Below are 91,407 nucleotides of genomic sequence, written 5' to 3' on the forward strand. Positions count from 1 at the left end.
CGGCTTGTCGGGAATGCCCGGCGGATCGGCGGGCTTTTCGATGAAGGAGATGATGGTGTCCTTGGTGTCGACATGCATGACGCCGAAGCCGGTGGCTTCCATGCGCGGCACTTCGAGGCAGCCGACGGTGACATCGGCGCCGGCCTCTACATGCTGGCGCAGCATCAATTCGTAATCCATCTTGTAGACGTGGTCGCCGGCCAGGATGACCATGTATTCCGGCCCATAGGCCTCGATGATGTCGATGTTCTGGTACACGGCGTCGGCGGTGCCCTCATACCACTGTGTTTCCGACACACGCTGGCTGGCCGGCAAGATGTCGAAACTCTCGTTGCGCTCGGGCCGCAGGAAGTTCCAGCCGCGCTGCAGGTGGCGGATCAGCGAATGCGCCTTGTACTGGGTGGCGACGCCGAGGCGGCGGATACCGGAATTGAGCGCATTGGACAGCGCGAAATCGATGATGCGGGTCTTGCCGCCGAAATAGACCGCCGGCTTGGCGCGGCGGTCGGTCAGTTCCTTGAGCCGGCTGCCACGGCCGCCGGCCAGCACATAAGCCATGGCGTCGCGTGCCAGCGGCTGTGTTCGTTTTGTTTCAGCCATTCCTATCCTCCCAGGTTAGATGCTCCAGACATAGCTCAGTCCGGGACGAATTCGAGCATGATCGTCGACAGCGGCGGCAAAAGCATCGTCGCCGAAATGCCTCCTCCTTCCGCCCGAGCCTCGACGAGGCCGCTGTTGCCCTTGCCGGAACCGCCATAGTCCGTGGCGTCGGTGTTGATGATCTCGCGCCATTTTCCGGTCTGCGGCAACGGCACGCGGTAATTGTCGCGCGGCACCGGCGTGAAGTTGGAAATGACGGCGACCGGGTTGCCGCCCGGCGCGCTGCGCAGCCAAGCGAACACCGAATTCGCGCTGTCATCGACGATCAGCCAGGAAAAGCCCTCCGGCTCGCAGTCGCGGGCATGCAGCGCCGGGCGCGAGCGGTAGAGATAGTTGAGATCGCGCACCGTCTGCCAGACACCACGGTGGAGCCGGAAATCGAGCAGGTTCCAGTCGAGCGCGCGCGCCTCGCTCCACTCGCGGCGTTGCGCGAACTCCTGGCCCATGAACAACAGCTTCTTGCCGGGATAGCCCCACATGAAGGCGTAATAGGCGCGCAGCGTCGCGAATTTCTGCCAGTCGTCGCCGGCCATCTTGTTAAGCAGCGTTCCCTTGCCGTGCACCACCTCGTCATGGGACAGCGGCAGCACGAAGTTCTCGCTGAAGGCGTAGACCAGGCCGAAGGTGATGTCGTTGTGGTGATGCTTGCGGAAGATCGGCTCCTTGGAGAAATACTCCAGAGTGTCGTGCATGAAGCCCATGTTCCACTTGAAACCGAAGCCCAGTCCGCCCTCGTGCACCGGCTGCGAGACTTTCGGCCACGAGGTCGATTCCTCGGCGATGGTCATCACACCCGGATGGTGGCCGTAGACCTCCTTGTTCATCCGTTGCAGGAAGCTGACCGCTTCCAGGTTCTCGCGCCCGCCCCTCTCGTTGGGAATCCATTCACCAGCCTTGCGCGAATAATCGAGATAAAGCGTCGAGGCGACCGCATCGACGCGCAGACCGTCGACGTGATATTTCTCTGCCCAGAACAGCGCATTGTTGACAAGAAACGAGACCACCTCGCGACGACCAAAATTGTAGATCGCGGTGTTCCAGTCGGGATGGAAGCCCTTGCGCGGATCGGCATGTTCGTAGAGTGCGGTGCCGTCGAACTTTGCCAGACCGTGTTCGTCAACCGGGAAATGCGCCGGCACCCAGTCAAGGATGACGCCGATGCCGGCGCGGTGGGCACCGTCGACGAAGCGGGCAAAACCGTCCGGATCGCCAAAGCGGGCGCTCGGCGCATAGAGACCGGTCGTCTGGTAGCCCCAGGACGGGTCATAGGGGTGTTCGGAGATCGGCATGAATTCGATGTGGGTGAAACCCGTCTCGACCACATAGGAGATCAGCCGGTCGGCGAGTTCGTCCCATGACAGGAAGCTGCCGTCGTCGTGAAGCCGCCATGAGCCGGCATGGACCTCGTAGATCGATACGGCCTCGCGCCTGTGGTCGGCATTGCGCCAGTAGTTCCGGTGCGCCTCGTCGCCCCATTCATGCACCGGCGGCAGCGCCGTCACCGAGGCGGTAGCCGGGCGCAGTTCGGATTTGAAGGCGAACGGATCTGCCTTGAGCGGCAATCTCACGCCATCCGGCCCGATGATCTCGTATTTGTAAGGGCGGCCGGCGCCGATGTCGGGAATGAACAGCTCCCAGATACCGGTATCGCGGCGGTCGCGCATGGTGTGCCTGCGGCCGTCCCACTCGTTGAAGTCGCCGACCACCGAGACACGCCTTGCATTGGGCGCCCACACCGCAAAATGTACGCCCGATGCACCCTCATGGTCGATGAGATGAGCGCCGAGCTTGTCGAACAGCCTGAGATGCGATCCTTCGGCGATGTAATAATCGTCCAGCGGGCCGAGCACGGGGCCGAAGGAATATGGATCGGTCAGCCACCAGTCACCGCCGGCGTTCCTGGCGTGATAGCGCAGCGGCTGGCGTTTGCGCAGCGACAGTTTGCCCTCGAAGAAGCCGCGATCGTCGCGTCTCGACAGCTCGCCGGCCTTCTTGCCGGTCAGCGTATAGGCGGTGACGGACTCGGCATGAGGGACGAAGCAGCGGCCGACAAAGCCCTTCCCCGCCTCATGCACGCCAAGCACGGAGAACGGGTCGCCATGCGTGCCGGCGACAATCGCCGCGACATCGCCGGCTGGCGCCAGTCCGTCCGGCCCGCTTGTCGCAACGGTCGCGCGCGGCTTGCTCATCAGGCAGTGTCCCTCCTCGGGCACCAAGTGCGTGTTTCTAGTGAAGTTTTGAATTCGACAGTCGCAGGCCGCCTGACCTTCCAAGGGATGCGAAGGTCAAATCACTCCACTAGGGCCACATTGTTCCTGGTCTCATGCAATCACATCAGGCGGGCACGTGCCAGATGTCTTTCGCATATTGGCGGATCGTGCGGTCGGACGAGAACCAGCCGACGCGGGCGACATTGCGGATGGCTCTGGCGTACCAGTCCGGGCTGTTGCGCCAGACGGCATCGACGTCGCGCTGGGTGGCGGCGTAGGCATCGAAATCCGCAGCGACCATGAACCAGTCGCTCTGGTAAAGGCCGTTGATCAGGTCGCGATAACGGTCCGGATCGTCAGGCGAAAAGACCCCGGACGAAACCGCGGCAAGCGCCTGCGCCAATTCAGGCGATCCCTCGATTACGGCGCGCGGATCGTAACCATTGTTGCGCCGCTCGGCGACCTCATCGGTGGTCAGGCCGAAGATGAAGATGTTGTCGTCGCCGACGCATTCCTTGATCTCGACATTGGCGCCGTCGAGCGTGCCGATGGTCAGCGCGCCGTTCAGCGCGAACTTCATGTTGCCGGTGCCGGACGCTTCCATGCCGGCGGTCGATATCTGCTCCGAAAGATCGGCGGCCGGCATCATGATCTCGGCTAGGCTGACATTGTAGTTCGGCACGAACACCACTTTCAGCAAGCCGCGCACCGCCGGGTCGCGGTTGATGACCCGGGCGACGTCGTTGGCAAGTTTGATGATCAGCTTGGCGTTGTGATAGCTGGGCGCCGCCTTGCCGCCGAAGAACTTGACGCGGGGCATCCAGTCGCGCTCCGGATGCGAGCGGATCTGGTCGTAAAGCGCGACCGCTTCGAGAATGTTCAAGAGCTGGCGCTTGTATTCGTGGATGCGCTTGACCTGGATGTCGAACAGCGCCGAGGGGTCCACCTTGATGCCGAGCCGGTCGGCAACGAGATTGGCAAGCCTCGTCTTGTTCGCCCGTTTGACAGCGGCGAACTTGTCGCGGAAGGCAGCGTCCTCGGCGAAAGGATCGAGCAGCTTTATCTCGTCGATGTCGTCGAGGAAGCCGTCGCCGATCGCCTCTCGGGTGAGTGCCGTGAGGCCGGGATTGCACTGTATCAGCCAGCGCCGCGGTGTGATCCCGTTGGTCTTGTTGTTGATGCGATCCGGGTAGAGCCTGTGGAGGTCGGCAAACACCGTCTCCTTCATCAATTCCGTATGCAGTGCCGAGACACCGTTGATCGAGTGCGAGCCGACAAAGGCCAGATTGCCCATACGCACGCGGCGATCGCCATTTTCCTGGATCAGCGAGATGCGGCTGATCTGCTCGTCCGAGAACTGGTCGGAGACGCGCGCCTCGAGCAGCACCTCGGCGTTGATGGCGTAGACGATCTGCATGTGGCGCGGCAACAGCCGCTCGAATAGCGGCACGGGCCAGCTTTCCAGCGCTTCGGGCAGCAGCGTGTGGTTGGTGTAGCCGAAGGTGCGCTTGGTGATGCTCCACGCCTGGTCGAAATCCATGCCGTGGACATCCATCAACAGGCGCATCAGCTCGGGGACGGCGATGGCCGGATGGGTGTCGTTGAGATGGATCGCCGCCTTGTCGGGCAGCGATTGCAGGTCGCCATACTGGCTGAGATGACGCTGAAGGATGTCCTGCAGCGAGGCGGTGGAGAAGAAATACTCCTGCCTGAGCCGCAACTCCTGGCCTGCCTTGTGGGAATCGGCCGGGTAAAGGACGCGCGACAGCGCATCGGCCTTGTTGCTCTCGGCGAGCGCGCCGATGTGATCGCCGGCGTTGAACTTGTCGAGCAGGATCGGATCGACCGGCATGCCGGACCACAGACGCAGCGTGTTGACGCGGTTGGCCCGCCAGCCAACCACCGGGGTATCGTAAGCAACGGCCAGAACATGTTCGGTCGGCTTCCAGACATGGCGCTCGAGCCTGCCATCCTTCGAGGTGATCGATTCCACCGAGCCGCCGAAGCCGACCTCGAAGGAGCGTTCGCGGCGTTCGAACTCCCAAGGATTGCCGTGATCGAGCCATGTCTCGGGCAGTTCGACTTGCCAGCCGTCATGGATCTCCTGCCGAAACATGCCGTTGGCGTAGCGAATGCCATAGCCATGCGCGGGGATATCGACGGTAGCCATGCTTTCCATGAAGCAGGCGGCGAGCCGGCCAAGGCCGCCATTGCCAAGGGCAGCGTCCGGTTCGAGCGCAGCAATGATGTCGAGGTCGACGCCAAGTGACGACAGCGCCTCGCGCATATTGTCCATCAGGCCGAGATTGGAGAAGGCATCGCGCATCAAGCGGCCGATGAGGAATTCCAGTGACAGGTAATAGACGCGCTTTTCCTGCTGGGCGTAGGCCTCTTGGGTCGCCTGCATCCAATGATCGACGATGCGGTCGCGCACAACCTTGATCGAGGCGGTGAGCCAATCGTACTGGGTTGCAACGTTGGTGCCCTTGCCGACCCTGTATTTGAGGGCCTGCAAGACTTCGTCGGCGAGCGTCTTGGGATCCGGGTTTTCGAGGGTGGGCAGAGGAGCTTCGGTTGTCATCGCGCGCGTCATGCTGCCTCTCGTGACGTTGCCAGGATCATGCGGCTTTCACCATCTCCGCCAATGCTAATGCATCCCACCGGATGTTCAATGGATTCAGGCGACCGCAAGCCGGGTTGCCCTGCGGCAATTTGGCATTGAAACACCGCGCCCTCAGCGGCGGGCCTCAAGTTCTTGTTCAGGCCGCCAGCGCCGCCTCCGGCGGCACCTTGGCGCCGGTCATGAAGGCGACCGCGTCGGACATCGTATACTGCTTCGGATCGATGACGCACAGGCGACGGCCGAGCCGATGAATGTGAATGCGGTCCGCCACCTCGAAGACATGCGGCATATTGTGTGAAATCAGCACGATCGGCAGGCCTCGGCGTTTGACGTCGAGTATCAGTTCGAGCACGCGGCGGCTCTCCTTGACGCCGAGCGCGGCCGTCGGCTCATCCATGATGACCATCTTCGAGCCGAAGGCCGCGGCGCGCGCCACCGCCACGCCCTGGCGTTGACCGCCGGAGAGAGTTTCCACCGCCTGGCTGATGTTCTGGATGGTCATCAGGCCAAGTTCGGTCAGCTTGTCGCGGGCGCGCTTTTCCATCGCCGGACGGTCGAGCATGCGCAGCCAGCTGCCAAGAAAGCCCGGCTTGCGGATCTCGCGGCCGAGAAACATGTTGTCGGCGATGGACAGCGCCGGCGACAGCGCCAGGTTCTGGTAGACGGTCTCGATGCCGGCTTCGCGGGCCTCCATCGGCGATTTGAATGCAATAGGCTTGCCTTCAAGCCGGATCTCGCCTTCGTCGGGCACGACCGCGCCGGAAATCGCCTTGATAAGCGACGACTTGCCGGCGCCGTTGTCGCCGATGACAGCAAGGATTTCGCCCGGATAGAGATCGAAATCGGCATTGTCGAGGGCGGTGACGCGACCGTAGCGTTTGACCAGGCTGCGGGCGGTAAGGATCGGTTCCTGAGTCTGGTTCATGCCGAGATCTTCCTGATCCACTGGTCGATACCAACAGCGATGATGATAAGGGCGCCGACAGACAATTGCGTCCATTGGGGATCTGTCCCCCAAAGCCTGAGGCCGAGCGCGAACACCCCGACGATCAGCGCACCGAAGATGGTCCCGAGGATGGAACCTCGGCCGCCGAACAGTGATGTGCCGCCAATCACCACGGCGGTAATCGAATTGATGTTCTCGAACTGCCCGGCCTGCGGCGAGACCGATCCGATGCGTCCGATCAAGGCCCAGCCGGCGATGGCACAAATGATGCCGGTCAGGGTATAGACCGTGACCAGCATCCGGCTGACGCGCACCCCCGACAGTTCCGCGGCTTCCGGGTCGTCGCCGACTGCGTAGACATGCCGGCCCCATGCGGTGTGATTGAGCACGTACCAGGCAATTGCCCCCATGATCAGCACCAACAGCACGCCATAGGTGAAGACTGCGCCGCCGATCCTGAACGAGCCGCCGAAAAACTGCAGCAGCGGTGCCGTCGCCTCGAGATCCTGGCTGCGGATGGTCTCGTTGCCGGAATAGATGAAGTTGATGGCAGCGTAGATCGACCAGGTGCCGAGCGTCACGATGAAGGGCGGCAGTTTCACCCAGGCGATGAGAATGCCGTTGATCAAGCCGCAAATCGCGCCGACAAGCAGCCCGATGGCAACGGCGACCGGCGCTGGAACACCGTAATGCATGGCAAACTGGCCCATAACAACCGAGCTCAGCACCATGATGGCGCCGACTGACAGGTCGATGCCGGCGGTGAGCACCACCAGTGTCTGCGCGATGCCGACCATGCCGGTTATCGCCACCTGCTGGAGGATCAGGGTGAGGGTGAAGGGAGAAAAGAAGCGTCCGCCGACGACGACTGCGAACAGAACCACCGAGATGAGCAGGATGATCAGCGGCACCATGGCCGGGCTTTTATGCAAGCGGTGCTGGATGCTCTCCAACGTCGAGCGGGAATGCGTCTCGAATGATGCGACGCTGGCGTCGCTAGCGGCCAGGACCGTCTCGAATTCCTGCGGTCCCTTGCTCCTGGTTGTTTCGACGCTCAAGTCGGCCTCCCCGCCTGTGATGTGGAGCGGCCGAAACCGCTCCACATTCCCTATTGTTCTTTTGAAGTTGAGCCGATCAGGGGATCAAATCAACCCCAGCACTTGCTGAGGCCTTGCTTCGTGTCGATGGATTCGATGCCGGCGGCAGGCTTGTCGGTGATCAGCGTGACGCCGGTGTTGTAGAAGTTCAGACCGGGCGACGGCTCAGGCTTCTTGCCGGTGTCGGCAAAGGTCTTGATCGCCTCGATGCCGAGCGAGGCCATGAGCAATGGGTATTGCTGTGAAGTGGCGCCGATCACGCCCTCGGCAACGTTCTTGACACCGGGGCAGCCGCCATCGACCGAGACAATCAGGACGTCCTTCTCCTTGCCGACGGCTTTCAGCGCCTGGTAGGCGCCCGCGGCCGCAGGTTCGTTGATGGTGTAGACGACGTTGATATCCGGATCCTTCTGCAGGCAATTCTCCATGGCAGTATGCCCGCCATCCTCATTGCCGCTCGACAGATCGTGACAGACGTTGCGTGCGTCGGTTTCGTCGCCGATCTTCTTGGGATCGCCGAGGTCGATGCCGAAGCCCTTCATGAAGCCTTGATCACGCTGGACGTCGACGGAGGGCTGGCTGGCGATCAGATCCATGTAGGCAATGTGCGCATCCTTGGCCTTGTCGCCCAAGGTAGCCTTTGCCCAGGAGCCGATAAGCTCGCCGGCCTTGAAATTGTCGGTCGCAAACGTCGCATCCGCGGCATCGGCAGGCTCGAGCTGCGTGTCGAGAGCGATCACCAGCACCCCTGCATCGCGCGCCTTCTTCACCGCCGGCACGATGGCCGCAGTGTCGGTGGCGGTGATCAAAATGCCCTTGGCGCCGTCGGCGATGCAGGATTCGATCGCCGCAACCTGGCCCTCATTGTCACCTTCCGCCTTGCCGGCATAGGCTTTCAGATCGACACCGATTTCCTTGGCTTTCGCGGCGGCACCTTCCTTCATCTTCACGAAGAAGGGATTGGTGTCGGTCTTGGTGATCAAGCAGGCGCCGACCCCGGCGGCCGATGCCGTCGACGCAAACGCCATCAGGCTCAGTCCGGCCGCGGCAAACACGGTGGATTTCAACAGTTTTGACGTGGTCACGATTTTCCTCCCATTGAACCATTTAGGATGCCGGCCAACCGGCATCTGCAGCGCGTCCGACGAAATCTCCCAGTGTCGACGCCGATCTCAAGAGACACCAGTCCGCCAGCACTGTCAATAATTAAATCACTCTTATTTATTATTGACAACGCAGGATTGTTCACTCACTCTAGACCAAAAGCATTGAGGGGAAACGACGGGAGGAACAGGGGTGGAGACCGGCATTACAAGGCACGGCTCGCCCGATGCGGCCGAAAGCCGCCTGCACCGCGGCACCAATCAAAGCGGCATGCGGGACCACAATGAGCGGCTGGTGCTGTCGCTGGTGCGCCAGCACGGCAGCCTGGCCAAATCCGACATCGCACGCATGACTGGCCTCTCGGCGCAGACAGTATCAGTCATCATGCGCGAGCTGGAGGAGGACGATCTGCTCGTTCGCCAGGCGCCGTTGCGCGGCAAGATTGGCCAGCCCTCGATACCCATGGCGCTCAATCCCGACGGCGCCTATTTCATCGGCCTGAAGATCGGCCGGCGCAGCGCCGAGCTCGTGCTGATCGATTTCCTCGGCAATGTGCGCTCGATGCTGCAGCATTCGTACCGCTATCCGGCGCCGCGCGAGACGGTGGAATTCGTTACGAGCGGCATGAAGAAGATGCGCGGCGAGCTCACTCCTGCGCAGGACAAGCGCATCGCCGGACTTGGCATCGCCATGCCGTTCGAATTGTGGAACTGGGCCGATACCGCCGGCGCGCCGCGTGAAATCATGGACGAATGGCGCCATCGCGACATCCGCGCCGACATCCAGGCACAATGCGAATTTCCGGTCTACCTGCAAAACGATGCCACCTCGGCCTGCGGCGCCGAGCTCGTGTTCGGCCAGGCGGCGGGTGCGGCACGCGATTTCGTCTATTTCTATATCGGCGCCTTTGCCGGCGGCGGCATCGTGCTGAACGGCCGGCTGTTTGGCGGCCCAACCGGCAATGCCGGCGCGCTGGGCTCGATGCCGGTGCCTGGGCCGGACGGCAAGCCGACGCAGTTGATCGACGTGGCGTCGATCGCCATGCTGGAAAAGGCGCTCAACGCGCGCGGCGTCGAAGCCTCGCATCTGTGGACATCACCGGGGGACTGGGGCGAGATCGGCGCCGAGCTTGACGACTGGATCGCCAGCGCCTCGCACGCGCTCGCCTATGCCATCGTTGCGGCGTCGTCCGTCATCGATTTCGAAGCCGCGGTGATCGACGGATGGATGCCGCTCGCCGTGCGCAGGCGGCTTGTCGATGCCGTCATCCAGGCCATCGGCAGGATCGACGGCGAAGGCCTGAGGCTGCCGGCCGTCCGCGAGGGAACAGTCGGCATCCATGCGCGGGCGCTGGGTGGCGCCAGCCTGCCGCTGTCTGAGCGCTTCCTCATCGGCTCGACCACGATTTCCCGGAGCTTCTGAGCATGCTGATCGGTATCCCGGCGCTGCTCGGCCCGGAGCTTCTAGCGATGTTGCGCGCCATGGGCCATGGCGACGAGATCGCGCTGGTCGACGGCAACTACCCGGCCGAACAGCAGGCACAGCGGCTGATCCGCGCCGACGGTCATCATCTCGTCCCGGTGCTGGATGCCGTATTGAGCGTGTTGCCTGTCGACGACGCCGTGCCGCAGGCGCTGTTTCGCGCCTCGGCTAAAGGCGATCCCCTGCTCGCCGATCCGGTTCATCATGAGATTGAAGCGATCTGCGCCAGGCATGCGCCGGGCCGCAAGGTGGTTGCGCTTGCCGGCGCCGACTTCTATGCACGGGTCAAGGCCGCGCACGCGATCGTCGCGACGAGCGAGCCGCGGCTTTACGCCAACATCATCATTCGCAAGGGCGTGATCTATCCGCCGGAAAGCAAGACTTCATGATCCTCTGCTGCGGCGAAGCCCTGATCGACATGCTGCCGCGCACCACGACGGAGGGCGAAGCGGCCTTTGCCCCCTATGTCGGCGGTGCCGTCTTCAACTCGGCCATTGCGCTCGGCCGACTCGGCGCGCCGGCCGGCTTCTTCTCCGGCCTGTCGTCGGATCTGTTCGGCGGGCAGTTCAGGGAGGCGCTGGGGGCCAGCAAGGTCAGTTCCACCTATGCGCACACCTCACCGCGGCCGACCACGCTCGCCTTCGTGCGGCTCACCAACGGCCAGGCGACCTATACATTCTATGACGAGAACACCGCCGGGCGCATGCTGACCATCGAGGACCTGCCGGAGCTCGGCAGCGAGATCGAGGCCATGCTGTTCGGCGCCATCAGCCTGATCTCGGAACCGGCCGGATCGGCCTATGAGGAGTTCATGCGACGTGAGCATGAGCGCCGCGTGATGATGCTCGACCCCAACATCCGGCCAAACTTCATTCCCGACAAGGCCAGGCATCTCAGGCGCATCCGCAACATGATGGCGATGGCCGACATCGTGAAACTGTCGGACGAGGATTTGAACTGGTTCGACGAAGCCGGCTCGCATGAGGACGTCGTCCGCAACTGGCTGGACCGCGGCCCGAAGCTGATCGTCGTCACCCACGGCAGCGCGGGCGCGGTTGGTTACAGCAGCCAGCACCGGGTCACGGTCGTGCCGGACAAGGTCGAGGTGGTCGATACGGTCGGCGCCGGCGACACGTTCAATGCCGGCATCCTTGCCTCCTTGCACGAGCAGGGCCTGCTGTCGAAGACGGCAATCGCCGGCCTGCCGAAAGAAGCCATCCATAAGGCGCTGACGCTCGGCGCCAAGGCTGCGGCGGTGACGGTCTCGCGGGCCGGCGCCAATCCGCCATGGCGGCATGAACTCGCCTGACCGGCTGGCAACCGCCTCACGGACTGCCTGCCGGCGATCACTTTATGTTTCGCCTAACCTGGCGGGCGGGATGCGCAGCCCATATCAAGCATGCCGAAGTCCGGATTTTCCCGCGTTTAAGAGGGCAGATCGGAAACCAGAGGTAACAGGCTGCGACACTTGAGCAATTCAGGGCTTTGCCCTGCGGCTTTCTCGGCCGTGCCAAGTCTGCTACCAGCGGCCGGTTATCTGGCTAAAACCGTTTGAGGCCGACATGCAGTTCATCGATCTTGGCGCACAGCGCGAACGCATCCGCGACAGGCTGAAGGCGGCAATCGACCGCGTCGTCGACGAAGGTCGTTATATTCTTGGACCGCAGGTCACCGAATTCGAAAACAAGCTCGCCGCCTATATCGGCACCAAGCACGTGGTCGCTTGCGCCAACGGCACCGACGCGCTGCTGTTGCCGCTGTTTGCCGCCGGCATCGGCCCGGGCGACGCGGTATTCGTGCCGAGCTTCACCTTCGCCGCCACGGCCGAAGTGGTGGCGCTGACCAAGGCCGAGCCGGTGTTCGTCGATGTCGATGCTGACAGCTACAATATCGACATCGCCAGCCTCGAGGCGGCAATCGCCATGATCAAGGCGGAGGGGCGGCTGAGGCCGAAGGCAATCATTCCCGTCGACCTGTTCGGCCTCGCCGCCGATTACGAAGCAATCATGGCCATCGCCAATCGCGAAGGCCTGATGGTCATCGAGGATGCGGCGCAGGCGACCGGCGGCTCGGCTGACGGCAAGATGTGCGGCTCGTTCGGCACCGTCGGCTCGACCAGCTTCTATCCGGCAAAACCGCTCGGCTGCTACGGCGACGGCGGTGCGATGTTCACCAATGACGATGCGCTGGCCGAACAGCTGCGCTCGTTCGCCTTTCACGGCAAGGGCGAAACGCAATACGACAATGTCCGCGTCGGCATCAATTCACGGCTCGATACACTGCAGGCGGCGATCCTAATCGAGAAGCTGGCCATCCTCGAGGACGAGATGGTGGCGCGGCAAGCGGTCGCTAATCGCTATGCCGAAGGTCTCGGCGATATAGTCAAGACGGCGCGCAATCTGGGCGGCGGCCGCTCGGCCTGGGCGCAATACGCCATCGAAACGCCGAAGCGCGACGGGCTCAAGGCACATCTCGGTGAAAAGGGCATTCCGTCGGTCATCTACTATGTGAAACCGCTGCACAGCCAGATTGCCTATCGCGATTATCCGCGCACGCCGACCGGCCTTGCCGTTTCGGAAGAGCTGCCGAAGCGCATCCTGTGCCTGCCGATGCATCCCTATCTGAGCGAGGCCGACCAGGACCGGATCATCGAAACGATCCGTAACTATATCGGCTCGAATTCGGCGCACGTGGCGGCGGCATAATTCGAAAGTTGCGGAACATGGTCGCGGATTACATCGACGAGTTCATCATGTTCTGCGCCGGGTTGTGGATGGCTGGCATCGGCTTCGGATTTCTCGCGGACCCGTTCCAAGCTCGCCCCGGCCAGCAAGCATGGTGGACCAACTTTGGAACCCATTTTAAATGGATGGGGCCGCTGTTGATCCTCATCGCGATAGTGCTCGCGTTCGCGGCACCTTCCTAGATGCGCTCGCGCCAGCAACAGGCTCGCCATTGACGGCATCGCTGATCAACAACGGACCGTTCACCTCAAACTGGGCCGTCGGTACCGATTTCGGGATGCTTTGCTCTGCGCCGAAGCATAGTCTGCACCTGTCTTCCCTCTAGGCTGGCTATTTCATGAAGAAGATTGGTTTCCTCTCGTTCGGGCACTGGACGCCCTCGCCGCAATCGCAGACGCGGACGGCATCCGATGCGCTTTTGCATTCCGTCGAGCTGGCCGTCGCCGCCGAGGAGCTGGGTGCGGACGGCGCGTATTTCCGCGTGCATCACTTCGCCCGCCAGCTCGCCTCGCCCTTCCCGCTGCTGGCAGCGGTTGGGGCGAAGACCAGCCGAATCGAGATCGGCACGGCGGTGATCGACATGCGTTACGAGAACCCGCTCTACATGGCCGAGGACGCCGGCGCCGCCGATCTGATCGCCGGAGGGCGTCTGCAGCTAGGCATCAGCCGCGGCTCGCCGGAGCAGGTGATCGACGGATGGCGCTACTTCGGCTACGCCCCGCAAGAGGGCGAGAGCGATGCCGACATGGCCCGCAGACACACCGGAGTGCTGCTCGAAGTGTTGCTGGGCAAAGGCTTTGCCCAGCCCAACCCGCGGCCGATGTTTCCCAACCCGCCTGGCCTGCTTCGCGTCGAGCCACACTCGGAGGGCCTGCGCGAGCGCATCTGGTGGGGCGCCGCCACAAACGCCACCGCAGAATGGGCGGCGAAACTTGGGATGAACCTGCAGAGCTCCACGCTCAAATTCGATGAAGGCGGAAAGCCGTTTCACATCCAGCAAGCCGAACAGATCAAGGCTTTTCGCGAAGCCTGGAAGGCGGCCGGCCACACGCGCGAGCCGCGGGTGTCGGTGAGCCGCAGCATTTTTGCGCTGGTCGACGATCGCGACCGCGCGTATTTCGGCGGCAACCAGGGCGGAGATCAGTTCGGCTACATCGAGGCAGACAGGCTTGCCGTGTTCGGCCGCTCCTATGCCGCCGAGCCAGACGTCCTGATCGAGCAGCTAAAGGGCGACGAAGCCATCGCTGAGGCCGATACGCTGCTGCTTACAGTCCCCAACCAGCTCGGTGTCGACTATAATGTCCATGCCATCGAGGCGATCCTGACCCACGTCGCCCCAGGCTTGGGCTGGCGCTGACGCGACTTTGTTGGAAAAGCCACGGCGGTCAATACGATGCTCGCGTTCTAGCGGTCTCACGGCTGCTTCCCGTCGGCTCGTTTCAGCATCGCAAATGCGCGACTGATCCGTTGCAGGGCCGTCGCGTTGGCCAGCACTGCGTACAACGCGAACCCGCCTGCCAGAATCCAGGGCGAAGCCGCGCCCATGGCAGTCGCGACTCCGTCGGCGGCGAGCAGCACGCAAATGAACACCAGACGTTCCATCCGCTCGAAGAAATCCGGCCAACCATGGTTTTCCACAGGGATTTCCAGCGCCGTCCGCGCCTTGGCATAACTGGTGAGAATCCCGCCGGCGAACGCGAACATTGCGATCGCCCACAGATCGGCGACCCAGCCTATTGCCGCAAAGACGGCCAATTCCTGATAACGGTCGACGATAGCGTCGAAATAGCCACCGGCCTTGGTGCTCATATTTGTCCGGCGGGCGACCGCACCGTCCAGCGCGTCGAAGCTGAAGGCAAACGCCAGGCACAAGCCAAAGGCAAGACTTGAATGGTGATACGCGTAGGCGGCCGAAGACAAAGCCACGAGCACGAGCCCGCTGGCCGTAACCTGGTTCGGCGTCATGCCGATCCCGATCAGCGGAGAGGCGGCCTGCTCCCATAGCGGGTCGATGCGACTTTTCATGAGACCGGCGATCATGGCGGCTCCTCTGATGATGTCGTTTGACGGAGCTTTACCAGCAATTTGCGGGTTTGTTCCACCATCGCCACCGTTTCAGTTGGCCAATGCGGGCCGAGACCGGGCTCAGGAACGTTCTCAACTCGCCGCAAAAGCGATCTCGTTTGGCGAATGTGGCCGGCGGATTAAGATGCTCGCCAAGCTGACGGCGAAACAGAACTTCCGGTCGCAGCGACAGCTGCCCGACAGCATTTCACGGTTTGGGCGATGCCTTTTGACGGGTGTGCAAATCGAGCGGCGGTCTGGCGGCAACACCCGAACGATGTGACTATGATTGCTTGCGACCCGTCGGAAGCCGGCCGAAACTCGATGCATAAATTTCTACCCAAGTTCGCCTACCTGCTCGCGACCTCTGTCGGCGTGGGATTATCTCCAACATGGCCGGGCACGGCCGGCGCAATGGTTGGAGTGGCTGTTGCCGCGGCTCTGATACCCGCATCACCTTGGCTGACGGTGCTTGCCTATGCGGCCCTGTTCGCCGTCGGCGTATGGGCGTCATCGCATGTTATCTCCCATACCGGGACGGAGGACCCGCAGATCGTCGTCATCGATGAGACCTTCGGCGCCGCCGTGACACTTTCCATGCTGCCACTCGACCCACTCTGGTGGGCAACAGGCTTCCTTGCTTTCCGGTTTTTCGACGTCGTCAAGCCTTGGCCCATCCGTATCATGCATGACAAGGTAAGGGGTGGGGCCGGCATCATGCTGGACGATGCTGCCGCGGCTGTCGTCGCTGGGGCGTTGCTGCTCCTGCTGAACGAGTTGATTGATCATTTGCCGTAACGGCGACATTCGGCCTCCAATGCCAAAGGCCAGCACGATGGTCCATGCGAGTTTAGCGACACAAGGGGAGGACCGAAGCGGTTGGCGCGGCCCTACTCGGTGACAACGAGTAGGAAGAGGCATGACGAGACGGGCAAACGGCTGAACATCGCCGGCATTCCCGGCGACGACATCGGCAAGGAAGTCGTGCCGGAAGACCGGAGGCATCCGCCGCTCACTGATGATGTTCGCACGCCTGCGTGCGGAAACCCAAGCCGTCAAGTATTTCGATCAGCATCTGTACAGGATCAGGCACACTGTGCGTTGACCGCCACGCGACAAACCCGTCCGGCCTGACCAAGGCGGCACCGCCGCTTTCAACCCCGAGCGCGGAAGGCCACCGATGGTCCAAATCAATCAGACCCCCATTGGCAAAGGCGTGGCAGGTCAGCGGCATGCGGAGGCGCTGGCTTACGGCGTCAGCGGCCTGACACCATGCGTCGTCGGCGCAGAGGAGAAGAAGGTCGCGATCGCACAAATCGAGACTCGAAATCCGCTGGCCGGCACGCCCGACCGCGAAATGCGGTAAACGCGTGCCAGGGCGGCCCGACAACTCCGTGGATTTTTGGAATGGGTGATCGTCCCGCGTGGCTTCCTGAGCCACGACACCTGCAGCGTAGCGTTGGCCAAATACCACGTCGTAATCCTCGACCATCGCGACTGGGGGAGGCAATCGCTTCGACGGATCGTCGAACCATTTCTGAAGGCGGGCGAGCGCTTGCGCCAACGTAGCCTCGATGACCGGCCGGCGCTCCATGTCATAGCTATCCAGCAAAGAGGGACCGGCATGCCCGCGTGTTACCATCGCAAGCTTCCAGGCAAGGTTATGGGCGTCGTGGATACCTGAATTGCCACCGAAAGCGCCTGTTGGGGGCATCAAATGTGCCGCATCCCCCACAAGAAACGCGCGGCCTCGGCGGAATTGGCGCGCTGTCATCGCGGCCACTTCCCAGGAGCGCGCATCGACAAGCCTAGTCGTGATATCCGACCGGCCCGCACCTCGTATGATCAGTTCCCTGCACCTGGCTTCATCAAAATCCTGGGGTTTCTCGCCCTTTTCGGGAAAGTACTGGAGCGCCAGAAGCCATCGTCCACCCTCCCTGGGCGTGAAGGTCCCGTTGAGGTCCGTCACGAAGCACGACGTGAAACGCTTGCCGCCGATCGTCGGAGGCATGTCCGTGTCAAAGACGACATTTATCCAGTGCTGAAGGCCGCCTGCCCCGCTGCGGCTGATCTCCAGCCTCTCTCGCATCGAGCCGTTCGCACCGTCCGCGACGATCAGATAGTCGGCCGAGATGGCGTCCTTTGCGCCGGTCGCGATATCGCGAATTTCCGCGCGGACGACATTCTCATCCTGTTCGAAAGCCACCAGTTCCGTGCTGAAACGTATGTCTGCACCGTTCCGCTCGGCGTAGCGGCGCAGAATCGGTTCCAGGACGTGCTGATCACACGTCGCCGGTTGCGTGGGGCTGAGGGCACTTGCATCCGGCCACGCCGGTCCGCCCCATTGAATCTCGGGATCGGTGAGATTCCTGGCGCGCGCAATAGCGCCTGCCTGCTGGTCCCCCGTACGATTTGCACGAATCTCCTCCTCGAGGCCGAGGCTTCGAAAGATCTCCATGCTGCGCGGGGAAATGCCGGCAAATTTGTACTGGATTGACGTGTCGGGATGGCGCTCGACGAGGACGCACGGAATGTCGTTGTGAGCCAAAGGGCGGCCGCCGTCAGACCGTTCAGGCCGCCCCCGACGACGAGAACCGTGGTGTTGGTCATCTCGGATCTCCTCTCATTGCTTTGATCACCAAACATTTTGATTGATCAAATCATATGATTGGTCCAAATATGTGTCAAGACACGAAAGAGCGTGGAATGGGACCGGGCCAAGATCGCTTGCAGCACGCCACCGAGGCCTGGCGCCTGATGTTTGATTTCCTGATGCGGTCCGCGCCGGACCGGTTGGCGATCCAGCAGAAATTGGGTCTGACGCCCAACGACTCGCGCGCCCTCTTCACCCTCGACAAAGATGCGGGCAAGCCGATCGGCGCATTGGCCGCTCAATGGCACTGCGACCCTTCGACGGCGACCTGGCTGGTCGACCGGTTGGAGCAGGCGGGGCTCGCCGAACGGGTTCCGTCGCCAAGCGATCGCCGTGTCAAACGTGTCAAGCTTACGGCCAAGGGTGTTGCAACCATTGAGGAATTGACAAGGGAATATCACAAACCCCCTGCGGAGATGCTTGCGCTTACACGCGCGGACCTGGATCAGCTGATCGGCCTGGTCAGAAAGTTACAGGCTGGCAAGTCCGTGGGTTGATTACATCCCGCGCGGCGTTGCTGCTGCTAAAAGAAGATCATTTGGACGTCCCAATGGCTATCAGTCTGGTTGTGCCTCGATCTTAAGCATCACACCTCTTCCAGTCTGCGCACGCGAGCTTTGACCCCATTGCCAATGGCATCTGCGACTTGCGAAGGGAAACCCTTTGGGAGCGATGCACAAACCAGTTCGATTGCCGCTAGCGCCCGTTGGCGCAGCTCGTCAAAGATCGCTGTGACGGGTTTTGGACCAATTCCTGCCTTGGCGGCGGTCTGGATGAAATGGCGCGGCATGACGCTATCGATAAGGTAGTGGCGTGCGTCGCCTATAGCCATCGCCAACTTCATTTTGTTGCGCCTGATCTGTCCCGCATCAAGGCTGGTCTGCGCTGAGATCACATCATATAACGGCGTCATGCGGAACCGGCCGCCGGGAGAAAGAAAGACGCTAAAATTCTTGGCATGTCCATCTGTGGCGCCGAGCAGCCAAAAGGCGACCACGGCCTTCAGAACCGCAGCTTGATCTAGCTCCGGTTGGTCGCTTCCCTTCATCAGACCAAGGATAGCCGGAACCCCAGGCCCGCCATCGGATTCGTATTTCAGCGACGGAGGCACAGACAGAGCCTGGCAGCAGTCTTCCTGGGGCAAGCGCAGGAGACGGTTGTCACTCGTCCATCGGCGATCGAAACGTTCGACTACGAGCACGCGATTGCCTTCGAATTCCTCGATTGCGGCGACGGCGCACGGGAGTCCCAGGGCGGCTGTCATCTTGAGGCAGAAAAATTCGTTTTCAACACTGAAGGAAAGGTCGATGCCATTTGGCAAGCGTCCAATCTGTGGCTTGAGGATGTGCGTTGTAGCAGTCGTCGCCAGCGGCTTGTACCAACGTCCTTTCCAGAACAAGAGCGCAGTCTTTTCCTGAGCGCCAGCGATCGAGATCCGGAAATCTTCATCCTCGCCCAGCCCGAGGGGGGCCGATGCCAGATCGCGGACGAGACGAGCAATTTCGATATCGTCAACGGGTTTGCCGTCGACAATACCGGCGGGGCCCGGCTCGACATCATCCGGCAGGAATTGCAGTGCGCCGACACAATCCCGTCCGACAGCGGCAAGCAAGTCGTAGGCGTCTATCCCTCGGGCATGAACACGCTCAGCCATACGGCGGCGAATCGGGATGCTGTCGGGCAGGAGATTGTCGAACACGGCAATGACGGGTGCACCGATATAGCGATCTTCACGTAGGGGCAGAGATAGCGAGACTGGTAGCGCATGCTCCCAGGCAAGCCAGGACGGATCATACTGAAAATCGATCGCGCCGCTGGATTGTCTATTCAGCCGCCCGACGAGACGGCTGTTCAAGAAGACGTTGAGCGGGAGGTGCCGCCGCGGACGAGCCATCAAAAGACGTCCTCGATCTCGGTCGACTTTGCTCTGGTCCGAGAGCGGACAACCAATTCAAGGTCGAGCGCTGCGAGAATGTCGCAAAGCGTTCCGAGCTGTGTCCCGGGCGCTCCATTCTCGACGGCCGAGATGGTCGCTTGGCGTAGCATCGTGTGCTCCCCGACAGTGGCCTGGTTCAGGCCGAGCTTGCGGCGCCGCCGGCGGATGGCATCTCCGAGTTGCTTAGGCGTTCGGGCGATTTGGTCCACAGCGTACCTCTCCAGCTATGAGATATACGCTCAGAAGATAGATTTCAATATGCGCTAGAGCGAATAAATTGGAAGATGCGCTCCACCGTATAACCCGCCTCCCTCCCGCGTGGCCCTCACAGCCATGCCTCGATTTTCAGCTAGGCTGCTGGCCGCCGGCCAAAGCAATGCGAGAATCCATGCGGGAAGTCCTCCGAACGCCTCTCCATTACGCGCAATGCTCGAGGCAAAATTAGGCCTATTGGGTCGGCAGTGGATCGATTGTTCACACAGATCGTGCGGCACTCACCCAATCGAGGCGTGCGGCAGGTACAAGGCCGTAATTGTAGAAATTGATGCCATCGACGCCCGCCGCCAGCGCCGGTTTCACTTTGGCGGCGAGAATGTCCGGGCCTGCCATTTCCGGATGGAACAGCCGGTAACCGGTCCCAAGGAATTTCTCTGCTCCGAGCGTGGCACGGCCAGTGGCCATCAGATCTGCGACATCGCTGGCCTGCATATCGTAGGCGCACAGGATCGCGCCGTCGCAAGCCTGGCCGAGAGCCGCCAGATCGCAGCCGCCCAACCAGCCGTCCTTCAGGTCAATGATGAGGACACGTGTGCCCGGATCGGCAACGTCGCGCAGCTCGGCAACCAAGCTGGTCACCGGCTCGAACCGCCACAGCAGAAAGTCGTATAATTCTGGCCAGGGCTGGAAGGTATCGAAGCTACCGTTCGGAAAGTCCGGAAAACGCGGTGCCGGAACGGCACGATCACAGGTCTCGACGATCCACCCTCTGACCAGTTTGCGCGCCGCCTCGCCGTCAATGCCGGCACAAGCGGCGCGGGCGAGGCAGGACGGGCAAAAGCACAGCGACAGAAGGAAGTCATCTTCCGCGGTCAGCCCGACACCGTCTTTCTCGTGATGATATTCGTGGGCGAAGCTCATGAATGACGGGCTTTCGAGCTCGATTCTGTCCGGCTTGTAGGTGTGCGTAACGTCGGCGACCAGCGCGCGAACATAGGCGCGCGCATCCGGATGCGAGGGACAAAGGTTGTAATAATTGGGATCGCCGAAGGCATTTCGGGTAACCACCTGCGGATAAAGCATGCCGGCGCGGGTGTTGTGCAGGCACACCGTCCAGCACGAAACACCGAGCCCATTGGCGTCTCGTCTGCGGACGAGCTCGCCAAGCACGTCGCCTCCCTGCGAGATCACGTCCGCCACCTTGGGCTGAATTGCGAGGTCGGCCCATCGCGCGGCGGTTGGCTTGAAGTAGATCGTGCCGTCCTCCGGGAAATAGGCTTTGCGGCGCGGGCTGCGCGGCTGAAGGAAGCGTCCCGCATGATACGAGGCAGCAAGGCTGATCATGTTGAGTCCCGCGCGTTCGACCAGATCGCGTTCGACCATCTCGAAACCGAGATCCTGGACATCCCAGGGGTAGGTCCACATGGAAAGCTGCATAAGATATCCTCAGTTCTCCAGAGTGGCGCAGCAGCTAGACGCCGTGCGTTTTCCCTTTAGGTTTCTACGGGTTCGGCGACTTGCATGAGGCAGTCTCCTGCCTCGCACATTGTATGCAGCCGCCGCGAAAGCACGATGCCGTTTTCGGCAAAATGCAAGGCTTCCTCGGCAAGATCGAGCCTTTCGAGATCGTGATACCAGCCAGCCAATTGTCCGGCGTTCACGCTGTCGCCAACCCTCACGGCGGGTTCAAACCAGCCGCGGCGGGCGGCGTAGAGGCCTTGGCTATGCCGCGAAAGCGAAAGCAGTCGCGTCGGCATCGAATGCATTGACTCCGCGCCAACAACTGGCCCGTCGACCAGGCCTAGTGCAATCAGCAGATTGTCGATCGCGCGAGCGGTGATCGCCATCGTGTCGACCGTGGCGGTGCCGCCGCCCCCGAACTCACCGCTGACGCCGATGGCGCCGGCACGGCGCGCTGCACCCATGGAGGTCGGCGAGGCCTGGCCATTGTCGGCCACGAACCCATAGGGCATGCAGAGCGCCCGCATCAGCTCCACCCCGCGCCTGTGGCGCTCGGGATCGGCATTGCGCTCGACGAGTGCAGTCGGCAGATGTTCCATCGAAGTGCCCCCCGAATGGATGTCGAAGACGATGTCGTGTCGGGGGAACAGGTCTGTCTCGAGAAAGTTGGCGAGCCGGCTTGTCGGCGTGCCCGACGGATCTCCGGGAAAGGCGCGATTGAGATTGCCGCCATCGAGCGGCGAGCAGCGTTTGGCGGCCATCACCGCCGGCACATTGGCCATCGGCAGGATGGTGACGCGGCCCCTGACTCGCGCTGGATCGAGCCGGCGGACCAGCTTTGCCAAGCACAGCTCGCCTTCATATTCATCGCCGTGATTACCGGCCATAAGAAGCAGCGACGGACCCTCACCATTGCGCATGAGGCAGATCGGGACCTTGATTTGGAAATATGGCGAACGGTCTATCGAGAACGGGATGCTCAGATGGCTGAGCGTCTTGCCGTCCCGATCGAAATCGAGCGAATGGCTGATGCCGGTGTGCATGGCGGCGGTTCACACAGCCGCGACGGCGGTGACCTCAATGCGGAGGTCAGGATCAGCGAGACGCGCCTCGACGCAGGCACGCGCCGGCAGACGGGCGGAATCCACCCAGGCATCGTAGATACTGTTCATTGCGTCGAAATCGCCAATCTGCGGCAGGAAGATGTTGACCGCCACGAGCTTCGACTTGCTGCTGCCGGCCTCGACCAGGAGCGCCTCGATCTTGGAGAGTACCTCGCTCGTCTGACCCTCGATGCCGGCCTTGCGATCGTCTGCGACCTGGCCCGCTATGTGCACGAGGCCGCCATAGACGACCGCCTGCGACATGCGGGAGCCGGATTGGAAGTACTTGATCATATCGGATCCTTTCGTTCTTTTTTTGGAAAGCGCGACGATGGTCAGCCGAAATAGGTGGGAAAGGCGTGGCTGACATACCCGGCCGCGTCGACGCCAAAGATCACGCGATAGCGATCAAGGCAGGTGCAGGGATGGGAGATGCCGAATTCAACGGTGTCGCCGACGGCAATGTCGTCGCCCGACGCAATTGTCAGGAAGGCGTGCTGGTCGTTGAGCTTGAAGACCTCGGCACGCGCTATCGGCAGCTGCTTGCCGGCACGAAAGATGGTCAGGACCATTGGAAAGCCCTGGTCGAACGACACGTCGCGCATGCCCATGCCGCAGATCGCAAGGCCGGGCTCCGGCCGCGACAGTACCTCGGCCCATAGGCGCAAAGCCGGACGGAACGAATTTCGTGCGGACGCATTGAAGCCGCCGACTGCAAAACCCTCGCGGGCGTCGAGTGTGCCGAGCGAGCGGTCGTAGACGCCATGGTCGTGGAAGAAGATGGCGCCGCTGCGCAGCACCAGCGTCGCGCTGCTGTCCCTAGAAACGAGAGGCGAAAGCGCTGCGACCACTTTGTCGAAGTAGACCGAGCCGTCTGCCGTGACAATCAGCGGGGTGTCGCCGCCGACGCGGGCGCGGAGCCGCAGGAACATGTCGGCTGTCATTGTCAGCAGGGCGGATATCGCCTCATCGGTGCGGTCAGGATCGGGCTGCGCCGCGGCACCTTCATAGGTTGCGACGCCGGCGATCAGCAGCCGGCCGCCGGCTGCTACAATCGCGTCGGCAATCGCCTCGGCTTCGCCGGTGGTCCGGGCGCCTGCCCTGCCCGCACCAAGTTCGACGAGCACGCGCAATGGCGGCAGCCTCGCATTGGCCCGCCAGGCTTCGGCAAGCGCATTCACGGCGGCGATCGAGTCGGCGAAAACGTAGAACTCAGCGCTTGGCCAGGCGCTGACAAGAACCGCAAGCCGGTTCGCACCACCTGGTCCGCCGACCTCATTGGCGATGATCAGCCGACAGAGTCCGGCTCTGAGCATCACCGTGGCCTGCCTTATGTCGGCGACGGTCGTGCCCCATGCTCCGGCCTCGATCAGGGACCGGGCAAGATCAGGCGCCATCGGGGTCTTGGCATGCGGGGCGATCACGGCGCCCTGCTCTCGCGCATAGCGCAGGAACAGGTCACGATTGGCGATGAAGGCCCCCTCGTCGACGGTCAACACCGGCAACGACATACGCCCATCCGCTGGATGCCAGCGCTCAGATGCGACAAGGCTGCTGTCCAAGCCGAGGGTGCCAGGCGGCACGCCGCGGATACGGTCATCGAGCAGGAAATTTTCTCGGGTCGCCAGCAACAGTACGGGTGAGCTTTCGGTCATCCGATGCTAGTCCTTCCTTTACAGGATGAAGTCCGGATCGATTTCCGATTCCGGCCACACCATGAGAGAGATGCGTGCCAACACCTTACCGCGGACCGATCATCGATGCCCACCATCACCTTTGGGATCTCGGCCTCAGCCGGCACCCCTGGCTCGCCACAACGGCTGGCGAACGCGGCGGTCTGGGGGAGCTTGGCCGCTTGCGGCGAAACTACCTTCCTGAAGATTATTTGCGCGACGCCGGCCGGCACAATGTCGTCGCAACCGTCCATGTCGAAGCCGGCTGGACCGGGGATGAATGCGTCGGCGAAACGCGGTGGCTTGAAACGCTCGACAAGTCGCGCGGCGTGGCCGCCCGTTATGTTGTTCACATACCGCTGGCGAGCCGCCAAGCGCCGGCGCTGGTCGAGGCGCAGGCGGCATTCGACCGTGTCGTCGGTGTGCGCGACATACTGAGCTGGGATCCGGATCCTGCCCGCCGTTTTGCTGCCCGTGACGGCATCATGGACGATCAGGCCTGGCGTGCCGGCCTGTCCCTGCTTGGGCGCCACCGGCTGGTTTTCGACCTGATGGTGTTTCCGCGCCAGCTCCCCGGTGCGGCGCGCCTCGCAGCGGCCTTTCCGGACCAACTCTTTGTTCTCAACCACTGCGGCAGCCCGATCGATCGCGATGCAGACGGCATGCGGGTGTGGCGCGAAGGGCTGCGGCTTTTGTCGGAGTGCGACAACGCTGCCATCAAGATATCGGATCTGGTCGCCTACGATCATGATTGGACACTCGACAGCCTGAAGCCGGTTGTCATGCATTGCATCGACTGTTTCGGTACGCAGCGAGCGATGTTCGGCAGTGACTTCCCAGTCGCCGGCCTGCATGCGTCATTCGATGCAGTATATGACAGCTTCAAAGCCATTGCAGGAGAGCTTTCCGCGGACGAGCAAACGGCGCTGTTCTTCGGCAACGCAAGGCGTATCTACCGGCTGCACGATATTTCATCGGCGGGCCTGCTCCCTGCCTGAGAGAAGCAGCAGCCCCAGAATCAGCGACCCGAACAGGATACTGCGCCAGCCGGGCGATGCGTTGACGACGGTGATCAGCGCCGTGATCGTGACCAGCAGGATCGCGCCGGGGATAGTACCGGCATAGGTGCCGAGCCCGCCCAGTATCGAGGTGCCGCCGAGCACCACGGCGGCAATCGACGCGAGGAGATAGGGATCTCCGATCCCGACATAGCCTTGGCCGTTCATGCCGAGGACCAACACACCGGCAAGTCCCGAACAGAAGCCGCTGATGCCGTAGACGGCGAGCGTGGTCGAGGCGACGGAAACTCCGGACAGCGCCGCGGCAAGCGGATTGGCGCCCATCGCGAAAATCCGGGCGCCGAGGGATGTCGCATGCATCGTGGTCAGAACGATCACGGAAATGACCACCCACAAAAGCACGCCTGCCGGAATACCGGCTGGCCGCGCATTGCCGAGCCAGCTGACCAGCGGGTTCTCGGCGGTCACGGCGCTGCCGCCGGCGATGATGATCAGGAGGCCCTGCAGGAATGTCGCCATCGCCAGTGTCATGATCATTGGATGAACGCGCAACAGCGCCACGCCCAGCCCGTTTACGAGACCTATCGCGGTCGTCAACGCAAGTACTGCAAGAACGGCTGTGAGCCCGGTCGGATCCGCCTGCAATGAGAGCAGCGGGAGGCTGACGGCACTGACCGTGACGATCGCCGCGACGGAAAGGTCAATGCCGCCGGCAATCACCACGAAGGTCTGGCCCGCCGCGACCAGGCCGATCACCGCGCCCAACTCGACCAAATAGCGCAAATGACCATAAGCGCCGAAGCCACGTGAAGCGAAGCTCGCCGCGATCCACACCGCGGCAACGATAGCGACCGTGAGGAAGGGCCGGCTGCGCAGGATCGTCAACGCCCGCCCGCCGCGCGCGCTCTCTTTCCGTGCTGTCATTGCTGCACCTTGCGGAATTGCGGGATGGCGACCGCCCCGATGATGATGAGGCCTTGGGCGACATACTGAGCAACTGGCGTGAAGCCGAGGAAGAACATGACACTGATCATCAGGCTGAGCAGCAGGCTGCCGGCAAGCGCGCCGCGCATCGTGCCCTGGCCGCCGAGGAAGCCGATTCCGCCGAGCACCGCGGCGGCAATGGAATTCAGCGTGAAGGCTGTGCCTATGACCGGGTCGCCCGAACCCGTTTGCGCGGCGACGAACAGGCCGGCGCCTGTGCAAAGCAGACCGCTGATCGCATAGGCCGCGATCCGCGCGCCGTCGACCGGCACGCCGGAGCGATAGGCGCCGACCGGATTCTCACCGGCGGCATAGAGGCTCAACCCAAGCGGGGTGGCGAGATAGAGTTTCCACAAAAGCACGACGAGCACCAGCAACACGAATGCCGCCGGCGTGTTGCCGGCAAGCAGGTCCGACAGCCACTCCGGAATGGCGCCGCCCGGCCTCGGCAGGATGAGCAACGCAGCACCGCCGATGATGAAGGAGCCGGCGAGCGTCACCACGATGGCCGGCAACCGAAGTTTCACGACGATGAACCCCGTCGCGGCACCGATGCCGATACCGGTCAGCGCCACCACGGCGGTGCCGCCGGCTACGCCCAGCGGCCCGATCATCGTCGTCGCGGCGATTACCGCGCCGAGACTGACCATTGCGCCGATTGCCAAGCTGATGCCGCCGGTGAGCATGAGGATCGCCTGGGCCATCGCGACCAGCGCCAGCGGAAACCAGCTCTGGGTGAATTTGGCGAAGCCGGACGCCGTCAAGAGGCCGGGGAACAACACGCCGTAGGCAACGAGGAACGCCAGAACCACGGCAAACAGGCTGCGCACGCCAACATTTCGGCGCAGCTGAACTCGCCAGTAGAGGGCGCCGGCTTGGCTTGAGGATACAACCGTGCTCATGCCGCAACTTTCTGCTGTTCGGCGCCCATTGCGGCGGAGACGATGACTTCCTCGCTCAGTGCCTCGCGCTCGAGCATGGCCTTGATGCGACCTTCTCGGACCACGGCGACGCGGTCGCAAAGGTGCACCAGTTCGGGTGTGTCGGAACTGAGCAGGACGATCGCCTTGCCGGCGGCAGCGAGATTGCGAAGCATCATGTAGATCTCACGCTTGGTCTCGACATCGACGCCGCGCGTCGGATCGTTGAGGAGAAGCACAAGCGGATCGTGTGGCATCCATTTCGCCAGCGCGACTTTCTGCTGGTTGCCACCTGAGAGTGCCTGCGCCGGGCGATCGAGGTCGCCCTTGATGGCAAGCTGGGCGGCGAGTCCCCTCGCCAAATCGCGCTCGGCACGCCGGCTGCGCAGCTTCAACGCCGGCAGCCTTGCGAAGGCTGGTAGCATCATGTTGGTGATGATGGGATGGATCAAGTGCAGGCCTTCGCGCTTGCGGTCGGCCGGGACATAGGCGAGGCCGAGCGCATTGGCTTTCGGCACGCCGCCCGGCAGACCCGAAGCAGCGTTTACGGTCGCGGATGCCGACCTAGCCGGGATCGCGCCGTAGAGGCCAAGCAGCAGATCTTCCTGCCCCTGCCCGACCAGGCCGCCGATCCCAAGCACCTCGCCTGTCCTGATGTCGAGATCGACGTCGCGCATCAGGCCGGCCGAAAAATTACGAACCGAGATGGCGTTGGCTGGCGATGGCGAAGGCTGCCATCGTGGAAAGAGATCGCCGGGGTCGCGGCCGACCATCAGCCGCACCAGCCCGGCGGCATCAGTTTCTTCCAGCGAGCGGTCCGCCGTGCAGGCGCCGTCCTTCAGTACGGTGACATGCTGGCACAGTGTCATCACTTCGTTCAGCCGGTGCGAGATGTAGAGAATGGCGATGCCCTCGGCCCGAAGCCTTTCCAGCAAGTCCGTGAGGGTTTTTGTCTCGGTTGCCGATAGCGATGAGGTGGGTTCGTCGAGAATGAGCACGCGCGGCCGCCGGTAGAGCGCCTTGGCGATCTCCACCATCTGACGCCGGCCGAGTGACAGATGCCCCACCGGCGTAGACAGCGGTTCGCGAAGGCCGACAAGATCACATGCGGCCCTGGCCCGTGCGGCAAGTTCCGTGTAATCGACCAAGCCGAATCTCTTGGGATAGGCGCCGAGCCCGATATTTTCGGCGATCGAGAGGCTGGCCGTCAGGCTGAGTTCCTGTTGGACAACGGCGATCCCGGCATGCCGCGCATGAGCGGGGCTCATGCGCGATACCGGGCGTCCATCAACCTCGATCGCCCCGCCGTCCGGGCGCAGGGCGCCGGACAAAAGGTTGATCAGCGTCGACTTCCCCGCGCCGTTCTCGCCGAGCAGCGCATGCACGCGGCCCGGCTGCAGAGCGATGGAAACGTTGCGCAGGACGGGGTTGCCGAAGAAGGACTTCGACACCCCCCGCGCGGCGAGAAGCGTAGCCGTGGTTGTCAATGTTGCAACCCTTCAGGCTTATTTCTGGGCCAGCAGCTTCTTGAACAGATCCTCATCGAACGGCGAATAGATGTAACCGTCAGCCGGGAAATCCTTAGCCCGGGCGAGATATTCGTCGACGTTGGAATTGTCGATCACCGGCAGCGGGATCTTGACGAAAGCCGGCACATCCTTGCCGTCCAGCGCCTGTACGGCGGTGTAGGTGGCGAAAGCGCCGAGCCAGTTCGGCTGCATCGTCGCCCAGCTCTTCAAGCCCTTTTCCTTCCACAGTTCGAGGAACTGGCGCGCATTCTCGCCGGTGATCGGCACCTGGTCGCGACCCTGCTTGTCGAGCGCGAGCACGGCACCCGCCGACAGAGCGCCGCCGAGCGACAGGATGCCGTCGATTTCGGGATTGGCGAAAAGCAGACTGGTGACCGCTTCCTGGGCGGGCGCGACATTGTAGGGCGTGTTCGTTTCGGCAAGCACTTTCACATCGGGATGAGCCTTAAGCTCGGCATCGGCGCCTTTGCGCCGGTCGTCACTGACCGAAACGCCGGCTGGGCCATTGAGGATCAGAATTTTGCCCTTGCCTCCGATGGCGTCGATCAGGAACTTGGCCGCCTGATCGCCCCACTGTGAGGAATCGGTGTTGACCTTGGCGGTCACCTGGTCGGTGTCGACGAGGCTGTCGAAATTGATGATCGCGATGCCTTTGGCGCAGGCGTCCGCCAGCACGCGCGCCGGCGCGGTCGACGAGCCAGCGATCAGGATGATGGCATCGACATCGGAATCGATCATCGACTGGATCTGCTGAATCTGGACGTTGGCGTCGCCTTGGGCGTCGGTCACGACGAGCTTGTCGACCAAGCCTTGCTTCTTCAAAGTTTCGACTTCGGCTTCGATCGTGCCCTGTGTCTGCTTCATCCAGGTCGGAACTGAATAGATGTTGGCCCAGCCGATCGTATACGGCGCCTTGCGGTCGCCCTTGATGCATTTAGCGGCGGCGTTGGCCTGCGAACCGGCGCCAACGCTGAGGAGAAGACCGAGGCAAAGGGCGCTGGCGGATGCGAAAAACGATGATTTGGTCATGATTGTTCCCTTCTGAGGTTATGCCTGGACGTGCGGGGTCGAGACGAGAAAACCCGCCGGTTGCCGCATCTCGGAAACCGCCCTTTTTCTCGTCAGGACTCTCTGCGCCTGGCTCTTTATTGTCCGATATTCCAGACAAGAGGCCTGTATATCGGACAGATGGGATGCTAGACTGAGCCTTGACATCTTTCAAGCGTCTTGAGACGAGGGCCGAAATGATTTTGCGCGGGGTGCGGCCCACATGAGCGATGGCGTCACTGGTTTGATCGAAAGGGAAGTCCGCGCCGAGCCGCGCAATGGCGAACGGCGCCGCGGGATTGACCGCGCCATCACGCTGCTTGAAGCGCTTCTGCGGCAGCGCGCGCCGATGCGCGTCGGCGATATCGCCAAGATGATCGGCGCGCCGCGTTCGACCACTTATGAGATCGTCAACAGCCTGCTGGAAGCCGAAATGCTCGAGAACGTCGGGACGGAAGGCTATGTCTATTTCGGAAAGGCGATGCATCTGTTCGGCTGGGCCTACTCACATCATAATGCCCATTATCGACGCATCATCGAAACCCTGGACAGACTAGGCGCGGAGACGGGCGAGACCGTCCAACTGTGTGGCCTGCGCGGGAACAAATACGTCGTCCTTGATTGCCGGGACTCGCCCGGCCCGTTCCGGATTTCAAGCGATGTCGGAGTCGAGGTGCCGATCCCGTGGACGGCGTCCGGAAGGCTGCTGCTCGGCCATATGAGCGCGCAGGAAATACAGGACTTCATTCCGCCTGGCGACTACAAGCTTCCCGACGGCCGCGTCATTGCGCCAGCCGAGTTCTTCGGCGATGTGGCTCTGGCGCGCCAGCAAGGTTTCAGCGAGACCGCCGCTCTGGCTGACCGCTTCACCTGGTGCATGGCCGCGCCCATCCGCGATGGCGACGGGGCCATCAACAAGACGCTTTGTTTCGTGTTGCCCGTCGACACGCCGGAAGCCAGGCGCAGCGAATTGCTTGCCCTGCTATGCGAGCGCGCCCGTGGATTGTCGCTGGCGGGAAGCTAGTAAAAATCGGCGCGCGAAGGTTCGGGATAGGCTCCGCTCGTTCAGCCGCAGCAGCGAGGCCGGAACCGGTATTCCGGTGGGTATGGCAAAGGCGGCAGCGCGCTCCCGCGACCACCTTTGCCCACAGTCCGCAGCGTGCCAGCACCGCAGAGTGCACGCGATGATACCGGTGCCTGGGACGATAGTGTCCTGAAGGTTCTGCAAAAAGTTTTGGAGAGAGAACGGCGCTTGCTCTGAAGGGCGAGCGGCCATGGCNCGATGATACCGGTGCCTGGGCCGATAGTGTCCTGAAGGTTCTGCAAAAAGTTTTGGAGAGAGAACGGCGCTTGCTCTGAAGGGCGAGCGGCCATGGCACGGTGGTGACGTTGCAATCACCGATTCCCGTGGAAGGGGAAGTGCCATGACCAATCGAGAAGTTAAACTGAGCAGGGGCGAGTTGAAAGCGTTGCTGCTGTCGGATGAGGACGGCTTTCGCCAGGTATTGCAGACTGTCGTGCAGGAGGCTCTGGAAGCCGAGATGACGGAGGCGATCGGGGCCGAGAAAGGCGAGCGGACGGCGGAGCGGGTGAGTTACCGGTCCGGGTATTACGAGCGCAAGCTGGTGACGCGGGTTGGGGTGCTGGAACTTCGCGTTCCGCAGGATCGGACGGGCCGGTTCTCGACGGAGTTGTTTGAGCGCTATCAGCGTTCGGAGAAGGCCTTGGTGTCGGCGCTGGTCGAGATGTACGTACAAGGCGTTTCGACCCGCAAGGTGAAGGCGGTGACGGAGGAATTGTGCGGCCACTCTTTCTCGGCCTCGACGGTGAGCGAGGCGACGATGCGGCTGGATGAGGCGCTCAAGGCGTTCTTCACGCAGCGGCTCGAGGAAAGCTATCCGTATCTCATCTTGGACGCGCGCTATGAACGGGCTCGCGAGGCGGGCGTGATCGCCAGCCAGGCGGTGCTGGTGGCGATCGGCGTGGATTGGGAGGGCCGGCGCCAGGTCCTGGGCGTGGAGCTGGCCAACCGGGAGAGCCATTCGAGCTGGCGCGAGTTCGTGACGGGGCTCAAGAATCGCGGGCTCGCCGGCGTCGAGTTCGTCGTCTCCGACGACCATCCGGGGCTCAGGGCGGCAATCCGCGAAGTGCTGCCCGAAGCGGTCTGGCAGCGCTGCTACGTGCACTTCCTCAGAAACGCGCTCGACTACGTGCCGCGCAAGGTCGACGACGATTGCCTGATGGAGCTCAGATGGTTCTACGACCGGCGCGACCTTGCCGAGGTCAAACGCGACCTGGCGCAGTGGATCGCCAAATGGCAGGCCAAATACCCGAAGCTGGTCAACTGGGTGGAAGACAACATCGAGGAGACGCTGAGCTTCTATCGGCTGCCGCTTGCCCACCACAAGCACATGAAGTCGACGAACATGCTGGAGCGGCTGAACCAGGAGATCAAGCGGCGCACNCTGGTCGTTCGCATCTTCCCCAACCCGCGGAGCTGCCTGCGGCTGGTTCGGGCATTGGCGGTCGAGATCCACGAGAACTGGCTCGAGGCGACCCGCTATCTCAACATGGATCATCTGCGCGAGCACAAGAAGGAGAGCCTGAGAGCATTGGCCGCCTGAGCACCGCCGTGTGTCCGCCGCTCCGCTAAACACGGGGGCTGCGCGGCGGACACGCCGACGTCACAGCTACTGCCACGCCATTTTTGCAGAACTTGACGCACACAACTCCTGGGACACCTCGTCCGGCCCGGCCACAACGCACTTACCGTCTTCATTGAGCGTCGTTGATTGCTTAGACAACGGGACGTTCCAATTCCGCCGGATCATCCATCGGCGGGAGCGGCGGCAATGGAAAGCAAAGCTCGCCTATTACCTGAACGCCCACGCCAAGCACACTTATCTGTTCGAGGTCGGACGTGCTGGATGTAGAGCCGGTTGGCGCCTGCATCAGGAAGGGACCCAGAAACGAGACGGCGTTTTGCATCGTCGTGCGGGCTTCGGCGGTCCACGAGCCGCTGAATTCCACGTTACGAACCAGAAGCAGGCCCTGAGGCAGGCAATGCGCATAGGTCTCGTCGGTCGAAGCCTTGATCATGTCGCCGCGCTTCATTCCCGGTACGTACCAATCCTCCTCGTCGACGAGGTCGGGATGCCACCATCTCGTGCCGGCGATCCGCCGGGTGATGGTGAGCATGCAATACTCGAAATGCACATGCAGTTCACTGTCCGAGGTAGTTACCTCCGTTACGACCGGGTTTTTAATGAGATCGTGAAGCTGGATTGTGGCCAATCGGTTCACGAGCGAGGTGTCCAACTGCATTTGCGTGCTGGAAGCATTTGGCTGCTCTCTGGGCGGCGAGACGTGATCTGCCTCGGCTGTGAAGTGTCGCCGGGCAGCGCGAATTCGACTGAATGTTGGCAGGGTAGCGGCCAGCGCCCGGGCGTGGAGCGGCGAAGCGGTGAGGCCACCCAGATGGTTCGCGCTGAACTGGCTCAGATTGACCGCGGTGCTTGCTGCATCCTGGATACCGAGAAACTCGACTGGCTGGGTAGCGTAGTCCGTGAGATGTGGCTGCATGCGCAGCTTTCTGACCGCTTCAACCCTTGGCACAACAGCTAATTCGGCGGCAAATGCCTTGCGCCGTTCGACCGCCTCGGAAACTGCGGTGAGGTTCGACACCACCTCTTTTGTCAACACTCGCATCTTCCATAAGTGGGGATTTGCCTTAATGGCGCCGGGTGTCTCGGTCGTGGTTGCGGTAGTGCGGGATATCCTTTGATCGAAGACATGCCAGGCCGTGCAGCTGGGCTCGGCGAAATCTGTCGGCTCGCAGCTGAATGGCAGCGCATCGGGATTGTCCCCGATATCTTTTCGTGCCTCGGCAACCATCGCGGCGATGCGCGCATAGGAAGGAGCATCAACCGGAACCCCCGGTTGCGCCCATGGGATCATCGCCAAATAGGCAGACTTGGCGGTAAGACTGCCGACAGACGAGGCGGAAACGGAGGAGGCATCGGACCGTTTCAGCCATAGCGGGTAGTCGTACTGGTCTTCCAGCCACTCCGACAGCCGCAGCGGATTGGTCACGCCATTTTGCACGATGCCATCGGCTAGCGCCTGCCCCGGATGAATGGCAAGCGCCAACGACGGGTCATTGTTGGGGTTGTAGGTCGCGATTAACGTGTCCACCACTTGCTGGCCAAGGATCGCGAGCTGATCGCTGTTCGTGCTCACAGGGACACCTCAGCCTTGCGGAGCAGCGGGCGCGTCAGCCGGTATCGCAGGCGCTCCGGCATTGGCGGCTGTCGCAGGGTTGGCCACGACTTCGGCGCTGAGTGCAGGGTCGTCCTTGCGCGGTGCGGCCGGCTGTATCTGGCCTACCCAGCCGACGATCTGCGAACCGAAAAGTTCAAGCGTTCCACCGTGTTCATTGCTGCTGAAGGAAAAACCCTGAGATGCATCGTGCTGGTTGCTGAATGCGCCGCTGCTGTCCGAATTGGAATGTTGGACCGATCCGCCGATACCGCACCAACCAACCTTGCCGCCATAGGAGGTGGAGCTGCTTTCCGTGTGTCCGCTAGCGCTGTCGACGGCGCTCTGGAATGCGCTGCCCATGCTGCCCCAGGAATTAGCGGTAATCTTCACGTTTCGAACAATCAGAAAACCCTTCGGGATCATCGGGAGCAGCTTGGGCACGTCGCCGATCTGACCTTCGATGGTCCCGTCGCTGATCGCATTCTTCTTCTGACCGGCGAGATACCAGCCGTCCATGTGGAAAAGGTCGCCAAGCAGCCATGGCCGTTCGATGCTGGCCATGAACCACTCGAATGTGACAGTTGCCGAAGAACTGCTGTCCTGATGCGACTGCCAGGAGGACTGGTCGGCATTCCAACCGTCGTTGTGGCTGGTCTCGCTGTGCGATGCATTGGCTGAGGCGCCGAAACCCAGAACGCTGTAGCCGACGCTGCCCGATGTTGATGACGACTCGTTGTTGTAGAAACTGTGTCCGAAGCTGTGTTGGCCGCCGCCACCGCTCGCCTGGTACTGTTTCGATGTGGCGGTGATTTTCATCACCCCGAAGTCATGGTTGGTGTGATCCCACCAGGAGACCGGATCGATATACGACCACGGCACCTTGATTGCCACGGCGCCACCGAGACCAACGCTATACTCGTCGTACATCTTGCGGGCCTTGGCAATCAGGGCGGCCGCGGCGCTGCCGCCGACGGACTGAAGGGTTGCAATCGCGTCGTCGATCTGTTGCCCGCCCATATCCTTGAAGTCGTTATAGGCTTGGTCGACGGCGTTCTGGTATCTGGCGCTGGTGACCGGCCATGCCTGTCCCTGGATAGGATCGGACATGGCTTGGGAGTAAGCGAGCGCGAACTCGCTGCGTGCATCTGCCAGCACCTTCTGGTTGTGTCTGTAGGCGGTGTGGCGCGGCGTATAGCCGGTAAAATTGCCGTCGGCATCCATCAGATACAATGTCTTCTGGGCATCGGCGATGCGTTTCTTGATATCGGTCGAGGGCTCAGGGATCGGTTCCGCCTGCATGCCGGCCAGGGCTGTGAAATACTCGATACTGACGGTTCGCTGGGGCCACGACACCGCAACCCCCTTGTTGGTGACCATCAACATGTCGTCAACCCGTTGAGCCGTGTTGAAGGCGCTGCTGATCGCCAATTGCAGCCTGGGATCTGGTGCCGGCATTGCCGCCAGCTGACCGGCCGGCGTCGCGGGCGTTCCGGCAGAAGGGGGAGCGGGTGGTGCTGAGAAAGCGCCCGTGGTGGAAACCGCGCCGTAGGCGCTGCCGCCGGCGGGCGTCCAGGGATTGGCATACATCTTCGGGTCGATCGGCTGGCCGACTGGAAGGTGCATGTAGACTGCCGAGCCAGACGGCGTGCCGTCGGGATTCACAAGCTGGGCCGCAACGGCGGTGTGTATCTGGTTCAGCGCGTCAAGCAGTGCTTGCGTGATGCCGCCGGTGACCTGAAGATCGTTACCAGGCATGAGAACTCTCCTTGTTTGTTGCGGCGTTGGACCATGGATCGTCACGCGGACGGGGAAAGACCAACGTCAGATTGCGGATGTGCAAGGCCCGCGCTCCGTCGATCCGGGAGCCCTGGCCCAAGAGCAAGTTACGTCTCGTTCAGACATCGGCCGAGCAGACAATCACCAGGTCAGGAATGCCCTTGCCGGGCCCAGCCGCCTCCTTGGCTGCCGAGCATCTCCCAGCCGAAGTCTGCGGCTGTGCCTTCCGGGCACGCGTCACTAGGGCGATGGCTTCCCGCGGACCTGTGCCTGTGACAAAACCCGTGAGTGTCTGAGCCGGCTAGGCATCGACAAGGTAATCGTGATACAGCGAGTGGATACTCCGGCCATTGTCGCGGGCCTGCAGAATTCTCTCCCATAGTCCGAGATGAACCTCGCCGGGAGCGCCTTGGTGGACCACTCCGTTGAGGAACCGGATATGCCGGCGAATGTTGTCGTCGAAAGAGAGGCCTGCCGTGCGAATGTCATCATCGCCAAGCCCCTCGTCGAAGCTTCCGCCTTGCAGCTCGTCCCTGACATGACCGGACACCGCTGACAGGAAGACTTCGAAGCTGACGCCTTCCGGCAGCCCGCCTGCGGTCTGCTGGACGTTGTAGAAGTCTCTGCTGATGTAGTCGTCCTGATTGTTCTCGTCGAGAACGTGGTTCATAATCTGCCAGGTCCGGTCGCCAGCTTCGTCGGCCGAACCCTCGAAAAGATTTAATATCCGGTATGCTCTATCCTGCCATGTAGACATGTTTTGATCCTCATCGGGCTGCTTGCATGCGCGGTTTCGCGAGCGGGGTAGCCCCTCGAGGGGCCGGACGAAGCGGTTGTTTGTTTTCGACGGATTGAGTTTCTCTGACCGCAGCTTACGGATGGCTTACAGATCGAAATTTTTTGGATTCATTCGCTCTGGAAGAAACCACACGCAAGTGGATTGCATCGAAAGCCCGGTTCCGCCGGTCTATCACCCGCTCGCAGCGCGAGTAGTCTTGAACGCCGCTGGGGACACGCAGGTACGCTGCCCAAGCGCAGAGTCTATCGCTCCGGTCTCTCAGTGTTTCCGATCCCGGATTGCTGGTTAGACAAAACCGCCCCGCACACGATCGACCTGGGATTGCCCGTGAAGTTATCGGGCCGTGCAAAGAAGAGGTTCGGAGCACGCTGGCAAGACGCAGCTCACGGATGGCTTACGGGTTTGGGCGTTCAAGATCTCAGATACGGACGCACCAGCGTGCGGATCACGTGTGAGGATTTGTATTCCCCGTTCGCTCCAACCGCCCTTTCGTAGCGCGAGAAGTCGTCTACAGCTGCGGCAGGATCACTGCTGGACAGACGTTCCCTGATGAGGGCTTGGTACACTCTTTCCGAATCTGGGTAGTACTCGAGTGCTCTCAGATAGGCTTCTCGCGCCCGGAAACCTTCTCCGGCATTCTCCCAATGTCTTCCGACGTTGATCGCCAGGTCGATATAGCCGTCCCGAACCTTGTCGGCCACCGGTATCGCCCAAGACGGAAGAGAACCCGGTGACAGTGGCGGGCCGGGGAATCTCGCCAGAAGCTGTTCCTTTTCGGGGGCTGTCGTATCCCCTTTCCTGGAAAGACCGCGGTTGAGACGGGCTTCCCAATCAGCAAGGTCGACCCACACCTTATCCGGGGGCAGACTGATCCGCCCCTCCCTCTGGACGATGAAGTCGCCCTTGCCGAGCGTCTTGCGCAGGCGGTGAAGGGCTTGCTCGCACGCCGGTTTGGCTTGATCCCCGTCGAGATCGGGCCAAAGCCAGTCATGAATGCTTTCGAGGGGACAGGTCTGGTCGCGCGCCAGGGCGAGAACCCGCAGGATATCGAGGGCACGCGTCGGCGATTTCGATCCGAGATCGAATTGAGTTCCGTCGAGCTCGATCCTGAAGCCGCCCAGTACAAAGATCTTCAGTGGCCATGGCCATTTAGCAGGCCGTCTCATTGGCGGGACGAGACGCCGCGTCTGAATGACCGAATGGCAGAGATCCGCTTCAATTCCGCGGTCAAGTGCATCCGCCAGCAGTTCGGCGAGGAGATCGGGCAGGTTGAGTAGGATTGCAGACGGGTTGACGGCCCTCAGGGCTGCCATGAACTCCGTCAGTTTCTCTTCATAAGCGGCTCCGCCCCTCCATTTCTCTTCAAAAGCGGCAGCGGCAAGAATGCAAATCTTCACCCGTTCCCGCGGGCCGCCGTCCAGCCGATCGACGACATCTGCCAACAGCGAGGCGGCCTCAGCCGGTCTTCTGTCGGCGAGAAGAACCTGGAATTTGGTGACATAATGCGGCCAGCGCTCGACCATCGGCTCGTTCGCCTCTTCGATCGCGGTCATGAACGTGTCGCAATCCCTGTAGGCTTCGACGAAGCTGCCTTGCCGCGCATGCATGGCGGCTCGGCAATCTGCGACTACGGCCACCTGAGTTGTGAAGCGGCTGTCCGCGATTTCGCCGAGCCTTGTCACGAGATCTGCGAAGCCGGCGAAATCATTGCGCAGCTTGAGCAGCAGCTGGAGATGGTAGAGACCGCTGAACTCGACGCTTTTCAGGGCTTCCCTCTCGCCCATCTCGATTGCCTTGCGAAGGGCGTCTTCGGCCGAGGCATATGGAAACCCGCGCCTCGAGAATGAAAAATACCTGCCGCTGGCGGCGCCGAAAGAGACCAACCACATGCCAAGCACCCAAGGCGTCACCTTCGGGTCGTTCAATTCGGAAGCGACGCTGTCGACCGCCTGTTCGAAGATGTCCTGCCGCCCTGACCAGACCGCATGATCAACAAGGGCTTCACTGGCAAGCAATCTCAGGTCAACCGGAACTTCACCAGTCGGATTCGACAGCTGTTGCAGGAGCTCGTCGGCGATCTTCACTCCTGCCTGTGCGGTCTCTTCGTCGGCCTCGCCGTAGTCAACCGCGCGCAACATGCCGACACCAACCAGCATCCGCTCTCTCGGGACAAGATCGGGTTGCCTCCCGCGAAGGATGGCGGCTGCCCTTCGCGTCCACCCGTCCAGGCCCCCGTGCGTCCGCCAGCTGCTTGTCTTTACGAGCACGGCGCGGATTACGGTCAGCCACTGCCCCCGCAAATCGCCGTCCTTCTCGAACGCCTCCCAAGCCCGTGAGAACCATCGCTCGGCTGCGGCGTCGTCAGGAACGTGAGCGGCCCCGATCCAGTGGAGAAGCCAGCCTTCCAGTTCTTCAGCAGGAAATCTGGTGCCCCATTCGATCAAGGTAGCCCTGCGGCCTTGGGACAGCATCGCCTCGGCGTGCTCGATGACCAACTCGCGGGCAAGCGGCCAGGCTTCTGCTTGGAGAGCCATCGATACGGCAGCGTCGACCAATCCTGCGTCGCGCAGGACCCGAGCTGCCCTTTCGCGCAAACTTGCCTGCTCTTCCGGCGGCAGCCGCGCTTCGAAGAGCCTGGACAGGTAGTCGCGCAGGAGGTCGTGGAACTGGAATCCTCCGCCTCTGAGGCCTGTTCGGGTGACCAACAGCTGCATTTGAAAGAGCCGCTCCAGCACCGGGCCGCCGACTCTGGGTCCGAGCAAGGCGTCGGCAAGACCGGAATTGATTTCGGGAAGCAGATTAAGCTTCAACAGGGTGTTCTGGTCGTCGCCTGGAACGTTCTGCAGGAACAGTCTGCCGACCACCTCCTGGAAATTTCCCTGCCCCAGAGGCATGGCGCTCATCAACTGTGGGGTACTTGATTTCTGGTTGGCGATCATGACCAGGCCGACCGCCCACCCCTTGGCGGCGGCGACCTCGATCCCCTTCTCATGGCCTGGTTCCCTGAGACCGACGAGGCAGCGTGCTTCGTCCTCCGAGAATTCCAGTGCCGTCTGGCCGATGACCGGCAGCTTGCCTGCGAGCGCGAGTTCGGCCACGCCCCCACCAGGCAGTGTACGCGATATGCAGATGCACCGGACCGTGTTGGGCAATTCCCGCAGCAGGACAGCCAGAATTTCGCGGAATTCTGGTGTATCGGCACGGTGAATATCGTCGAGGACGATGACCGTGTCCGGCACCATCTGCGCCAAGTAAGCGCGGAAGAACAGACGCGCGAATGCAGCAGCATCCTCCGCATATTCGGTTCCGAAAACAGGAAGGCTGAGTTCCCGCGCCCCAGGCGACATCGCCAGATAGTAGAACAGCCGGGCGATATCCTGGTCCTCGTCATCGACGCGATACCAGACATGCGGAGCCCGCTTTTCCTGGAGGTAATCGATGACTGCGGTGGTCTTCCCGTATCCGCCAGGGGCAGCAATCCAGCACATGCCGGATTCCAGGCACCTGTCGACCAGTGCAGCAATGCGCGGCCGCCGCGAGATTCCCGCGGGTCTTGGCATTGAAAGTTTTGCTATCGTGCCGCCGTGCACCGCCGCATCCAGATCCACCAGGCTGCACTCTTATAGCAGATGATGGGCCGGGTGCGCGTCATTTCAGCATGTAAGCCAAACGTAAGCGCGGCTCGGTCACTGTCGGCATCGTTCCAACTCATGGAGGAAACCATGCCGACCGCAACCGTTCAAACCATCTATTGTGTCCAGCCCGCCACCGGAACCGACTTCGCGGCCAACCAGGCGCTAGTCGACGCCATCATGGGCCTGACGCCGCAATTCATCCAGAACGACTTCGCCGGCAGCCTGCTGCAAGGGATCAAGTCACTGCCAAGCGTTCTTGGAGCGATCGACGCCATACGGGCCGATCCGGACAACCTGTTCATCACCACCGGGACTGAAGGCAATGTCGATGACGCTGTCTGGCCCTCTCCCGGAGCCACCAGGGAAGTCAATGCGGACCAGTCGTTCGAACCTGGCCTCGTGCTGCCGTTCGAGTATAGCCAGAATCTCTCTCTTTGGGATGAAGACGGCCCTCTTAATGGCAACGATCCACTCGGCTCCGTCACCATGGACAAGGAAGAACAAGGCATGGGTCCAATCGCCAAGATCGCCCGCTCAGCGATTGAGGGTTCGGCCTACTACGTCATTTACCGGATTGACTGACCGCGCGACAGGCATCGGGTGATGTCCACGGTCGCCGACAACACCTCAGCGAGCAGAAAGCAGCGGGCCGTGACCACCCCGTAAGCCATTCGTAAGCTCGGGCAGGTGAGCATTCCGTCTCGCAACAAGTTGATGGAGCAATGACCATGCGTCCCTACTCACTGAACATAAGCCGCATCAAATGTCATTCGACGAACGATTATACAGGTTCTGACGACCTTGTTGGAGTGATGGGTCCTGTTCGCTTCCCGATTGGATCCTTCACTCCGGGAAACGACTACAATCTCGACATCAAACAGATCGTTCCAGCCGGTGAATTCTACCTTAATATTATCGAGACCGACCTTTCAGGCGATGACGAGATAGGGATGATCGACCTGTCCGCGATCATGGATTTCCAAACCGTGAAAAACGTGCAGGGCGCGGATGCCAGTTACGACATCACCATCCTCGTCCAATCCGTATCAGACTAGCTCTAGCATGCGCGATCCGCACTCGAAGCAGGATCGCGCCTGCTCCGCCTTGGATGTCTGGTGCCTCCGGCGAGGGTGGCCTCTCCGCGCCAGGAACTGCTCCGAACTCAAGCTCGGCGAGCGATCCGGTTCCGATCGAGCTTCTTGACATGCATGGATCGGTTCCGGTCGGACCGTTCTTTGAAGACCTTGCAGAGAAGGTCATGGACATCAAAGACGTCTGGGAGCTGTTCCCGGGGCGGAGCGCCCGGCCCTGTAATTTTGGTTCCGAAACGGGAACTCGACAGATGGCTTGGGGTAGCGCCTCCCGACGACGCTTGAGCCTTCCTGCTAGGAATGTGGGGAGGACGCCGCCAACTAGCCCCTTAGACTGCACTCTGGCGGCCAGATAGAATCATGCAGATTATACTCTGCTGAACTGGCTTATTTAAGAGTAATGCCAATAGGCCCATCAGGAGATTGAAATGCTTACTCAAGTAACCGTACCTTACTCTCCCGGCTACGACTATGGAAAAGGTGTCGATCTTGCGACGGGTAGTCCGATGGGTCATGTCGTCGATGGCGCATTTTCCGGCGTCGACGATGCAATGGGGTCCATATCTTCATTCGACATACGCCGTATTCACACCACCGCCGAACTCGAAAAGTCGCTGAGCATCAATGTCGAAGCGAGCGGCGGGTGCGGGTGCTTCTCCGCGTCCGGAAGGTTTGACTTCGCCCAAAGTTCCAAGATCCAGAGCAGTTCCCTGTTCCTGCTCATCTCCGCCAAAGTAACGCTGCCCTTTCACGGCATCGACGAACCAAAGCTGAGCGGCTCGGCGGCGGCGATATCGAGCAATCCCGAGCTCTTCCAATCACGCTACGGGAACATGTTCGTGAACGGGGTAGGACGCGGCGGGATGTTCCTGGCCGTCCTGCAGATGGATACAGCCAGTTCCGAGGAGGCCCAAGCCGTTTCGATGGAGTTGTCGGGGTCCTACGGGCTGTTTTCTGCCGACGCCAAGATGAAAATGGCAGAGGCATTTCCATGAAGACGTGCGCACGACCGTCTACCACGAAGGCGGCCCGATCAATCTGATCATGGGGGACGTAACGGATCCCAGCCAGATGTATGGGCTTCTCCAGCAATGGCTGAACGCATTCCAGACCGATCCGAACGCCAATGCCGTTCCTTATTTCGTCACCCTAGCTCCAATCTCCATCGCAGATGGACCGATCCCGCCGAACGCAGCGCAGGTCCGGCAAGCCCAGGATGTTCTGGTTGAGTGCGCGAAGGAGCGCAGCAGCCGGCTAGACCAGATGAACCTGATGGACTTCATTACGCTCAATCCAGGCAAGTTCACCTTCACGGCACCGACAACCCTGCAGATGGTTCAGGAGGCATTCCGTGGTTTCCAAGTCGATATAGACATCATCGCGCAAGCCGCCGCCGCGGCGATCAACGATCCTAAAACAGCGTGCCTGCCGGTTGATTTCGCCGCGAAGCAGACGCCGGCCCGGCGTTTCCCGCAAGGGCTGACGCCCGATCCATTTCCGGAAGGCGCGAAGGGGCTGAAAAGCGTTTATGCAGACAAGGGAAAAATGATGGTCAGCCGCGACGCGTTGTTGAGCGGGATGCGAGAACTAGAGCCAGACGGCCCCGCCAAGACCGGGTTTGATATTGGCGTCGCGATGCCCGGAGCAGACACGCTATGGGGCCCGGGAAAGCAGCTTTTCATGGATGGCCTTGATGCTGACGAGCGCGTTGGCTGCGAGGATTCAGCGTTCTTCATTGTCGCCCGGAATGCGCAACTCGGCCTCGCGACCGTCGGCGCGAAGATCGCGGAGAAGACCTCGACGGATGCCTTTAAGGCTGCCCGCACTGCAGAGCCGCCCGGCATGTACACTCTGGGCTTCGACATCGCCTCGGGCCTCTTCGGCGACGCGAGGCTCGGCGCGCGCGGCCACACCGCACGGGGCCCCGGATCCCTGGGGATCAGGGCAGCCCTCGACCCGAGAGGTCAGCGCGGCTTTGATGCAGCGATGACGCTGTACTCGGTTGCCTGACGACGGGAGCGTCTGATCAACAGGCCAGAGAGCACATTCTCGTTTCACTGCTCAAGCCTGTCAGGCACCGAAAACCACCAGATCGGCCAGCTTGAAGATGCGAGCGCAGGCTTGATTGGAACGGCTGGAGACTCGGCGCCCGTCGGTTCAATGCGTCAAATTTTCGTCTGGACGGGCTGCTGAGCCCAATGGGATCATTTCTGGTTCGGTGAGCGGGATGTGCAGAAACGCACCATCCCGTGATTTTGCCAACTCGCGCCGGGCGTTCGTTATGGCCGGTCGGTTCGCCAACCGAGCCGCGACTCGATGCGGCGCGCACTGATCTTGACCATCGTAATCAAATCCGGGTTCTTTTGCTTCAGCTTCACATCCGGGACGACGATCGAGATCGTGGCACGGCAGGCTCCTTGGTTGTCACGGATGGGAGCCGCAATGCAGGCAACTGAAAAGTCAGATTCACCAGCCTGGATCGACAGGCCCTGCTCCAGTGCTGTGGCGGCCGCCCGAGCGAGCACATCCTCGTCCGTCTCGGCGCGTCCGGTCGGAGATGCGATCGCGGATCGAGCGAAAATGGCGCGGCGTTCGGCTTCCGGCAAATGGCCGACGAGCAGCCGACCCGACGCGGTCCAGTTCAGCGGCGTCCGGGTCCCGACGCGAGATGTAACCTGGAAATGATCTTTGCCCTCTTCCATCGCAAGCACGACCATATGGTCACCGTCACGGCCGCATAGCTGGATCGTCTCTTTCGAACTCTGAGCCAGTTCGTGCATCTCCTGCGTTGCCACGTTGAGCAGGTCCAATGTGCGAGCGTAGGTCAGGCCGTACTGATAGAGCCGCGGACCCAGCCAGAGCAGGCCGCCGTCCTTGCGGTCCAGCAGTTCCTTTTCGACCAGATCGTCGACGATGACGTAGATCGTCGACAGGGGGGCGCCGATGTCGTGCGCAATCTCATATGCAGTTGCTGGCCGCCCCTGCTTTTGCAGATAGTCGAGTATCTGCAGCGCACGGTCGATACCGCTGGTGCGCGAGCGGCGGGGTTCCCGCGGGTCTTCGGCGGGGTTCAGGTGCAGGTCGGGCGCTATCGTGGGCATGGCATTCTCGGTTTTGCGGGCACTGTAAGGCAGCCGGGGCATTTACCACAGCCAGCCTCAATCCGGCCAGTTGAGGATCGCAGCCTCGCGGGCCATGAGACGCTCGTTCCATGGTGTGGCGATGATCGCATTCGACTTGCGCGCGCCATCAAGCTCCTCGGCAAGCCGTGCCGCCACAATGAATTCTTCGTCGGGATGCAAATTGCATGGATCGAGGAAGAAATAGCCGTGCTCGACTTCATGATCGCGGACGACCACCGGCGGATTGCCAGCTGCCAGCCGGTCGGCCAGATCCCAGGCTGTAATGCGCGATTCGGCGGCATTCACCCACACCTTCAAGCGATCGAGCGGATTGCTGGTCGGGTCGGGTACGATAGCGGCGGTGACGCCAGGCCGCCCCTCGAGTGCTTGCGCCCAGCAGTCGAGCGCTCGGCGTTCGCGAGCGCGAATACCCTCATGGTCACGCGTTTTCCAGGCCTGGAGAGCAGCGAGCGCACCGACGATGCCTTCCTTGCCGACCTTCATGCCGCGCCCGATGCCCCGGTTCTGCAAGTAGACGTCGCGCACCCGCGCCTTCGTGCCTGCGACGATACCGGATGTCGGGCCGCCCAGGAATTTGTGACCCGAATACAGCACCAGATCGGCTCCGCTGGCGAGAAAGCCCGCCAGATCGTATTCGGACGCTGCGTCGACGATGACCGGGACCCCGCGTGCACGGGCGGTTTCGACGAACATCTTCAGCGGGATTTGCCCATACTCGACGACATGGTGCGACACGACGTAGATTGCTGCAGCAGTGCGCTCGGTGATAGCGCCTGAGAGCTGATACGCCGAGGCGCTGGTCGCCTGACCGACCGGCACGACCTTGGCGCCGGCGAGACGGATCGCCTGTTCGATCGGTGCGCCGTAGCTGACCATGTGGCCGGACTGGATGACGATCTCGTCTTTCAGTCCAGCGGTATCCGGCAGCCGTTCGATCGCGGCAAGGTCCGGGCCCGTCATGCTGGCCGCCACGGCCAGGCTGATTGCCGCGGAACAGGAGGCGGTGATGAAACCGGCCTCCGCGCCCGTCAATTCGGCGATCACGGCGCTGGCCTTGCGATGCAGATCGGCCATTTCGACAAACTCGGTGAGAATGCCGGACACAGCCTCGACAGCCGTGGGAACGACAATGGAGGCGCCGAGCGAGGTCATCGTGCCTGAGACGTTGATGACGGGCCTGAGGCCCAACTGGCTGCGGATATCTTCGACAGGCATGGTCTTGTGCTCCGACTATTCGATGCGACTAATCAACGGCGATGACGGCTTCAATTTCGACGCTGATCCCTCCCGGCAGTGATCCGTGACCGACCGCAGAGCGGGCATGGGTGCCGCGCTCGCCGAAAACGTCAATGAGCAGGTCCGAGCAGCCGTTGATCACTGCGGGGTGATCGGCGAAATCCGGCGTGGCGTTTACCATGCCGAACAGCTTTACCACACGTCGCACGCGGCACAGATCGCCGAGCGCTGCGTGCATGACGGCAATGAGGTTGACACCGGTCAGCCGCGCATGGGCATAGGCCTGATCCACGGTCACGTCGGCACCGACCTTGCCCGTATAGACCCGGCCGTCGGCCTCACTCGGCCCCTGGCCGGACAGGAACAGCAGCTTGCCCTCCTGCACGTGTGTGACAAAATTGGCGATCGGCGGCGGCGCCTCGGGCAGCGTTATTCCAAGCGCCAAAAGCCGGTCGTAGGGCGTGCTTTCCGGTCGCTTCATGAGCTCGGAAAAAGTCATACACAAACTCCAATCAGATCGTTTTTTGGTTGTGCCGGATGCAGGCCACGTGATGCCCGCCGCCGATATCGTCGACGGGCGGAATGATCCCGGCGCAGGCAGCAATTGCGTTCGGACAGCGGGTGCGGAAGACGCAGCCGGAAGGCGGGTCAATCGGGCTTGGAATGTCACCACGCAAGGCGACGTGAGTGCGTCGGCGGGTCGGGTCGGGCACGGGTGCTGTCGCCAGCAATGCCTTGGTGTATGGGTGCCGCGGCGCGGCGTAGAGAAGACGGCTCGGACCACGCTCCATGACGCGGCCGAGATACATCACCACCACTTCGTCGCAAAGGTATTCGACCACCGAGAGGTCATGCGCGATGAACAGCAGCGTCAGGCCGAGCCGCTTTTGCAACTCACCGAGCAAGTTGAGCACCTGCGCCTGCACCGACACGTCAAGCGCCGAGACCGGCTCGTCGGCGACGACGAATTCCGGCTCGACGGCGAGCGCGCGTGCAATGCCGATGCGCTGGCGCTGGCCGCCGGAGAATTCGTGCGGGTAGCGCGTGGCGTGATCAGGCGACAGGCCGACCAGGGTCAGCAGTTCGGCGACCCTGTCGGCACGTCGCTTGCCTCGCGGAAAGCCGCGCGCGTCGAGTGCCTCGCCGATGATGGCGGCGATGCGCATGCGCGGGTTGAGGCTGGAGAATGGATCCTGGAACACGATCTGCAGCTTTTGCCGATAGCCGCGCATTTCACGTGCGGACAGCGAAAACAGATCGACGCCGTCGAACAGCGCTTTGCCTCTGGTCGGCTCCACCAGCCTGAGGATGGCGCGCCCGGCGGTGGTCTTGCCGGAGCCGGACTCGCCGACCAGCCCGACCGTCGAGCCGCGTCCGACATCGAAGCTGACATCCTCGACAGCATGAACGATGCGGCCATTGCGGGCGGGAAAGTGCTTTGTCAGACCCTGCACGCTGAGCAATGGCGCAGTCGCCGCACGACTTGGTATCACCCCGGCGCTCACAGCTCTGCACTCCTGATGCAACGGGAAGCGCCGTGCAGTCCTGCCGGCATCAATGGCGGCGGTGCCGCGCGACAGGGCGCAATGGCGAAGTCACAGCGCGGCTCGAAGGCGCAACCCGGCGGCAATGCGGTGATCGGCGGCACGCTGCCGGGAATGGAATAGAGCGCCCGGCGCTTGCCGTCGTCACCGATGTCGCGCGCGGCATTGGGCGTGCAGGCCAGCAGCCCTCTCGTGTAGGGATGGCGCTGGTGCGCAAACAGGTGGTTGACCGGTGCCTGCTCGACGACACGGCCGCCGTACATGACGACGACATCATGGGCGATCTCGGCGACGACACCGAGATTGTGGGTGATGAAAAGGATCGACATGCCCATCTCGACCTGCAGGCGACGCAAGAGATCGAGGATCTGCGCCTGGATGGTGACGTCGAGGGCCGTAGTCGGCTCGTCGGCGATCAGCAGCGACGGACTGCAGGCGAGTGCCATGGCGATCATGACGCGCTGGCGCATGCCGCCGGACATCTGGTGCGGATAGTCGTCGAGCCGCGAGACGGCGTCCGGAATCTCGACATGCTTCAGCATGGCGAGCGCACGGCTGCGCGCTTGCTCCCGGGTCACCGGCTCGTGCAGCGCGATCATTTCGCCGATCTGATCGCCGACCGTTAAGAGCGGGTTGAGGCTGGTCATCGGCTCTTGGAAAATCATCGCGATTTCCCGACCGCGGACCTTGCGGAATTCCTTCTGGGTAAATCCGGCGAGGTCGTGGACACGCTCCTGCCGATCGCGGAACAATATCTGGCCGCCGGCGATCCTTCCGGGCCGTGACAGCAGGCCCATGATCGACAGGCTGGTCACCGACTTGCCGGAACCGGATTCTCCGACCACGGCCAGAGTCTTGCCGTGCTTCAGGTCGAAGGTGACGCCATCGACCGCCTTGGCGGTAAGACGGCGGGTCTGAAACCAGGTCCGCAAGTCCCGAACCGACAGGATGACGTCGCTGGCGATCGCGCCGCTCATGATTTCCACCCGCAATGCGGACAGACGTGCACACTGCCCGCAGAACCTTCCGGCGGCAGGTGGCGGTGGGCAATGATCGCCTCGGCACCGAGGATAGCGTGGCGAGGCTCGAACAGCCGGTGCAGCGTACTTGTCGCCCCTTGCGAATCCTTCACGGTGAGCTCGGCGTCGGCGAGGTCGAACAAAGTGAATTCTGCCGGCCTGCCCTTTTCCAGCAGTCCGTCGGCGGGCAACCGGATGGCGCGGCGCGGCGCCGTCGTCGAGGCCGTCACCACATCGTCGAATGCCATGCCGAGCGACAACAGCTTCGACATGGTGGTTGCCATATCCCACACCGCGCCGTCGAGCGAGCGGTTGTGCAGATCGGTCGAGATCGTCTTCGGCGGCAGACCGCGCTCGAGCGCCGCCTTGGCGACATCGAAGGAGAACGAGGCGCCGCCGTGGCCGACATCAAGCACAATGCCGCGCTGCGCCGCATCCTCGGCGAGCCGATAAAGATCGTCGTCCTCGATGATCGAGCCGCCGGCCTTGCCATTGAAGCAATGAGTGACGATGTCGCCTTCGCTCAGCAGGCCGAGAACATCGTCATAGAGTGGCGGCGGCTCACCAACGTGCACCATCAGCGGCAGCTTGAGGATGCGGCTGAGCTTCTTCGCCAGCCGGACCGGCGTCAGGTCCCAGCCGCCGGTAATGACGTGGCTGGCACGCACCTTCAGTCCGACGATGACGTCGCGGTTGGCCTCGACGGTTGCAATGGTGCGGTCGATGTCGATCGAGCGCATGTCGGTCAGCTCGCTGACACGGTTGCAGGCGACGAGACCGATCGAACCTATGTTCAGGAACGCGTATATATTCTCTCGCGCCGGCTCTATAATGAACTCGCGAAAGCCGTGGAAATTGGCTTCGCCGGCTGAGCCGGCATCGACCATCGTGGTGACGCCTCGGGCGGCGCCACATTGCTGCGGCCGCAGCGAAATGTCGGTGCCGCCGTACCAGACATGCACGTGAAGATCGGTCCAGCCGGGCGACAGGAACGCGCCATTGGCGTCAAGCATCGTCACATCCTCGCCGGCGGCAATGGTCGAACCGGTTTCGGCGATACGGCCATCCTTGCCGATCAGCACGTCGATCGTCTGGCCAAACTCGCCGCCGAAGCCGACTGGTTTTGCGCCCCGGATCAACAGCGGCCTTTCGGTTTGGGAAGAGCGATTGCTGAACATCAGATGTCCTTTGCGAGACGAGGGTCGAGAAGATCGCGCAAGCCGTCGCCGACGAGCTGCAGCGACAGCACGGTGATGACGATGGCGCCGCCCGGAAACATCATGATCCAGCCGGCCTGATCCATGTATTGACGGCCGGTGGCGATCATTGTGCCCCAGGTCGGGATGTCGGGCGATATGCCAACGCCGAGGAAGGACAGACCGGCCTCGGCCAGGATGGCGTTGGCGAAGATGAAGGTTGCCTGCACCAGCAATGGAGAGGTGACGTTGCGCAGTACGTGCCGCACCAGGATAATCGGCGTCGGCACGCCGAGTGCGCGGGCCGCCTCGACATAGGGCAGTTCGCGAATGACCAGCGTCGAGGCGCGCACGACGCGTGCGAGCCGCGGCGCATAAACCACGCCGAGGGCGACCACGACATTGACGGCGGTGGCGCCAAGTGCCGCCACGAGTGCAATTGCGAGCAATATGTCGGGAAAAGCCATCATGGCGTCGATCAACCGCGACACCGGCGCGTCGAGCCTTCTGAAGAAGCCGGAAGTCAGTCCCAAAACGACACCGATGATCGAGGCGAAGATCACGACAGCAAAGCCGACCGCCAGCGAAGTGCGCGCGGCGTAGAGCGTGCGGGTAAAGATATCGCGCCCGAGATCGTCGGTGCCGAACAGGTGGTCGAGGCTCGGCGGATGCAGCCGACTGGCAATGGAGAGCTTAGTCGGTGCGTAGGGGGCGATGACCGGCGCGAGGATCGCGGCGAGCACGATGGCGATCAGTACGGCGATGCCCACCGCCGCCGTCGGCCGCGTCATCAGCCGCGAAAGCATATTTGGCTCCGCCTGGAGCGGCACCGAGATAGCGGCCATCAGTAGCGAACCCTCGGATCGACAGCCAGATAGAGCATGTCGATGGCGAAATTGACCAGGACGTACAGCCCGGCAATGACCAGCAGCGCGCCTTGGATAACCGGATAGTCGCGCCGTAACACCGCCGAGACGACCAAGCTGCCGACGCCGGGCAGGCCGAACACCGTCTCGGTCACCACCGCACCGGAAATGAGCAGTGCCGCGGTCAGGCCGATGACGGTGAGGATGGGGATCAAGGCATTTCTGAAGGCATGCTTCAGCACCACACGCCATTCGCTCATGCCTTTGGATCGGGCGGTCCGCACATAGTCGTCATTGAGCACGTCGAGCATCGAGGCACGCGTGAAGCGGGTGATCAGTGCCGAGCTTATGAGACCGAGCGCCAGCGCCGGCAGCACCAGATGGTCAAGCCGGTCGGCAAACGAAGCTCCCGGCCCGCCATAGCCAGATGTGTCGAACCAGCCGAGCTTCACGGCGAAGAACTGAATGAACACAAGGCCGAGCCAGAAGCTCGGCACGCTGGCTGCGAACATGGCAATGGTGGTTGCTGCCTGGTCGAAGATAGAGCCGCGCTTATAGGCCGACAGGATTCCGACCGGCAGCGCGATGAGCGTTGCGATTACCAGGGAGAAGACGGTGAGAAAAAACGTCGGTTCGGCGCGTTGGGCGAGCGCGGTCGTGACCGGCTCGCCGAGGAAGATCGACTGGCCGAAGTCGCCTTGGACGACATCGAGAACGTAGCGCCCGAACTGTTCGAGGATGGAACCGTCGAGCCCGAGCTTGGACCGCAGCGCGGTTATATCGGCGGCGGTGGCGTCTGGACCCAGCATAACTGCCGCCGGATCGCCGGGCGTCACCCGTACGATGACGAACACGATGGTGACGACCAGCGCCATGACGACGATCATGCCGAGAAGTCTGTTGAGGATTGAGTGCAGCATCGGCGTTATAGCATCCCTGAGCAACCATCGAACGGTTTGCTGGGCGCCGGCTTTGTCGGCCGGCACCCGGTCGCCTGTCGTTGAGTGGAGGCGGAAAGCAGGACCGTCTCAGTTGCCTTCCAGATAAGCGTTCCAGAAATAGGGCCATGGCGCCGGCGTCACGGCTTTCAGCTTGGGGGCCTGGGCGGCCAAGGCGTTGAAGTCGCCGACCTTGAACGCTGGAACCTCGTCGTAGATCGCCTTCTGGACATCTGCGAACAGCGCGACGCGCTTGGCCGGATCGGCTTCGGCGTTGAACGCCTCAAGCACCTGGTGCTTGCGATCCGAAACCCACCAACCCGGAGAGGAGTCCGACATTATGCCGGTCAGCGACGGCTCGGGCAGGAACGGACTGTGGCTAATGTAGATGTCCCACAGCGCCGGGTCGGTGCGGTTCTTGGTCAGCGTCGCCCATTCGACCACGTCGAGCTGGACCTGGAAGCCGGCGGCTTTCAGATACTCGGCCGCGACCTGCGCCAGCTTGTAGTGGAACTCGTATTGGCGGCTGGTGAGGATGCGCAAAGGCTTGCCGTCATAGCCGGCTTCCTTCAGCAGCGCCGCAGCCGCCTCAGTGTCGCCATCGGGCTTGTAGGGCTCGGTGCCGGCGTCCGTGTGCCAGGCAAAGCCTTCGGGATACATGTCGCCGTCGGCTGCGAAGAACTCCTTCGATCCGAATGCGGCGAGCAGCATGTCGTTCGGCGCCAGCGCTGCTTGTATCGCCTTGCGGATGCGAATGTCGGAATTCAGCCCCTGCTTGGTATTGAGGACGAATACCGGCCAACCGAACGGCTTCAAGATGACCGGCTGGGTCTTGCCACCCGAGATCTTGTCAAAGGACTCGACCGGCAGCGAGTCAACATAGGCGAACTGGCCGGAGACAGCGCCTTCGACGCGCGTGTTCGCATCGGGAACCGGCACGAAACGGATTTCGTCGAGATACTGTTTTCTGGCGCCACCATAGCCGTTGGGTTCGCCGTCGCGCGACTTGTAGCCGTCGAACCGGGCAAGCTGGATGTACTGGTCCGGCTTGCGTTCCTTCAACATATAGGGGCCGGTACCGACGAAGCTGGTCAGCGGCTCCTGTCCCACGTTTTCGGACGGGATGATGATTGCGGCCGCATTGTTGAGTGAGAGCAGCGACAGAAGTGGCGCGAACGGCTTTTTCAGGGTGAGCTTGACGGTGTGGTCGTCAACGGCGTCGACCGTGGCGATGACTTCGGCTGCCTGCTTGCCGCGCGTGGCAATCTTCATCCAACGCTGCAGCGAAGCGACCACGTCGGCCGAATTCATATCGCTGCCGTCGTGGAACTTAACGCCGGTTCTGAGCGCGATGGTGTAGGTACGGCCATCCGGTGAAATCTGTGGCATTTCGGCGGCCAACAGCGGCGTGATGCCCCAGTCCTTGTCGAAGGTATAGAGCGTCTCGTAGATGTGCTGCGTGACAATGCCAACCAGATCGGCGGTCGAGGCCATCGGATCCAGTGTCGGCGGCTCCCCAATGGTCGCCACATCAATCACTCCACCTCTAGCGGGCTCGGCCCAGGCAGCGCCTGTCGCCGGCAGCATAAGCGCGGCGAGTGAAGCGACGATTTGCAAGAAACGCTTCATCTTGGTTCCCTTCGCTCTGCTCCATAGTAATGGAATTTATATCCTAGTTACGGACGAAGTAAACGCATCCGAATATGATGTCGTCAAGCTTTTTTCGCCCAGAGGACGTCGCGCGGCTGGAGTCGCTGATGATCCTCGTGCGCCAAGGCGTGGCCTCGCCGTAAGGCCTGCATCACGCGATCGCCCAGGCGCCTAGGCCGCGTGGTGGGATATCGGTGGCGGCGCGCTGAACCTGCTGTCTGCCGCCAGCGCACTGCTAAGCAGTCCTGAGCTCGCGCGATCGAACTCAGGTCCATGGAACACCGCCTCACCCGACGACGACTTTACGACCGCGCTGATCCTCGCCGGTTGGTCGCCTGGCAAGTAGCAGGCGACATGGCCACGTCAGTCCATACGATCAAGCTGGCATTAGCGGCTTGACGCGATCGACAATGGCGGCGACCGCTTCCTTCGGGCTCTTGCGACCGAGGACGGCGAGCTGAACCTCCTCGAGAAACGTCGACTGAGCGCGAGCGGCTTCGGGAAAAGCCGGAAAGGCCGGTCGCGCCTTGGCAAGGGCGGCTGCCTCGACCGTCGCCTGTGGCAGCGCCCCGGCGAACGACGGCTCGGCATAGGTCGAAGCGCGGACGGGGCCATTGCCGTTGCGCGCCATGTCGAGTGTGGCGGCCTTGCTCGCTACGAAGCGGATGTAGCTCCAGGAGAGCCTCTTGTCCGCCGAATTGGCGGGAATGGCCATTGCCCAGGATTCGACGACTGGGTGCATTTCCTGACCGGTGCCGAGGGTCTTGGAGCCGGGAAACTCGATCGGCTTGATCTTTCCCGGCGCAGTCGACTGTTCCTTGCTGTTGAGCTGCGCGTAGCGGGCGAAAGGCAGCACCGCGAAGGCAGCGCGTCCCTGCTGCATCCACGTCGCCATGTCGTCGTTGCGCGTTGTGGCGTAGCTGCGGGGAAGCGCCCCGGCCTTGAAGAGGTCGGCGAGCACGGACAGGCCCTTTTCCATCGCCTCCGGATCGGGAACCACCTTGAACTGCTTGTCGATGAAATCACCGCCGAACGCGCGGGCGAACATGACCGGGAAGACGGCGAGGTCGCTCGCAAGGATCATGCCGACGGCCGGCGTACCAGACTTGGAGGTGAAGGTCAGCTTCTTCGCCTGCTCGACCAGCTCCTCCAATGTGTTCGGTGGCGCCGAAATGCCGGCCTCCTGAAGCAGCTCCTCGTTGTAGAAAAGCCCCTGCGTGGCATGGCGCACGGGGATGCCGACGAGCTTGCCGCCGACGGTCATCGATTGGCGCAGGCCCTCGGCGATATCGTCGAAATCGTCGATCGGCTCGGCTTTCTTGAGGTCGTCGAGCGGCTCGAACAGCGAGGCGATCTGCGACGTCATGCGGTTGTCGATGACATAGCCGACGTTGAAATCGGTCTCGCTCAGGCTCGCCTCCCGGAATAACCGGTCCTGGAGCGGATTGCTGTCAAGCGTAGTCCAGGAGATCTGGGCGTTGTTCTTGTCCTCCCAGGGCTTGATGACATTGCCGGCGGCGCCGGTCGTCAGGTTGGCTTGGTGGACGCGATGGCAAAGCACGTTCAGCGTCTTTACCTGGGCATGGGCCAACCGACCCAATGCGCCCGTCGCGCCGGCGGCCATCGCGGTCGTCAGCAGGGCTCTGCGTGTCATGTGCAAAGGCATTGTCTTCCTCCCTTTCTCGGTGACGTCGTCACCCCTTGGTCGCGCCGGCGGTCAATCCGGCGACCAGAAACCGGTTCATCAGGACCACGAAGACGAGAACCGGCAGCAATTGGACGGTAGAGGCCGCAAAGAGCACGCCCCAGTCGACGCCGTCGATCGAACTGATCATCTCCGAAAGGACCAGAGGCGCGGTCTTGGCGTGGTTGGCGGTGAAGATATAGGCGAACAGAAACTCGTTCCACGCGAAGACGACTACGAAGACGGCGACGGCGAGCATGCCGGGCGCTACGAGCGGCAAGATGATCTTGACAAGGATCGTCAGCGGCCGCGCGCCATCGAGGACAGCCGCCTCGTCGAGTTCGCGCGGTACCTGATCGATGAACGTGCGCATCAAGAGCGTGCCGAGCGAGACAAAGAACGTCGCGTAGAGCAGGATCAGCACCAGATGGGTGTCGTTGAGCCCGAGCCGATTGACGACCGGGAACAGTGGCAGCGTCACGACGATCGGCGGGATCAGCCGCGATCCGATCAGAAACATCACCGATCCTTCCAGGAAACGGACGCCCCGATAGCGTGAGTAGGCAAAACCGGCGAGCATACTTGCCATGACGGCAAGCGCCGTCGCCCCGGTGGTGATGATCAGGCTGTTGACGAGCCCGTCGAAAAAGGCCGGCCAGCGCTGCCACAGCGAGGCGTAGTGCTCCAAGGTCGGTTCGAAGAAGAGCTCCGGTGGAACCGCGAAAATCTCGCGACCGGGTTTGAACGACGAGAGCACGATGAAGCCGATCGGAAACAGTGACCAGACGACGATTGCCGCAACAGCGAGCATCTTTCCGGCACCGATGGCGAGACGCCTAGAACGCATTGGCCAGGGATTCCTTGCGCAGCCGCCATACATAGCCAGTCGCAAGCAGCAGCGAGATGACGACCATCATCCACGCCGTCGCGGCCGCCGTGCCGAACGAGTTGTAGCGGAAGCCTTCCTGATAAAGATAAACGGAAACGACCTCGGTCGTGCGTGCCGGGCCGCCCTGGGTCAGGAGCCAGACCTCGGAAAAGAGGCGGAAGGCGAAGATGTAGCGGAAGAGCAGCGCGATGAGCATCGCTGGCGCCAGGAGCGGCAGCGTGATGTTGCGGAAGAGCTGGAACGCATTGGCCCCGTCGGTGCGCCCAGCCTCGTAGAGCTCCTTCGGAACCGCGAGTCGTGCCGCATAGAGGATGATGAATGTGAATGGCAGGTGCAGCCAGATCGTGAGCAGGCCGACGAGGACGAGGCCGTGGGAAGGGATGAACGTCCAGTCGAGCGTCGGCAGACCGGTGTATCGCAGCATTAGCGTGATTGGGCCGACGTCCGGATCGAACAGGAAGCGCCACATTGCGACCGCCGTCACCTCGCTGATGGCGTAGGGAGCGAGCACCACGACGAGCATGACGCGCTGGAGGGGAAGCCCGGAAGCGAAAAGCAGGGCCAGGCCAAGGCCGAGCAGCAGTTCGATGTGAACCGCCACGGCGACGACGAGGACGGTGTTCCAGACCGAACACCAAAAATAGGGATCGGTGAGGACGCGGATGTAGTTATCGAACCCAACGAAGGTTGCCGATTGGCCGAATGACGAGGCTTCGAAACTCAGCCACAGGACGAAGATGGCGGGGAGCACGATGATCCCAAGCACCAGGAGGTGTACGGGCGTCGCATAGAGGTAGGCAGGCGAAAACGCGAAGCGCCGCCTCTTGGTCTCGCCAGCCGCTTCCGCCGTCCCCTCCCCCCTGTGGCCGACGGATGCCTCGGAACCAAATGCCATTGCTCCTCCCTGAGCGGTTGCGCGTCAGCCGTCCCTGGCGGCAAGTGGAACGGTGCCCTCCACCGTTGTCCTGTACATCACCCGGCGATATCCGGGATAATCGTTGATGGCGGTGTGCAGGACATGGGGATTGTTCCACATACCGAGCGTCTTCGGTTCCCAACGCAGCCTGCAGTTGAACTCGGGCCGGACAGCCCGCGCCATCAGGAAGTCGATCATCGGCTTGCTTTCTTCCTCCGTCATCCCCTTGAAATTGGTCATCACGCTGCTGACGAAGACATAGCGCCGGCCAGTCTCGGGGTGGCGACAGATCACAGGATGCTCGACGACGGCATTCTCGATCGCCTCGACATCGGCCTTGACGCCGAGCCGGCTGTGGGCCGCGTTGATGGCGAAGACCCCGCGGCCGCTATGGACGCCCGTCAGGCCTTGCAGGATCTCGACCAGCCGCGGCGAAAGCGAGTCATATGCCTTCTCGAGGCTGGAGAAGCAGGTGTCGCCGCCAACCGGCGGCACCTCCTCACCGTAGAGGATCGTAATGCCCGGCGGCTTCGGTAGCCAGGCGAGGTCCATGTGCCAGTCCTCGCCGATCACCTTGCCCGTGTCGTCCGGCTCGCGCACGAAGCGCACGATATCGTTAAAGCCGTCGATCGGCGTGTGCACCGGATTGCCGCTAAATGGTCCGAACCGGCGGGCGACCTTGTGGACGCCGGCGGCGTCAAGCTCCTGATCGCGCACGGCGAGCGCATGATACTTGTAGAGCGCGCGGCGAACGTCCTGGAAGGCATCCTCGCTCGCGCTCGCCAGATCGATCCCACGAATTTCTGCACCGAGCGCTCCAGTGAAGGGGCTGACCTCGAAACGAGTGAATGCGTCATCGCGCAGCACGTGATCCTCCCTAATACGCGCCTCGTCGCCATCATGGGCTGACTTACCTGCAAGTAAGTAACTTGAAAGCCAAAGGCTGTCAACTCACCCTCGCTTTGATCCACTGGATGTCTAGCCTCGACCCGAGCCCTTCCCCGCATCATGCCAAGCGGCGCGGATGATCGCGGCGAGCGCTGCGAAGGTCCTGGCGACCTCGTCGAAGCTTCCGGTGTCCTGCGTCATTGGTGGACAGGACAGAAGGGTAATGCGCAGCATGTGCACGAGCTCGTCGCTGAGTGTGTGGGAGGAAAGCTCTCCGTCCTTCACCGCCTGGTCTACCGCATGACGCAGGCTCTGATCATAGACCCGGTTGACGCGCTCCAGGGCACGTTCCGCTGGTTCGCCGAGAACCGGGAGGTCGTGGCGAAGGCGCGAAAGCGGGCTCCACATATTGCGGGCTCCCTTCTCAGCATTGAAACGTTCGTAGAAACGGCGCAGATCCTCGAGCTGCATATCGAGACGGTCGAAGAACCGGATATCGGGGGTCGTCCAGAAGCGCTTGATGCGGGCCTCGGCGTTGGCGGCGAAGTCTGCGATCAATTCCTCCATCAGCTGACGCTTGTTGCCGAAGTGATGATGGATGTTGGCGCGCGTCGTGCCGATTGCCGTCGCTATATCGCCGAAGCTGAAACCATCGTGGCCGCGTAGGACATAGAACTCGGCCGCGACCTCTTTGATTCTGGTCCGCGTAGAGTGCGCCTCGTCACCGGGAGATCCTGAAATGTTGGCTCTCATATGCCTTCCGAAATTCATGCCGCTCGCTGCCGCGACGATCACTATGCCGGAACGAGCCGCAACCGCCCACCGACCGGCACCAGACGCGATCAGCGTTGCTATCACAAATTGCCATGCGATGTACCCGTCGTACTAGAGTCTCTTTCTACGCACTGGCGGAACTAATTTGGGCCAGGTGCAGACATTCGCGGTGGGGCGGGTGAGTAGATACGGGAACGCGTATATCGACCTTCAACCTGGTTCGCGCCCTTGACTGATATTACGGGTCAAAAGGGCAATGACCTTGCTGGGGCCACGCCACAAACTCAGGCAGTGGATAGCGGCTGCGCATCGGCTGCGCCGATCACTTCTCTCATCGTCACGATGGTGCGAAACGCCTTCACGTTCGAATCGGCGTGGAAGACTTCCCGCGTGAAGACATCGTACGCCTCCATCCCTGGCAATTGCAGGAGGAGCACGAAATCGGTTTCACCGGTGACATACCAAGCCTGACGAACCTCCGAGCGCCCGCGAAGCTTGCCGATGAAGGCGTCCAACTCGACAGCGCTCTCCCGTTCCAGGGAAACGAGCACATGGATGGTTAGCGGCAGGCCCACGGCCCCCGGGCGAACGACGGCAATGTCTGCTGCGATCACGCCATCCTTCCGCAGCCGGCGCAGGCGGCGCAGAACCGCGCTCTGGGAAAGCCCGACCTGCTCGGCGAGACGCCGCGCCGGGATCTGGTTGTCGCGCTGAACCAGCGACAGCAGCACATAGTCGAAGCGATCGAGGACGGCAGTTTTCGTCATGAGGACAGGCATGTATGACGAAATCAGGCAGGCGAGCAACGATAATAGGCGCGAACCGGCGTGGTTTCCGGGATAGAACTTCGCCTCATGGCCATAGACACACAGCCGGGCCTTGACCCTGATCAGATCGCGGCGCTGTTACAGCGCCTGTCGCCATTTTATGCACCGACACCGTTGCTCGACCTGCCAAACCTCGCTGCGAGCCTGGATGTGGCCCAGGTGCTTGCCAAGAACGAGGGACACCGTGCCCTGGGCAGCTTCAAGTCCCTCGGCGGCACTTATGCTGGTCTGTGTGCTCTGGCCCGGGCTACCGGGATGGATATCGACGAATTGCTCGATCCAGAGCGGGCCAGGACGCCGTTGCCGGCGTTAATCACGGCCAGCGCCGGCAATCACGGACTTGCCGTTGCCGCGGCGGCGAAGTTTGCCGGTGGGACGGCAAAAATATACCTCCACACGGGCGTTCCTGCGGCGCGGGTCAGGCGTATCGAATCACAAGGCGCCGAAATCGTGTGGGTCGACGGCACCTACGACGATGCCGTCGATCGGGCCTCCGCGGCGGCCCGGGCCGGAGAAGGCATTCTGGTGGCCGACACCTCTAGCGACCCGGACGACCTAGCTGTAGCAGATGTCGTCGCTGGCTATGGCGTGCTTGCTGCGGAAATTCGTCGCCAGGTCAACGAGATCGGCCATCTGAGGCCAACCCACCTCTTCGTGCAGGCCGGTGTCGGCGGACTTGCCGCCGCCCTGACGACTGGGCTGAAGGACTGGTTGATGCCTCCAGCCATGATCGTCGTAGTAGAACCAGAGGCCGCAGCCTGCGTCGCGGCCGGGCTGTCGCAAGCACGGTCCGTGCGGATATCCGGCGATCTCAAGACGTCGGCAGACATGCTCGCCTGTGGCGAAGCAGCCGCATCGGCGCTCGACGTACTCCGCCAAGGCAACGCTCGGGTCATAACCGTGTCCGAAGCGGCGCTTGCCGACGCGAAGAGCCGACTTCGCGAGGCAAACGGTCCAGGCACAACCCCGTCGGGTGCGGCCGGCCTCGCCGGCCTCGCCACCGCCGTCGCGACTTCCGGCCCGTCGCGGGAGCTTGCGCTCGACGAATCGAGCCGGGTGCTGATCATCGTGACCGAGGCCGAACTGGAGAAGGACGCATGACGATGGCGCCAAACCCCGGACCATTGAACAAAAGAGCGGCTGGGCCGCGGACTGCTCGAGATGCCCACGCTTCAGACTCAACGCAGAACGGGTCCATGAAGCTCATCTACCAGACCCACTCCCCCTACGCGCGCAAGGTTCTGGTCTTTGCCCACGAGGCCGGGCTTGCCGGACGTCTGCGCGTCATTCATCACGAGACGAGCCCCATCAATCGCAACGATGATGTGTTTGCGATCAATCCGCTTGGCAAGGTGCCCGCTCTCGTTCTCGACGACGGCTATGCGATCTTCGATTCGAGCGTAATCTGCAGCTATCTCGACAATCTCGAAAGCAGTCCTCGGCTCATCCCCGAAACAGGGCGAGCAAAATGGTCCGCCTTGCGCCTCCAGGCGCTCGCCGGCGGCATGTGCGACGCAGGCATTTCCATCCGCTGGGAAAACGAGCGCCGCCCTGAACATCTGCGTTATCCTGCCTTGGGCGCAGGCATGACGATGAAGCTCATCGAATCCTATAACTTCGTGGAACGCGAGGTCGAATTCGACGCACCGCTCCATGTCGGCCACATCGCGCTCGCCACTTGTCTAAGCTGGCTGGAATTCCGGGGACTGCCCGACTTCTTGCAGGGAAGGCCACGACTGACACGATGGTATAGATCCTTCGTGGAACGCCCTTCAATGCGTGCCACACCCTACGACGGCGACACGCGTGATTGATATCGATCGCTAGGCTTTCGAAATCCAGTATGTGTCGGTCACCAGCCAAGCGTTCTCGAGGCCATTTGCTGGTCGGCCTGGATGATATTGCGCGAGACGGGTGACCTTGCCTCGGGCAGCCTTGAGGGCGGCCATCAAGGCCTTTTCTTCGTCACTGCGCCTAGCTCCGCTGCAGGGGAAACCCGCATGGCACAAGTGACCGTACGGGAAACGTATCGCCGACCCTTTCCAGAAGCATCATGAAACCTCGTCGGTCCTCACCTGTGAACGGCAGTGCCATCCGGCCAGCGTCGGACAAATTTGAAAGCCACCGTTCCGGCACGTGCGTCACGCCGGCAAAAGCGACCACGACATCGAGGTTTGGCAGATCAACTGCCTGCGTTGCATCACCTGATATCACTTCTACATGGGCACAATGAGCAAGATTGCTTTGCGCACGCCGAGCCAGTTCTTCGTCGATCTCATATGCAATCACGCGTCCTTCAGAACCCGTTAGTTCAGCGAGGATGGCGGTGAAATAGCCGACACCGGCGCCCACCTGAAGGACAGTCTGGCCGGGAGTGATGTTCAGATGGTCGAAAACCAATGCCCAAAGCGACGGCAAGCCGCTGTTCAGTCCGCGTTTTTCGTCAAGCAAGACCAGAACGTCGTGGTAAATCTCATGAAGTGCGGCTGAAGGGCTGGTATGGACCGCCCCGATTTGCAATCTCGAATGGATACGCCAAGGCCCGTTGCCAAGGTAGTGTTCGCGCGGAACCTTTGCGAAGGCCTCGATGACCGCAGGGTTGTGCAAGACAGGTGATGAGACACGCAGATCTTCGGCAAACCACCGGCGCGCTTCACTAGCATCGATTCTTGTCGGCATGGAATATCGGCTCCGGATCGCACGTACTCAATCATGCTCTCAGAAAACCGAACGACGGCAAAGGGGCGCTATCCCCGCATTGAAGGGCAATGCCCGCTATCCGTTTGCCATAGAGCGCAGCTTTGCCGAGTGCCCTGCCCTCTTTGCCTGTGGACCCGCCCGTTTCGGCGCCTGGCGTCTGACCGAATTTGGCGCACGGGTGCCCGGAACGACGCCAGGACATCAACTCGCGCGGCGGATTGATACTCATTCTCGTGACATAGGGGGATTTTATAGCAAAGCGCGGACACCGGCGGCAACCTCGGCCAAGTCGTCATTGAGCTGGTGGTTGCGGCCGTCGAGCCGATGCAGGAGCGCGCTGGGTATCGCTGCTGATAGAGATCAATATGCGCAAAAGCGCAAGTTCGTCCCTGCTGCCGTGATGGCTTTTTCGTGGGCGAGAACCATCAAAATTTCTGGCATTGTTCCGAAGGCCGACCGCGAGGCTGTAAGGCGTGGCGATATGGAAGACACGCAACGCTCCGCCCGACGATCACATCCTCCGGCTGGCCAGCAGCCTTGTGAGCCAGTTCGGATCCATTTCCGGCACGGAGGATAAAAGCCGCTCGGTATAGGGGCCGTGCGGCGGCGTGAGAATTTCGCTCTTTAATGCCCGCTCAACGACTTTACCTTGGTGCACCCCAATTTCGTCGGCGATCGCCCGCACGGTGGCAATGTCATGGGTGATGAAAATGCAGCTCATGCCGAGTTCGCGCTGAAGCCGCATTAAGAGCTTGAGGATTTCCTCTTGCACAATCTGGTCGAGCGCGGACGTGATTTCGTCGCAGATGATGAGTTCCGGATCGGCGGCCAACGCCCGGGCGATGCAAACGCGCTGCTTCTGACCCCCCCGACAGTTCGGCCGGCTGACGATCCAGGTAAGTTTCGCTCATCTCGACCATGTGCATGCGTTCGCCGATCCCCCGATCCCACAACCAAGCCGTACTACTGCGCGGCAAGGTGATTGGCGGTTCGGAGCCTGTTGCCGGACCTTAACCCGGAGACTTAACCGCCCTTGTACACCCTAAGTTAAACGCAGTTTACCAAACAGACGAGGACAGTAGGCAAACCCGCCCCTAGGGTAAGAGGTCGTTCTGTCGATTTATCCGGGAGATACTATTGTCAGTCGTGTGGAAACAGAAGCAAACTTGCGATTCTCCATGCAGACACTATTGCAGTTCATGTGCTCTCATCCCATAGGGGGACGTTGTCGAAGAATGAGTGGGGGAACAACAATTTTCTCGGTGTTACCGCAAAAATCTATAAACCCCATTCGGTGATATGCCGGCAGGAGGACGACAACAGTGAGATATTCATTGTAAAATCGGGCTGGGGCATACTTTATCAGGCACTGCCGGACGGAGAGCGGCAGATCATAGACACTCCCCTCAAAGGGGATGTCGTCGGTTTCCGTGGCTTGGACGGACCCCGTCTTGCGTCGCTGGCGTCCATAACCGAACTAGCTGTTTATGAAATTTCCAGTAAGGAACTGGTCGAGGCCATCCTGTCGGACGGCCGAATCGGGAAGAAGATCGCCTGTTCGCTGGCGCGCCTGAACGCCATCCTTGCCGAACATCTGACAAATACCGGGCGACGGAACGCGATGAGGCGTACCGCCCATTTCCTGCTGGAGTTGGAAGAGAGGCTCTCCATGGTTGAGCTGTCGGTTGATGGAAGATATGAGTGTCCTCTTGCCCAGCATGAACTGGCCGACATCCTCGGAATGACCACGGTTCACGTCAACCGAACGTTAAGGGAGCTGCGCAAGGCCGATCTCGTCTCTTTCAAGTCAGGCCATGTAGAGGTGATCAACCGCAAGAAGCTGGTCGAAACAGCCGGATTCTACAGCGAGTATCTCAGGTAGCGGCTATATCTCTTTGAACGCCAGCGCATGGACACCAAAATGAAGACGGTCGTTCCGTCGCCGGAACAGTTCGAGACGACATTTACGGAGGGCTGGTCGTGCGCGGGACGCCTGACGTCTCGACGACAGCGGTATGCGGCTCGAGGCGGTCGACGGTTGGGCTGAGCGGAACGCAACCCAGCTCGTGCCGAGCAAAGCAAAGTGTGCGAAGGGAGATCATCATGACCCGACGGCAACACTTGTGAATCGGCGTGCAAAATTCGACGCCGATTTTGCACGCCGATTCACAGGCCGAAGCCTCCCAGACCGAGGACCGGGCGGTATGGGCTGCGAGAGGCTTGGCGGCGAAACACGCTGGCGTCATTGCCGTGGTCGCGCGATGCTAACCCTGCATTAGGCGAATACGGCGAGCCGACGACATTGTTCGTCAGCCGCGACGTGCCTGATATGGAATGAGCTTCCTTCGGAGACAAGAGCTACGGCGGCAGTAGCTTTCCCTCCTCTTTGGCGGCCTCAAGGAACGCTCTGCGAACCACATCGGGCTTCACCTGATCGATCATTGCATCCATGCAGAGTTGCACCGCGCTATGCCACTTAGGGCCGCGCTTGCTCCACTTCAGGAGCTGCTCAGCGGCCCTTCGACGTTGCTGCATTGGTAGATGACGCCGGGACGGCCGGTCTTTACGGGAATCGACGGTGAAAACCAATGGAGCGACATTTGTACATAAGCCTTATCTAAACTAAGAGTTCCGTCAGCCACGCCCCGGTTCGAGCCAAGGATCGGAAAACCGGCTATGGCCCAGCCCCGCGCAGCCCCTTCTGGCTGGCCATATCGGGGTAGGGACGCAGCGTAGACATCTATTTTAGGATGCATTGCCAACTCAGAGATAATCATTGCGGTGATGCGAGCCGCTTGGCTAAAGCCGTCGTGGCAACGCTGATGCAGCGGGGCCGGTGATGACGGTTGTAGTCTCGCGTCTCGGCCGCGGTGCGTTTCTCAGAGCCCCTTAGAGACTGCCCCAGCCATAGACCGTTGCGGCCGGGTCAGACGGCCTCGCGGTTGAGATGAACTGCAATTGAATTGCGCTCCACCAAGCGGGCCGCAAGGACACGGTGCTCGAAAGGTAACGTGGCCTCCGCCAACCTCTTCAAGAGAAGCTCCGCTGCCGCCGCTCCAATCAAATGTGCCGGCTGCGCGATGGCTGTGATACCCTGGGTCACGAACTGCATCCAGTCGAGATCGTCGAAGCAGAGCAGCGAAACGTCTCCTGGAATCGCAAGCTTCAATGCGGAAATGGCCTCCAGAACCCCTGTCGACATCACACCATCGGCCGTAAACAGAGCGGACGGTGCATTGCGCATTGTCAGCAGATCGAGCGCCTCCTTGCGGGCTGCCTCGCTAGAATAGACCGCCACGCGACGGATCAACTGCGGATCCGGCGTAATGCCCGCGGCGCGATGGGCTTCGAGATAACCCAATAGTCTCTGCCAGCTTGGATGATGGTAGCGAAGATCAGCGCTGGAGAGATCAACGTTTGCCACAAACGAGCCAACATCGTCGCGTTGGCCCGGCCCGAGTTCCGCCAATATTCCGATGCGGCTGTGTCCGGCCGCTATCATCGCCGCGATGCTGCTATGCGTTACAGAAACGTTGTCGACCACGACTGAATCGGTTTCCAGGCCCGCCACCATGCGGTCGAACTGCACGACGGGACAGCGAGCCGCGACTGCTTCACGAAGATGATCCGGCTCGTCCACGAAGGTCGATGAGACAATTAAACCGTCGACCTGCTTTTCCAGCAGCAGTTGCACCGCCTCTTGCTCGAGTTCGGCATTTTCATCACTGTTCGTAACGATAACCCCGAAGCCGCCACGGCGCGCGACATCCCCTATTCCGCGCAGCACGCTGGCGTAGAATGGGCTTTCGATGTCGCCAACCACAACGCCGATAGTCTGCGTTTTACCGGTGATCAGACCTTTGGCAAGGCGATTGGGGCGGTAGCCCAGCTCAGCTGCTGCGGCCCGCACCTTCTCCTGAACCTCGGGGCTGCTGTAGCCGTAGTCACCAAGAACACGCCCGGCCGTGGCGGAACTCACCCCGGCCCGGCGAGCGACCTCTATGATAGTTGCGTTTTTGGGTAATCTTTGAGTCACTCGGCAAACCTACCGCCCATGCGCGCGTTGTGCCGGCGACCTAGCGGCAGTGTAAGCCCGCCCCGCAAGGCCGAACACCGGAACAGCCGCCGTTGCGCACACCATTGCAATCACAGCACCTCGGACAAAAAGCGCCCAAGACGCGGGCTTTGCGGGTTATCAAATAGGTCCTCTGGTCGGCCTGCCTCGACAATTCGCCCCTCGTCCATGAATACGACCTGGTTCGCGACCTTGCGGGCGAAATTCATCTCGTGTGTTACGACCACCATCGTCATCCCGCCCCGACCGAGATCGGCCATCAAGTTCAGGACGCCTTTGACCAATTCCGGATCGAGCGCGCTGGTGACTTCGTCGAACAGCATAATCTCGGGTTCGAGGGCCAGGGCGCGCGCGATGGCCACCCGCTGCTGTTGCCCGCCCGAGAGATTGGCCGGCCGATGGTCCTTACGCTCCAGCAGTCCGACTTCATTCAGCCTCGCCAAGGCCGCGCCCTCAGCCTCCTCGCGCGACATGCGTTTAACTTTGCGAAGCGCCAAGGTGATGTTGGCGAGCGCGCTGCGGTCGGGGAACAGATTGAACTGCTGGAAAACCATGCCGACGCGCCGCCGGAGTTGGTCAGGGGTCTGTTTGTAGATGCTTTCGCCATCGAGCAGAATGTCACCGGCTCGACACTCTACGAGGCGGTTGAGGCAACGCAGCAAGGTCGACTTGCCCGAGCCGGATGGACCGATGAGGCAGGTGACGGTCCCCGGCTCCACTTTCAGACTGACGTCATGGAGGACCTGGACGGCGCCATAGGCCATGTCGATATTCTTGACCTCAATACCGCCACCCTTGAAGCGTGTGGGCTCTGCTGCAGGCAACGTCGCTGTGCCCGGCACGCCCGCTTCGGCAAGCTCGGCGACTTCCTTGAGGCCACTTTGCACAGCGGTGATACGTTTGCCGACGCGCATGCGCGCGTCGATGTAATTGACGAGGTGGGTTAGCGGCACCGTGATCACGAGATAGAACACGCCGGCCAGCAACAGCGGCGACAAGTTGCCGGTCAGCACGGCTTGGTCCTGGCCGACGCGGAACAGTTCGCGTTCGGAGGCGAGCAGACCAAGGAAATAGACCAGGCTGGAGTCCTTTACGTTGCCGATGAACTGGTTGACCAGTGCGGGCAGGACGCGGCGGATGCCTTGCGGGATCACCACCAAGCGCATGCCTTGGCCATAGGTCATGCCGAGAGTGCGGGTGGCGTCGATCTGACCACGCTCGACGCTCTGAATGCCGGCGCGGAAAATCTCCCCGATATAGGCGCCGGCGATCAGGCTGAGCGCCAGAATGCCCAGCGGATAAGGCGATGGACCGAACAGATCTCGGCCCAATCGCGCGAAGCCTTGGCCAATGATTAGGATTGTGACGATGGCAGGAAGCCCGCGGAAGATATCGGTGTAGACTCGGGCAAGGAGTTTCAGCGGCCGGTTCTCGGAAATCCCCATCACGGCGAGTACGATACCGATCAGCGTCCCGAAAAACGTCGAGGCAAGGGCCAGGATCAGGGTGTTCTTGAGGCCGACCATCACCATGTTCGGCAGAACTTCTGCCATCGCCTGGAAATCAAGAAAGCTGCGGGCGAAGTTGTCGAACCAGCTCATATCAAGTCCATCTATAACTCGGCCGGGCACCGTTGCTCACGGGCCCGGCCGGAAACGCTAACGAATACGCGCGAATTTACTTCTTTGGCAGATATTGATCCGGCATCGGGGTACCCGGGAACCATTTCTCGTGAAGCCGTTTCCAGGTGCCATCGTCCATGGCCTCTCGCAATGCCTTGTTGAGCGCTTCTCGGAAGGCGTCGTTGCCCTTCTTGACCACGAAACCGGCTGGCGCATCGAAGGACGGCACGTTCATTGTTATCTTCAGGTTCTTATAGCGCTCCACATACTGCTTGGCCGACTCATAGTCAGTGAAATGCCCATCGATCGTCCCGTTGTTCAGCGCCGCCACGGCAGTGTTGTTGTCCGGGAATTTGACGATGTCGCCCTTCAGATTCTTCTCGGCATAGATTTCCTGCAACGTCCCCTGGATCACGCCAATGCGCTTTCCGGCGGTGCTCTCATTGCTCGTCAGAACCGGATCAGGCGAAATGATCGACAGGTAGCCAGCGAGATAGCCGTCGCCAAAATCCACGGTCTTCTTGCGCTCCGCGGTCGTGCCAATGGCGGCGACAGCGACGTCGAAGCGACCGTTGGCGACAGAGGGCAGCAGGGCCGAGAATTCCTGACCGGTGAAAACGACCTGCTCCTCCTTGAACCCGAGCCGGCGCGCTACGTCGCGGAAGAGTTCAGCGTCGAAACCGGTGAAGTTGCCGTTGGCGTCGGTGAAGACATAGGGTTTCGCATCGCCCATGGTTCCGACGCTGATCACCGTCGGGTCGATGAGGTTGTAGGGGTTGTCGGCCGCTTTTGCCTGCGTTGATGCGGCCAACGTGCCAAGTCCTGTCACCAGCGCGATCGTCAGCGCCAGACCGGATTTCACAAATTGGCGCCTGCTCGAATTCGTTTGCATGTCTTCTCCTCTTACGATTGGCCGAAGTCGGCCTGCGGTCCCACTCGACGACCCATCCATCAAAACGCTCTTTCATGGCGTTGGTTAGATGAATGAGAACGTTATCACTTTGACTAGCATTGTCCATTTCTCGCGTCAATTGCTCAGTTGAATTCCCCAACTAGACGGTTCTCTCGTCTTGAATGCGCCGAGCTCCGCGGAGGACCTCCGGCGTGATCTTTCCTAGATCAATTGCTGCCGCATAGCCGATCGCCCCGTAGTACCGGCAGGTAGCAGCCGCCGCCTCCGCGGCTTGGCTAAGAATGTCCTGAGGCGCCTCTTTCTTAAGCAGGCCGAATAGCGTTCTTGCGATGAAGGTGTCGCCCGCGCCCAGGGTGTCGACGGGTTCGACCAACCGCGCCGGGGTTCGGTAAGAGACGGTGTCGCCGTGAAGCACCGCGCCGGCCCGACCGCGAGTCACAAGAACCCACCTTGAACCAAATGCGAGCAATTCGGCTGCGATTGCGGCCAATTCCTTGTCGTCGAGACCGTCACCCGAGACACAAGCCAGATAGCAATAGGGCCCAATCTCGCGTCGGTGTCCCGGTTCCCGGCGGGTGGAAAAATCATAAGACAACAGTGACTTACTTGATACAGCGGCAACCCACGGGTCCAAACCGCTGGACTGGCCGATGTGGACGGCCTGAAAACCCGAGAGAAAATCCAGATCTTCTTGCGTCGGCGTGAACACCGAAACTCCGAGATCGAAGTCCAGGAAAATCCGATCGGCGTTGCGGTGACCTATGAGGCAGTAGGCGGTCGGCCCTTCAAGGCGCCGCAATCGGGTGATGTCCACGCGGTCGGACTTGAGTGCGGCGTGGATCAAGTCCCCTGCCCGGTCTTTGCCGATCGCCCCAACATAGGCCGACTGCCCGCCGAAGCGGCTGACATACACCGAGACATTGAGGCAATTTCCGCCAGGATACATCTCGCCGCGAGCGAGATAACAATCGACCACGTTGTCGCCCATCGCGGCAATCTTGACCATCGCAGGACTTTCAGTTTAAAGGGTGTGATAACGTTCGCACAATGGCCCGCCATTGTCAATTGTGCGCCGGCCCAAGCTCTGTCAACGAGAAGAGGAACCTAATGATTTTCGCCCTCCCCGCCGACGTTGAACGCGCCCTGGCCGCTACGGCGGGCAGGCAGTTTTCGCATCTATTCCTCGTGGCGTGCGGCGGCTCGCTCTCGATCATGATGGCAGGCAAATACTTTGTCGACCGTCACAGCGGCACATTCGCCTGCGATATCTACAACGCGGATGAGTTCGTCTGCCGAGATCCGCGACGGTTGGGACCTGACGCGCTCGTCGTCCTTTGCTCGCAGACAGGCACCACCCAGGAGACCGTGCGAGCGGCCAATCATGCAAAGGATCAAGGCGCGACGACAATCGGCATGACGCTCGACCAGATATCGCCCCTCGCGCAGGCGGTCGACCACGCAGTCGCCTACCAGGCCTCCTACACGACGGGCAAACCGATCGATGCAGCCCGCAGCAACTACGGCGTGCTCTACATGTTGCTCGCCGGCCTAATCGATGCTCGGGAGGATGCCGGGCTGACCGCCGATCTGCTGATGAGCCTGAGCCATCTTCAGCCGGCGATCGAACGTGCGCACCGGACCTATGCCGACCGGTTTAAGGCCTTCGTACCCCGTTTCGCGCCGCGCAAAGCGATCTACACACTGGCCAGCGGTGCAAGCTACGGTGCGGCGTATTCCTACGCCATCTGCGTGTTGATGGAGATGCAGTGGTACGACTCGCAAGCCATACACGCCAACGAGTTCTTTCACGGCCCGTTCGAGGTGGTGGACCGGGATACTTGCTTCGTGGTCTTGATGGGTTTGGACGAGACGAGGCACCTTACGGAACGCGCTCGCGATTTCCTTTTCAAGCACGGCAGCCGGGAAAACATCCTGGTGCTCGATGGAGCGGAACTCGACCTCAGCGGTATGTCCGAACACATCAAACCCTATCTCGTGCCCTTGGTCTTCTTCGACACTCTATGGCGTTTTGCCTATACGCTGGCTGGTCTGCGCGGCCAGCCGATGCTCGAGGGCCGGCGCTACATGAAGAAGCTCACGGACTACTAGTTCCGCCGCGCTCTGCAGCCATCCAACAACTCCCAGCCCGGCTTCTGCGTAGAAGGATTTTTCTATGACTGCATCCCCAAAACCGCGCCAAGTCGTCGTCATCGGCGCTGGCATCTTCGGCATCTCTTCCGCGCTGCACCTCGCTCGTCTTGGCTTTGATGTAACCATTGTCAACGACGGCGCGCCGGCCAACGGTGCATCCGGCCGTTCACTTTCCTGGCTGAACTCAGCGCGACGTGCTGACACTGCTTACCACCGCTTGAGGCTTGCGGGCATCGACCGTTATCGGACCCTGGCGGCCACAAGGCCGGAAACGGCGTCGTGGCTTCGCTTTGACGGCGGCCTCACCTGGGATGCGGATGATGGGACGAACCAGATCGCCTCCATCTGCCAGCTGGAGCAGGATATTGGTTATGACGCGCTTCTGCTCGGCCCTGCCGAAGTCGGCGCAGTGACGCCCGGTGTCAACGCCAGCGCAATCACCCCGCAGGGTGCCATCTTCAATCCTGGCGAAGGATGGGTTGACCTGCCCTGCCTGATCGATCTGCTGCTCAATGAGTTCCGCTCCCGCGGCGGCAAGCTCGTCCAGAACGCCGGACGCGTGCGGATAGATGCCACAGGTGGTCGCGCGCGTGGCGTCGTCACTGCCGACGGTGTGCCGTTAAAGGCGGATGCAGTGGTCCTTGCCGTTGGGCCAGCGACGCCTGCCATGCTTGCGGAGATCGGAGTTCGTGTCCCCGACGCCACGCCGATTTCACTCCTCTTGAAAACCAAGCCGATCAAGACCGAGCTCCGTGCCGTGCTGAATACGCCGCGCGTGGCGGTGCGCCCGACGCCGGATGGCGAACTTGTTTTGGATTCGGCGTGGTCGGAGGAAGAAGTCGTGGTCAACTCTGATGGAACTTACACCGTGCACGACAAGACCGTCAAAGGACTGCTCGACGAGGCTAGTGCGGTGCTCGAGGGCAATCGGCGGCTCCAACTCGCTACCTATGCAGTTGGCCCGAAGCCCATGCCGGGCGACGGCGAGCCAGTGCTTGGCTCCGTCGAGACCGTCGCCGGGCTTCACGTCGCCTTTAGCCACAGCGGCGCCACGCTTGGATTGATCGTCGGCGAATTGCTTGCCAAAGAAATCGCCTCAGGCAATCCGCATCCCATGCTTGCAACGTTTCGCGCTAGTCGATTCAGCTGAAAGGGCAATTGCGGCAAGGCCGAACTGTCCAAGCGCGGACGCTCAAGGGAGAAGATGAATGCCCCGCAAACTATGGCCAGATAGCCGCTCGCGATCCACTGGAGTGCGCTGAGCGCGACAAGTTGCGCAAGCCTCAATTCAAAGCCAAGAAGATCGAAAGGCAGACTGCACCGAAGAGCCCGGCGGTCTACCTTGTGGGAATTAGGTGCAGTGCAGACTTCCCGCCCTTCACGGGCGCCGCTGACAGCTTGCGGTCAAAGCTGGCAAGTTGGCCGCCTCGCGCCTTGGCGAGCGCGAGAAGGTACGTATCCGTGACCTGTGCCGAAGTCAGGATTTTCGCTGCATCGATGTCGCCGGAGCCAACCAGGCTCACATCGTCGGGCCAGAAGCTGTGCCCGTGCAGAGCCCGCAACTTGGTAACGATTTGCGCAACGATGGCGGGCGAGCCGGGAGAATTAGGATATCTTTGGTTCCCGACGATGCGCAGGACGCCGTTTTCGGTGATCGGACAAGTAGCCCATGCCGCGTTGCCCGTCTCTTCGAACCAGCCATGCGCGTCGCCATAGGCGACGTGACCAGGATCGATCAGTGCGATCAGCACATTGACACCGAGCAGGAAGGTCAAGGCAGTTCGTTTCGCAAGGCGTTGACCGTCTCAAGCGTGACAGGAGGTGCATGCGGCCGAGGCGACAGAAGAGGAATCCCGTTGCGCTCGCCGCCAGCTTGAGGCCGGCGCAGCGAGCGCCGGGCGAGATCGCTAATGACCTCGCCGAGGCTACGACCCTGCTGCCGGGCCATGGCCCTGGCCGCGACCAGGACGTCGTCATCAATCGCCAGTGTGGTTCTCATATCACTCTCCTGACGCGCATCAAACATCACGCATGATGTGGACTAGCTACGTCGGACACTCAAGCGGTGCGAATACCCGGCGGATTTGCGTGGAACACGTTTTGCCGGAAAGATCGTCGCTCCGCGGCTTCAACCTTTATGCGACGAAAACTGCGCCCGCGGTAATCAGCGAAACGCCAAGCCAGTTCGGCAGGGACAATTGTTATCTGAGGAAAACCGCACGGAATACCGTGTCAAGCGCGACGCTTAGCGTGGCGTCACCGAGCAACTCGCCCTCCCACAATGCAGCACCAGGGCTGCGATGACATGTCTTGATCGTGTTGCTGAAGTCAGCCAGATCCTACGTCGATAACGGCCTTGATCAGACCGGACTTCTGCTGCGCCCAGATTGCGATGTCGCGTGGGTTGTCGCGCAGGGTGGTGCGGTGGGTGACAAGCTGGTCGATTGGTATTTTTCCAGCGCGAATCGAGGCAATGACGTGCTGGAAATCGCTACGAGTCGCGTTGCGACTGCCGATCAGCATCATTTCCCGTTTGTGGAACTCTGGATCGGAGAAAGTTATGTCGTCCGGCACGACGCTGACCATCACCATGACGCCGCCATGAGCAACATAGGCAAGGCAGACTGCATCGAACGGCTGTTTCCCGTTGCGTCGAAGACGACGTCGAAACCTGCTCCCGCAGTTCGCGCCGCTATCGTTTCGATGATCGAAGGTCAGCCGCTCGGTATCGACGTCCATGACGGTCACGTTCTGTTGCGCGATTCGCGCAAAAAGCGCGGTGCCGAGGCCGATCGGCCCGGCGCCGATAACGAAGGTGCGAATGCCCGGCCCCGCCATGCATCTGCGGACTGGGTGGGCACCGATGGCCAGAAACTCGACCGTGGCCGCCTCCACCAGTGACAGGCCGGCCGCTGGAATCAAGTTTTGCGCCGGCACGAGAATCTGCTCACTCATGGCACCGTCACGGTGCACGCCAAGCACCTCGATCGACATGCAGCAGTTAGGCTTGCCCTGGCGGCAGGCGGCACAATGTCCGCAGGCAAGATAGGGATTGACGAGGATTTGCTCTCCGACCGACAGGTCCACGGGCGCGTTGATTGCCGCGATTGTTCCCGAAACCTCATGGCCCATGATGCGCGGATAGGCGAGATAAGGATGCCTGCCCTCGAAGATGTGGTAGTCGGTTTCGCATATCCCGACAAAGGCGACATTGACCAGTGCCCAGCCTTCGGGCGGAGCGTCTGGTGCCTGCTGCTCCTCAAACACCAGTCTGCCGGGCTCGGAGCATCGCACGACTTTGATGGTGGGATCCATGACGGCAATTCCCCCCTTGCTAAGCTGGAGTCCGGCAACAGGAAGTGGTCCGGCGGTGCAATCCGCCGGACCGCTGGTGGATCACTCGAAGTCCTTGACGTTCTGCAGCGTCACCAGTCCGGCGCCGGTATCCACATTGGCCTCGACGGGTTCCCCACGGATGGCCCTGACGACGGTGTCGATGCCAAGCTCGCCCATTTTCGCGGGAAATTGAGCTACGCTGGCGTCCTCCGCCCCCGACTTGATCGCTTCGATCTCACCGCAGCAGGCGTCAAAGCCGACCACTATGAGGTTGTCGTTGGCAATGCCTGCATTGCTGATCGACTTGACGGCTCCAGGGATCGGCGGGCCGCAGGCCGCGTAGATTGCCTTGAGATCAGGATTGGCCGTCAGAATGTCTTCGGTCACTGACGTGCCAAGTTCCAGCGTGCAGTTGGTTGCACCTTTGCCGACGACCTCGACCTTTACCTCACCCAGTCCCTCCATCATGCCCGTGACCCGGTCATCCAGAGCCGGCACCCCGGGAACGCCTTGCAGAATACCGATCTTGTCACCGCTCTTGAGCACCGTCTTCAGGTATTCTCCGGCGATCTTGCCGCCATTGAGGTTATTGGTCGATACCAACGCCGTCTGGCCTTTCCAGTTGGGGATGCTGTTGTCGACGAGAACCACCTTGATGCCGGCGGCCACCGCCTTGTCGAGCGCCGGCGCGACCGTCGGGTCGACCGGAGTGATTGCAAGCCCTTTGACGCCTTGCGTGATCATGGATTCGATCAGAGCGATCTGGCCTTCAATGTCGGTGGCCGCCTGGCCCTGGCCGGTGACCAGTTCGATCTCCGGATGAGCGGCCGCGTATTTTTTGGCGGCGTCCTCCATGGTCGAGTAGAACGGCACCGGGAATTTCGTGATCAGGCCGATCTTGATCTTGTCTGCGGCCGAAGCCGGCATAGAAAACGCAACGGCGATCGCCAGCCCTGCGAACAGTTTTCGGTTCATTGGCATTGTTTTCCTCCCTTGGATTGAGACGCCTCCCTGCGGGAGACGCTTCAGGCATTTGCGGACCGGAACGGTCCCCAAATCTCGAACGGGTCAGGCTCCAACGATCATGGAAACCAGCTCCTGTTTGTTGTCCTTGGTCGGCACCAGTTCGCCGACCCTGCGGCCCTGGCGAAGCACCACCGCGCGATCGGCGAGTTCGACGACGTGTTCCATGTTGTGAGTGATCAGGATGACGGCATTGCCCTGGTCGCGGAGCGCAGCAACCAGATTGAGCACCTGCCGTGATTCACGCAGGCCGAGTGCGGCGGTCGGCTCATCCAGAATGACAACCTTGCGGGCGAATACGGTCGAGCGGGCCACGGCAATGGCTTGTCTTTGTCCACCCGACATCATGGCGACGACGGCATCCAGCCGCGGCAACGTGACCTTGAGATTCACCAACAGAGCGCGGGTCTCGGCGTCCATTCGGCGCTGCTGCAGAAATCGCAGGCCGCGCGGAAGCCATTGCGGGCCAGCCAGCTCGCGGCCGGCAAAGAAGTTCTGTCCCGGTGTCAGATTGTCGAACAGCGCCAGGTCCTGATAGACGGTCTCGATGCCGGCGAAGCGCGCATCCGCAGGGGAGCGTATCTGCGTTGGCGCACCATCCAAAAAGATCGCGCCGGCATCGAGTTGGTGCACCCCGCTGATGCATTTGGTTAGCGTCGATTTACCCGCGCCATTGTCGCCGAGCAGGCCGACGATCTCGCCTCGCCGCACCTCGATGCTGACATCGTCCAGGGCCAGAACCGAACCGAAACGCTTGGTCGCACCGCGTACCGCCAGCACGGGATTGTCCGCGGTGACCGCATGATCGACGTTGGCCGCAGCAGCGCTCATGACTGCCTCCCGGCTTGCATGACACGTACACGCCCTTCGAGGTAATTGCGCAGCACGTCGGACTCGACCGCTATGACGATGACCACGCCGATGACGATGAGCTGGAAAAAGACGTTGACGTTGAGCAGGTTGAGCGCGTTGCGGATAACGCCGATCATTATGGCGCCGATCAAGGCATGGCCGAGGTGGCCGCGACCACCAAGAAAGCTGGCGCCGCCAATGATCACCGCCGCGATCGTATCCAGTTCCAGCAGATTGCCGAAGAGCGGCGAACCGGCGTCGGTGCGGCCGGCAAGGATGACTGAACCGATGCCGGCGCACAGCCCTGAGATGACATAGACGGAAACCAGGACCCAGGACACGGGAATACCCATGCGCAACGCAGCGTCGGGCCGGCCGCCAACCGCATAAATCCAGCGCCCCCAGACCATGGTTTTAGCCATGACGAAAAGCACCGCGGCAACGCCGGCAACAACGAAAATCGATCCAGGCAGACCCCAGACCGCGTCGCGGCCAAGCGCATCGATCGAATCCGGCATGCCAGGGATGGCGCGGCCATCGGCCAGTTGCAGCGCCAACCCCTTGGCGATGCTCAATGTTGCCAGCGTGATGATGAAAGGATGCGGCAGTCGGCCGAAGACATAGAAGAGCCCGTTGATCGCGCCGACCGCGGCACCGCAGCCAACCATCACCGCGATCACAACGATGGCGGGGGCGCCAGCATGAAAGCTCAGCGCGCCAACGACGGAAGCCAGCGCAAGGTTCGAGCCGACGGAGAGATCGATGCCGCGTGTCAGGATGACCAGATGCTGGCCCATCGCCACAACCGAGATGACGGCCGTCTGGGCGAGGATGTTGCTGAGATTGCGTCCTGTCAGGAAATAGGGTGACAGAAAGCTGAGGACGGCGACCAGCAGCACCAGGATGACGACCGGACCAGCGCTCAGCAGCATCAGGCCAAGCGCAAGGCCGGGGACGGCTTCTGACTTCCTGGATGCCGGCAACGCGGCCTCGCCGACAGTCGTGCCGGTGTTTCCCGTTTCAGGCAAATTTCCCCTCCCCGCCGCAGCTTGTGCGAGCCGCGTCGTCAAAAACTCAGTTCGTGTTCAGGTCCTCTTCTTATCGATAAAAAACAACTGGTGTAGTCGGGTCAAGTTGTTTTTTATGGATAAAGTTCATGCTAAAAAGGACAAGGTATTGTTCCAAGGAAATCCGATGAGAACGGACACCGTCTACAAGAAGGCCTTCAATCGAGCTGCAAATATGCTGCGCGACGGACAATTGGCCGGCGAACTTCCTTCCGAAAATGAGCTTAGACGGCGAATGTGCGTCAGCCGCACAACCGTCCGAAAGGTCCTGCGAGAACTTCTTAACCGCGAACTTGTCACCGAACGCCACGGCCTCAGAGCGACGGGCCGCGCGGTCGGCGACAACGACTACTATCCGGACGCCGAAACTACGCCTCGCGCCAAGCATGTCGAACAGCAGTTCATGGAGTGGATGCTGCGGGGTGACACCAGGCCCGGAACCAGCATCAATGAGCTTGAGCTTGCACGGCAATTCGGTGTTGCGACCAATGGAATTCGCGAATTCCTGATCCGCTTCAGCCGGTTTGGACTGATCGAGAAAAGGCCGAATACAGGCTGGCTTTTCAAGGGTTTCACTGAAGACTTTGCACTTGAGCTCTTCGAGATCCGGGTGATGTTTGAACTGCGTTCGGCACAACTGTTTTCACTGCAGCCGAATAGCTCTCCGCTATGGTCGAAACTCGCCGCGCTCAAGATGGCGCATGCCGACCTGCTGGAGCGAATTGAGAGCCGCTTTCACGACTTCTCCGGCCTGGATAATCGGTTCCACCGGCTCATAAACGAGGCATCACCGAACCGCTTCATCGATGACTTCTACGACATCATCACGTTCATTTTTCACTACCACTATCAGTGGAACAAGCAGGACGAAAAGCAGCGCAACCTTGCCGCAATCCACGAACACATTGCCTATATCGATGCGCTTGAGAGCCGCAACTCCACTCGGATTGAGGCAGCCTGCCGAGCGCATCTGGCTTCAGCAAGGGAAACACTGATGCGTTCGCTTACGGGATTTGATGAAACGAGCATCAATGCATAACGAAAGAGCTTTGAACCTGGGGGGCAAACAGCGCGATGCGGGCGTTTATGATCCGAAGCCGAATTGCGGTGACAGTACCCTTCCAGAACAGGGGAACCGACGCACCCTTTTGGATGCGTCGGAACAAAGGTCTACGCGTGGCGGATTTCTGTCCCAAGCACGTTCAGGCACTCGCGGATAAACGCTGCAAGCGCCGTCCAGCCCTTGGCTGAAACCATCGTGCCGTCGACATATGCCTCCGTTGGAGACAGGTCGATATAGGTGCCGCCCGCAAGCGTCACTTCGGGCTCGCATGCCGCCAGTGCGCCGACCTTCTTGCCACGCACGACGCCGTCTACCGCAATCAGGATCTGCACGCCGTGGCAGATCGTGAAAATCGGCTTTTTGGTTTCGTGGAAGTGGCGCACCATCGCCTGCACGCGCTTGTCGGTGCGGATGTATTCGGGCCCACGACCGCCGGCGCAGTACACAGCGTGGTATTGCTCCAGCTGCTTCTCAGCGTCGGAAAAGGTCTTGTTGATCAGCGCATAGTGGCCGAGCTTTTCGGTGTAGGTCTGATCGCCCTCGAAATCGTGCAGCGATGTTTTGATCAGGTCTCCGGCGCTTTTGTCTGGGCACACAACGTGAACCGTGTGGCCCACCGCTTCCATCGCCTGCTGGTAGACGAAGATTTCGTATTCCTCGGTGAATTCACCGGTCAGCATCAGGATCTTTTTGCCTGGCATGGTCGTACCTTTCCTGTGACAACGGCCGGGCGAGACCTGTACTCGCCCGGTGGGTTTGACTTTCTAGAAGGGTGAATCGGGGAAGTATCCTTGGCACTGGCCTGTGATCAAAGACATCGGGACAGTCTCAGTCGAACGCCAGCAACAAACGGTCGCGGGAATGCTCGATATGGCGACGCATCGCCTGCTCGGCAGCGGCAGGATCGGCCGCAGCGAAAGCGGCCAGAATGGCCTCATGCTCGTCGAGCGCCTCCTCGGTGACGCGCGAATGGAACATCAGGCGAAATATGTGGAAGTGGGTATGCTGGTGCGCCAGCGTCTCGCGCACGAGTTCGTTGTTGGCGAATTCCATGACCTTGTCATGGAAAATGGCATCCTGGCGGGCGAAGTTGGAATACCTCAGACGCTCGTCCTTGCCTTCACGGCGCGCCATGACGCCCGCCGATTCCTGAAGCTGTGCGAGCTTTACCTCGTCCATGAGCGCGGCTGCCTTGGCCGCGCCATGAGGCTCGAGCAGCAGGCGAAGCTCGTAGAGCTCGTCAAACCGTCGTTTCGTGATCTGCGGCGCAGCGCGGTAACCGATCAGATGCGTCTTCAGCACCAGGCCTTCGCCTTCGAGCCGGCCGAGCGCCTCGCGGATCGGCGTGTGGGAGACGTTGAATTCCTTGACCAGACTGTCGACCGTGATGCGCGAGCCCGGCGCAATCTTCAGCGACATGAGTTGCGCAAAAATCGCTTCGTAGACATCCTCAACCAGGCTGCTGGAGCGCTGGATACGCCCGCCGGCGAGGTTCGCTTCGTCTAGACTGGGTAAGTTCATGGCCTGCATGTTTTGCCTCTTGACACATTGAGTTGCTAACATGATGCTCCGGCTAATGCAATCCTATATCCTATACGATTTTATAGAGGATATAATTTGAGGCTGTTTCAAGACAAAGCAATCGTACTTGCGGTGGCCCTGCTGGAGCAGTGGGCCGCCCCCGCGGTCCGGGCTTCCTCACCGTCCGAGCCTGAACGGACCGTCAGCGCTCCGGGCGATGGTTCAACGCGTCGGAACGCAAGCGTGCTGCAAGTGGGGTTTGACGTCAAACCCAGCCTTTGGGCCGAGTTGAACGGCCTTTCGCATTCCAATCCAGACATCATCACAGGATGCAGATAATGAGCCTTTTCGCTGCCATAAGGCTGCCGCGCGAAATCCTCTTCGGGAAGGGCCAACGCCACGTCATTCCGGTTGTCGCGGCCAGGCTGGGGCGTCGCGTGCTCGTCTGCACCGATGAACGTTTTGCCGCAACGGGCCCGTTTGGAGAGATCGTCGCGGCGCTGCGAGCCAGCTCGATAGACGTACTGGTGCATGACCGCGTGCTACCCGACGTTCCCCGGGACACCGTTGCCGTCTGCGTCGAGGAAGCACGGAGGTTCGCGCCCGACATGGTGATCGGCATTGGCGGCGGCAGTTGTCTCGATATGGCCAAATGCGCCGCGTTGCTCATCACTCACGGCGGTCAGCTCCAGGATTACTACGGCGAGTTCAAGGTGCCCGGCCCGACGCTGCCGCTGATCGCGGTACCGACGACAGCCGGCACGGGCTCTGAAGTGACCCCGGTCGCCGTAATCTCCGATCCGGATCGCACCCTGAAAGTCGGCATCTCCAGCCCGTATCTGATCGCGGCCGCGGCCATCTGCGATCCTGAACTGACGATGACATGCCCGCCGGCATTGACGGCGATCGCAGGCGCCGATGCGCTGACGCATGCAATCGAGGCCTTCACCGCCGTCAGGCGGGGGACCGATCCCGGCCTTCCGCAAAAACATGTCTTTATCGGCAAAACCGCTTTGACCGATCATTTCGCCGTGCTGGCGATCAAGCTGCTTGGCCGAAGCCTTGAAACGGCATACCGCCAGCCCTCTGACGAGGACGCCCGGGCCGACGTGATGATGGGTGCATTGGCCGCCGGCTGTGCGTTCGGAACGGCCGGCACAGCGGCAGCGCACGCCGTGCAATACCCGGTTGGCGCGATAACCCACACCCCTCACGGATTGGGTGTCGCCACCATGCTGCCATACGTCATGAAGTACAACAAAACAGCCGCAGCGACCGAGATGGCCGAGATCGCCAACGCGCTCTGCCTCGATGCAAAGGGCTGTACGCCCGAAGAGTTGGCCGACGCGACCATTGGCGAGGTCAGTCGGCTGTTTGGGGCAATCGGGATCACCCCCTCGTTGGCCGAACTGGGGCTGCCCGCCGATAAGCTCGATTGGACGGCGGAACAAGCGATTGGTATCGAGCGCCTCATCAAGAACAATCCGCGTCCATTCGACTTGGGGTCCATGCGACGCCTGGTCCAGGCCGCCTTTGATGGCGACCTCGCCAGCATCATGTAACAATCGGGAATATCGAGATGAACACGTTTTCACAGGTTCTGTCGGATGATCAGGGCATCAGCGACTTCCACACAATCTCGCACGGGCTGTATATTGGCGGCCAATGGCGCCAGTCCGCGGATGGCAGGGTGATTCCGGTCGTCGATCCTTCGACCGAGGCTGTCATCGCCGCTGTGCCCGATGCGACCGTGAACGACGCGGCCGCTGCCGTTGACGCCGCTGCCAAGGCAGCCCACGGCTGGCGGACAACGTCGCCGCGAAGGCGTTCCGAGATCCTCAGACGCTGCTTTGAACTGATGACGGAACGATCCGAGGCGCTGGCGACTCTCATTGCGCTGGAGAACGGCAAGGCTCTGCGGGATGCCCGCGGCGAGATCGCTTATGCCGCGGAATTTTTCCGCTGGAATGCCGAGGAGGCCGTTCGCATTACTGGCGAATTCGGTATTGCGCCTTCCGGCACCAACCGCATCGTGGTCGACTACGAACCGATCGGCATCTGCGTCCTGATCACGCCGTGGAATTTTCCTGCCGCGATGGCGACCCGCAAGATCGCGCCAGCACTTGCCGCTGGATGCACGGTGATCTTGAAGCCAGCCAGCGAGACCCCGCTTACCGCCTACGCGCTGGCCGCGCTCTATCAGGACGCAGGCGTGCCACCGGGGGTGGTCAACGTCCTGACGACCTCCAGTCCCGGCCCTTTGACAGCCGCCATGCTGGCCGACCCGCGAGTGCGCAAGCTCTCCTTCACCGGTTCGACGGGTGTGGGTCGCGCTCTGCTGGCAGAGGCTGCCAGGCATGTGGTTTCGTGTTCGATGGAACTCGGCGGCAACGCACCGTTCATTGTGTTCGACGACGCCGATCTCGAAGCGGCGCTCGATGNCGTGTTCGATGGAACTCGGCGGCAACGCACCGTTCATTGTGTTCGACGACGCCGATCTCGAAGCGGCGCTCGATGGCGCAATGGTGGCCAAGATGCGTAACGCCGGTGAGGCCTGTACGGCCGCCAACCGCCTCTACGTGCAATCTGGCATTTACGAAGCCTTCTCGGATGGCCTCGAGAAGCGGATGTCGTCGCTCAAGGTCGGCCCTGGCACCGACCCGGACACGGAATGCGGACCCATGATCACGAAAAAGGCGGTCGAGAAAATAGATCGCCTTGTCATCGACGCAGTCGCACGCGGCGCGCGGGTCATGTGCGGCGGCTCAGTCCTGTCCGGAACTGGTTTCTTCTACCCTCCTACAGTGCTTCGCAACGTGCCAGGTGACGCAAAGATGGCGCATGAGGAGATATTCGGGCCCGTGGCGCCGATCTCGAGCTTCGACACCGAGGCTGAGGTCATCGCACGCGCCAATGACACCGAATATGGGCTTGCTGCCTACATCTACACGCGCGATCTGGCACGCGGCATGCGGGTGGCCTCCCGGATCGAGGCCGGGATGATCGCTGTCAACCGGGGGCTGATGTCCGATCCGGCAGCCCCCTTCGGCGGCGTCAAGCAGAGTGGGCTCGGCCGCGAGGGAGGGCAGCATCATGGCATTGCCGAGTTCATGGAGGCGAAATACCTCGCCATCAGCATGTGAGCAGAAGAATGCAAGGCGATCCCTTTCGCATCCGCGACCACGTCGCGGATTTTGACGAAATCGTGCAGGAGTTCGTTGGCCGCAGCGAGGCCGCCCGCGCCACCATTGCGATGACTGCGGACGTGGCCTACGGACCGGATCCGACCGAAACCATGGATCTGTTCTTTCCCGCGGGGAAAAGAACGGCGCTGCCGGTGCACATCTTTGTCCATGGCGGCTACTGGAGAATGTTCTCCAAGCGCGACTATTCATATGTCGCGACGACGATTAGCCAGGCCGGGGCCATTGCCGTCATCCTTGATTATGCTCTGATGCCCAAGGTCAGAATGGCGACGATCGTCGACCAGGTGCGCCGCGCCAAGCAGTGGGTCCTCGCCAACATCGCCGATCATGGCGGAAACCCGGCGGCCCTGACTGTCAGTGGTCATTCGGCAGGAGCCCATCTTGCAACGTTTCTGTTCGACGGCGAGCATACCCCCTCGAATGTGAGGGCAGCCCTTCTGCTGAGCGGGCTCTACGATTTGAAACCGCTCCAGGATTCCTTTCTCGCCGACGAGATTGGAATAACCGACGAGGAAGTCGCCATGTTTACGCCGCTCGCCTGTCGGCATGATCCTCAAACCAGGGCGGCGGTTCTGGTCGGAGCCAATGAGACGCCACCCTTCCATCAGCAAGCCGATCGATTCAAAGCAAGCTTGGTGCGGCAGGGATCGTTGGTAACGTCGCATGTGCTCCCGAACCGCAACCACATGGACAGTGTCAGAGATCTTGGCGTGCCAGGGACCGAGGCTGCTGATTGCCTGACAGAACTGATCGCCAAGGCCCGCTGACTACCCTGCCGAGATACCGCTCACCCAGCGCAGCTTGACCGCAAGCGGTCCGCATTCGCTCCGGATGAGTTCGAGGCGACATCGCGGATCCCTGCGCCACTGCGTCCAGCCGCTGGTATCCACGTCCTAAATGTCGATGCGCTGCTCGCTATCCGGATCGAACAGGTTGACGCTCGCCGGATCGACGGCAAGAAATATTGGCTCTTTGCGCCGGCCGGCAAACCTCGGCGGCAGGCGCGCGATGATCGCGTTCTCGCCGACCTGCACAGTCACCATGGTTTCAGGCCCGGTGGGCTCTACCACGTCGATCTCCCCAATGATCGAAGCTCGATTCTCCGCAACGGTTCTCAGCTCTTCAGGCCGTATGCCCAACATCACCGGTCGCTCAGAGCCCACCTGCCGGTTCCGCGTCGGCAACACGATCGATACACCGCTCGCTTGAAACAGGACACCCTCCGAATCCGGGACCAGTCGTCCGGCAAGGAAGTTCATTGCCGGAGATCCGATGAAACTTGCCACGAACATATTGGCGGGCCGTTCATAGATGGTGCGCGGATCGCCCAATTGCTGGATGTAGCCGCTTTTCATGACGGCCACCTTGGTGCCCAGCGTCATCGCCTCGATCTGATCATGCGTGACATAGACGATGCTCGTGCCGAGACGCTCGTGCAGGCGCTTGATCTCCGTGCGCATTTCCACGCGAAGCTTGGCATCGAGATTGGACAATGGCTCGTCGAAGAGGAACAGCTCCGGGTCGCGCACGATCGCGCGGCCCATCGCAACGCGCTGCCGCTGTCCGCCCGAAAGGTTGGCGGGGCGTCGATCGAGCAGATGGGAGATTTGCAACATTCGCGCGGCATCTTCCACGGCACGCGTGCGCTGGTCGGCGCCCACGCCACGCATTTCCAATCCGAAGCCGATATTCCTCGCGACCGACATGGTGGGATAAAGCGCGTAGGATTGGAACACCATCGCGATATTGCGGTCCTTGGGCGCAAGGTCGAGGACCGAGCGTCCACCGATCAGGATGTCACCGCCGGACGTGTCGTCGAGGCCGGCAATCATGTTGAGCAAGGTCGACTTGCCGCATCCGGACGGCCCGAGCAGAACCAGAAAGCCTCCGTCCTCGAGCTCGATGTCGACCCCGTGAAGAACCTGTACGGAGCCATAGGACTTGCGCACGTCCCTGATGGAAAGTGTCGCCATGCGAGTACTCCTAGCCTTTGATGGCGCCTGCGGTCAGCCCCTGAACCATGGTTCGCTGGACAATCGCGAAGAGCACGATGACCGGGATGATGCTGAGAATGCCGCCTGCCGCCAGAACGCCCCAAGGAAGCTGGAACTCTCCGACCATCAGTTGCAGGCCCACGGGCCAGGTGCGAGACCCCTGCCCGGTCGTGAGCATCAGGGCGAACAGGAACTCATTCCAGGCCGCGATGGCAATGAACACCGAACTTGCGACCAGGCCGTTCCGCGCAAGGGGCATGACGATACGGACCATGGCGCCAAGCCTTGTCGAGCCGTCGATGCGAGCCGCGCTCTCGAGTTCCTTAGGTGCCGAATCGAAGAACCCCTTGAGCATCCACACGAACAGCGGCAGCAGGAAACTCGTATAGGCAAGCGCTAGGCCGAAACGGCTGTCGACGAGCCCCACACCGCGCATAACAACATAAAGGGGAATGATCATCATGACTGCGGGAAACATGCGAACGACAAGATAGCCGAGCATGAGCTGATCTCGGCCTCGAAACGCGAAGCGAGAAAATGCATAGGCGGCAAGCGTGCCCGTGACGACGCAGATCGTCACCGTCAGCAAGGTAACGACGAGGCTGTTGCCTATAAGCCGTGGGAAACCTGACTGCGTCCAGATGGCGACATAATTGTCGAAGGTAACGCGGCTCGGGAGGTACTGCATCGTCTGGGTGACAATGTCGGCCTCATATTTGAGGGATGTCAGGAACATCCAGATCATCGGACCGAACAGAACACCGTCAGGCTTGCGAGCACGATGTAGGTGGCGATGTTCGCGATCATCCGCCGGTGACGCTTGCTTTCAATCATCGCCCTGTCCTTTGGTAATCCTGGAGATGCGGATATACCCGGCCGCGAAGATCATCAGGGTCACGAACATCACCACCGACAGGGCGGATGCGTAGCCGAAATTGAACTCCTTGTAGGCAGTCTGAAAGGCGTACAACGACAGCACTTGCGTGGCATCTCCCGGTCCGCCACCGGTGAGAATGAGGAGCAGATCGGGCGAATTGACCAGACCGATGACGCGCAGGATCACTGCCGCCGCGATGACGGTCTTGAGCATGGGCAAGGTGATCAGCCTGAGTTGTGCCGCCAGGCCTGCGCCGTCGACCGCCGCTGCCCTGTAGAGATCCTCGGGAATACCCTTCAGGCCCGCGAGCAGTAGCAGCGCGAAGAATGGAAACCCATGCCAGGCCTCGACGAGAATGGTCGCCGCAAGCGCAGTATTGGGATCAGCAAACCATGCCTTGTAGGCCTGCAGGACGCCTAGCCGGACAAGAAGATCGTTGATGACTCCGAGCCGCGGATCGAGCAGCAAGGCCCACATATGACCCGCTACGACATTGGGTAGGAAGTAGGGAAGCAGGATGAGCACGGCGAAGATTTTCGTGCCCGGCAAATCCCTGTTGAGAGCTGTCGCGGCGAGAAGACCAAGCGATAGTTCCAGCACGACCGCGGCAGCAACCCACACGACGGTGTTCTTCAATGCGATCCAGAATACCGGGTCTGACCACATCGCTAGATAATGTTTGAAGCCGACCCAGCCATCCAACCCGGGACGCGTCAGACGCATCTCGCGAAAGCTGATGGCCATCCCGTAAAGCGTCGGATAGGCGATCACGAGAAGGATAAGGGCGAGGCTGGGAAGGAGCAGCAAATACATCCAGTATCGGGTCTCGGATAGTTCGCCGAGAGCCCGCATAGGCAGATATCTGCTCGAGCTTATTATCATGAATCTGCGATGCGAAAGCACCGTCCCGTTGCGTTCTGAGCACGGCTGCACGTCCGGGGATCAGCGGAGCGCCGCCTCCAGGCCCTGGATCATGCGGTCTACTGCCTGTTCCGGCGTCGACTGACCCGTCAGCACCGACTGGAAAGCGGGATTGACGACATTTTCGGACCAGCCCGCGGCGCCGACGAAATTGTTCGGCAGGCGTCCGAACTTGAGCGTTTCCGTCGCCGCATTATAGATCGGATTGCCGGTGATCCGCTGATCCTGCAGCGCAGCGGCGGAGGCCGGAAAATAGCCGGTCCCCTCGAGCAGGGCCAGGGCAGCGTCCGTTTGGCCCCAGAAGCTCACCCACCGCCAGGCAGCCTCGATATTGTCTTCCTTCATGACGCCGTTGCCGGCGTACGCGACGCGAGCGACATGCGCCTTCGGACCGGCCGGCATCGGCGCGGTCGAGAATTGTTCGCCCTGCTTCATCGCACTCGAGATTTCGTTCAGCGAACCGGTATGATGCCACACCATCGCAGTCTGCCCGGTGCGGAAGGCTTCCATGATCTGACGGTAGCTGTCGTGGGGCGCGCTCGGCGGCACGACCTTTTCCTTCAGGAAGAGATCGGAATAGAACGTTATCGCCTCAATCGCCGCGGCCCTCTCGATGGCCGGCTGCCCATCCTTGACGATCGGCGAGCCGAACGCCTCCATGACATCGATGACATATTTGAAACCGCCGGCGCCGGCGCGCATGCCGAAGGCATACCTGCCCTTCGAAGGATTGGTCAGTTTGCGGGATGCCTGAAGGAATTCGTCGAAATTTCGGGGTGGCCCCGCCAGTCCAGCTTCCTCGAAATAGTCTGCGCGGTAGTACATCCAGTCAACGAAGGCGAAGGCGGGAACCGCATAAATGACGCCATTGCTTGAAAGCCCGGTCCAGCGGTTGTCGGGAAAGTTCGCCTTGCCCTCCCACCCATTCACGCGCTCGGTAAGATCGATCAATCCCTCCATCGCGGTAAGATCGGCGAAGCGCTCGGCGATCACCATGGCGGTATCGGGACGCCCGCCGGCCAGCACGGCCGATGAAACCTTGGCCATATATTCCGAGTTCGGGATGTTTTCCTGGGTCACCGCCACATCTGCATTGGCCGCCTGAAACAATCCGATGATCTTGAGTAAGCTGGCCATTTCCGACTGACTGGTGAAGTGGTGCCAGTAACTGATGGCACTCGCGGCACGGGCACCACCAATGCGCCCTGCCATCGCGAGGGCCGCCGAACCCACGAGAAACTGCCTTTTGTTCAACCGCATGCGACCTCCTCCAAGATATCAGATCAGCAGACTGATCGATCAGTTGGAGTGTTGGGTAACATCATTTCCCAAGCCGTGCAACCGCGCCGGAGAGGCAAGCAACGACGTGTCAGACCAGACCAAGGTTCCGCTGCATGGCCGCCTGGAAATGGGACTGCAGCTTTGCTTCGGCAGCGTCGGCATTCCTGGTGCTGCAAGCCTCAAGGATGTCGAGGTGTTCCTTCAGTGTCCGGATCATGATTGGCGAGGTGAGTTTGCTGTCCAGCCGCAACAGACGTAGATAATTGTGCATGCGCCGATAGGTGCTATCGATCAAGGGATTGCGCAGCGCGCCGATGATTGCGCCATGCAGCTCTCCCTCCAGCGCATCCATCTCCTCCAGTTGCTCCTTTCCCACACCCTCCCGTTCGATGCGCCGGACCAGCCGGGAGTGCCGCATTTCCAAGGCATTCATGACGGCTTCATCGCCCTGCTCGGCAAAGACGCGAATTGCCGATCGCTCTATGATGGCGCGGAATTGGTAGGTGGCACGCGTGAGCTCCATGCCAGGTTTTATGAACTGGATTCCGGAGCGTGGATGGATGGTGAGAATTCCTTCCGCCTCGAGCTTGCGCAGAGCGTCACGAAGCGGAGCGACGGGCACGTCAACGATCGCGGACAGTTCGCTCTGCGAAACGAATGCCCCGACCGGAACGCGCCTGTCGAACAAGCGTTCCAGAATTCGTTCGTAGGCAACATCGCTCATACGGGTGGCCGCCACCAGGGTATGAGAGATGGCTTTTGCTTTGCCCGCCACTTGCGGCACCTCCATCGATTCGGTACTGAGTCATCTTAGCTGATAGATCAGTGCGTTATACTAAACGATCAGAAAGCCCCTGTGATGAGCCTTTCGCATTTTCGTATAACCCGATTTCAGTTCGCCCGCGACCGGGTAATCGGGGACAGTCAGGTTCGAGCCGACGATGTAAACGTCGCTGCGCTGGAACTCGTTTCGAAAAGTGGTGAAGTGGGACTGGGCTTCATCCAGACGCTCTTCAATCCCCTGCCCGACCAGACTGAGATTGAGACCGTTTTCGAAAACGAGGTTTGGCCGGGGCTGAAAGGACATAAGGCGATCGCGCTGGTTCATCGTGTGAACCGCCCGCGCGGTGGCAATCAGCGGGCGTACTCCCTGCCTTTCCATGAAGCGATCCAGGTGGCGCTTTGGGATCTTGCGGCAAAGGAAGCTGGCCTACCCCTTCACGTGCTGCTCGGCAGTCGTCGCAACCGTGTGAAAGCCTACGCCAGTGGCCTCGATTTTCACCTCGACGACGATGCTTTCGTCTCCTTGTTTTCCCACGCGGCGTCGCTTGGCTATTCCGCTTTCAAGATCAAGGTCGGCCACCCGGATTTCGATCGCGATCTGCGGCGCCTGGAGCTGTTGAAAACCTGCGTGCCGGCAGGCTCGGAAATCATGATCGACCCGAACGAGGCGTGGACCTCGAAGGAAGCGCTAATGAAATTGGTGGCGATCCGCGATGCCGGCCACGATCTTCTCTGGGTCGAGGATCCAATCCTGCGTCACGACCACGAAGGATTGAGAATGCTCAGGCAGGCAATGACATGGACTCAGATCAACAGCGGCGAGTATCTGGATCTTCAAGGCAAACGGCTTCTTCTGGAAGCCCACGCAGCCGACATCCTGAATGTCCACGGTCAAGTCACCGATGTTATGCACATTGGTTGGCTGGCCGCCGAGCTCGGCATCCCGGTCAGCATCGGCAACACCTTTCTGGAGATCGGCGTGCACATGGCGGTCGCGCTTCCGGAAGTCGAATGGCTGGAATATTCGTTTCAGAACTTCGATCATCTGGTGGAACAGCCCATCGAAATCCGGGACGGCTACGTCTATGCGCCCGATCGACCTGGCCATGGATTGGTACTGTCCGAAAAAGCGCGCGGCGAATGGATGAGACCAAGGTGCCTGATACGGTCGGAACTGGGTACCGCGCCAGAAAATGCACGCCTCCCTGGCAAGTGAGTGAATGACCGAGCCAGCTTGGGAGTTGGCGATGCATGGCACAATTCACGCCACCTCGAAGACCACATGTCCGAAGAACGTGCCGACACGATGCGCGCGATCATCTCCTGGGGCGCTACGCCGAGTTGTTCGGCTACGACGAGCCGTCGAAGCAATTCGACCTCGAGAACCCGGCGTGAGCGAGTTCGCATGGCTGTCTTCTCAGGAACATTCCATGATTTCGATCGAACAGGCTGCCAATTAATTTGGGCATCGTCCTGCCGCGCGGGTCCGGGATCGGGTTCCTCGGTGCTGGAATTATGTTTCTCAAGAAGGAACTGAACGTGTGCGACCTCAATACTGCGCCGACCCGCTGGTCTTCCGCCGCGTTCGGCGTCCTCGCCAAGCCCGCCGGACGCTCCTCGCCGCGGTCGCGGCTGGTTAACCGAGTTCGAGCCCAGTTTCTCGTCCGTGTGGTCTGCCGCAATCCCGACGTCGGCATCGGTCATCTGAGCCTTCGGCGCCTCGACCGCCCCGATCTGAAGAGCACCCGCGCGTTTCGAGGTAACGTCCAGCAATCGGCGACAACCCGCAACCAATGCCGGTTGAAGCTGTTGTGGGACGGCTCGGCCTCGAGCCTGCGGTTTCGGCAGCGCGATAGTCTAGGGCGTCGAGACCTTGATAGAGTGTCGAAGATAGCTTCCGGCCTGGTTTCCACCGCCATACGAACTGCGGCGGGTGATCAATTGGCTGTCACATGAACCAGCTCATGAGCATTCCGACCATGCACATCGCCATAGCGATCGTGGAGGCCCATCCCAGCCAGCGCAGCCAGCCCTTGACGGTGAAGTCGCCCATGACCTTTGGCTGGCCTGTCATTATCATCATGACCGTCATGACCGGAACGGCGACGACACCGTTGACGACGGCTGTCCAATACAGCGCCTTGATCGGGTCGATTGGACCGAACGTGATCGCTGCTCCGAGCCCCGTGGCCGCGGCAAGAGTGCTGTAAAACGCCACAGCCTCCCCAGGTCTGCGCGACAACCCCACGGGCCATCGTCTCGCCTCGCCAATGGCGTAAGCCGCCGCGCCGGCCAGGATCGGTACCGCCAGCAACCCTGTCCCGACGATGCCGAAAGCGAAGATAGCAAAGGCAAAATCGCCGACGATCGGCCGCAGCGCCTCGGCCGCCTGAGCGGATGTCTCGACGTCGGTGATGCCGGCTTTGTTCAAGGTCGCCGCGGTCGCGAAGATGATCGCCAGCGCGATGACGTTGGAGAATGCCATGCCTATGAGAGTGTCGGCGCGTATTCGCGAAAACGCGTCGACCGCCTGACGTGGAGCCCTCAACAACGATTTTCTGCGATGATTTGCGTGGACCTCTTCGGCCTCCTCTGACGCCTGCCAGAAGAAGAGATAGGGCGAAATCGTCGTGCCGAAGATAGCGAGAAGCGTAGTGAAGAACTCGTTGCTCCAGACAATTCGCGGGACCAGCACGCCACCCAGTGCTTCGGCCCAGGGAACTTGCACAGCAAACACGACAGCGACATACGAGAACAGGCTCAACGTCATCCATTTCAAGATGAGCGCGTAGCGATCGTAGTTCACGAAAACGATTCCAATTACGCAAATGGCTGCGAACAGGACGACATAGAGAACGGTCGGGCCGCCGATTAGAAGCTTCGTCGCATCGGCCATGGCGCTGAGATCGGCGCCGATGTTGACGGTATTTGCGATGAACAGAAGAGTTACGATGGACTGTAGAAGCCAATTCGGATAGTGGCGGCATAGATTGCCTGCGATGCCGTGGCCGGTGGTCCTTCCGATGCGCGCACTGATTTCCTGAATCGCGACCATCAGAGGATAGGTCAGCAGCATCGTCCATCCGATTGCGAACCCGAGTTGGGCCCCCGCCTGGCTATAGGTGCCGATCCCGGATGGATCATCGTCCGACGCGCCAGTGATGAGGCCCGGCCCCAGTCTGCGGAGGATCGTCTTCTTCACGGGAGAGACAGATGAACTCGGTCGATTTTTCTTGGAAGCCGCCAGCTCATCCATTGCGTTGGGTCCACAGAGCAAAGCCAGCAGCACCAGTAGCTGCCGCGATTTCGCCAATAGCAATACCGTAGAAACGTGCCACTTTGGCGGAGGATCTGCGCCCTCCGAAGGCAGAAGTTACAGGTTCGAATCCTGTCGGGTGCAGCATTGCCGCAGTTCGCTTG

Annotated in this window: 81 protein-coding genes and 3 pseudogenes (1 of these 84 running past the window's edge); 26 read left to right on the forward strand and 58 right to left on the reverse strand. The window is 61.2% G+C overall.

The window, feature by feature from the left end:
• The 6 genes from glgC to X760_RS50965 form a co-directional block, all read right to left on the reverse strand.
• Window positions 1-600, reverse strand: the beginning of a protein-coding gene (gene glgC / locus X760_RS50940; protein ID WP_023718448.1) for a glucose-1-phosphate adenylyltransferase. 666 nt of this gene lie to the left of the window's left edge; the window shows 600 of its 1,266 coding nt (coding positions 1-600); it begins with the start codon at window positions 598-600; its stop codon lies beyond the left edge, outside the window.
• 35 nt (window positions 601-635) lie between these two features.
• Window positions 636-2,849: a 1,4-alpha-glucan branching protein GlgB gene (gene glgB / locus X760_RS50945; protein ID WP_023718449.1), complete on the reverse strand. Its 2,214-nt coding sequence runs from the start codon at window positions 2,847-2,849 to the stop codon at window positions 636-638.
• Between the two features lie 145 nt (window positions 2,850-2,994).
• Entirely contained in the window at window positions 2,995-5,463 is a 2,469-nt protein-coding gene (locus X760_RS50950; RefSeq protein WP_023718450.1) for a glycogen/starch/alpha-glucan phosphorylase, read from the reverse strand.
• A gap of 166 nt (window positions 5,464-5,629) precedes the next feature.
• Window positions 5,630-6,418, reverse strand: coding sequence for an ATP-binding cassette domain-containing protein (locus X760_RS50955; protein WP_023718451.1), 789 nt, complete (start codon window positions 6,416-6,418; stop codon window positions 5,630-5,632).
• The gene (locus tag X760_RS50960; protein WP_023718452.1) at window positions 6,415-7,497 is read right to left on the reverse strand and encodes an ABC transporter permease; all 1,083 of its coding nucleotides are present in this window, start codon (window positions 7,495-7,497) and stop codon (window positions 6,415-6,417) included. Before X760_RS50960 ends, X760_RS50955 begins: the two co-directional genes overlap by 4 nt.
• A gap of 89 nt (window positions 7,498-7,586) precedes the next feature.
• Window positions 7,587-8,603 carry a sugar ABC transporter substrate-binding protein gene (locus tag X760_RS50965; RefSeq protein ID WP_023718453.1) on the reverse strand — a complete coding sequence of 339 codons (1,017 nt, stop codon included), beginning with the start codon at window positions 8,601-8,603 and terminating at the stop codon, window positions 7,587-7,589.
• A 229-nt stretch (window positions 8,604-8,832) separates the two neighbouring features.
• On the opposite strand from X760_RS50965, the gene X760_RS50970 reads away from it, so the two are divergent.
• The 6 genes from X760_RS50970 (at window position 8,833) to X760_RS50995 (ending at window position 14,223) form a co-directional block, all read left to right on the forward strand.
• Entirely contained in the window at window positions 8,833-10,062 is a 1,230-nt protein-coding gene (locus X760_RS50970) for an ROK family transcriptional regulator (protein WP_023718454.1), read from the forward strand.
• A gap of 2 nt (window positions 10,063-10,064) precedes the next feature.
• On the forward strand, window positions 10,065-10,511 hold the full coding sequence (locus X760_RS50975) for an RbsD/FucU domain-containing protein (RefSeq protein WP_023718455.1): 447 nt from the start codon (window positions 10,065-10,067) through the stop codon (window positions 10,509-10,511).
• A complete protein-coding gene (locus tag X760_RS50980) occupies window positions 10,508-11,431 on the forward strand; it encodes a carbohydrate kinase (protein ID WP_023718456.1) in 924 nt (307 codons plus the stop codon). Before X760_RS50975 ends, X760_RS50980 begins: the two co-directional genes overlap by 4 nt.
• A gap of 253 nt (window positions 11,432-11,684) precedes the next feature.
• On the forward strand, window positions 11,685-12,827 hold the full coding sequence (locus tag X760_RS50985; protein WP_023718457.1) for a DegT/DnrJ/EryC1/StrS aminotransferase family protein: 1,143 nt from the start codon (window positions 11,685-11,687) through the stop codon (window positions 12,825-12,827).
• Window positions 12,828-12,844: 17 nt separating this feature from the next.
• Window positions 12,845-13,048 (forward strand): hypothetical protein, encoded by a 204-nt coding sequence (locus X760_RS50990; RefSeq protein ID WP_023718458.1) that lies wholly within the window; start codon window positions 12,845-12,847, stop codon window positions 13,046-13,048.
• Window positions 13,049-13,203: 155 nt separating this feature from the next.
• A complete protein-coding gene (locus X760_RS50995; RefSeq protein ID WP_023718459.1) occupies window positions 13,204-14,223 on the forward strand; it encodes an LLM class flavin-dependent oxidoreductase in 1,020 nt (339 codons plus the stop codon).
• Between the two features lie 56 nt (window positions 14,224-14,279).
• Here X760_RS50995 and X760_RS73635 read toward each other — a convergent pair whose 3' ends face one another.
• The gene (locus X760_RS73635) at window positions 14,280-14,906 is read right to left on the reverse strand and encodes a CDP-alcohol phosphatidyltransferase family protein (protein WP_051409644.1); all 627 of its coding nucleotides are present in this window, start codon (window positions 14,904-14,906) and stop codon (window positions 14,280-14,282) included.
• A 348-nt stretch (window positions 14,907-15,254) separates the two neighbouring features.
• Here X760_RS73635 and X760_RS51000 point away from each other — a divergent pair, with 348 nt between their 5' ends.
• On the forward strand, window positions 15,255-15,728 hold the full coding sequence (locus tag X760_RS51000) for a phosphatidylglycerophosphatase A (RefSeq protein WP_031193801.1): 474 nt from the start codon (window positions 15,255-15,257) through the stop codon (window positions 15,726-15,728).
• A gap of 214 nt (window positions 15,729-15,942) precedes the next feature.
• Here X760_RS51000 and X760_RS51005 read toward each other — a convergent pair whose 3' ends face one another.
• Window positions 15,943-17,478: an FAD-dependent monooxygenase gene (locus X760_RS51005; RefSeq protein WP_051409645.1), complete on the reverse strand. Its 1,536-nt coding sequence runs from the start codon at window positions 17,476-17,478 to the stop codon at window positions 15,943-15,945.
• A gap of 179 nt (window positions 17,479-17,657) precedes the next feature.
• Between X760_RS51005 and X760_RS0137585 the strand changes: the two genes are divergently transcribed.
• A complete protein-coding gene (locus X760_RS0137585) occupies window positions 17,658-18,080 on the forward strand; it encodes a MarR family transcriptional regulator (protein WP_245278554.1) in 423 nt (140 codons plus the stop codon).
• Between the two features lie 89 nt (window positions 18,081-18,169).
• Here the strand turns inward: X760_RS0137585 and X760_RS51010 are convergent, their stop codons facing one another.
• From X760_RS51010 to X760_RS51035, 6 genes are all read right to left on the reverse strand, one after another.
• Window positions 18,170-19,477 (reverse strand): type II toxin-antitoxin system HipA family toxin, encoded by a 1,308-nt coding sequence (locus tag X760_RS51010; protein WP_023718463.1) that lies wholly within the window; start codon window positions 19,475-19,477, stop codon window positions 18,170-18,172.
• Window positions 19,477-19,728: a helix-turn-helix domain-containing protein gene (locus X760_RS51015; protein WP_023718464.1), complete on the reverse strand. Its 252-nt coding sequence runs from the start codon at window positions 19,726-19,728 to the stop codon at window positions 19,477-19,479. Before X760_RS51015 ends, X760_RS51010 begins: the two co-directional genes overlap by 1 nt.
• Window positions 19,729-19,993: 265 nt before the next feature.
• Entirely contained in the window at window positions 19,994-21,172 is a 1,179-nt protein-coding gene (locus X760_RS51020; protein WP_023718465.1) for a hypothetical protein, read from the reverse strand.
• Between the two features lie 56 nt (window positions 21,173-21,228).
• Window positions 21,229-22,239, reverse strand: a complete 1,011-nt coding sequence (locus X760_RS51025) for a succinylglutamate desuccinylase/aspartoacylase family protein (protein WP_023718466.1) — start codon at window positions 22,237-22,239, stop codon at window positions 21,229-21,231.
• 9 nt (window positions 22,240-22,248) lie between these two features.
• Window positions 22,249-22,593 (reverse strand): RidA family protein, encoded by a 345-nt coding sequence (locus tag X760_RS51030; protein WP_023718467.1) that lies wholly within the window; start codon window positions 22,591-22,593, stop codon window positions 22,249-22,251.
• Between the two features lie 41 nt (window positions 22,594-22,634).
• A complete protein-coding gene (locus tag X760_RS51035; protein WP_023718468.1) occupies window positions 22,635-23,954 on the reverse strand; it encodes an alanine racemase in 1,320 nt (439 codons plus the stop codon).
• A gap of 74 nt (window positions 23,955-24,028) precedes the next feature.
• On the opposite strand from X760_RS51035, the gene X760_RS51040 reads away from it, so the two are divergent.
• Entirely contained in the window at window positions 24,029-24,970 is a 942-nt protein-coding gene (locus X760_RS51040; RefSeq protein ID WP_023718469.1) for an amidohydrolase family protein, read from the forward strand.
• Here the strand turns inward: X760_RS51040 and X760_RS51045 are convergent.
• Genes X760_RS51045 through X760_RS51060 form a run of 4 tightly spaced genes read right to left on the reverse strand, consistent with a single transcriptional unit; the run spans window position 24,944 to window position 29,453 of the window.
• Window positions 24,944-25,915 (reverse strand): ABC transporter permease, encoded by a 972-nt coding sequence (locus X760_RS51045; RefSeq protein WP_156948048.1) that lies wholly within the window; start codon window positions 25,913-25,915, stop codon window positions 24,944-24,946. The two genes, X760_RS51040 and X760_RS51045, sit on opposite strands and share 27 nt — an antisense overlap.
• Window positions 25,912-26,877, reverse strand: a complete 966-nt coding sequence (locus X760_RS51050) for an ABC transporter permease (RefSeq protein WP_023718471.1) — start codon at window positions 26,875-26,877, stop codon at window positions 25,912-25,914. The genes X760_RS51045 and X760_RS51050 overlap by 4 nt, the downstream gene beginning before the upstream one ends.
• Window positions 26,874-28,382, reverse strand: coding sequence for a sugar ABC transporter ATP-binding protein (locus tag X760_RS51055; RefSeq protein ID WP_023718472.1), 1,509 nt, complete (start codon window positions 28,380-28,382; stop codon window positions 26,874-26,876). The genes X760_RS51050 and X760_RS51055 overlap by 4 nt, the downstream gene beginning before the upstream one ends.
• An 18-nt stretch (window positions 28,383-28,400) precedes the next feature.
• On the reverse strand, window positions 28,401-29,453 hold the full coding sequence (locus X760_RS51060; RefSeq protein ID WP_031193806.1) for a substrate-binding domain-containing protein: 1,053 nt from the start codon (window positions 29,451-29,453) through the stop codon (window positions 28,401-28,403).
• A 241-nt stretch (window positions 29,454-29,694) separates the two neighbouring features.
• Between X760_RS51060 and X760_RS51065 the strand changes: the two genes are divergently transcribed.
• Entirely contained in the window at window positions 29,695-30,495 is an 801-nt protein-coding gene (locus tag X760_RS51065; RefSeq protein ID WP_023718474.1) for an IclR family transcriptional regulator, read from the forward strand.
• A gap of 400 nt (window positions 30,496-30,895) precedes the next feature.
• Window positions 30,896-32,095, forward strand: a complete 1,200-nt coding sequence (locus X760_RS51070; protein WP_023718475.1) for an IS256 family transposase — start codon at window positions 30,896-30,898, stop codon at window positions 32,093-32,095.
• 172 nt (window positions 32,096-32,267) lie between these two features.
• Here the strand turns inward: X760_RS51070 and X760_RS51075 are convergent, their stop codons facing one another.
• The 4 genes from X760_RS51075 to X760_RS51090 form a co-directional block, all read right to left on the reverse strand.
• On the reverse strand, window positions 32,268-33,710 hold the full coding sequence (locus X760_RS51075) for a hypothetical protein (protein WP_023718476.1): 1,443 nt from the start codon (window positions 33,708-33,710) through the stop codon (window positions 32,268-32,270).
• A 9-nt stretch (window positions 33,711-33,719) separates the two neighbouring features.
• Window positions 33,720-35,531: a hypothetical protein gene (locus X760_RS51080; protein WP_156948049.1), complete on the reverse strand. Its 1,812-nt coding sequence runs from the start codon at window positions 35,529-35,531 to the stop codon at window positions 33,720-33,722.
• 277 nt (window positions 35,532-35,808) lie between these two features.
• Window positions 35,809-36,177 carry a hypothetical protein gene (locus tag X760_RS51085; protein ID WP_156948050.1) on the reverse strand — a complete coding sequence of 123 codons (369 nt, stop codon included), beginning with the start codon at window positions 36,175-36,177 and terminating at the stop codon, window positions 35,809-35,811.
• A 539-nt stretch (window positions 36,178-36,716) separates the two neighbouring features.
• Window positions 36,717-39,794: a hypothetical protein gene (locus X760_RS51090; RefSeq protein WP_156948051.1), complete on the reverse strand. Its 3,078-nt coding sequence runs from the start codon at window positions 39,792-39,794 to the stop codon at window positions 36,717-36,719.
• A 234-nt stretch (window positions 39,795-40,028) separates the two neighbouring features.
• Here X760_RS51090 and X760_RS51095 point away from each other — a divergent pair, with 234 nt between their 5' ends.
• The 4 genes from X760_RS51095 to X760_RS51110 all read left to right on the forward strand — a co-directional run bounded on the left by X760_RS51095 (window position 40,029) and on the right by X760_RS51110 (window position 43,042).
• A complete protein-coding gene (locus tag X760_RS51095; RefSeq protein ID WP_031193811.1) occupies window positions 40,029-40,523 on the forward strand; it encodes a hypothetical protein in 495 nt (164 codons plus the stop codon).
• 140 nt (window positions 40,524-40,663) lie between these two features.
• A complete protein-coding gene (locus X760_RS51100) occupies window positions 40,664-40,996 on the forward strand; it encodes a hypothetical protein (RefSeq protein ID WP_023718481.1) in 333 nt (110 codons plus the stop codon).
• Window positions 40,997-41,460: 464 nt separating this feature from the next.
• On the forward strand, window positions 41,461-42,027 hold the full coding sequence (locus X760_RS51105; protein ID WP_156948052.1) for a hypothetical protein: 567 nt from the start codon (window positions 41,461-41,463) through the stop codon (window positions 42,025-42,027).
• Window positions 42,028-42,031: 4 nt separating this feature from the next.
• Complete coding sequence (locus X760_RS51110) at window positions 42,032-43,042, forward strand: hypothetical protein (protein WP_023718483.1); 1,011 nt, start codon at window positions 42,032-42,034, stop codon at window positions 43,040-43,042.
• A gap of 269 nt (window positions 43,043-43,311) precedes the next feature.
• Here the strand turns inward: X760_RS51110 and X760_RS51115 are convergent, their stop codons facing one another.
• The 15 genes from X760_RS51115 to X760_RS51185 form a co-directional block, all read right to left on the reverse strand.
• Window positions 43,312-44,133 (reverse strand): IclR family transcriptional regulator, encoded by an 822-nt coding sequence (locus tag X760_RS51115; protein WP_023718484.1) that lies wholly within the window; start codon window positions 44,131-44,133, stop codon window positions 43,312-43,314.
• Between the two features lie 57 nt (window positions 44,134-44,190).
• Window positions 44,191-45,390: an aminotransferase class V-fold PLP-dependent enzyme gene (locus X760_RS51120; RefSeq protein WP_023718485.1), complete on the reverse strand. Its 1,200-nt coding sequence runs from the start codon at window positions 45,388-45,390 to the stop codon at window positions 44,191-44,193.
• A gap of 28 nt (window positions 45,391-45,418) precedes the next feature.
• Window positions 45,419-45,910: a RidA family protein gene (locus X760_RS51125; protein WP_023718486.1), complete on the reverse strand. Its 492-nt coding sequence runs from the start codon at window positions 45,908-45,910 to the stop codon at window positions 45,419-45,421.
• A 13-nt stretch (window positions 45,911-45,923) separates the two neighbouring features.
• Complete coding sequence (locus tag X760_RS51130) at window positions 45,924-46,916, reverse strand: ABC transporter ATP-binding protein (protein WP_023718487.1); 993 nt, start codon at window positions 46,914-46,916, stop codon at window positions 45,924-45,926.
• The gene (locus tag X760_RS51135; protein WP_198030475.1) at window positions 46,913-47,920 is read right to left on the reverse strand and encodes an ABC transporter ATP-binding protein; all 1,008 of its coding nucleotides are present in this window, start codon (window positions 47,918-47,920) and stop codon (window positions 46,913-46,915) included. The genes X760_RS51130 and X760_RS51135 overlap by 4 nt, the downstream gene beginning before the upstream one ends.
• Before the next feature lie 8 nt (window positions 47,921-47,928).
• The gene (locus X760_RS51140; protein ID WP_023718489.1) at window positions 47,929-49,152 is read right to left on the reverse strand and encodes an amidohydrolase/deacetylase family metallohydrolase; all 1,224 of its coding nucleotides are present in this window, start codon (window positions 49,150-49,152) and stop codon (window positions 47,929-47,931) included.
• Entirely contained in the window at window positions 49,152-50,015 is an 864-nt protein-coding gene (locus X760_RS51145) for an ABC transporter permease (protein WP_023718490.1), read from the reverse strand. The genes X760_RS51140 and X760_RS51145 overlap by 1 nt, the downstream gene beginning before the upstream one ends.
• Complete coding sequence (locus X760_RS51150) at window positions 50,015-50,956, reverse strand: ABC transporter permease (RefSeq protein WP_023718491.1); 942 nt, start codon at window positions 50,954-50,956, stop codon at window positions 50,015-50,017. Before X760_RS51150 ends, X760_RS51145 begins: the two co-directional genes overlap by 1 nt.
• A gap of 108 nt (window positions 50,957-51,064) precedes the next feature.
• A complete protein-coding gene (locus X760_RS51155; protein WP_023718492.1) occupies window positions 51,065-52,603 on the reverse strand; it encodes an ABC transporter substrate-binding protein in 1,539 nt (512 codons plus the stop codon).
• A gap of 397 nt (window positions 52,604-53,000) precedes the next feature.
• Window positions 53,001-54,290 carry an extracellular solute-binding protein gene (locus X760_RS51160; RefSeq protein WP_023718494.1) on the reverse strand — a complete coding sequence of 430 codons (1,290 nt, stop codon included), beginning with the start codon at window positions 54,288-54,290 and terminating at the stop codon, window positions 53,001-53,003.
• Window positions 54,291-54,318: 28 nt separating this feature from the next.
• Complete coding sequence (locus tag X760_RS51165) at window positions 54,319-55,155, reverse strand: carbohydrate ABC transporter permease (protein ID WP_023718495.1); 837 nt, start codon at window positions 55,153-55,155, stop codon at window positions 54,319-54,321.
• Window positions 55,145-56,092, reverse strand: coding sequence for a sugar ABC transporter permease (locus tag X760_RS51170; protein ID WP_023718496.1), 948 nt, complete (start codon window positions 56,090-56,092; stop codon window positions 55,145-55,147). Before X760_RS51170 ends, X760_RS51165 begins: the two co-directional genes overlap by 11 nt.
• Before the next feature lie 24 nt (window positions 56,093-56,116).
• Window positions 56,117-56,980 (reverse strand): TauD/TfdA family dioxygenase, encoded by an 864-nt coding sequence (locus X760_RS51175; protein ID WP_023718497.1) that lies wholly within the window; start codon window positions 56,978-56,980, stop codon window positions 56,117-56,119.
• 111 nt (window positions 56,981-57,091) lie between these two features.
• Window positions 57,092-57,754: a TetR/AcrR family transcriptional regulator gene (locus X760_RS51180; RefSeq protein ID WP_198030474.1), complete on the reverse strand. Its 663-nt coding sequence runs from the start codon at window positions 57,752-57,754 to the stop codon at window positions 57,092-57,094.
• 305 nt (window positions 57,755-58,059) lie between these two features.
• Window positions 58,060-58,542 carry an Lrp/AsnC family transcriptional regulator gene (locus X760_RS51185; protein WP_023718499.1) on the reverse strand — a complete coding sequence of 161 codons (483 nt, stop codon included), beginning with the start codon at window positions 58,540-58,542 and terminating at the stop codon, window positions 58,060-58,062.
• 87 nt (window positions 58,543-58,629) lie between these two features.
• Between X760_RS51185 and X760_RS51190 the strand changes: the two genes are divergently transcribed.
• Both X760_RS51190 and X760_RS51195 read left to right on the forward strand, forming a co-directional pair.
• The gene (locus X760_RS51190; protein WP_031193821.1) at window positions 58,630-59,703 is read left to right on the forward strand and encodes a pyridoxal-phosphate dependent enzyme; all 1,074 of its coding nucleotides are present in this window, start codon (window positions 58,630-58,632) and stop codon (window positions 59,701-59,703) included.
• Window positions 59,704-59,798: 95 nt separating this feature from the next.
• A complete protein-coding gene (locus X760_RS51195) occupies window positions 59,799-60,416 on the forward strand; it encodes a glutathione S-transferase (protein ID WP_023718501.1) in 618 nt (205 codons plus the stop codon).
• A 160-nt stretch (window positions 60,417-60,576) separates the two neighbouring features.
• Here X760_RS51195 and X760_RS51200 read toward each other — a convergent pair whose 3' ends face one another.
• On the reverse strand, window positions 60,577-61,281 hold the full coding sequence (locus X760_RS51200) for an rRNA adenine N-6-methyltransferase family protein (RefSeq protein WP_023718502.1): 705 nt from the start codon (window positions 61,279-61,281) through the stop codon (window positions 60,577-60,579).
• A 532-nt stretch (window positions 61,282-61,813) separates the two neighbouring features.
• A pseudogene (locus X760_RS51205) lies at window positions 61,814-62,240 on the reverse strand (ATP-binding cassette domain-containing protein); the annotation flags it as partial.
• 287 nt (window positions 62,241-62,527) lie between these two features.
• Here X760_RS51205 and X760_RS0137595 point away from each other — a divergent pair.
• Complete coding sequence (locus X760_RS0137595) at window positions 62,528-63,184, forward strand: Crp/Fnr family transcriptional regulator (RefSeq protein ID WP_245278555.1); 657 nt, start codon at window positions 62,528-62,530, stop codon at window positions 63,182-63,184.
• A gap of 476 nt (window positions 63,185-63,660) precedes the next feature.
• Here X760_RS0137595 and X760_RS51210 read toward each other — a convergent pair whose 3' ends face one another.
• The 5 genes from X760_RS51210 to X760_RS51230 form a co-directional block, all read right to left on the reverse strand.
• Entirely contained in the window at window positions 63,661-63,837 is a 177-nt protein-coding gene (locus tag X760_RS51210; RefSeq protein ID WP_023718504.1) for a DUF982 domain-containing protein, read from the reverse strand.
• 391 nt (window positions 63,838-64,228) lie between these two features.
• Window positions 64,229-65,338 (reverse strand): LacI family DNA-binding transcriptional regulator, encoded by a 1,110-nt coding sequence (locus X760_RS51215; protein ID WP_023718505.1) that lies wholly within the window; start codon window positions 65,336-65,338, stop codon window positions 64,229-64,231.
• Between the two features lie 110 nt (window positions 65,339-65,448).
• Complete coding sequence (locus X760_RS78820; protein ID WP_023718506.1) at window positions 65,449-66,978, reverse strand: amino acid ABC transporter permease/ATP-binding protein; 1,530 nt, start codon at window positions 66,976-66,978, stop codon at window positions 65,449-65,451.
• 76 nt (window positions 66,979-67,054) lie between these two features.
• Window positions 67,055-67,891, reverse strand: a complete 837-nt coding sequence (locus X760_RS51225; protein ID WP_023718507.1) for an ABC transporter substrate-binding protein — start codon at window positions 67,889-67,891, stop codon at window positions 67,055-67,057.
• Between the two features lie 160 nt (window positions 67,892-68,051).
• On the reverse strand, window positions 68,052-68,918 hold the full coding sequence (locus X760_RS51230) for a PfkB family carbohydrate kinase (protein ID WP_023718508.1): 867 nt from the start codon (window positions 68,916-68,918) through the stop codon (window positions 68,052-68,054).
• Window positions 68,919-69,019: 101 nt separating this feature from the next.
• On the opposite strand from X760_RS51230, the gene X760_RS51235 reads away from it, so the two are divergent.
• Both X760_RS51235 and X760_RS51240 read left to right on the forward strand, forming a co-directional pair.
• Entirely contained in the window at window positions 69,020-70,021 is a 1,002-nt protein-coding gene (locus tag X760_RS51235) for an SIS domain-containing protein (RefSeq protein ID WP_023718509.1), read from the forward strand.
• Between the two features lie 64 nt (window positions 70,022-70,085).
• Window positions 70,086-71,213, forward strand: coding sequence for an FAD-binding oxidoreductase (locus X760_RS51240; RefSeq protein WP_023718510.1), 1,128 nt, complete (start codon window positions 70,086-70,088; stop codon window positions 71,211-71,213).
• Between the two features lie 187 nt (window positions 71,214-71,400).
• Here X760_RS51240 and X760_RS51245 read toward each other — a convergent pair whose 3' ends face one another.
• From X760_RS51245 to X760_RS51270, 6 genes and pseudogenes are all read right to left on the reverse strand, one after another.
• On the reverse strand, window positions 71,401-71,838 hold the full coding sequence (locus X760_RS51245) for a TA system VapC family ribonuclease toxin (RefSeq protein ID WP_023718511.1): 438 nt from the start codon (window positions 71,836-71,838) through the stop codon (window positions 71,401-71,403).
• A complete protein-coding gene (locus X760_RS51250; RefSeq protein WP_023718512.1) occupies window positions 71,835-72,062 on the reverse strand; it encodes a CopG family transcriptional regulator in 228 nt (75 codons plus the stop codon). Before X760_RS51250 ends, X760_RS51245 begins: the two co-directional genes overlap by 4 nt.
• 329 nt (window positions 72,063-72,391) lie before the next feature.
• Window positions 72,392-73,366: pseudogene (locus tag X760_RS51255) on the reverse strand (zinc-binding alcohol dehydrogenase family protein).
• A gap of 93 nt (window positions 73,367-73,459) precedes the next feature.
• Window positions 73,460-74,374, reverse strand: coding sequence for a sugar ABC transporter substrate-binding protein (locus tag X760_RS51260; RefSeq protein WP_156948053.1), 915 nt, complete (start codon window positions 74,372-74,374; stop codon window positions 73,460-73,462).
• Window positions 74,375-74,467: 93 nt separating this feature from the next.
• Window positions 74,468-75,253, reverse strand: coding sequence for an ATP-binding cassette domain-containing protein (locus X760_RS51265; RefSeq protein ID WP_023718514.1), 786 nt, complete (start codon window positions 75,251-75,253; stop codon window positions 74,468-74,470).
• Entirely contained in the window at window positions 75,250-76,302 is a 1,053-nt protein-coding gene (locus tag X760_RS51270) for an ABC transporter permease (RefSeq protein ID WP_023718515.1), read from the reverse strand. Before X760_RS51270 ends, X760_RS51265 begins: the two co-directional genes overlap by 4 nt.
• Window positions 76,303-76,468: 166 nt before the next feature.
• On the opposite strand from X760_RS51270, the gene X760_RS51275 reads away from it, so the two are divergent.
• The gene (locus X760_RS51275) at window positions 76,469-77,380 is read left to right on the forward strand and encodes a GntR family transcriptional regulator (RefSeq protein WP_023718516.1); all 912 of its coding nucleotides are present in this window, start codon (window positions 76,469-76,471) and stop codon (window positions 77,378-77,380) included.
• Between the two features lie 131 nt (window positions 77,381-77,511).
• Here X760_RS51275 and X760_RS51280 read toward each other — a convergent pair whose 3' ends face one another.
• Entirely contained in the window at window positions 77,512-78,105 is a 594-nt protein-coding gene (locus X760_RS51280; protein ID WP_023718517.1) for a DJ-1/PfpI family protein, read from the reverse strand.
• A gap of 127 nt (window positions 78,106-78,232) precedes the next feature.
• Complete coding sequence (locus tag X760_RS51285; protein WP_023718518.1) at window positions 78,233-78,934, reverse strand: GntR family transcriptional regulator; 702 nt, start codon at window positions 78,932-78,934, stop codon at window positions 78,233-78,235.
• Between the two features lie 329 nt (window positions 78,935-79,263).
• On the opposite strand from X760_RS51285, the gene X760_RS51290 reads away from it, so the two are divergent.
• From X760_RS51290 to X760_RS51300, 3 genes and pseudogenes are all read left to right on the forward strand, one after another.
• Window positions 79,264-80,487: an iron-containing alcohol dehydrogenase gene (locus X760_RS51290; protein ID WP_023718519.1), complete on the forward strand. Its 1,224-nt coding sequence runs from the start codon at window positions 79,264-79,266 to the stop codon at window positions 80,485-80,487.
• Between the two features lie 17 nt (window positions 80,488-80,504).
• A pseudogene (locus X760_RS51295) lies at window positions 80,505-82,068 on the forward strand (NAD-dependent succinate-semialdehyde dehydrogenase).
• 8 nt (window positions 82,069-82,076) lie between these two features.
• Window positions 82,077-82,898 carry an alpha/beta hydrolase gene (locus tag X760_RS51300; protein WP_023718520.1) on the forward strand — a complete coding sequence of 274 codons (822 nt, stop codon included), beginning with the start codon at window positions 82,077-82,079 and terminating at the stop codon, window positions 82,896-82,898.
• A 126-nt stretch (window positions 82,899-83,024) separates the two neighbouring features.
• On the opposite strand, the gene ugpC is transcribed toward X760_RS51300, so the two are convergent.
• The 5 genes from ugpC to X760_RS51325 form a co-directional block, all read right to left on the reverse strand.
• Window positions 83,025-84,104: a sn-glycerol-3-phosphate ABC transporter ATP-binding protein UgpC gene (gene ugpC / locus X760_RS51305; protein WP_023718521.1), complete on the reverse strand. Its 1,080-nt coding sequence runs from the start codon at window positions 84,102-84,104 to the stop codon at window positions 83,025-83,027.
• A gap of 10 nt (window positions 84,105-84,114) precedes the next feature.
• Window positions 84,115-84,861: a carbohydrate ABC transporter permease gene (locus X760_RS51310; protein WP_245278557.1), complete on the reverse strand. Its 747-nt coding sequence runs from the start codon at window positions 84,859-84,861 to the stop codon at window positions 84,115-84,117.
• A gap of 90 nt (window positions 84,862-84,951) precedes the next feature.
• Complete coding sequence (locus X760_RS51315) at window positions 84,952-85,815, reverse strand: sugar ABC transporter permease (protein WP_245278558.1); 864 nt, start codon at window positions 85,813-85,815, stop codon at window positions 84,952-84,954.
• Window positions 85,816-85,944: 129 nt separating this feature from the next.
• Entirely contained in the window at window positions 85,945-87,183 is a 1,239-nt protein-coding gene (locus X760_RS51320) for an ABC transporter substrate-binding protein (protein ID WP_023718523.1), read from the reverse strand.
• A gap of 109 nt (window positions 87,184-87,292) precedes the next feature.
• Complete coding sequence (locus tag X760_RS51325) at window positions 87,293-87,979, reverse strand: GntR family transcriptional regulator (RefSeq protein ID WP_245278559.1); 687 nt, start codon at window positions 87,977-87,979, stop codon at window positions 87,293-87,295.
• Between the two features lie 84 nt (window positions 87,980-88,063).
• On the opposite strand from X760_RS51325, the gene X760_RS51330 reads away from it, so the two are divergent.
• On the forward strand, window positions 88,064-89,203 hold the full coding sequence (locus tag X760_RS51330; protein ID WP_023718525.1) for a mandelate racemase/muconate lactonizing enzyme family protein: 1,140 nt from the start codon (window positions 88,064-88,066) through the stop codon (window positions 89,201-89,203).
• A gap of 299 nt (window positions 89,204-89,502) precedes the next feature.
• The gene (locus X760_RS77180; protein WP_198030477.1) at window positions 89,503-89,943 is read left to right on the forward strand and encodes a hypothetical protein; all 441 of its coding nucleotides are present in this window, start codon (window positions 89,503-89,505) and stop codon (window positions 89,941-89,943) included.
• On the opposite strand, the gene X760_RS51340 is transcribed toward X760_RS77180, so the two are convergent.
• Window positions 89,936-91,243, reverse strand: a complete 1,308-nt coding sequence (locus tag X760_RS51340; RefSeq protein ID WP_023718527.1) for a divalent metal cation transporter — start codon at window positions 91,241-91,243, stop codon at window positions 89,936-89,938. The two genes, X760_RS77180 and X760_RS51340, sit on opposite strands and share 8 nt — an antisense overlap.
• Window positions 91,244-91,407 lie beyond the last annotated feature (164 nt).

The organism is Mesorhizobium sp. LSHC420B00 (assembly GCF_000503055.1).
Lineage (GTDB): Bacteria > Pseudomonadota > Alphaproteobacteria > Rhizobiales > Rhizobiaceae > Mesorhizobium.

Bases quoted from the DNA above. Each gene is read 5' to 3' on its own strand.
- glgB (WP_023718449.1), bottom strand. From the start codon at position 2,849: ATGAGCAAGCCGCGCGCGACCGTTGCGACAAGCGGGCCGGACGGACTG.
- X760_RS50950 (WP_023718450.1), bottom strand. From the start codon at position 5,463: ATGACGCGCGCGATGACAACCGAAGCTCCTCTGCCCACCCTCGAAAAC.
- X760_RS50955 (WP_023718451.1), bottom strand. From the start codon at position 6,418: ATGAACCAGACTCAGGAACCGATCCTTACCGCCCGCAGCCTGGTCAAA.
- X760_RS50975 (WP_023718455.1), top strand. From the start codon at position 10,065: ATGCTGATCGGTATCCCGGCGCTGCTCGGCCCGGAGCTTCTAGCGATG.
- X760_RS50980 (WP_023718456.1), top strand. From the start codon at position 10,508: ATGATCCTCTGCTGCGGCGAAGCCCTGATCGACATGCTGCCGCGCACC.
- X760_RS50985 (WP_023718457.1), top strand. From the start codon at position 11,685: ATGCAGTTCATCGATCTTGGCGCACAGCGCGAACGCATCCGCGACAGG.
- X760_RS50990 (WP_023718458.1), top strand. From the start codon at position 12,845: ATGGTCGCGGATTACATCGACGAGTTCATCATGTTCTGCGCCGGGTTG.
- X760_RS50995 (WP_023718459.1), top strand. From the start codon at position 13,204: ATGAAGAAGATTGGTTTCCTCTCGTTCGGGCACTGGACGCCCTCGCCG.
- X760_RS73635 (WP_051409644.1), bottom strand. From the start codon at position 14,906: ATGATCGCCGGTCTCATGAAAAGTCGCATCGACCCGCTATGGGAGCAG.
- X760_RS51000 (WP_031193801.1), top strand. From the start codon at position 15,255: ATGCATAAATTTCTACCCAAGTTCGCCTACCTGCTCGCGACCTCTGTC.
- X760_RS51010 (WP_023718463.1), bottom strand. From the start codon at position 19,477: ATGGCTCGTCCGCGGCGGCACCTCCCGCTCAACGTCTTCTTGAACAGC.
- X760_RS51020 (WP_023718465.1), bottom strand. From the start codon at position 21,172: ATGCAGCTTTCCATGTGGACCTACCCCTGGGATGTCCAGGATCTCGGT.
- X760_RS51025 (WP_023718466.1), bottom strand. From the start codon at position 22,239: ATGCACACCGGCATCAGCCATTCGCTCGATTTCGATCGGGACGGCAAG.
- X760_RS51030 (WP_023718467.1), bottom strand. From the start codon at position 22,593: ATGATCAAGTACTTCCAATCCGGCTCCCGCATGTCGCAGGCGGTCGTC.
- X760_RS51035 (WP_023718468.1), bottom strand. From the start codon at position 23,954: ATGACCGAAAGCTCACCCGTACTGTTGCTGGCGACCCGAGAAAATTTC.
- X760_RS51045 (WP_156948048.1), bottom strand. From the start codon at position 25,915: ATGACAGCACGGAAAGAGAGCGCGCGCGGCGGGCGGGCGTTGACGATC.
- X760_RS51050 (WP_023718471.1), bottom strand. From the start codon at position 26,877: ATGAGCACGGTTGTATCCTCAAGCCAAGCCGGCGCCCTCTACTGGCGA.
- X760_RS51060 (WP_031193806.1), bottom strand. From the start codon at position 29,453: ATGACCAAATCATCGTTTTTCGCATCCGCCAGCGCCCTTTGCCTCGGT.
- X760_RS51065 (WP_023718474.1), top strand. From the start codon at position 29,695: ATGAGCGATGGCGTCACTGGTTTGATCGAAAGGGAAGTCCGCGCCGAG.
- X760_RS51085 (WP_156948050.1), bottom strand. From the start codon at position 36,177: ATGAACCACGTTCTCGACGAGAACAATCAGGACGACTACATCAGCAGA.
- X760_RS51090 (WP_156948051.1), bottom strand. From the start codon at position 39,794: ATGTGCTGGATTGCTGCCCCTGGCGGATACGGGAAGACCACCGCAGTC.
- X760_RS51095 (WP_031193811.1), top strand. From the start codon at position 40,029: ATGCCGACCGCAACCGTTCAAACCATCTATTGTGTCCAGCCCGCCACC.
- X760_RS51100 (WP_023718481.1), top strand. From the start codon at position 40,664: ATGACCATGCGTCCCTACTCACTGAACATAAGCCGCATCAAATGTCAT.
- X760_RS51105 (WP_156948052.1), top strand. From the start codon at position 41,461: ATGCTTACTCAAGTAACCGTACCTTACTCTCCCGGCTACGACTATGGA.
- X760_RS51115 (WP_023718484.1), bottom strand. From the start codon at position 44,133: ATGCCCACGATAGCGCCCGACCTGCACCTGAACCCCGCCGAAGACCCG.
- X760_RS51120 (WP_023718485.1), bottom strand. From the start codon at position 45,390: ATGCCTGTCGAAGATATCCGCAGCCAGTTGGGCCTCAGGCCCGTCATC.
- X760_RS51125 (WP_023718486.1), bottom strand. From the start codon at position 45,910: ATGACTTTTTCCGAGCTCATGAAGCGACCGGAAAGCACGCCCTACGAC.
- X760_RS51140 (WP_023718489.1), bottom strand. From the start codon at position 49,152: ATGTTCAGCAATCGCTCTTCCCAAACCGAAAGGCCGCTGTTGATCCGG.
- X760_RS51145 (WP_023718490.1), bottom strand. From the start codon at position 50,015: ATGGCCGCTATCTCGGTGCCGCTCCAGGCGGAGCCAAATATGCTTTCG.
- X760_RS51150 (WP_023718491.1), bottom strand. From the start codon at position 50,956: ATGCTGCACTCAATCCTCAACAGACTTCTCGGCATGATCGTCGTCATG.
- X760_RS51155 (WP_023718492.1), bottom strand. From the start codon at position 52,603: ATGAAGCGTTTCTTGCAAATCGTCGCTTCACTCGCCGCGCTTATGCTG.
- X760_RS51160 (WP_023718494.1), bottom strand. From the start codon at position 54,290: ATGCCTTTGCACATGACACGCAGAGCCCTGCTGACGACCGCGATGGCC.
- X760_RS51165 (WP_023718495.1), bottom strand. From the start codon at position 55,155: ATGCGTTCTAGGCGTCTCGCCATCGGTGCCGGAAAGATGCTCGCTGTT.
- X760_RS51170 (WP_023718496.1), bottom strand. From the start codon at position 56,092: ATGGCATTTGGTTCCGAGGCATCCGTCGGCCACAGGGGGGAGGGGACG.
- X760_RS51180 (WP_198030474.1), bottom strand. From the start codon at position 57,754: ATGAGAGCCAACATTTCAGGATCTCCCGGTGACGAGGCGCACTCTACG.
- X760_RS51185 (WP_023718499.1), bottom strand. From the start codon at position 58,542: ATGACGAAAACTGCCGTCCTCGATCGCTTCGACTATGTGCTGCTGTCG.
- X760_RS51190 (WP_031193821.1), top strand. From the start codon at position 58,630: ATGGCCATAGACACACAGCCGGGCCTTGACCCTGATCAGATCGCGGCG.
- X760_RS51195 (WP_023718501.1), top strand. From the start codon at position 59,799: ATGAAGCTCATCTACCAGACCCACTCCCCCTACGCGCGCAAGGTTCTG.
- X760_RS51200 (WP_023718502.1), bottom strand. From the start codon at position 61,281: ATGCCGACAAGAATCGATGCTAGTGAAGCGCGCCGGTGGTTTGCCGAA.
- X760_RS51210 (WP_023718504.1), bottom strand. From the start codon at position 63,837: ATGCAGCAACGTCGAAGGGCCGCTGAGCAGCTCCTGAAGTGGAGCAAG.
- X760_RS78820 (WP_023718506.1), bottom strand. From the start codon at position 66,978: ATGAGCTGGTTCGACAACTTCGCCCGCAGCTTTCTTGATTTCCAGGCG.
- X760_RS51225 (WP_023718507.1), bottom strand. From the start codon at position 67,891: ATGCAAACGAATTCGAGCAGGCGCCAATTTGTGAAATCCGGTCTGGCG.
- X760_RS51230 (WP_023718508.1), bottom strand. From the start codon at position 68,918: ATGGTCAAGATTGCCGCGATGGGCGACAACGTGGTCGATTGTTATCTC.
- X760_RS51235 (WP_023718509.1), top strand. From the start codon at position 69,020: ATGATTTTCGCCCTCCCCGCCGACGTTGAACGCGCCCTGGCCGCTACG.
- X760_RS51240 (WP_023718510.1), top strand. From the start codon at position 70,086: ATGACTGCATCCCCAAAACCGCGCCAAGTCGTCGTCATCGGCGCTGGC.
- X760_RS51250 (WP_023718512.1), bottom strand. From the start codon at position 72,062: ATGAGAACCACACTGGCGATTGATGACGACGTCCTGGTCGCGGCCAGG.
- X760_RS51260 (WP_156948053.1), bottom strand. From the start codon at position 74,374: ATGAACCGAAAACTGTTCGCAGGGCTGGCGATCGCCGTTGCGTTTTCT.
- X760_RS51265 (WP_023718514.1), bottom strand. From the start codon at position 75,253: ATGAGCGCTGCTGCGGCCAACGTCGATCATGCGGTCACCGCGGACAAT.
- X760_RS51275 (WP_023718516.1), top strand. From the start codon at position 76,469: ATGAGAACGGACACCGTCTACAAGAAGGCCTTCAATCGAGCTGCAAAT.
- X760_RS51280 (WP_023718517.1), bottom strand. From the start codon at position 78,105: ATGCCAGGCAAAAAGATCCTGATGCTGACCGGTGAATTCACCGAGGAA.
- X760_RS51285 (WP_023718518.1), bottom strand. From the start codon at position 78,934: ATGCAGGCCATGAACTTACCCAGTCTAGACGAAGCGAACCTCGCCGGC.
- X760_RS51290 (WP_023718519.1), top strand. From the start codon at position 79,264: ATGAGCCTTTTCGCTGCCATAAGGCTGCCGCGCGAAATCCTCTTCGGG.
- X760_RS51300 (WP_023718520.1), top strand. From the start codon at position 82,077: ATGCAAGGCGATCCCTTTCGCATCCGCGACCACGTCGCGGATTTTGAC.
- ugpC (WP_023718521.1), bottom strand. From the start codon at position 84,104: ATGGCGACACTTTCCATCAGGGACGTGCGCAAGTCCTATGGCTCCGTA.
- X760_RS51310 (WP_245278557.1), bottom strand. From the start codon at position 84,861: ATGTTCCTGACATCCCTCAAATATGAGGCCGACATTGTCACCCAGACG.
- X760_RS51315 (WP_245278558.1), bottom strand. From the start codon at position 85,815: ATGTATTTGCTGCTCCTTCCCAGCCTCGCCCTTATCCTTCTCGTGATC.
- X760_RS51320 (WP_023718523.1), bottom strand. From the start codon at position 87,183: ATGCGGTTGAACAAAAGGCAGTTTCTCGTGGGTTCGGCGGCCCTCGCG.
- X760_RS51330 (WP_023718525.1), top strand. From the start codon at position 88,064: ATGAGCCTTTCGCATTTTCGTATAACCCGATTTCAGTTCGCCCGCGAC.
- X760_RS77180 (WP_198030477.1), top strand. From the start codon at position 89,503: ATGTTTCTCAAGAAGGAACTGAACGTGTGCGACCTCAATACTGCGCCG.
- X760_RS51340 (WP_023718527.1), bottom strand. From the start codon at position 91,243: ATGGATGAGCTGGCGGCTTCCAAGAAAAATCGACCGAGTTCATCTGTC.